This is a genomic window from Pseudomonas sp. KBN10P06128, assembly GCF_037574945.1.
Classification (GTDB): domain Bacteria; phylum Pseudomonadota; class Gammaproteobacteria; order Pseudomonadales; family Pseudomonadaceae; genus Pseudomonas; species Pseudomonas aeruginosa.
This window is the reverse complement of the sequence record NZ_JBBELR010000001.1, coordinates 5,116,227-5,228,250: the sequence shown is the minus strand read 5'-3', so window position 1 is coordinate 5,228,250 and position 112,024 is coordinate 5,116,227. Positions and strand designations below refer to the sequence as shown.

Below are 112,024 nucleotides of genomic sequence, written 5' to 3'. Positions count from 1 at the left end.
CGGTCGGCGTGCTGCTCGGCTGGCTCTGGCGGCGCCGGCGCATGGCCCGGGGAGGGCATTGACGCATGCGGCGCAATACGCTGATCGTCCTGCTGGCGCTGGTGGCGGCGCTGGCCGGAACCTTCGCCTGGCTGCAGCGCGAGCGCGCAGCCGAGGTACCTGCCTTGCCGGCGGCAGAGCGCTGGCTGCCGGAACTGGACAGCGCGACGCTGAGTGGTCTGCACATGCAGTTTGCCGACGGTTCGCCGGATATCCGGGTCGAGCGGCGTGCGGGCGCGTGGGTCCTGCCGGCCAAGGCCGACTATCCGGCCGACCGGCTACGCTTGTCGGCGCTGCTCGAGGCGTTGGCAGAGGCGCGCAAGGTCGAGGCGAAGAGCGCCAACCCGAAGAACCACGCGCTGCTTGGCCTGGCGGAGCGTGGCGAGGGGCAGGCGCTACGCCTGAGCCTGCATTGGCAGTCCGGCGAGCCTCTGGTGCTGCTGGTGGGCAAGGATGCGCAGCATGGCGGTAGCTTCGTACGACGATTGGGCGACCCGCAGGCCTGGCTGATCGACAAGCGGCTGCCGTTGCCGAACAACGAGCTGGAGTGGCTCGACCGGCGGATCGCCACGCTGCCCTTCGCCCGGGTGCGCGAACTGCAACTGCGCTATCCGAAGGGCGAACGCCTGGATCTCTATCGCGACGACGCCGGGCAGCCGAACCTGCAGGTTCGGCAATTGCCCACAGGGCGCAAGCTGGCCTATGAGGCAGCGGCCAACGGCGCGGCGACGCTGTTCGCCGACCTGCGTTTCGCCGATGTAGCGCCGCTGGCGCAGGTGGGATTCAGGCAGGCGCCATTGCTCCTGGCGTTCAGCCTGCGGACGTTTTCCGGCGCGCGCCTGGATGGCGAGATTCGGCGCCAGGGCGAGCAATACTGGTTGTTGCCGAAGAGCGTCGAGGGCTTCGCCGAGGGCGAGGTCGCCGCCCATCCTGACTGGGCCTATCGGATCGAAGAGGACCGCTACCGCGCCCTGGCCCGGCACCTGCCGGAGCTGCTGGCGCGCTGAGCGGGCTCAGCCGGCGGTCTGGCCGGCCAGTTCGCGCATGCGTTGCAGCACGGCGTTCAGGCCGTTGCTGCGCGAGGGCGACAGTTGGCGGGAAAGACCCAGGCAGGTGAACCAGTCGTTGAGGTCCAGGCGCGCCAGTTCGCGGGTCTCGATGCCGTCGACCCGTGCCAGCAGCACCGCCAGCAGGCCGCGGATCAGGCGCGCGTCGCTGTCGGCACGGAAGCGCCAGTGGCCGTCGCGCTGCTCGCCGAGCAGCCAGACCAGGCTTTCGCAACCGTGCACGCGATGCTCTTCCTGGCGTTCGTGTTCCGCGAGCGGCGCCAGGCGCTCGCCCCATTGCAGCAGCAGACGCGCACGCTGTTCCCAACTGGCGGTGTGACCGAAGGCGTCCAGTGCCTCCTGGGCCTGTTCGGGGAGAACCGGGTTCATCGCAGCAACTCCAGTGAGCGGTCGAGAGCCAGGAAGAAGCGCTCCAGGTCGTCGGCATCGTTGTACAAGCCCAGCGAGACACGCAGGGCGCCGGGTACCTCGAGGCGTTGCAGCAGCGGCATCGCGCAATGGTGGCCGGCGCGCACCGCGATGCCCTGTTCGCCGAGCAGGTGGGCGAGATCGGCGACGTGCACGCCGTCGACGCAGAAGCTGGCCAGCGCCGCCTGCGGTTCGCCGAGCAGGCTGACGCCGTCGCGCGCCAGCAGGCCGGCGAGCAGGCGGGCGTGGAGGGCGCCTTCGTGGGCGGCGACTTCGGCTTCGTCCAGGGTGGCCAGCCAGTCGATGGTCGCGCCCAGGCCGATCGCCGCGGAAACCGCCGGGGTGCCCGCCTCGAAGCCGAGCGGAGCGGCATGGAAGCTGGCTTCGTGGAAGCCGGTGTGGCGTACCATCTCGCCGCCGAACTGCCAGTGCGCCAGTTGCTCCAGGGCCTGTGGGCAACCCCAGAGCACGCCGATGCCGTCGGGGCCGTAGAGCTTGTGGCCGGAGAATGCGTAGAAGTCGCAGCCCAGGCCCGGCAGGTCGTGGCGTCCGTGGACGCTGCCCTGGGCGCCGTCCACCAGGGTCCAGGCACCGCGCTCGCGGGCCAGCTGGATCAACTCCACCACTGGTTGCCAGGTGCCGAGAACGTTGGACAACTGGCTGATCGCCAGCAGGCGGGTACGCTCGCCGATGATATGGCGGGCCTGCTCCAGGTCGATCACCCCGCGCTCGTCCAGCGGCAACACGCGCAGGACCAGGCCGCGGCGCAGGGCCAACTGCTGCCAGGGAAGCAGGTTGGCATGGTGTTCCAGGGCGCTGACCAGCAGTTCGTCGCCAGGACGGAAATGCCGCTCCAGGCCATAGGCCACCAGGTTGATCGCCTCTGTGGTGCCGCGGGTGAACAGCACCTCGGCCGGGCTGCCGGCGTGCAGCCAGTGGGCGACGCGGCTGCGCGCGGCTTCGAAGGCCCGGGTGGCGCGCTCGCCGGGGACATGTTGGGCGCGGTGGACGTTGGCGGCGCCGCCAAGGTAGTAGCCGTTCAGGGCGTCGAGTACGGCCTGTGGCTTCTGGGTGGTGGCGGCGCTGTCGAGGTAGGTCAGGCCTTCCGCGGCGAAGGCGGAAAAGGCCGGAAAGTCGGCGCGCCAGGGAGACGGCAGGGACATGGCGGACACTGTGCGAGGACGGTTACAGGGGAAAGGGTAGCGCACCCGGCGGCGCTGGCGAGCGCCGTCGGGCGAGCGGGGAGGCGAGCTGGGCTCAGTTGTGCGCGTGCAGCGCTTCGTTCAGCTCGATGGCGGTCTTGTTGGTCTTGCACTCCACCGCACCGTTCTGCGAGTTGCGGCGGAACAGCAGGTCGGGCTGACCGGCCAGGTCGCGGGCCTTGACCACTTTCACCAGAGCGTTCTGCTCGTCGAGCAGGGCGACCTTGGTGCCGGCGGTGATGTACAGGCCGGCCTCGACGATGTTGCGATCGCCCAGCGGGATGCCGATGCCGGCGTTGGCGCCGATCAGGCAGCCTTCGCCGACGCTGATGACGATGTTGCCGCCACCGGAAAGGGTGCCCATGGTCGAGCAGCCGCCGCCCAGGTCCGACCCCTTGCCGACGAACACGCCGGCGGATACGCGGCCTTCGATCATGCCCGGGCCTTCGGTGCCGGCGTTGAAGTTGACGAAACCTTCGTGCATCACCGTGGTGCCTTCACCGATGTAGGCGCCCAGGCGCACGCGGGCGGTGTCGGCGATGCGTACGCCGGCCGGGACCACGTAGTCGGTCATCTTCGGGAACTTGTCGACGGAGAAGACTTCCAGCAGCTTGCCCTTCAGTCGCGCTTCCAGTTGCAGTTCGGCCAGTTCGGCCAGGTCCACCGCGCCGATGTTGGTCCAGGCCACGTTCGGCAGGAGCGGGAAGATGCCGCTCAGGTTCACAGCGTGCGGTTTGACCAGGCGGTGGGAGAGCAGGTGCAGCTTGAGGTAGGCCTCCGGGGTGGAGGACGGCGCGGCGTCTTCCGCCAACAGGGTGGCGACCAGCGGCTTCTGGCTTTCCGCCAGGCGCGAGAGCAGGGCCGACTGAGCGGCGTCGATACCCTTCAGGGCGTCGGCCAGCTGGTAGGCCTGCTGCGAAGTGAAGGTCAGCGCCTGGTTGCCGGCTGCGTAGCCAAGGATCGGTGCGACGGCGGCGACGATTTCGCTCGAAGGCTTGAGCAGCGGCAGCGCGTAGAACACTTCCAGCCAGGCTTCCTGGCGGTTCTGGGTGCCGACGCCGAAGGCCAGGCTGAACAGGGATTGCGACATGTGGGTTTCCTCGAAACGGAGTGGAACGGTCAGGCCGGACGGCGGCTGAGCAGCAGGCCCAGTCCCGCGCTGCCGAGCAGCGCGGCGCAACCGCGGTTGAACAGACGCCGGGCCCGCTGGCCGGCGAGCAGCCGGCCGAGGTGGAGCCCGGCATAGGAATAAAGGGCGATGGCCAGCCATTCGAGCAGCAGGAATGCCGCGCCGAGCTGGGCGAACTGGGCGCCCAGCGGTTGGCCGGGATCGACGAACTGCGGCAGGAAGGCGGTGAAGATCAGGATCGCTTTCGGGTTGCCCGCCGCCACCAGGAACTCCTGGCGCCCCAGGCGCCAGAGGCTGGGACGCGCCGGGCTGGCTTCGTTCGCCAGTGGCTGCGCATCGGCCCGCCACAATTGCAGCGCAAGCCACAACAGGTAGGCAGCGCCGAGCAGCTTGATCGCCAGGAACAGCCAGGCCGAGGTGTGCAGCACCAGCGCCAGCCCGGAGGCGGCCAGGGCGAGCATGCCGGCGAATGCCAGCAGGCGCCCGCCGCCGGCCAGCGAGGCGGTGGCGAAACCGTGCCGCGCGGCGTTGTTCAGCGACAGCAGGTTGTTCGGCCCCGGCGCCAGGTTGAGGGCGAAGCAGGCGGGTACGAACAGGGCCCAGGCGATGCTCATGCGGCCTCCCGTTCAGGCCAGCGCGGCGGCGTAGGCGTCGGGCTTGAAGCCGACCAGCGTCCTGCTGCCCAGTTCCAGCACCGGGCGCTTGATCATCGACGGCTGGGCCAGCATCAGCTCGATCGCCTTGGCTTCGTCGAGATCGGCCTTCTGCGCTTCGTCGAGCTTGCGGAAGGTAGTGCCGGCGCGGTTGAGGACGGTCTGCCAGCCGTGCTCCGCGCACCAGCGCTGCAGGTGTTCGCGGTCGATGCCGACGGCCTTGTAGTCGTGGAAGTCGTAGGCGACCTTGTGCTCGTCGAGCCAGGTCCGAGCCTTCTTCATGGTGTCGCAGGCTTTGATGCCGTAGAGAACGTAGGTCATTGCTTCTCCCGAGGCCCGGGTCTTCCCGGGCCCTGCCGATAGGTCGCCGAAAGGTGATCGCCGGATTATGCCACGTCGTTCCGCCCCTGTGCGGTCTCGGGGCTACCGCGCTCGGGAGCGGCGTGACGGCAGATAGCCGTGGACGGGCGGGCGGACAGGGAGCCGGGCTGTTTCCCTGGCCGGGAACGGAGAGAGCGCAGGTTGAACAGGTCGATTCGGCTCGCTGGAGAGCATCCTTACCGGTACTTTCGGAATGCTCCGGTCCGCGCTGTACAATCCTTCCCCCGCCGAGGAGATTTCCCATGAGTTGCATCGGTCGCCAGATAGACCAATTACGCCTGCAGATACCGGGCTTCGCCTGCAAGCCCGGCTGCCACGATTGCTGCGGGCCGGTTACCGCCTCGTCGGAAGAGATGGCCCGCCTGCCGCTGAAGAGCGAGGCCGAACACGACGCCGCCCTGGCCGAGTGGAACTGCGTCCATCTCGGACCGAACGGCTGCGAGGCCTATGAGGAACGTCCGCTGATCTGCCGGCTGTTCGGCACCACGCCGAACCTGCCCTGCCCGGAGGGGCGGGGGCCCGAAGTGCCGGTGGCGGAGCAGGTGGAGCGACAGGTCCATGCGCTGATCGCCAGCACTCGCCAGGTGCTGGTGTAGCGGCCTGCCAGCCGCTAGGTTTCCGCGGTCTCGGTGGCGCGGGACTGCAGGGACGGTTCGAAGGCTGGTTCGGGCGGCGTTTCCTCTAGGGGCATCGGCTCGTCCGCAGAGAGTTTCTGGAGAACCGCGGCGATCCGCTCGATGCTCTCTTCGAGCTCGAGCACCCGGTTGACCATGTACAGGATCATCTCCGGCGAACTCAGGTGCGCCAGCCGCATGGTCGCCTGCAAGTCGTCGTGGCGGTTGTCCCGGTCGGCCATCAGTGTTTCCGCCAGGCTCTTCAGCAACAGCATCTCGGCGCGCCTCATGGGCCGCTGCTCCGCGATTCCGCGGTAGGGGAAAAAGCTCGTTCCATCTCGCGACCTACCCGAAACGACTACATCCAAAGGTGTAATTCTACATTGCCATCACTTCGATCGTCGGACAATAGCCGCGTTCCAGACGCCTTGCACAGGTGACGAACGGGACTCGAAGCGGCCTGGTCTGCATGGCCGGGTGATGGGCGAGTTCCTTGATGCGGGGCGGCGGCTGTTTGGCGCAGGACAAAAAAAGCCCCGCCGGGTAGGCGAGGCTCAGGGGGAGAACAGCGTGCGGGGGCTCGCTGTCCGGGATGAATCGTCGTGGTGCGCTTAGCCGCAGGGCTGCTGCGGACCGCCGGTCATGCTCTCGACGCTGTCCAGCACGGCATGGCCCTTGCCGACCTTCTGCACGTCGTCGACGTCGCGCATGATGCTGCCGCCGTCGCTCATCTGGTTGCGGGTCTTGATCAGGTTGGTGGTGATGTCCAGCAGGCTGCGACCGGTAGCGATCAGGTCATTGGTGGCGCTGGGGGTGCAAGGGGTGTTGGCGGAGGCTACCTGGGCCTGGCCGGGTTGCCCGGGCTGGGTGGTGCGGTAGCCCTGGGTCAGTGCGTTCTGCTGGAGGCAGCCGGAGGTGGCGGCGAACATCGAGGCGAGCAGCAGTGCGGAAGTAAGTCCCTTGCTTGTCATGGCGGCATTCCTTTGTCTGAGTGGGCGCTGCACCCCGTACTCCTTCGGGGCGTCGTCCTGGCCGACGCTACGGCGGGCCTGGACTGAAGGGGAGTGTAGGAGCGTCTCGCGCCGCAATGAAATAGCTCGGATGTACTAGTGCGGGAACCTTGGCCGGGCGCCCCGGTCGTCGCCGCGGAGGGGGCGGACGCGCGGGGTAGAGCGGCGGGGCTAGGAAAGACCGTACGGATTGTGCGAATGTCGGATAGCTGCCTACCGATCGCGATGGTGCAATCGACGCAGTCGCATCGTCCAGGGACGAAGCCGGAGATCCCCGCCCTCATGCAAACCGTGTACACCGTTCTGACCCTGCTGCTGGTCGTCGGCGCCACCCGCCTGGCTGCCCAGTTGCTGCCCTTGCCGCTACCACTGATCCAGATCGCCGCCGGGGCCCTGCTGGCCTTGCCCTCCCTCGGGCTGCACATTGCCCTCGACCCGGAGCTGTTCCTCTTCCTGTTCATTCCGCCGCTGCTGTTCGTCGATGGCTGGCGTATTCCCAAGCGGGAAGTCTGGCGGATGCGCTGGCCGATCCTGATGATGGCGTTCGGCCTGGTGTTCTTCACCGTGGTCGGCGCCGGCTATTTCATCCATCTGCTGATCCCGGAAATTCCCCTGGCGGCTTCCTTCGCCCTCGCCGCCGTGCTGTCGCCCACGGACGCCCTGGCGGTCTCGGCGATCACCCAGGGGCGGCTGCCCAAGCGCCTGATGCACCTGCTGGAGGGCGAGGCGCTGATGAACGATGCCTCTGGCCTGGTGGCATTCAAGTTCGCCATCGCCGCGGCGATGACCGGCGTGTTCTCGCTGGTGGACGCCAGCCTCAACTTCCTCCTGGTCGCGGTCGGCGGCCTGGCCATCGGGGTGTTCCTCAGCTGGTCGCTGGGCCGCATCCGCGCCTGGATGATCTCCCGTGGCTGGGACGACCCGGCGACCCACGTGGTACTGATGCTGTTGCTGCCGTTCGCCTCCTACATGGTGGCGGAACACCTGGGCGTCTCCGGGATTCTCTCGGCGGTGGCGGCCGGCATGATGCAGAGCTGGGTCGACCTGCTGCCGCGGCAGACTTCCACGCGCCTGCTCAACCGCAGCGTCTGGTCGATGCTGGAGTTCGCCTTCAACGGCGTGGTGTTCCTGCTGCTCGGCCTGCAGTTGCCGGACATCATGAAGTCGGTGGCCAACCACCACGGCGACCTGCTCTGGCGTTCCTCGCTGCTGCTGGCCTACGTGGCGGCGATCACCGCCGTGCTGATGCTGATCCGCTACGGCTGGGTCTATGGCTACTGGAAGTTGTCGCTGCGCATCGACCGCTGGCGCGGCAAGAGCCCGCCCGGGCTGAGCGGCATCTCCCTGCGCCGTCTCTCCGCCCTCAGTGCATTGAGCGGCGTGCGTGGTGCGGTGACCCTGGCGGCGGTGCTGTCGGTACCGATGAGCCTGATGGATGGCAGCGCCTTCCCGCAGCGCGACCTGATCATCTTCATCGCCACCAGCGTGATCCTGATTTCCCTGATCGGCGCGACCATCGGCCTGCCGCTGCTGCTGCGCGGGCTGCCGGCGAGCAACAATGGCGCCCACGAGCGCGAGCGGCGCGAGGCCTGGCGCAAGACCGCGGAGGCGGCGATCCGGGCCCTGGAGAGCGAGGAACTGCCGCAGGTGGAAGGCAACGATGCGGCGAATACTTCGCGGGTCGCCGAGGCGCGTGCGCAGATCATGGCTGAATACCGCCAGTCGCTGGATACCGCACCGACCACCGATGAGGCCCGCGACCAGGCCCAGGCCCTGGAGATCGCCGACAAGGCCTTGCGCCTGAAGGCGTTGCGCGCGCAGCGCCTGGAACTGTACCGGCAGCGGCGTAACAACGAGATCGACGACGAGACACTGGGCGATATCCTGCGCGAGCTGGACCAGCAGGAAAGCTGGCTGACCAATCGCTTCGCCCGCTGGGTGTGAACGAAAAGGGATCGCCGCGGCGATCCCTTTTCGTTTCTCCGCGCAGGCTTCAGCGCGCCCGCAGGTAGTCGCGGATGCGCTCGGCGGCTTCGACGCACTCGGCCAGTGGTGCCACCAGGGCCATGCGCACGCGGTTGGCGCCGGGGTTCTCGCCGTCCACCTCGCGCGACAGGTAGGAACCCGGCACCACCGTCACGTGCTGCTGCTCGAAAAGTTCGCGGGTGAATACGGTGTCGTCCACCGGGGTGCGTGCCCACAGGTAGAAACTGCCGTCCGGGCGCTGTACGTCGAGCACGCCGTCGAGGATCGCCAGCACGGCGTCGAATTTCTCGCGGTAGAGGCTGCGGTTGGCGCGCACATGGACCTCGTCGTTCCAGGCGGCGATGCTCGCCAACTGGGTCTGCACCGGCATGGCGCAGCCGTGGTAGGTGCGGTAGAGGAGGAATTTCTTCAGGATCTCCGCGTCGCCGGCGACGAAGCCCGAGCGCAGGCCGGGCAGGTTGGAGCGCTTGGACAGGCTGTGGAACACCACGCAGCGGCTGAAGTCCGTGCGGCCCAGCTCGGCGCAAGCGTTGAGCAGGCCGGGCGGCGGGGCGTTTTCGTCGAAGTAGAGTTCGCTGTAGCACTCGTCGGCGGCGATCACGAAGTCGTAGCGGTCGGCCAGGGCGATCAGCTTCTTCAGGGTCTCCAGCGGTACCAGGGCCCCGGTGGGGTTGCCTGGCGAGCAGAGGAAGAGAATCTGGCAGCGCTGCCAGGTCGCCTCGTCGACCGCGTCGAAATCGGGGTTGAAGCCGTTTTCCTCGCGGCAGGGCAGGTAGTGCGGCACGGCTCCGGCGAGCAGCGCCGCGCCTTCGTAGATCTGGTAGAACGGGTTCGGGCTGACCACCAGGCCAGGCGCCTCGCCGGGCTCGCTGCGGCGGACCACGGTCTGGGTGAAGGCGAACAGCGCCTCGCGGGTACCGTTCACCGGCAGTACGTGGCGCGCCGCATCCAGCCAGCCGGCCGGTACCGAGAAGCGCCGCTCGCACCAGCGCGCGATGGCTTCGCGCAGGGCCGGCAGGCCGAGGGTGGTCGGGTAGACCGCGAGCTGGTCCAGGTTCTCCGCCAGGGTTTCGGCGACGAAGCTCGGCGAGCGGTGCTTGGGCTCGCCGATGGACAGTGCGATCGGCTTCAGCGTCGCGGGCGGCCGGGCGCCGCCGAGCAGGGCGCGGAGCTTCTCGAAGGGGTAGGGCTGCAGGTTGTCGAGTGCGGTATTCATGGCGTTGGCAAGGCTTCTCAGAAGTTTATCCGGGTAGGCAGGGTGTCCCGTCCGTTGTCTTGTGACAGCTGCTCGACCAGGGCGGCCTGCAGGCGTTTGCACAGGTCGGGGTCGGCGAGCGGCTGGTTGCGCGCATCGGTGATGTAGAAGACGTCCTCCACGCGCTCGCCGAGGGTGGCGATCTTGGCGTTCTGCACCGACAGGTCGAAATCTAGGAAGATGCCGCCGATCCGCGCCAGCAGGCCGGGGCGGTCGGGGGCGATGACTTCGAGCACCGAGACCTGGCGCAGCGCGTCGGTGGAGATGGTCACCTGCGGGGCGAAGGCGAAGTGCTTGAGCTGGCGCGGCACCCGGCGCTGGATGATGGTTGGGTAGTCGTCGGGGTTCTTCAATGCGTCGATAAGCCCCTCGCGGATCTCGGCGATGCGCTCCGGGTTGTTGCCGATGGAGTCGCCGTCGGCGTCGAGCACGATATAGGTATCGAGGGTGAACTGGCTGGTGGAGGTGATGATCCGCGCGTCCTGGATGCTCAGGTTGAGCTGGTCCATGGCGGCCACGGTGACCGCGAAGAAATCGTGCTGGTCGGCGGCGTAGATGAAGATCTGCGAACCGCTCTCGAACTCGCGCTGGGTGGTTTCCTTTATCAGCACCAGCGGCGTGCCGTCGTCCGGGTGCTGGAGGATCGCCTCGGTGTGCCAGGCCACGTCGCCGGCGGTGTGGCGCAGGAAGTAGTCGTCGCCGAGCTGGCTCCATAACTGCTCGGCATCGTCCTGGTCGATGCCGTTGCGTACCAGTTGGTCGAGGGCCGCGGTCTGCGTCTGGCGGATCTGCTCCTCGCGGTCCACCGGGTTCTCCAGGCCGCGGCGCAGGGCGCGCTTGGTCTCGGTGTAGAGCTGCCGGAGCAGGCTGGCGCGCCAGGAGTTCCAGAGCGTCGGGTTGGTGGCGTTGATGTCGGCCACGGTGAGCACGTACAGGTAGTCGAGGTGGGTCTGGTCGCCGACCAGTTGGGCGAAATCGAAGATCACCTGCGGGTCGGAGAGGTCCTTGCGTTGCGCGGTGGTCGACATCACCAGGTGGTTCTGCACCAGCCAGGACACCAGTTGGGTGTCCCAGGGCGGCAACTGGTGGCTCTGGCAGAAGGCCTCGGCGTCCACCGCGCCGAGTTCCGAGTGGTCGCCGCCACGGCCCTTGGCGATGTCGTGGTAGAGACCGGCGATGTAGATCAGTTCCGGCTTGGGCAGACGATCGATGATCTTGCTCGCCAGCGGATATTTCTCGGCCATCTCCGGCCGATTCAGCTTGCGCAGGTGCTTGATCAGGTTGAGGGTGTGGGCGTCCACCGTATAGATATGGAACAGGTCGTGCTGCATCTGCCCGATGATATGGCCGAACTCCGGCAGGTAGCGACCGAGGATGCCGTAGCGGTTCATCCGCCGCAGGTTGCGGTGGATACCCTGGCTGCTCTTGAACAGCTCGATGAACAGGCTGGTGTTGCGGATGTCGTGGCGGAACTCGTCGTCGATCAGGTGTCGGCTGTCGCGCAGCAGGCGAATGGTGTCGGCGCGCACGCCCTTGATTTCCGGGTGCTGGGCCATCAGCACGAAGATTTCCAGGAGGGCGAACGGGGTGCGCTTGAAGACGTTCGGGTGCGTCACCTCGATGTAGCCGTCGCGCAACTGGAAGCGACTGTTCAGCGGTTGGATCTGCACCGGCTGCTCGCAGGGCAGGATGACTTCCTCGAAGTGCTGGATGATCAGGTCGTTCAGCTCGGAGATCGCCATCACCACCCGGTAGTACTTCTGCATGAAGCGTTCGACCGCCAGCTTGACGTCGTTGTCTTCGTAGCCGAACAGACGGGCGATGCTGCGCTGGTGATCGAACAGCAGGCGATCCTCGGCGCGCCCGGCGAGCATGTGCAGGGCATAGCGGACCCGCCAGAGGAACTCCTGGCTGGAAGCCAGCATGCTGCACTCGCTTTCCACCAGGAAGCCTTCGCGCACCAGGGCGTGCAGGTTGAGGCTGCCGAACTGGCGGCGGGCCATCCAGAGGATGGTCTGGATGTCGCGCAGGCCGCCGGGGGAGCCCTTGACGTTGGGCTCGAGGTTGTACTCGGTGTCGTTGTACTTGGCGTGGCGGCGCTGCTGTTCGTGGCGTTTGGCCAGGAAGAACTCCTTGCTCGGCCACATGTGCGCGCTGCCGGTAACTCGTAGCATGCGCTGGCGCAGGCTGTCAGGGCCGCAGATGGTGCGGCATTCCATGAGGGTGGTGATCACCGTCAGGTCGGCGCGTGCTTCCTCCGCGCACTGCTGCACCGAGCGCACGCTCTGGCCGACTTCCAGGCCGATGTCCCAGAGCAGGGTGAGGAAGCCTTCGATCGGCTCGCGGAAGCTCTCCTGGTCCTCGCTGTCGAGGAGGATCAGCAGGTCGACGTCGGAGTAGGGGTGGAGTTCGCCGCGGCCGTAGCCGCCCACGGCGACCAGGGCGATGTCGGCGTCGTCTCCCCAGTCGAAGCGCTGCCAGGCCTGTTGCAGGATCTGGTCGACGCACCAGGCGCGATCTTCGATCAGGCGGCGGATGTCGCGGCCGCTGTTGAAGCGGTTGTCGAGCACTTCGCGGAATTGCCGGATGGCCTTCTTGAAGGCGGCGATCGGGCTGGACTTCAAGGCCAGTTCCGCCTGGAACTGCCCGCGATCGAACAATTCGGGATCCACCTGCGGCATGCGGCCTTCCTTTATCTGCTAGCGGTTGGGTTCGATACGCGAGCGCCCCGTCCTGGTGCGTTTTTGCGCTGTATTGGTGCGCGCGCTGCGCCGAATCGGGGCGTCGGCCCCGCCGGAATGGGGCGGGGCGTCGAGGCGCACGGCTGGCAGCAAAAGCCGGGCCGGATCAGGCGGCCGAGGTGCGCGGGAAGGTTTCGTCGTTGCGCAGGGTGAGGATCTCGTAGCCATCGGCGGTGACCAGCACGGTGTGCTCCCATTGCGCGGACAGCTTGCGGTCCTTGGTGATCGCGGTCCAGCCGTCGCCGAGCAGGCGGGTCTCCGGGCGGCCCTGGTTGATCATCGGCTCGATGGTGAAGATCATGCCTTCCTTCAGCTCGATGCCGGTACCCGCACGACCGTAGTGGAGGACCTGCGGCTCCTCGTGGAACACCTTGCCGATGCCATGGCCGCAGTATTCGCGGACCACCGAGAAGCCGTTCTTTTCCGCGTGCTTCTGGATGATTTCGCCGATATCGCCCAGGTGCGCGCCCGGACGCACCACGGAAATGCCCTTGTACATGCATTCCTGGGTGATCTGGCAGAGGCGGTCGGCCCATTCCGGGGTCTTGCCGACCAGGAACATCTTGCTGGTGTCGCCGTGGTAGCCGTCCTTGATGACGGTGATGTCGACGTTGAGGATGTCGCCTTCCTTCAGCGGCTTCTCGTTGGGGATGCCATGGCAGACCACATGGTTGATCGAGGTGCAGATCGACTTGGGAAAGCCCTTGTAGTTCAGCGGGGCGGGAATCGCCTTCTGCTCGTTGACGATATAGTCGTGGCAGATGCGATCCAGCTCCTCGGTGGTCACGCCGGGCTTGATGTGTTCGCCGATCATTTCCAGCACTTCGGCGGCCAGGCGGCCGGCGATGCGCATCTTCTCGATATCGTCGGGCGTCTTGATGGTGACGGTCATGCGAATTCTCTTCGGGCGTGCAAGCACGCATGAATAATAAGGAATACGCGATTCTAGCAGACCTGACCGACCGATCTACTCCCGCCCGGCCATCCGCGGCGGGTTTCACTGCGTCCACGGTTATGGTATAAAGCGCCCCGCTCCGAGGCTGCGGCCTTTTCCGGAGCACAAACCCACACATGCATCGACACGATGGCCTGGGTGCCCGCAAGGGTTGGTCATTGGGATGCGTGGAGGCCTAACCCGACTTATCGAGGAACTATCATGTCCCAAGTCAACATGCGCGATATGCTGAAGGCCGGTGTGCACTTCGGCCACCAGACCCGTTACTGGAACCCGAAAATGGGCAAGTTCATTTTCGGCGCGCGCAACAAGATCCATATCATCAACCTCGAAAAGACCCTGCCGATGTTCAACGAGGCCCTGACCTTCGTTGAGCGCCTGGCCGCTGGCAAGAACAAGATCCTGTTCGTCGGCACCAAGCGTTCCGCCGGCAAGATCGTTCGCGAGGAAGCCGCTCGTTGCGGCATGCCGTACGTCGACCATCGCTGGCTGGGCGGCATGCTCACCAACTACAAGACCATCCGTCAGTCGATCAAGCGCCTGCGCGACCTGGAAACCCAGTCCCAGGACGGCACCTTCGACAAGCTGACCAAGAAAGAAGCCCTGATGCGCAGCCGTGACCTCGAGAAGCTCGAGCGCAGCCTGGGCGGCATCAAGGACATGGGCGGCCTGCCGGACGCTCTGTTCGTGATCGACGTCGACCACGAGCGCATCGCCATCACCGAAGCCAACAAGCTGGGCATCCCGGTCATCGGCGTTGTCGATACCAACAGCAGCCCGGAAGGCGTCGACTATGTAATTCCCGGTAACGATGATGCCATCCGCGCCGTGCAACTCTACCTGAACTCGATGGCCGAAGCGGTAATCCGCGGCAAGCAGGGCGCTGCCACCAGCGCCGACGAGTTCGTCGAGGAAGCGCCGGCCGAATCCGCCGAAGGCTGATTCCGGGACGTTCAGACGTCCGACGGTGCGCAGGAAGGGGGCTAGGCCCCCTTTTTGCCACCTTTGAGTTTCTGCCCGGCAGGCCGGGCACAAAGGTTTTTTGAGAGCTACCACTCAAGAGGATTTCGAAATGGCAGAAATTACTGCAGCCATGGTTAAAGAACTGCGCGAGCGTACCGGCTTGGGCATGATGGAGTGCAAGAAGGCGCTGACCGCCGCTGGCGGCGACATCGAGAAGGCCATCGACGACATGCGCGCTGCCGGTGCGATCAAGGCTGCCAAGAAGGCCGGCAACATTGCCGCCGAAGGCTCGATCGCCGTCAAGATCGCTGCCGACAACAAGGCCGCCGTGATCATCGAAGTCAACTCCCAGACCGACTTCCTGGCCCTCCAGGACGACTTCAAGGGCTTCGTCGCCGAGAGTCTGGAAAAGGCCTTCAACGAGAAGCTGACCGACGCCGCTCCGCTGGTCGAAGCACGTGAGGAAGCTCGTCTGGCCCTGGTCGCCAAGACCGGCGAGAACGTCAACATCCGCCGCCTGACCCGCGTCGAGGGCGACGTGGTCGGCGCCTACCTGCACGGCCACCGCATCGGTGTCGTGGTCAACCTGAAAGGCGGCAACCCGGAACTGGCCAAGGACATCGCCATGCATGTCGCCGCCAGCAACCCGCAGTTCCTGAGCGCTTCGGAAGTTTCCGAAGAAGCGATCGCGAAAGAGAAGGAAATCTTCCTGGCGCTGAACGCCGACAAGATCGCCGGCAAGCCGGAGAACATCGTCGAGAACATGGTCAAGGGCCGCATCAGCAAGTTCCTCGCCGAAGCGAGCCTGGTCGAGCAGCCTTTCGTGAAGAACCCGGAAGTGAAGGTCGGCGACCTGGCCAAGCAGGCCGGCGCCGAAATCGTTTCCTTCGTTCGTTACGAAGTGGGCGAAGGCATCGAGAAGGCCGAAGTGGACTTCGCTGCCGAAGTTGCCGCTCAAGTAGCCGCCACCAAGCAGTAACAAAGACGGTTTCGACTGTCGCCCCGGAAGAGGCTGCCCGCTGATGCGTGCGGCCTCTTCGTCAAATGGGGAAGCGTTCGGGGCAGCTTCCGCGTTGCCGGCCCGCTCGGCGGGCTCGCACGCAACGCAGGCGCAAAGTCGTCTCCGCCCACGACGGCCCGGCCGTCACGTATTTTTATCGCCGCAGGAGAAAAGGTCATGGCTCAGCAACTGAGCGCTCGTCAACCTCGCTATAAACGCATTCTTCTAAAGTTGAGCGGCGAAGCCCTGATGGGCTCGGAGGAGTTCGGCATCGATCCCAAGGTGCTGGACCGCATGGCGCTGGAAATCGGCCAGTTGGTCGGGATCGGCGTGCAGGTCGGCCTGGTCATCGGCGGCGGCAACCTGTTCCGCGGCGCGGCCCTGTCCGCGGCCGGCATGGACCGGGTGACCGGCGACCACATGGGGATGCTGGCCACTGTGATGAACGGCCTGGCGATGCGCGATGCGCTGGAGCGCTCGAACATCCCCGCGCTGGTGATGTCGGCGATCTCCATGGTCGGTGTGACCGACCACTACGACCGCCGCAAGGCCATGCGCCACCTCGGCGGTGGCGAGGTGGTGATCTTCTCCGCCGGTACCGGCAACCCGTTCTTCACCACCGACTCGGCGGCTTGCCTGCGCGCCATCGAGATCGACGCCGACGTGGTCCTTAAGGCTACCAAGGTCGATGGCGTGTACACTGCCGACCCGTTCAAGGACCCGAATGCCGAGAAGTTCGAGCGCCTGACCTATGATGAAGTGCTCGACCGCAAGCTCGGCGTGATGGACCTGACCGCCATCTGCCTGTGCCGTGACCAGAACATGCCGCTGCGGGTGTTCAACATGAACAAGCCGGGCGCATTGCTGAATATTGTTGTTGGTGGTGCCGAAGGCACCCTGATCGAGGAGGGTTGAGAATGATCAACGAGATCAAGAAGGAAGCGCAGGAGCGCATGGGCAAGACCCTGGAAGCGCTGGGCCATGCCTTCGCGAAGATTCGTACCGGTCGCGCGCATCCGAGCATCCTGGATAGCGTGATGGTTTCCTATTACGGGGCCGATACGCCGCTGCGCCAGGTCGCCAACGTCACCGTGGAAGACTCCCGCACCCTGGCCCTGGCCGTGTTCGACAAGAGCATGATCCAGGCGGTCGAGAAGGCCATCATGACCTCCGACCTGGGGCTCAACCCGGCCACCGCCGGCACCACCATCCGCGTACCGATGCCGGCCCTGACCGAGGAGACCCGCAAGGGCTACACCAAGCAGGCGCGTGCCGAGGCCGAGCAGGCGCGGGTTTCCGTGCGCAACATCCGTCGCGATGCGCTGGCCCAGCTGAAGGACCTGCAGAAGGAAAAGGAAATCAGCGAGGACGAAGAGCGCCGCGCCGGCGACGACGTGCAGAAGCTGACCGACAAGTTCATCGGTGAGATCGAGAAGGCACTGGAAGCCAAAGAAGCGGACCTCATGGCTGTCTGAGGCCGGGCTGACGTCATGGAAAAGACCCGGAAGGATGTGTGCGTGCCACGCCACGTGGCCATTATCATGGACGGTAACAATCGCTGGGCGAAGAAGCGTCTTCTGCCCGGCGTCGCCGGCCACAAGGCCGGTGTCGATGCCGTCAGGGCGGTGATCGAGGTCTGCGCCGAGGCAGGGGTCGAGGTCCTCACCCTGTTCGCGTTCTCCAGCGAGAACTGGCAGCGTCCGGCGGACGAAGTCAGCGCGCTGATGGAGCTGTTTCTCGTGGCCCTGCGCCGCGAGGTGCGCAAGCTCGACGAGAACGGCATCCGCCTGCGCATCATCGGCGATCGCACGCGTTTCCATCCGGAGTTGCAGGCGGCCATGCGCGAAGCGGAAGCCGCCACTGCCGGCAATACCCGTTTCCTCCTCCAGGTCGCCGCCAACTACGGCGGCCAGTGGGACATCGTCCAGGCCGCACAGCGCCTGGCGCGCGAGGTCCAGGGCGGGCACCTGGCGGCGGACGATATCTCCGCCGAGCTGCTCCAGGGCTGCCTGGTGACCGGCGACCAGCCGCTGCCCGACCTGTGCATCCGCACTGGCGGCGAGCATCGCATCAGCAATTTCCTTCTCTGGCAGCTGGCCTACGCCGAGCTGTATTTCTCCGACCTGTTCTGGCCCGACTTCAAGCACGCGGCGATGCGGGCTGCCCTGGCGGATTTCTCCAAGCGCCAGCGCCGCTTCGGCAAAACCAGCGAGCAAGTCGAGGCCGAGGCCCGTCCGTCATGCTGAAACAACGGATCATCACGGCGCTGGTGCTTTTGCCCATCGCGCTGGGTGGTTTTTTCCTTCTCGAAGGGGCGTTCTTCGCCCTGTTCATCGGCGCGGTGGTGAGCCTGGGGGCCTGGGAATGGGCGCGCCTGGCCGGCTATGAACAACAGTTCGGCCGCGTTGCCTACGCGGCGACGGTCGCCGTGCTGATGGTCGCTCTCTACCATCTGCCGCAGCTTGCCGGAGCCGTGCTGCTGCTGGCGCTGGTCTGGTGGACGCTGGCCACCGTGCTGGTGCTCACCTACCCGGAAAGCGTCGGCTACTGGGGCGGCCGCTGGCGCCGCCTGGGCATGGGCCTGCTGATCCTGTTGCCGGCCTGGCAGGGGCTGGTCCTGCTCAAGCAGTGGCCGCTGGCCAATGGCCTGATCATCGCCGTGATGGTGCTGGTCTGGGGCGCGGATATCGGCGCCTACTTCTCCGGCAAGGCCTTCGGCAAGCGCAAGCTGGCGCCGCGGGTCAGCCCCGGCAAGAGCTGGGAAGGCGTTTACGGCGGCCTGGCGGCCAGCCTGGCGATCACCCTGGCGGTCGGCCTCTACCGCGGCTGGTCCCTCGGCGCGCTGCTCCTGGCCCTGCTCGGCGCGGCGCTGGTGGTGTTCGTCTCGATCGTCGGCGACCTCACCGAAAGCATGTTCAAGCGCCAGTCCGGAATCAAGGACAGCAGCAACCTGCTGCCCGGCCACGGTGGCGTGCTGGATCGCATCGACAGCCTGACGGCAGCCATCCCGGTATTCGCGGCCCTGCTCTGGGCCGCCGGTTGGGGTGCGCCATGAGTCGACCGCAGCGGATCAGCGTGCTCGGCGCGACCGGCTCGATCGGCCTGAGCACCCTGGACGTCGTCCAGCGTCATCCCGATCGTTACGAAGCCTTCGCCCTGACTGGCTTCAGCCGCCTGGCCGAACTCGAGGCGCTGTGCCTCAGGCACCGCCCCGTCTATGCGGTGGTGCCGGAGCAGGCCGCGGCGATCGCCTTGCAGGGCTCGCTCGCCGCGGCGGGTATTCGCACCCGGGTGCTGTTCGGCGAGCAGGCGTTGTGCGAAGTGGCCAGCGCGCCCGAAGTGGACATGGTAATGGCGGCCATCGTCGGCGCCGCCGGGCTGCCGTCGACCCTGGCGGCCGTCGAGGCCGGCAAGCGCGTACTGCTGGCCAACAAGGAAGCGCTGGTGATGTCCGGCGCGCTGTTCATGCAGGCGGTCAAGCGCAGCGGCGCGGTGCTCCTGCCGATCGACAGCGAGCACAACGCGATCTTCCAGTCGCTGCCGCGCAATTATGCCGATGGCCTGGAGCGGGTCGGCGTGCGCCGGATCCTCTTGACCGCCTCCGGCGGCCCGTTCCGTGAGACGCCGCTGGAGCAGCTCGCTTCGGTGACGCCGGAGCAGGCTTGTGCGCACCCGAACTGGTCGATGGGGCGGAAGATTTCCGTCGACTCCGCCAGCATGATGAACAAGGGGCTCGAACTGATCGAGGCGTGCTGGCTGTTCGACGCCCAGCCGAGCCAGGTCGAGGTGGTGATCCACCCGCAGAGCGTGATCCACTCGATGGTGGACTACGTCGACGGTTCGGTGATCGCCCAGCTCGGCAATCCGGACATGCGCACGCCGATTTCCTATGCCATGGCCTGGCCGGAGCGAATCGATTCCGGCGTTTCGCCGCTGGACATGTTCGCCGTCGGTCGCCTGGATTTTCAGCGCCCCGACGAGCAGCGCTTCCCCTGCCTGCGCCTGGCGAGCCAGGCCGCGGAAACCGGCGGCAGCGCCCCGGCCATGTTGAATGCCGCGAACGAGGTGGCCGTGGCCGCATTTCTCGAGCGGCGCATCCGCTTCAGCGACATCGCGGTTATCATCGAGGACGTGCTGAACCGCGAGGCGGTGACCGCAGTCGAATCGCTCGATCAGGTCCTGGCCGCCGATCGCCGCGCGCGTTCGGTCGCCGGGCAATGGTTGACCCGGCACGCCGGCTAGTCTTCGGACGGCCTGGAGGTAGGAGATGAGTGCGCTTTACATGATCGTCGGCACCCTGGTAGCCCTTGGTGTGCTGGTGACGTTCCACGAATTCGGCCACTTCTGGGTCGCGCGACGCTGCGGGGTGAAGGTCCTGCGCTTCTCCGTCGGCTTCGGCACGCCGCTGGTGCGCTGGCACGACCGGCACGGCACCGAGTTCGTGGTGGCGGCCATTCCGCTGGGCGGCTACGTCAAGATGCTCGACGAGCGCGAGGCGGAAGTACCGGCCCATCTGCTCGAACAGTCCTTCAATCGCAAGACGGTCCGTCAGCGGATCGCCATCGTCGCGGCTGGTCCTATCGCCAATTTCCTACTGGCGATTCTGTTCTTCTGGGTCGTCGCCCTGCTCGGTAGCCAGCAGGTGCGCCCGGTCATCGGTTCCGTGGCGCCGGAGAGCCTGGCCGCCCAGGCCGGCCTGGAGGCCGGGCAGGAACTGCTGGCGGTGGACGGCGAGCCCGTCACCGGCTGGAGCGGGGTCAACCTGCAGCTGGTTCGCCGTCTCGGCGAGAGCGGTACGCTGGAAGTGCGGGTGCAGGAAAAGGGCTCGAATGTCGATTCCACCCACCAGGTGCGTCTGGATGGCTGGCTGAAGGGCGAGGACAATCCCGATCCCATCGCCTCGCTGGGCATCCGGCCCTGGCGGCCGGCCTTGCCGCCGGTGCTGGCCGAACTCGACCCCAAGGGGCCGGCGCAGGCCGCCGGGCTGAAGCTCGGCGACCGCTTGCAGAGCATCGATGGCATCGCCGTCGACGACTGGCAGCAGGTGGTGGACAGCGTCCGTGCCCGTCCCGGGCAGCGCGTCCAGCTCAAGGTACTGCGCGACGGCGAAGTGCTGGATGTTGCCCTGGAGCTGGCGGTGCGCGGCGAGGGCAAGGCCCGGAGCGGCTACATGGGGGCGGGGGTCGCCGGTACCGAATGGCCGGCGGAAATGCTCCGCGAAGTGAGCTACGGACCGCTGGAGGCGGTGGGTCAGGCGCTTTCCCGAACCTGGACCATGAGCCTGCTAACGCTCGACTCCATAAAGAAAATGTTGCTCGGCGAGCTCTCGGTAAAAAACTTGAGCGGGCCGATAACCATTGCTAAAGTGGCGGGCGCTTCAGCCCAGTCTGGCGTGGGGGATTTTCTCAATTTCCTGGCCTATCTGAGCATTAGCTTGGGGGTTCTCAACCTGCTGCCGATCCCTGTCCTCGATGGCGGGCATCTGCTGTTCTATCTGGTTGAGTGGGTGCGCGGGCGCCCATTATCCGAACGGGTACAGGCTTGGGGGATGCAGATCGGCATCAGTCTGGTCGTTGGCGTGATGTTGCTCGCTCTGGTCAACGATCTGAGTCGTCTGTAGTCATGTTGAATTCGAATCTGCCGCCCTTTGCGGCAGATTCTCTATTTGTCAGTTGGAAAAAAGGACTCCATGAAACGCTTTCTGCTACCCGCGCTGCTGTCAGCGCTGATGATCGCCGAGGTTCACGCCGAGTCCTTCACTGTTTCCGATATCCGGGTCAATGGCCTGCAGCGCGTGTCCGCCGGTAGCGTGTTCGCCGCCCTGCCGCTGAACGTCGGCGAGACCATCGACGACCAGGCCCTGGTCCAGGCCACCCGCTCCCTGTTCAAGACCGGTTTCTTCCAGGACATCCAGCTCGGCCGCGATGGCAACGTGCTGGTAGTCACTGTAGTCGAGCGCCCGTCGATCTCCAGCATCGAGATCGAGGGCAACAAGGCGATTTCCAAGGAAGACCTGCTCAAGGGCCTGAAACAGTCCGGCCTGGCCGAGGGCGAGATCTTCCAGCGCGCCACCCTCGAAGGCGTGCGCAACGAGCTGCAACGCCAGTACGTGGCCCAGGGCCGCTACTCGGCCGAGATCAACGCGGAAGTGATCCCGCAGCCGCGCAACCGCGTCGCGCTGAAGATCAACATCAACGAAGGCACGGTCGCTGCGATTTCCCACATCAACGTGGTGGGCAACACCGTCTTCTCCGAAGAAGACCTGACCGACCTGTTCGAACTGAAGACCACCAACTGGCTGTCGTTCTTCAAGAACGACGACAAGTACGCCCGCGAAAAGCTCTCCGGCGACCTCGAGCGCCTGCGCTCCTATTACCTGGACCGCGGCTACATCAACATGGATATCGCCTCCACCCAGGTATCCATCACCCCGGACAAGAAGCACGTCTACATCACCGTCAACATCAACGAGGGTGAGAAGTACACCATCCGCGACGTGAAGCTGACCGGCGACCTGAAGGTGCCGGAAGAGGAAGTGAAGCGCCTGCTGCTGGTACAGAAGGGCCAGGTGTTCTCGCGCAAGGTGATGACCACCACCTCCGACCTGATCACCCGTCGCCTGGGCAACGAGGGCTACACCTTCGCCAACGTCAACGGCGTGCCGGAAGCCCATGACGACGACAAGACCGTCTCGGTGACCTTCGTCGTCGACCCGGGCAAGCGCGCCTACGTCAACCGCATCAACTTCCGCGGCAACACCAAGACCGAAGACGAAGTGCTGCGCCGCGAAATGCGCCAGATGGAAGGCGGCTGGGCCTCCACCTACCTGATCGACCAGTCCAAGGCCCGTCTGGAGCGCCTCGGCTACTTCAAGGAAGTCAACGTCGAGACCCCGGCGGTTCCCGGCACCGACGACCAGGTCGACGTCAACTACAGCGTCGAAGAGCAACCCTCCGGCTCGATCACCGCCAGCGTCGGCTTCGCCCAGAGCGCCGGCCTGATCCTCGGTGGCTCGATCAGCCAGAACAACTTCCTGGGTACCGGCAACAAGGTCAGCATCGGCCTGACCCGCAGCGAATACCAGACCCGCTACAACTTCGGCTTCGTCGACCCCTACTGGACCGTCGACGGCGTCAGCCTCGGCTACAACGCCTTCTACCGGAAGACCGACTACGACGAACTCGACGTCGACGTCGCCAGCTACTCGGTGAACAGCCTGGGCGCCGGCATGAGCATCGGCTACCCGATCAGCGAGACCTCGCGCCTGACCTATGGGCTGAGCGTGCAGCGCGACCAGATCGACACCGGCCGCTACACCGTGGACGAGATCTACGACTTCCTCGACAAGGAAGGCGACAACTTCACCAACTTCAAGGCTTCCATCGGCTGGTCCGAATCGACCCTGAACAAGGGCGTGCTGGCCACCCGTGGTCACTCGCAGAGCCTGACCCTGGAAACCACCCTGCCGGGCAGCGACCTGTCGTTCTACAAGATCGACTACCGCGGGCAGGTCTTCGCCCCGCTGACCGACAACTACACCATGCGCTTCCACACCGAGCTGGGCTATGGCGACGGCTACGGATCCACCGAGCGCCTGCCGTTCTACGAGAACTATTACGCCGGCGGCTTCAACTCGGTGCGGGGCTTCAAGGACAGTACGCTGGGCCCGCGCAGTACGCCCTCTGTGGCTCGTAATCCAGACGGTACGCCTATGAAGAACCAAGGGCCTGACAGCAAGGGCCGTTACACCGACCCGGACCAGGATCCCGAAGCCTTCGGTGGTAACATCCTGATCACCGGCGGCGCTGAGCTGCTGTTCCCGCTGCCGTTCGTCAAGGACCAGCGCCAGTTGCGTACCGTGCTGTTCTGGGACGTGGGTAGCACCTTCGATACCGACTGCCCGACCAAGACCACCACCAACTGCGACGGCATCAAGACCGACAACCTCGCCAGTTCCGTGGGCGTCGGCCTGACCTGGATCACCGCGCTGGGCCCGCTGAGCTTCAGCCTGGCGACGCCGATCAAGAAGCCGGACAACGCGGAAACCCAGGTCTTCCAGTTCTCCCTGGGCCAGACCTTCTGATTTGTACGTAGTACCGAGTAACGAAACCATGCTTTGTGCAGGAGTGCATCGTGCGTAAGTTCACCCAGTTCGTCCTGATCACCGCAGCCATCATGGCGGCTCCTTCGGCGTTCGCTGAAATGAAGATCGCGGTGCTCAACTACCAGATGGCGCTGCTCGAGTCCGATGCCGCCAAGCAATACGCCGTGGATGCCGAGAAGAAGTTCGGCCCCCAGCTGAACAAGCTGAAGAACCTCGAACGCGACGCCAAGGCGCTGCAGGACAAGCTGGTTTCCAACGGCAGCAAGATGTCCCAGGGCGACCGCGAGAAGGCCGAGCTGGACTTCAAGCAGAAGGCCCGTGACTTCCAGTTCCAGTCCAAGGAACTGAACGAGTCGAAGGCCGCCGCCGACCGCGACATGTTGAAGAAGCTCAAGCCGAAGCTGGACCAGGCCGTCGAGGAAACCATCAAGAAAGGCGGCTACGACATGGTCATCGAGCGTGGCGCCGTGGTCGACGTCAAGCCGCAATACGACATCACCCGCCAGGTGATCGAGCGGATGAACCAGCTGCGTTGATGATGAGCACTTTGTCCTACACCCTGGGCCAGCTGGCCGCGCATGTCGGCGCGGAACTCCGTGGCGACGCGGACCTGCCGATCCAGGGCCTGGCGACCTTGCAGGAGGCCGGACCGGCTCAGCTGAGCTTCCTGGCCAACCCGCAGTATCGCAAGTACCTGCCCGAAAGCCGTGCCGGCGCCGTCCTGCTGACGGCTGCCGACGCCGACGGGTTCTCCGGTACCGCGCTGGTGGTGGCCAATCCCTACCTGGCCTATGCCAGCCTGTCGCACCTGTTCGATCGCAAACCGAAGGCGGCCGCCGGTATCCATCCCACCGCCATCGTCGCGGCGGACGCCGAGGTCGATCCGAGCGCCAGCGTCGGCGCCTATGCGGTGATCGAGAGTGGCGCCCGCATCGGCGCTGGCGTCAGCATCGGCGCGCACTGCGTGATCGGCGCCCGTAGCGTGATCGGCGAAGGCGGCTGGCTGGCGCCGCGGGTCACGCTCTACCACGACGTCACCATCGGCGCGCGGGTGAGTATCCAGTCGGGCGCGGTGATCGGCGGCGAAGGTTTCGGTTTCGCCAACGAGAAGGGCGTCTGGCAGAAGATCGCCCAGATCGGCGGGGTGACCATCGGTGACGACGTCGAGATCGGCGCGAACACCACCATCGACCGTGGAGCACTGTCCGATACGCTGATCGGCAACGGTGTGAAGCTGGACAACCAGATCATGATCGCGCACAACGTGCAGATCGGCGATCATACCGCCATGGCCGCTTGCGTCGGCATTTCCGGCAGCGCCAAGATCGGCAGGCATTGCATGCTCGCCGGCGGCGTTGGCCTGGTCGGCCATATCGAGATCTGCGACAACGTTTTCGTGACCGGCATGACCATGGTGACCCGCTCGATCACCGAGCCGGGATCGTATTCCTCCGGTACCGCCATGCAACCGGCGGCCGAATGGAAAAAAAGCGCCGCGCGCATTCGTCAACTGGACGACATGGCGCGTCGACTTCAGCAGCTGGAAAAACGCCTGGCTGCCGTGACCTCAAGCGGTGACGCTTCATCTGATGCGTAATTGACGTTTTTTGCGTCACCCTTTTCTGAACAGGCTCCCCCTAACATGATGGACATCAACGAGATTCGCGAATACCTGCCTCATCGCTATCCTTTCCTGCTGGTGGATCGGGTGGTAGAGCTGGACATCGAGGGCAAGCGCATTCGCGCCTACAAGAATGTCAGTATCAATGAGCCGTTCTTCAACGGACATTTCCCCGAGCACCCGATCATGCCGGGCGTGCTGATCATCGAGGCGATGGCCCAGGCGGCCGGTATCCTCGGTTTCAAGATGCTCGACGTGAAGCCCGCCGACGGCACCCTTTACTACTTCGTCGGTTCGGACAAGCTGCGCTTCCGCCAGCCGGTCCTGCCGGGCGACCAACTGCAACTGCACGCCAAGTTCATCAGCGTGAAGCGCAGCATCTGGAAATTCGACTGCCACGCTACCGTCGACGACAAGCCGGTATGCTCGGCTGAAATCATCTGTGCGGAACGCAAACTATGAGTTTGATCGATCCTCGCGCCATCATCGATCCGAGCGCCAGGCTGGCGGCTGACGTCCAGGTGGGCCCGTGGTCCATCGTCGGGGCGGAAGTGGAGATCGGTGAAGGGACGGTGATCGGTCCGCACGTGGTGCTCAAGGGCCCCACGAAGATCGGCAAGCACAACCGCATCTACCAGTTTTCCAGCGTCGGCGAGGATACTCCCGACCTGAAATACAAGGGCGAGCCGACGCGCCTGGTGATCGGTGACCACAACGTGATCCGCGAAGGCGTGACCATCCATCGCGGAACCGTCCAGGATCGCGCGGAAACCACCATTGGCGACCACAATCTGATCATGGCCTATGCGCACATCGGCCATGACAGCGTGATCGGCAACCATTGCATCCTGGTGAACAACACGGCGCTGGCCGGGCATGTCCACGTGGACGACTGGGCGATCCTGTCCGGCTACACCCTGGTGCACCAGTACTGCCGGATCGGCGCGCACAGCTTTTCCGGCATGGGCAGCGCCATCGGCAAGGACGTCCCGGCCTACGTGACGGTCTTCGGCAACCCGGCCGAAGCCCGCAGCATGAACTTCGAAGGCATGCGTCGGCGCGGCTTCAGCAGCGAGGCCATCCATGCCCTGCGGCGTGCCTACAAGGTGGTCTATCGCCAGGGACATACCGTCGAGGAAGCCCTGGCCGAGCTGGCCGAAAGCGCTGCCCAGTTCCCCGAGGTCGCGGTGTTCCGTGATTCCATCCAGAGCGCAACCCGCGGCATCACCCGCTGAGCCATGGCTGACGGATTACGCGTAGCCCTGGTCGCCGGCGAGGCCTCCGGCGACATCCTCGGGTCCGGACTGATGCAGGCGCTGCGGGCGCGGCACCCGGATATCGAGTTCATCGGCGTCGGTGGGCCGCGCATGGAGGCCGAAGGGCTGTCCAGCTATTTCCCCATGGAGCGCCTGTCGGTGATGGGCCTGGTCGAAGTACTGGGCCGGCTGCCGGAGTTGTTGCGACGGCGCAAGCGCCTGATCCGCACGCTCATCGAGGCCCGGCCGGATGTGATGATCGGCATCGACGCTCCCGACTTCACCCTCGGCGTCGAGCACAGGCTGCGCCAGGCTGGCCTGCGCACCGTGCATTACGTCAGCCCTTCGGTGTGGGCCTGGCGGCAGAAGCGGGTGCTGAAGATTCGCGAGGCCTGCGACCTGATGCTGGCATTGTTCCCCTTCGAAGCACGTTTCTACGAAGAGCATGGGGTGCCCGTGCGTTTCGTCGGCCACCCCCTGGCCAACACCATTCCCCTGCAGGCGGATCGCGCTGCGGCCCGCGCGCGGCTCGGATTGCCGGCGGACGGACAGGTGGTGGCGCTGATGCCGGGCAGTCGCGGCGGCGAGGTCGGCAAGCTCGGCGCGTTGTTCCTCGACACCGCCCAGCGCCTGCTCGTCGAACGGCCGGGCCTGCGTTTCGTGCTGCCCTGCGCCAGCGCTGCACGGCGCGAACAGATCGAGCAGATGCTCCAGGGCCGCGAGCCTCTGCCGCTGACGCTGCTCGACGGCGCTTCCCATGAAGCGTTGGCCGCCTGCGATGCGGTGCTGATCGCCTCCGGTACCGCGACCCTCGAGGCGCTGCTCTACAAGCGGCCCATGGTGGTGGCTTATCGGGTCGCCGGGCTGACGTACCGGATTCTCAAGCGCCTGGTGAAAAGCCCTTACATCTCCCTGCCGAACCTGCTGGCCGGGCGCCTGTTGGTGCCGGAACTGATCCAGGACGCCGCCACCCCGCAAGCGCTGGCCGCAACCCTCTCGCCGCTGCTGGACGACGGCTCGCAGCAGGTGGAATTCTTCGATGCCATCCATCGGGCCTTGCGCCAGGATGCTTCGGCACAGGCGGCGGAAGCCGTCCTGCAACTGGTGGAGCGCCGCTGATGCAACTGGGCCTGGATTTCAATCTGGTGGAGGATCTGGTCGCGGGCGTCGACGAGGTTGGTCGCGGTCCGTTGTGCGGTCCGGTGGTCACCGCCGCGGTGATTCTCGACCCGAGCCGCCCGATCCTCGGCCTGAACGACTCGAAGAAGCTCAGCGAAGCTCGTCGCGAGGCGCTGTTCGAAGAGATCCGCGAGAAGGCCCTGGCCTGGTGCATCGCCCGCGCCGAGGTCGAGGAGATCGACCGGCTGAACATTCTGCATGCCACCATGCTCGCCATGCAGCGCGCGGTCGAAGGCCTCAGCGTGACTCCGCGGCTGGCCCTGATCGACGGCAATCGCTGTCCGAAACTGGCGGTGCCCAGCGCGCCGGTGGTCAAGGGCGACAGCCAGGTACCGGCGATCGCCGCGGCGTCGATCCTGGCCAAGGTCAGTCGCGACCGGGAAATGGTCGAGCTGGACCGGGTCTATCCGGGCTATGGCATGGCCGGGCACAAGGGCTATCCGACCGCGGTCCATCTCGAGGCGCTTTCCCGTCTCGGCCCGACGCCGATCCATCGACGCTCGTTTGCTCCGGTTCGCGAATTGCTGGATGTCCCTGTTCAATAATTGAGCGGATGTCGCGTGACTGACCGTATCCGTCGCCTGGTGACAAGCGGTGAGCGGCGTCAATAGCGGAAAGTCCTGCCCCTTCCTGCCAGGTACCATTCACAGCGAAATTTCCTTCGGCTCGCACGTCATTCCGTGTGTGTCCGAAACACGCGGCCTTCTACCCGGGAGGTCGGCTGACAACAATCCGCCATAAGCGGAACAGGGGAGTTATCCATGCAAGAATTCGCCACTCAGGTCGTCGACCTGCTCAACGGCCTTATCTGGGGCAAGATCCTCATCTGGCTGCTGGTCGGTTGCGGCCTGTACTTCACTGTGCGCCTGGGATTGATCCAGTTCCGCCACTTCGGCCATACCTTCAGCGTGCTCAAGGGCAGCCGCCAGTCGGACGACTCGGGAATCTCCTCGTTCCAGGCGCTCTGCACCTCTCTGGCGGCGCGGGTCGGTACCGGCAACGTCGCCGGTGTGGCGGTAGCGATCACGCTCGGCGGTCCCGGCGCAGTGTTCTGGATGTGGGCGATCGCCCTGGTGGGGATGGCGACCGGCTTCGTCGAGGCGACCCTGGCCCAGTTGTTCAAGATTCGCGACGACAAGGGCCAGTTCCGTGGCGGCCCGGCCTACTACATGGAGAAGGGCCTGGGTGCGCGCTGGATGGGCATCCTGTTCTCGATCTTCCTGATCATCGCCTTCGGTTTCGTCTTCAACTCGGTGCAGGCCAATACCATCACCGGTGCCATGCAGGGCGCCTTCGGCGTGCCGACCTGGATCAGCGGCATCGCCGTGGTGATCCTCACCGCGTTGATCATCTTCGGCGGCCTGCGCTCCATCGCGCGCTTCTCCGAACTGGCGGTACCCTTCATGGCGGTGGCCTACCTGCTGCTGGCGGTGGGCATCATCCTGTTCAACCTCAGCGAACTGCCGGGCGTCCTGGCGATGGTGGTGAAGAGTGCCTTCGGCTGGCACGAGGCCGCCGCCGGCGGCATCGGCGCGGCGATCCTCAACGGCTTCAAGCGCGGCCTGTTCTCCAACGAAGCAGGCATGGGCTCGGCGCCCAACGCCGCCGCCTCGGCCACGCCCTATCCGCCGCACCCGGCGTCCCAGGGCTATGTGCAGATGGCCGGCGTGTTCATCGATACCCTGCTGATCTGCACCGCTTCCGCCGCCATCATCCTGCTGGCCGGACCGCAGGAAGGCGAGGGCATCATGCTGGTGCAGAATGCCCTGACCAGCCAGGTCGGCGACTGGGGCCGCTACTTCCTGGCGGTGATCATTTTGTTCTTCGCCTTCACCTCGATCGTCGCCAACTACTTCTATGCCGAGAACTGCCTGGTATTCCTCGAGCACAACCACCTGGCGGGTCTGTTGATCTTCCGCCTGATCGTGCTGGCGATGGTGATGTTCGGCGCGCTGGCTTCGCTGCCGTTCGTCTGGAACCTCGCCGACGTGTCGATGGGCCTGATGGCGATCACCAACCTGATCGCCATCCTGCTGCTGTCCAACCTCGCGATCAAGCTGGCCAAGGACTATAACGCCCAGCGCAAGGCCGGCAAGCTGCCGACCTTCGACGCCAGCCAGTTCCCTGAAGTCCAGCAGAAGCTCGAACCGGGCATCTGGGACGACCGCCGCGCCTGAGCGCGGGGCGGGCGACGTTTCTCGGCGCAGCCGAGGCGCATCGTCCGCTCTTGAACCTGTAGCTTTGCCACCGGGCCCGGTACAATCCGGGCCTTGTCGTTTTTGCGTTATTTCTGCTCCGGGGCCTTCATGACCGTATCCTTCGTTCACCTGCGTCTGCATACCGAATTCTCCCTGGTCGACGGCCTGGTCCGGGTCAAGCCCCTGGCCAAGGCAGTGGCAGGGCTGGGCATGCCGGCGGTGGCGGTCACCGACCAGAGCAACATGTGCTCGCTGGTGAAGTTCTACAAGACCGCCATGGGCGCCGGCATCAAGCCGATCTGCGGGGCCGACATCTGGCTCGCCAGCCGCGAGGAAGATGGCCCGCTCAGCCGCCTGAGCCTGCTGGCGATGAACGCGAAGGGCTATCGCAACCTCACCGAGCTGATTTCCCGCGGCTGGAGCGAAGGCCAGCGCAATGGCGAGATCATCATCGAGCGCGACTGGGTCAAGGAGGCGGCGGAAGGCCTGATCGCGCTGTCCGCGGCCAAGGAAGGCGAGATCGGCCACGCGCTGCTCGACGGCGAGGAGGCCAAGGCCGAGGCGCTGTTGCGCGAGTGGATGGAGGTGTTCCCCGAGCGCTTCTACGTCGAAGTGCAACGTACCAGCCGGGTCAACGACGAGGAGCACCTCCACGCGGCGGTGGCTCTGGCGTCACGCTGCAACGCGCCGCTGGTGGCGACCAACGACGTGCGCTTCATCAAGCAGGAAGACTTCGAGGCCCACGAGACCCGCGTCTGCATCGGCGAGGGGCGGACCCTCGACGATCCGCGGCGGCCGCGTACCTATTCGGACCAGCAATACCTGAAGTCGCCGGCGGAAATGGCCGAGCTGTTCAGCGACCTGCCGGAAGCGTTGGAAAACACCGTCGAGATCGCCAAGCGCTGCAACATCGAGGTGCAGCTGGGCAAGTACTTCCTGCCGGACTTCCCCACGCCCAATGGCATGGGCATCGACGACTACCTGCGGCACGCCTCCTTCGAAGGTCTCGAGGAGCGCCTGGAGGTGCTGTTGCCGAAGGACACCCCGGACTACGAGGCCAAGCGCCAGGTCTATGTCGACCGTCTGAACTTCGAACTCGATATCATCATCCAGATGGGTTTCCCCGGTTACTTCCTCATCGTGATGGACTTCATCAAGTGGGCGAAGAACAACGGCGTGCCGGTAGGCCCCGGGCGGGGCTCGGGCGCCGGCTCGCTGGTGGCCTACGTGCTGAAGATCACCGACCTCGATCCGCTGGCCTACGACCTGCTGTTCGAACGTTTCCTCAACCCGGAACGGATCTCCATGCCCGACTTCGACGTCGACTTCTGCATGGAGGGCCGCGACCGGGTGATCGACTACGTGGCCGACGCCTACGGGCGCAACGCGGTGAGCCAGATCATCACCTTCGGCACCATGGCGGCGAAGGCGGTGGTACGCGACGTGGCGCGGGTCCAGGGCAAGTCCTACGGTCTCGCCGACCGGCTGTCGAAGATGATTCCGTTCGAAGTCGGCATGACCCTGGATAAGGCCTACGAGCAGGAAGAAATGCTCCGCGACTTCCTCAAGAGCGACGAGGAAGCCGCCGAGATCTGGGAGATGGCCCTCAAGCTGGAAGGCATCACTCGCGGTACCGGCAAGCACGCCGGTGGCGTGGTGATCGCGCCGACCAAGCTGACCGACTTCTCGCCGATCGCCTGCGACGAGGAAGGCGGCGGCCTGGTGACCCAGTTCGACAAGGACGACGTGGAGGCGGCCGGCCTGGTGAAGTTCGACTTCCTCGGCCTGCGGACCCTGACCATCATCAAGTGGGCGATGGAGATCATCAACCGCGAGCAGGCCAAGAAGGGCCTGGAGCCGGTGAACATCGACTTCATCCCGCTGGACGACAAGCCGACCTATTCGCTGCTGCAGAAGGCCGAGACCACTGCGGTGTTCCAGCTCGAATCGCGCGGCATGAAGGAGCTGATCAAGAAGCTCAAGCCGGACTGCCTGGAAGACCTCATCGCACTGGTGGCGCTGTTCCGCCCGGGTCCTCTGCAGTCGGGCATGGTGGACGACTTCATCAACCGCAAGCACGGTCGCGCCGAGCTGTCCTATCCGCACCCCGATTACCAGTACGCCGGCCTGGAGCCGGTGCTCAAGCCCACCTACGGCATCATCCTGTACCAGGAACAGGTGATGCAGATCGCCCAGGTCATGGCCGGCTATACCCTCGGTGGCGCGGACATGCTGCGCCGGGCGATGGGCAAGAAGAAGCCCGAGGAAATGGCCAAGCAGCGCGGCGGTTTCATCGAGGGTTGCAAGAACAACGGCATCGATGCCGACCTCGCGGGCAACATCTTCGACCTGGTGGAAAAATTCGCCGGCTACGGCTTCAACAAGTCGCACTCGGCAGCCTACGGCCTGGTCTCCTACCAGACCGCCTGGCTGAAGACCCACTTCCCGGCGCCGTTCATGGCCGCGGTACTCACCGCGGATATGCAGAACACCGACAAGGTGGTGACGCTGATCGAAGAATGCCGGCACATGAAGCTGCGCATCGTGGCGCCGGACGTGAACAACTCCGAGTTCCGCTTCACCGTCGACGACGATGGCCGGATCGTCTATGGCCTGGGCGCGATCAAGGGCGTCGGCGAGGGGCCGGTGGAGGCGATCACCGAATGCCGCGCCGAAGGCGGGCCGTTCAACACCCTGTTCGACTTCTGCGACCGCGTCGACCTGAAACGCATCAACAAGCGCACCCTGGAAGCGCTGATCCGCGCCGGTGCGCTGGATCACCTGGGGCCGCACTACCACGACGAGCTAAAGGCCTACCAGGCTACCGTCGACCTCAACCGCGCCGTGCTGCTGGCGGCGATGGAGGAAGCGATCCAGGCCGCCGAGCAGACCGCGCGCAGCCACGACAGCGGGCACATGGACCTGTTCGGCGGAGTCTTCGCCGAGCCGGAGGCGGATGTCTACGCCAACCACCGCAAGGTCAAGGAGCTGACCCTCAAGGAACGCCTGAAGGGCGAGAAGGACACCCTCGGCCTGTACCTGACCGGCCATCCGATCGACGAGTACGAAGGCGAGGTGCGGCGCTTCGCCCGCCAGCGCATCGTCGAGCTGAAGCCGGCGCGCGATACCCAGACGGTGGCCGGGCTGATCGTCAACCTGCGGGTGATGAAGAACAAGAAGGGCGACAAGATGGGCTTCGTCACCCTTGATGACCGCTCCGGACGGATCGAGGCCTCGCTGTTCTCCGAAGCCTTCGCCGCGGCCCAGTCGCTGCTGCAGACCGATGCGCTGGTGGTGGTCGAGGGTGAGGTCAGCCAGGACGACTTCTCCGGCGGATTGCGCCTGCGCGCCAAGCGCGTGATGAGCCTGGAGGAGGCGCGTACCGGCCTGGCGGAGAGCCTGCGGATGAAGCTGCACGCCGACCTGTTGAAGGGCGACCGCCTGCGCTGGCTGGGCGAGCTGTTCAACCGCCATCGCGGTTCCTGCCCGATCACCCTGGACTACACCAGCGCCGACGCCAAGGCCCTGCTGCAGTTCGGCGAGAGCTGGCGGGTGGATCCGGCGGACGATCTGATCCAGGCATTGCGTGACCAGTTCGGGCGCGACAACGTCTTCCTCAATTATCGTTAATCGCGATGGGCGATAACGCCGTTGTTCCGCGCTCTGCGGCGGGAAAACGCGGATCGCCCTTGCTCCCGGCTCGACCCCTGGCGCCCGATCCCGTAAGGTAGGGCGCCAAACGGAAACGGCCCACTAGAATCTGCGCACGACGGAAGCCTATGAACCCGAACTTTCTTGATTTCGAACAGCCGATCGCCGACCTGCAAGCCAAGATCGAAGAGCTGCGCCTGGTGGGCAACGACAATGCGCTGAACATCAGCGACGAAATCTCGCGTCTGCAGGACAAGAGCAAGGCGCTCACCGAAAATATCTTCGGCAATCTGTCCAGTTGGCAGATCGCCCAGCTCGCGCGCCATCCCAAGCGTCCCTATACCCTCGACTACATCGGTTACCTGTTCAGCGATTTCGAGGAACTGCACGGCGACCGGCATTTCGCCGACGACCCGGCGATCGTCGGCGGCGTTGCCCGCCTCGACGGTTTCCCGGTGATGGTCATCGGCCACCAGAAAGGCCGCGAAGTCCGTGAGAAGGTCCGGCGCAACTTCGGCATGCCGCGTCCGGAAGGCTATCGCAAGGCCTGCCGCCTGATGGAAATGGCCGAACGCTTCAAGATGCCGATCCTCACCTTCATCGACACGCCCGGCGCCTACCCGGGGATCGATGCCGAGGAGCGCGGCCAGAGCGAGGCGATCGCCTGGAACCTGCGGGTGATGGCGCGACTGAAGACGCCGATCATCGCCACCGTGATCGGCGAGGGCGGTTCCGGCGGCGCGCTGGCCATCGGTGTCTGCGACCAGTTGAACATGCTGCAATACTCCACCTATTCGGTGATCTCGCCGGAAGGCTGCGCCTCCATCCTCTGGAAGACCGCCGAGAAGGCGCCGGAAGCCGCAGAGGCCATGGGCATCACCGCCGAGCGCCTGAAAGGCCTGGGCATCGTTGACAAGGTCATCGACGAACCGCTGGGCGGCGCCCATCGCGATCCGGCGAGCATGGCCGAATCGATCCGTGGCGAACTGCTGGCGCAACTGAAGATGCTCCAGGGCCTGGAAATGGGTGAGTTGCTGGAGCGTCGTTACGACCGCCTGATGAGCTACGGCGCGCCGTAAACCATCCGGCGCACTGGTACGATCGACAAGCCCGGCATTCGCCGGGCTTGTCGCATGAGGAGCGCAAGCATGCCGGCGGTGCCGCTCGAATCCCGTCTGTTACAGGCCCTGGCGCCCTGGCGCGAAGCGGGGGGCTGGTGCGTGGCGTTTTCCGGCGGGCTGGATTCCACGGTGTTGCTGTATCTGCTCGCCCAGTTGGCCCGGAGCGAAGCCTTGCCGGCGCTGTCGGCGCTGCATGTCCACCATGGCTTGCAGGCTGCGGCGGACGGTTGGCCGGCGCACTGCCAGGCGGTCTGCCGGTCGCTGGGTATCCCGCTGCGGGTCGAGCGGGTGCAGGTCGCCGTTGGCGGCAGCATCGAGCAGGCGGCGCGCGACGCCCGCTATCGCGCATTCCAGGCGAGCCTGGGCGAGGGACAGGTGCTGCTCACCGCGCAGCACCTCGACGACCAGGCCGAGACCCTGCTGTTCCGCCTGTTGCGTGGAGCGGGCCTGCGCGGCCTGGCGGCGATGCCGGCGAGCCGGCCGCTGGGCGGCGGCCGCCTGTGCCGACCCTTGCTCGGGGTTTCCCGCGCCGAACTGGAAGCCTATGCGCAGGCGCACCGGCTGGACTGGGTGGAGGATCCTTCCAACCAGGATCCGCGCTTCTCGCGCAACTACCTGCGCCGGGAGATCATGCCGCGTCTCGCCTCCCACTGGCCGCAGGCCGTCGCCGGCATGGCGCGCTGCGCGGCGCATCTGCGCGAGGCCGAAGACCTGCTGGCTGAACTGGCCGCCATCGACCTCCGGGCCTGCCGCCAACCCTCGGAACTGGATTGGCCGGACTGGCTGGATCTGCCCCGGATCGCCCTGGAGCCTCTGCGCCGCCTCAGCGCTGCGCGCCAGCGCAACCTGCTGCGGGCCTGGCTGGGACAGCTGACGCGGTTGCCGGACAGCGACCACTGGGCCGGCTGGGAGTCGTTGCGCGATGCCGGCGACGATGCCGACCCGATCTGGCGCCTGGAGAGCGGCGAGTTGCGTCGCGGCGCGGGGCGGATCTGGTGGTTGCCGGCGGACTGGCGTGCAGCGGCGGGACCGTTCGTCTGGGAGCGTCCCGCTCATCCATTGCTTCTTCCCGGCAATGGCCGGCTGGCGTTGCTCGGCGAGGTTCCGGCGGGACCGTTGCGCGTCGACTACCGGCGGGGTGGGGAGGTGCTGGCCCTGGCCGGGCGCGGTCGCCGCGACCTCAAGCGATTGCTCAACGAAGCGGGCGTACCGAGCTTCCTGCGCGGTCGTTTGCCGCTGCTCTTCCGAGCCGACGAACTGCTCGCGGTGGCCAACATTCCTGGCCTGGACAGTCCCCGCGAGGGGGGCTGGCGACTGTCCTGGAGCCCGCCGACGAACGACCCGGGTTTGAGCTAGTAAGCCGTTTCCAGTAGACTACGCTCCCGTCTTGTACTGCTCCCGCCGATTCCCTCCGGAATCAGCAGGAGTTTGCTTTGCCCACGGATTTGTCCGTGGCGGGAGCTGGCCTCCCTTCTCCGAATCCCCGGCGGTTGATCCCGCCTAAACGCTGACTTCTAGGGTTTTTCATGACGCGCTACATCTTCGTCACGGGTGGTGTTGTTTCTTCATTGGGGAAAGGCATCGCTTCGGCTTCTCTGGCTGCGATCTTGGAAGCGCGTGGCCTGAAGATCACGATGCTCAAGCTGGACCCTTACATCAACGTGGACCCGGGCACCATGAGCCCGTTCCAGCACGGTGAGGTCTTCGTGACCCAGGACGGCGCCGAGACCGACCTGGACCTGGGCCATTACGAGCGCTTCGTTCGTACCACCATGACCCAGAACAACAACTTCACCACCGGCCGCGTCTACATGGACGTGTTGCGCAAGGAGCGCCGCGGCGACTACCTGGGCGCCACCGTGCAGGTGATCCCGCACATCACCGACGAGATCAAGCGGCGCATCATCAAGGGCGCCGGCGATGCCGACGTCGCCCTGGTGGAGATCGGTGGCACCGTCGGCGACATCGAGTCGCAGCCGTTCCTCGAGGCGATCCGCCAGCTGCGCGTCGAGATCGGCGCCAAGCGCGCGATGCTGATGCACCTGACCCTGGTCCCGTACATCGCCACCGCCGGCGAGACCAAGACCAAGCCGACCCAGCACTCGGTCAAGGAGCTGCGCTCCATCGGCCTGCAACCGGACGTGCTGGTCTGCCGTTCCGACCACCCGATCGACGTCTCCTCGCGGCGCAAGATCGCGCTCTTCACCAACGTCGAGGAGCGCGCGGTGATCGCCCTGGAAGACGTCGACACCATCTACCGCATCCCGTCGGTGCTGCATGCCCAGGGCCTGGACGACATCGTCGTCGAGCGCTTCGGCCTGGAGTGCGGGCAGGCCGACCTGTCCGAATGGGACCGCGTGGTCGATGCCAAGCTCAACCCCGAGCGTGAAGTCACCATCGCCATGGTCGGCAAGTACATGGAACTGCTGGACGCGTACAAGTCGCTGATCGAGGCGATGACCCACGCCGGCATCCAGAGCCGCACCAAGGTCAACCTGCGCTACATCGACTCCGAAGACATCGAGCAGCAGGGCACCAGCCTGCTGGAAGGCGTCGACGCCATCCTGGTCCCGGGCGGCTTCGGCCTGCGCGGCGTGGAAGGCAAGATCAGCACCGTGCAGTACGCCCGCGAGAACAAGATCCCCTACCTGGGCATCTGCCTGGGCATGCAGGTCGCGGTCATCGAATACGCCCGCAACGTGCTCGGCTGGAGCGACGCCAACTCCACCGAGTTCGACAAGTCCAGCGGCCATCCGGTGGTCGGCCTGATCACCGAATGGCAGGACGCGACCGGCGCCACCGAGATCCGCACCGAAGCTTCCGACCTGGGCGGCACCATGCGCCTGGGCGCCCAGGAGTGCCAGCTGCAGACCGGCACCCTGGTGCACGACTGCTATGCCAAGGACGTGATCGTCGAGCGCCATCGCCATCGCTACGAAGTGAACAACAACCTGCTGCCGCAACTGGAACAGGCCGGCCTGAAGATTTCCGGCCGCTCCGGCGACGGCGCCCTGGTGGAAGTGGTCGAGGCCCCGGAGCATCCGTGGTTCGTTGCCTGCCAGTTCCACCCGGAATTCACCTCCACACCGCGTGATGGCCACCCGCTGTTCAGCGGTTTCGTCAACGCCGCGCTGAAATATTCCGGGAAGGCCTGAGCATGGCACAGAAGATCGTTCGCGTCGGCGATATCCAGATCGGCAACGACCTGCCGTTCGTGCTGTTCGGCGGCATGAACGTGCTGGAGTCGCGCGACCTGGCCATGCAGGTCTGCGAAGAATACGTACGGGTTACCGAGAAACTCGGTATCCCCTATGTGTTCAAGGCCAGCTTCGACAAGGCCAACCGTTCCTCGATCCACTCGTTCCGTGGCCCGGGCCTGGAAGAGGGAATGAAGATCTTCGAAGAGATCAAGAAGACCTTCAAGGTGCCGGTCATCACCGATGTCCACGAGCCGTTCCAGGCCCAGCCGGTGGCCGAGGTCTGCGACATCATCCAGCTGCCGGCCTTCCTCTCGCGGCAGACCGACCTGGTGGTGGCGATGGCCAGGACCAACGCGGTGATCAATATCAAGAAGGCCCAGTTCCTCGCGCCCCAGGAGATGAAGCATATCCTGACCAAGTGCGAGGAAGCCGGTAACGACCGCCTGATCCTCTGCGAGCGCGGCTCCTCCTTCGGTTACAACAACCTGGTGGTCGACATGCTCGGCTTCGGCATCATGAAGCAGTTCGAGTACCCGGTATTCTTCGACGTCACCCACGCCCTGCAGATGCCCGGCGGTCGCGCGGACTCCGCCGGCGGCCGGCGCGCCCAGGTCACCGACCTGGCCAAGGCCGGGCTCAGCCAGAAGCTCGCCGGGCTGTTCCTCGAGGCCCATCCGGACCCCGAGCACGCCAAGTGCGACGGTCCGTGCGCGCTGCGCCTGAACAAACTCGAAGCCTTCCTGTCCCAGCTCAAGCAACTGGACGAGCTGATCAAGAGCTTTCCTGCAATCGAGACTGCCTAGTCTCCTCAGACCGCCCCGTTCATTCACTTCGGAGTGTTAACAAGAATGGCAAAGATCGTCGACATCAAGGGCCGTGAGGTCCTGGACTCCCGCGGCAACCCTACCGTTGAAGCGGACGTGATCCTGGACAACGGCATCGTCGGCAGCGCCTGCGCGCCTTCCGGTGCTTCCACCGGTTCCCGCGAGGCCCTCGAGCTGCGCGATGGCGACAAGAGCCGTTACCTGGGCAAGGGCGTGCTGAAAGCCGTGGCCAACATCAACGGCCCGATCCGCGACCTGCTGCTGGGCAAGGACGCGGCCGACCAGAAAGCCCTCGACCACGCGATGATCGAGCTGGACGGCACCGAGAACAAGGCCAAGCTGGGCGCCAACGCGATCCTCGCGGTGTCCCTGGCTGCCGCCAAGGCCGCCGCACAGGCCAAGGGCGTACCGCTGTACGCGCACATCGCCGACCTCAACGGCACCCCCGGCCAGTACTCCATGCCGGTGCCGATGATGAACATCATCAACGGCGGCGAGCATGCGGACAACAACGTCGATATCCAGGAATTCATGGTCCAGCCGGTCGGTGCGAAGAACTTCGCCGAGGCGCTGCGCATGGGCGCCGAGATCTTCCATCACCTCAAGGCCGTGCTGAAGGCCCGTGGCCTGAACACTGCCGTCGGTGACGAAGGCGGCTTCGCGCCGAACCTGTCGTCCAACGAAGATGCCCTGGCCGCCATCGCCGAGGCCGTCGAGAAGGCCGGCTACAAGCTGGGCGACGACGTGACCCTGGCCCTGGACTGCGCCTCCAGCGAGTTCTTCAAGGACGGCAAGTACGACCTGGAAGGCGAAGGCAAGGTATTCGACGCCGCCGGTTTCGCCGACTACCTGGCCGGCCTGACCCAGCGCTACCCGATCATCTCCATCGAGGACGGCATGGACGAGTCCGACTGGGCCGGCTGGAAAGGCCTGACCGACAAGATCGGCGCCAAGGTCCAACTGGTCGGCGACGACCTGTTCGTGACCAACACCAAGATCCTCAAGGAAGGCATCGAGAAGGGCATCGGCAATTCGATCCTGATCAAGTTCAACCAGATCGGTTCGCTCACCGAGACCCTGGAGGCCATCCAGATGGCCAAGGCCGCCGGCTATACCGCGGTGATCTCGCACCGCTCCGGCGAAACCGAGGACTCGACCATCGCCGACCTGGCCGTGGGTACCGCCGCCGGTCAGATCAAGACCGGTTCGCTTTGCCGCTCCGACCGCGTGTCCAAGTACAACCAGTTGCTGCGCATCGAAGAGCAACTGGGCGCCAAGGCGCCGTACCGTGGTCGCGCGGAATTCCGCGGCTGAGCCTAGTCTGGTACGGTGAAGGGGTGGCAAGAGCCACCCCTTTTCTTCTCAAGGAGTTCGAGGCTTGAGGTTACGTAGCCCCTACTGGCTGTTCGTGGTGCTGACCCTGGCGCTGGCGGGCCTGCAATATCGCCTGTGGGTCGGCGATGGCAGCCTGGCGCAGGTGCGCGACCTGCAGAAGCAGATCGCCGACCAGCATGGCGAGAACGAGCGCCTGCTGGAGCGCAACCGGATTCTCGAAGCCGAAGTCGCCGAGCTGAAGAAAGGCACCGAGACCGTCGAGGAGCGTGCGCGGCACGAGCTCGGCATGGTCAAGGACGGCGAAACCCTCTACCAGCTCGCCAAGTGAGCTGACGACCCTTCTCCCGATGACGACTTCCGACCTTCCCGCCTTCTGGACGGTGATCCCCGCCGCCGGCGTGGGTTCGCGCATGCGCGCCGACCGCCCGAAGCAATATCTCGATCTTGCCGGTCGCACCGTGATCGAGCGCACCCTCGATTGTTTCCTCGAACACCCGATGCTCAGGGGCCTGGTGGTCTGCCTGGCCGAGGACGATCCCTACTGGCCCGGGCTGGACTGCGCCGCCAGCCGGCATGTGCAGCGCGCCGCCGGGGGCGCCGAGCGCGCCGGCTCGGTGTTGAACGGCTTGCTGCGCCTGCTGGAGTTGGGGGCACAGGCCGACGACTGGGTGCTGGTGCATGACGCCGCGCGGCCGAACCTGACCCGCGGCGACCTCGACCGCCTGCTCGAAGAACTCGCCGAAGATCCGGTCGGCGGGCTGCTGGCGGTGCCGGCGAGGGACACCCTCAAGCGCTCCGACCGCGACGGCCGGGTCAGCGAAACCATCGACCGCTCGGTGGTCTGGCTGGCCTATACGCCGCAGATGTTCCGCCTCGGCGCCCTGCACCGGGCGCTGGCCGATGCGTTGGTGGCCGGCGTGGCGATCACCGACGAGGCTTCGGCGATGGAGTGGGCCGGCTATGCGCCGAAGCTGGTGGAAGGGCGCGCCGACAACCTGAAAATCACCACCCCGGAAGACCTGCTGCGCCTGCAGCGCAGTTTTCCGCACTGAACCCTGGCACAAGAAAGCCGACCCGAGGGTCGGCTTTCTTGTCGTTGCAGGCTCGCTCGTTCAGCTTTCCAGCGGCACCTCTATGAGGAAGCGGAACAGCGCGCCATGCTGCTCCACCGCCAGGCATTTGTAGCCCTGGCGCTGGGTATCTTCGGGAATCCCGTGGACCGATTGCGAGCAGTCGGTGACCACTTCCAGGCGTTCGCCCGGCTGCATGGTCGCCAGGGTTTCCAGGGTGGCGATGGCGTTGTACGGGCAATGTTCGCCGCGCAGGTCAAGCGACAGGGTCGGTTTGTCGGTCTGGCTCATGGTTCGGTTTCCGCGGTCGGGTGAATCGGGAGGCGTTCAGTTGCACCAGCAGCAGGCACAGGGCCAGGCCGGCGAAGGTCAATAGCAGGCCGTTGCCGGGCCCGAAGCTTTCCAGCAGGTTGAGCTTGGGATAGGGCAGGGCGAGGCGGGTGCCCAACTGGTCCCAAAAGACCGCCACCAGGGTTCCGCCGATGACGTTGCCGATGCCGACCACCCAGAAGTGCACCTGGCCTTCCATCGAACGGTACATCCAGCCGGTCTCGCAACCGCCGGCGAGGACGATGCCGATGCCGAAGAGAATGCCGCCGATGATCGCATTCGGGCCCATCCAGAAGATCTTCGGCGCGACGCCCAGGCGGATCGCGGCGAAGGTACCGATGCAGGCGGCCGCCATGCCGAGCAGGATGCCGAAGGCGGCGCGGGTCCGGCCGGTGGTCCAGAGGTCCCGTGCGGCGCTGGTGAAGCAGATCTGCGCGCGCTCGATCAGGCCGCCGAACAGCAGGCCAAACAGGCAGGCCATGCCCAGCACCAGCGATACCTCGAAGCGCCAGGCGGCGAACAGCGCGGCGAGCGCCAGCACCGCCAGGCCCAGGCGGGCCTGCAGGCGTGTGCGTCGGGCCAGGCTTTCGGCGTCGGGCAGGGCGCTGGCCGTGGCGCCGACTTTCAGCGGCGTGCGCAGGAACGGCAGCAGGCTGATCTTCACGCCGATCCAGGCGCCGCCGACGGTGGCGAACATGAAGGCCCAGGCGTGCAGGGAAAACATCGGGATACCGGTGAAGAACGCCGCCAGGTTGCAGCCCATCGCCAGGCGCGCGCCGAAGCCGGCGACGATACCGCCGACCAGGCCCTGCAGCAGGCGGCGTTTGCTGGTCGGCCAGCGCAGGCTGACGTTGCCGGCCCAGAGGGCGCAGCACAGGGCGCCGAGGAACATGCCGATGATCATCACTCCGTCGATCCGGTCCAGCGGCGTGCCTTGAAGGCCGATCAGCCTGAAGTAGCTCCAGTCCTGTGGCTGGTAGCCGAACCAGGACAGCACGTGGCCGCCCCAGCGGGTGAATTCGCCGGTCACCGCCCAGAAGGTGCCGGTGAGCGCGAAGTAGTAGGCGGAGGCGACGCCGAGGGCGACCAGCGCCGGCAGCGGCGACCAGAACCTCACCAGGTAGCGTTGGCGAAACGCATTCAGGGCAGACATGCGACTTCCTTGAATCGATAGCGGGTGGAGCGGGAAACCGCCAAGTCTATCGCAGCGGCGAAACGCCTTACTGCTTCAGCGCAGGTTTTTCTCCCCGGCGAGTCCCGGATGGGATTGCGCCAGGCCTTCCTTGAGATAGTCCACCAGTTGCCGGACTTTCGGCGACAGGTGCCGCTGCTGCGGGTACAGCGCCCATACCGCGGTATTCGGCGGCTGGTGGCCTTCCAGCAGGGAGACCAGGCGGCCGCTGCGCAGATGCTCGATCACATAGTAGTCAGGCAACTGGCACAGGCCGAAGCCGCGCAGGGCGGCGTCGAGCACCGCCTGGCCGCTGTTGCAGCGCCAGTTGCCCTGGACCCGGTGCTGGGTTTCCCGGCCGTCCTCGAGGAAGCTCCACAGGTCGCTGCTGCCGATCAGGCAATTGAACTGGCCGAGTTCCGTCGGCGACTGCGGAGTACCGTGGCGGCGCAGGTATTCCGGGGTGGCGCAGAGGTACATGAGGCGTGGCGCCAACCGTGTGGCGACCAATCGCGAATCGCTCAGGCGGCCGAGGCGGATGGCCAGGTCGAAGCCCTCGTGGAGCAGGTCCAGTTGGCGGTTGGACAGCTCGATGTCGACCCGCAGTTGCGGATAGTCGGCCATGAAGGCATTCACCAGCGGCACGATGAAACGTTCGCCGTAGGCCACCGCGCAGGTCATGCGCAGCAGGCCCTTGGGCTCCGCGGAGAGGTCGCTGACCGCGCGCAGGGCTTCGTCGCGGGCGTCCTGCAGGCGCTGGCAATGTTGCAGGAAGGTCTGTCCGGCTTCGCTCAGCGACACTCGCCGGGTGCTGCGGTAGAGCAGGCGGGTCTGCAGGCGCTCCTCCAGGCGGGCGACCTGGCGGCTGATGTGCGACGAGGAAACGCCCATGCGTTCGGCTGCCGCGGTGAACTGCCCGGTTTCGGCGACAGCGACGAATTCGTCGAGTCCTTCCCAGCGATTCATCTGGATTGTCCCTGTATGGCAATAATGTTTTGATTATTGCCTGATTATTCCTTGAAACGCGGTTTTCTACACTTTCCGTTTCAGTGGGTCGCTTAGCGGCCCGCCGGCTTCCATCGTTCAGGAGTTCCCAGATGATCAAGTCCCGTGCCGCCGTCGCCTTCGCCCCCAACAAGCCGTTGGAAATCGTCGAGGTGGATGTGGCGCCGCCGCAGAAGGGCGAGGTACTGGTGCGCATCGTCGCCACCGGCGTCTGCCATACCGACGCGTACACCCTGTCCGGCCAGGATTCCGAGGGGGTGTTCCCGTGCATTCTGGGCCACGAAGGTGGCGGCATCGTCGAAGCGGTGGGCGAGGGCGTGACCTCCCTGCAGGTGGGCGACCATGTCATCCCGCTGTACACCGCCGAGTGCGGCAAGTGCAAATTCTGCCTGTCCGGCAAGACCAACCTCTGCCAGGCCGTGCGCGCCACCCAGGGCAAGGGCCTGATGCCCGACGGCACCAGCCGTTTCTCCTACAAGGGCGAGCCGGTCTTCCACTACATGGGCTGCTCGACCTTCTCCGAATACACCGTGCTGCCGGAAATCTCCCTGGCGAAGATTCCCAAGGACGCGCCGCTGGAGAAGGTCTGCCTGCTTGGTTGCGGCGTCACCACCGGGATCGGCGCCGTGCTGAATACCGCCAAGGTGGAAGAGGGCGCTACCGTTGCCATCTTCGGCCTGGGCGGTATCGGCCTGGCGGCGATCATCGGGGCGAAGATGGCCAAGGCCGCGCGCATCATCGCGGTCGACATCAACCCGGGCAAGTTCGACATCGCCAGGGAGCTGGGCGCCACCGACTTCATCAATCCGAAGGACTACGACAAGCCGATCCAGGACGTCATCGTCGAACTGACCGATGGCGGCGTCGACTACTCCTTCGAGTGCGTCGGCAACGTGCAGTTGATGCGCGCCGCGCTGGAATGCTGCCACAAGGGCTGGGGCGAGTCGGTGATCATCGGTGTCGCCGGCGCCGGCCAGGAAATCAGCACCCGGCCGTTCCAACTGGTCACCGGCCGCGTCTGGCGCGGTTCGGCGTTCGGCGGGGTGCGCGGGCGCAGCGAGTTGCCGAGCTATGTCGAGAAGGCGCAGAAGGGCGAGATCCCGCTGGATACCTTCATCACCCACACCATGGGGCTGGAGGACATCAACGAGGCCTTCGAGCTGATGCACGAAGGCAAGAGCATCCGCACCGTCATTCATTACTGACAAGCCGTCGCGGCGGGCCCTGCGGCTCGCCACGACCGTTTCACGGAGGTCACGTGAAGGATTCCCTCGAACTGATCGGCAGCCAGAAGTCCTTCGGCGGCTGGCACCAGCGTTACCGTCATTTTTCCCGGACCCTGAACTGCGAGATGGTCTTCGCCATCTACCTGCCGCCCCAGGCCGAGCCGGAGGCGGCGCTGCCGGCCCTGTACTGGCTGTCCGGGCTGACCTGTACCGACGAGAACTTCATGCAGAAGGCCGGTGCCCAGCGGGTCGCCGCCGAACTGGGATTGGTACTGGTGGCGCCGGATACCAGCCCGCGCGGCAGCGGTGTCCCCGGCGATCCCGACGGCGCCTGGGACTTCGGCCTGGGCGCAGGCTTCTACCTGAACGCCACGCAGGAGCCCTGGGCCGCGCACTACCGCATGCACGACTACGTGGTGCACGAGTTGCCGGCGCTGATCGAGGCGCATTTCCCGGTGTCCCGGCGGCGCGGCATCAGCGGGCACTCGATGGGTGGGCATGGCGCGCTGGTCTGCGCGCTGCGCAACCCGGGGCGCTACCTGTCGCTGTCGGCCTTCGCGCCGATCTGCCATCCGAGCGATTGCCCCTGGGGCCAGAAGGCATTCTCTCGCTACCTGGGCGAGGACCCGGCGGCCTGGCGCGAGTGGGATGCCTGTGCGTTGCTCGAGGGTGCGTCCGAACGCTTGCCGATCCTGGTCGACCAGGGCGAGCGCGACGACTTCCTCGCCGTCCAGCTCAAGCCGGAAGCGCTGCGCAATGCGGCGGACAAGGCCGGCCACCCGCTGGAGCTGCGTCTGCAACCAGGCTACGACCACAGCTACTACTTCATCGCCAGTTTCATCGAGGATCACCTGCGCCACCATGCCCAGGTTCTCAACGGTTGATCCGCGATACCTGAAGCCTGCCCCGATCCGGGGTAGAATCACGCCCTGATTCCAACCAGGGCGTTTTTTCATGCGAATTGGCCATGGCTACGACGTGCATCGCTTCGGCGAGGGCGACTTCATCACCCTCGGCGGCGTGCGCATTCCCCACAAACATGGGCTGGTCGCCCACTCCGACGGCGACGTGCTGCTGCACGCCTTGTCCGATGCGCTGCTCGGCGCGGCGGCGCTGGGCGACATCGGCAAGCACTTCCCGGACACCGACCCGCGGTTCAAGGGCGCCGACAGTCGCGCGCTGCTGCGACACGTGGTCGCCATCGTCGCCGAGAAGGGCTGGAAGGTCGGCAACGTCGACGCCACCATCGTCGCCCAGGCACCGAAGATGGCGCCGCACATCGAAACCATGCGCGGGTCGATCGCCGAGGACCTCGGCGTCGCGGTCGACCAGGTCAACGTCAAGGCCACCACTACCGAGCGGCTAGGTTTCACCGGACGCGAAGAGGGCATTGCTGTACATGCGGTCGCTTTGCTGATGGCCCGATGAGCGTTCTCGGCGAACTCGACCTGCTCGGGCCGCGCGCCCATGGGGCAGCCTGCGGCGAGGCGGTGCTCAAGGCCGTGGCCGAGGACTTCCAGGTCGACGAGGTGCTGGACATTCCCCTCAGCGGTGAAGGCGAGCACCTCTGGTTGTGGGTGGAAAAGCGCGGATTGAACACCGAGGAGGCGGCCCGTCGCCTCGGCCGCGCCGCCGGCGTGCAGCAGAAGAACGTCAGCTACGCCGGGTTGAAGGACCGCCAGGCCCTGACCCGGCAATGGTTCAGCCTGCACCTGCCGGGCAAGGCCGATCCCGACCTGGGCGCAGCCGAGGGCGCGGACCTGCGGATTCTTCGCCGCACCCGTCATTCGCGCAAGTTGCAGCGAGGCGCGCATGCCGCCAACGGCTTCACCCTGCGTCTGACCGGGCTGCGGGCGGAGCGTGCCCTTCTCGACGCGCGCTTGGAACGTATCGCCGCGGACGGCGTGCCCAACTATTTCGGCCTGCAACGCTTCGGCCACGGCGGCGGCAACCTGGTCGACGCGCGCAGTTGCGCGGAACAGGACCTGCTGCCGGCGAACCGCAACCTGCGTTCGCGCTTCCTTTCCGCCGGGCGCAGCTACCTGTTCAACCGCCTGCTCGCCGAGCGGGTCGCGGAGGGTAGCTGGAACCGGGCAGCGGTTGGCGACCTGCTGGCCTTCACCGACAGCCGCAGCTTTTTCCTCGCTGGCGAGGAAGAATGCCGCGATGCCCGTCTGGCCGCCCTCGACCTGCACCCCACCGGACCGCTCTGGGGCGAGGGCGATCCGCCGAGCGGCGCCGGCGTCCTCGACCGCGAGCTGGCCCTGGCCGGGAGCGAGCCGGCGCTCTGCCGCTGGCTGGCGAAGGCGGGCATGGCGCACGAACGGCGCATCCTGCGGCTCCCCATCCAGGGGCTGGCGTGGCATTATCCCGAACCTGATGTTCTGCAACTGGAATTCGTCCTGCCGGCCGGTTGTTTCGCCACCGTAGTGGTGCGTGAAATCCTCGACCTGGTACCGACAGGGCAGACGGAAAACCCATGCGCATACTGATTGCCAACGACGACGGGGTGACCGCACCCGGTATCGCCGCGCTTTACGACGCGCTGGCGGATCATGCCGATTGCGTAGTGATCGCCCCCGACCAGGACAAGAGCGGCGCCAGCAGTTCCCTGACGCTGGACCGCCCGCTGCACCCGCAGCGCCTGGACAACGGATTCATCAGCCTCAACGGCACGCCGACCGACTGCGTGCACCTGGGCCTGAACGGCTTGCTGGAGGAATTGCCGGACATGGTGGTCTCGGGTATCAACCTGGGCGCCAACCTCGGCGATGACGTCCTCTATTCCGGTACCGTGGCGGCGGCCATCGAAGGGCGCTTCCTGAAGGGGCCGGCCTTCGCCTTCTCGCTGGTCTCGCGGTTGACGGACAACCTGCCCACCGCCATGCACTTCGCCCGCCTGCTGGTCTCCGCCCACGAGCGCCTGGCCGTGCCGCCGCGTACCGTGCTCAACGTCAATATCCCGAACCTGCCGCTGGATCGCGTACGCGGTATCCAACTGACCCGCCTCGGGCACCGCGCCCGTGCCGCCGCACCGGTGAAGGTGGTCAATCCGCGCGGCAAGGAAGGCTACTGGATCGCTGCGGCCGGCGATGCCGAGGATGGCGGGCCGGGGACGGATTTCCACGCGGTCATGCAAGGCTACGTGTCGATCACCCCGTTGCAGCTGGACCGCACCTTCCACGAAGCCTTCGGCGGCCTCGACGAGTGGCTGGGAGGACTGACGTGATGTCCGAAGACCTGCATCGCCGGGGTATCGGCATGACCTCCCAGCGTACCCGAGAGCGCCTGATCCAGCGCCTGTACGAAGAAGGCCTGTCCAACGCCCGCGTGCTCGAGGTGATCCGCCGCACGCCGCGTCATCTGTTCGTCGACGAGGCGCTCTCGCATCGCGCCTACGAAGACACCGCCCTGCCGATCGGCCACAACCAGACCATTTCCCAGCCATTCATGGTGGCGCGGATGACCGAGTTGCTGCTGGCGGCCGGCCCGCTGGACAAAGTCATGGAGATCGGTACCGGGTCCGGCTACCAGACCGCAGTGCTGGCGCAACTGGTCGAGCGGGTCTTCTCCGTCGAGCGGATCCAGGCGTTGCAGGACAAGGCCAAGGAGCGTCTTGCGGAGCTAAACCTGCGTAATGTTGTCTTTCGTTGGGGCGATGGCTGGGAGGGCTGGTCGGCGTTGGCTCCCTACAATGGAATCATCGTCACCGCGGCGGCCACGGAAGTCCCGCAGTCGTTGCTGGACCAGTTGGCCCCGGGGGGCCGTCTGGTGATCCCGGTCGGTGGCGGCGAGGTCCAGCAACTGATGCTGATCGTCCGCACCGAGGACGGGTTCAGCCGCCAGGTACTCGACTCGGTACGTTTCGTCCCGCTGCTCAACGGCCCGATCGCCTGAGCCGGCGGCCGGCGTCGCCGGCCCGATTGAACGAAAGCGAAGAAGATGGATAAGGGGGAAGGATTGAGGCTAGCAGCGACCCTGCGGCAATGGACTCGGCTCTACGGTGGCTGCCACCTGTTGCTCGGGGCCGTCGTCTGTTCCCTTCTCGCCGCCTGTTCGTCGTCGCCTCCCGGCGGGGTCAAGGTCGTCGATCGCAACGGTTCCGCGCCTGCCGCTGCGCGGCGTACGCCGGTCACCAGCGGGCAGTACATCGTGCGCCGCGGCGACACCCTGTATTCCATTGCCTTCCGCTTCGGCTGGGACTGGAAAGCCCTGGCCGCGCGCAATGGCATCGCGCCGCCCTACACCATCCAGGTCGGTCAAGCTATCCAATTTGGTGGGCGGGCACCGGCGCAACCGTCCGTCGCGAAAAACACGCCGGTCGTCGCTCCGCCCGTGGCGACCAAGCCTACCCCGGTTCCACCCGCTGTTAGTACGTCGGTACCTGCCAAGCCCGCACCGGCTCCGGCCTCGACCACGACCCCACCCAGCAGCGGCGCGACTCCCGTCGTCGCGGGGCCTGCGGTGGGCGGTTGGGCATGGCCTGCGAGCGGTAGTCTGATCGGCCGTTTTGCCTCAAACGGAAGTTTGAATAAAGGGATTGATATAGCCGGTCAATTGGGCCAGCCTGTCCTGGCTGCGTCTGGTGGGACCGTTGTATACGCCGGTAGTGGTTTGCGGGGCTACGGCGAGTTGGTCATCATCAAACACAACGAGACCTACGTGAGTGCCTACGGTCACAACCGCAGGCTGCTGGTGCGGGAAGGGCAACAGGTCAAGGTAGGGCAATCGATTGCCGAGATGGGCTCCACAGGAACCGATCGGGTGAAGCTGCACTTCGAGATTCGCCGCCAGGGTAAGCCTGTCGATCCACTGCAATATTTGCCACGTCGCTGACCGGGAGTTCGCCCGCCCACATCATGTAGGTGAGCGGGTCCGGGCGTGTCCAGCGGGAAAGGAATCGCCCGGGCTTGAGTCGAACTCATGCAAGGGATAACGACATGGCACTCAAAAAAGAAGGGCCGGAGTTTGACCACGATGATGAAGTGCTCCTCCTGGAGCCCGGCATCATGCTGGACGAGTCGTCTGCCGACGAGCAGCCTTCTCCCCGGGCAACTCCAAAAGCCACCACTTCCTTCTCTTCCAAACAACACAAGCACATCGACTACACGCGCGCGTTGGACGCAACGCAGCTGTATCTCAACGAAATCGGTTTCTCGCCCCTGTTGACGCCCGAAGAGGAAGTCCACTTCGCTCGTCTGGCGCAGAAGGGCGATCCCGCTGGTCGGAAGCGGATGATCGAGAGCAACCTGCGGTTGGTGGTGAAGATCGCCCGGCGCTATGTCAATCGCGGACTGTCCCTGCTCGACCTGATCGAGGAAGGCAACCTAGGCCTGATCCGCGCCGTGGAGAAGTTCGATCCGGAGCGCGGATTCCGGTTCTCAACCTACGCCACCTGGTGGATCCGCCAGACCATCGAACGGGCCATCATGAACCAGACCCGGACCATTCGCTTGCCGATCCATGTGGTCAAGGAGCTTAACGTCTACCTGCGTGCGGCGCGGGAACTGACCCACAAGCTCGACCACGAACCTTCCCCCGAAGAAATCGCCAACCTGCTGGAGAAGCCGGTCGCCGAGGTCAAGCGCATGCTCGGCCTGAACGAACGGGTGACTTCGGTGGACGTCTCTCTTGGTCCGGACTCGGACAAGACCCTGCTGGATACGCTCACCGACGATCGCCCCACCGATCCGTGCGAGCTGCTGCAGGATGACGATCTCAGCGAAAGCATCGACCAGTGGCTGACGGAACTCACCGACAAGCAGCGTGAGGTGGTGATTCGCCGCTTCGGCTTGCGCGGGCACGAAAGCAGCACGCTGGAAGAGGTCGGCCAGGAAATCGGCCTGACCCGCGAGCGGGTTCGTCAGATCCAGGTCGAGGCGCTGAAGCGCCTGCGGGAGATCCTGGAGAAGAACGGCCTGTCGAGTGACGCGCTGTTCCAGTGACGGAAATCCTCAGGCCCACGGAAGACCCGGCGTTCGCCGGGTTTTTTGTGTCTGCTCTTGTAAGCATTAACTTACACAGTGTGTGAGCCTAAGTAGATAAATGCCCGGGAGGTTTGCCAAAAACACTCGGTGAATTTAAGTAACTTATTGAAAATAAAGGAATATATTTTTCTAAAATGGCTGCCGAAGAAGCTTCGCTGGGTTTTCTGGCAGGTTGCGGGAGCACAGGGAATCGCTAATATCACTCCTGCGTACAGGGAACACGCAACCCCGAAGGATCGGGGAAGGGACGTCGCCAGGGAGGCGATTCATCAGGATGATGACGAGGGACTGAAGAGTGGGCGGGGTAATACCCCGCCCCTTTTTTTTGCCTGCCGTTTTACTCGTCGCCAAAGAAAAGGCCCGCTGTTTGCGGGCCTTGGCGTATCAGCGCTCCAGATGCTGGAGCTTGCCGGCGACGCCGTCCCATTCCTCGGCGTCGGGCAGGGCATCCTTCTTCTCGGTGATGTTCGGCCAGACTTCCGCCAGCTCGCTGTTCAGCTCGATGAATTCCTGCATGTTCTCCGGCACTTCGTCTTCGGAGAAAATCGCCTGGGCCGGACATTCGGGCTCGCACAGGGCGCAGTCGATGCACTCGTCCGGATGGATGACCAGGAAGTTGGGTCCTTCGTAGAAGCAGTCTACCGGGCAGACTTCCACGCAGTCGGTGTATTTGCACTTGATGCAGTTGTCGGTGACGACGAAGGTCATTTTCTAGTTCTCTCCTCAGGCGGGCGGCTAAGCGCGCGCGATTCTAGCAGCTTGTGCGGTAGTCCGTCAGACCCGCATCTTCCATGCATATAACAGATCGAGAGCTTGCCGCGGGCTGATATCGTCGGGATTGATCCTCGACAATTCATCGATCACCGGGTGCGGCAGGCTGGCGAACAGGTCGCTCTGCATCGGCGAGGCGGGCTTGCCGCTCTGCTGGCTCGGCATCTCGTGCGGCAGGCTGGTGGTTTCCAGGCGCTTGAGGTGTTCGCGGGCGCGCTGGATTACCGGAGTCGGCACGCCGGCCAACTGGGCCACCGCGAGGCCGTAGCTCTGGCTCGCCGGTCCCGGCAGTACATGGTGCAGGAACACGATGCGTTCATTGTGCTCGGTCGCGTTCAGGTGCACGTTGGCTACCGCGGGCTGGCTTTCCGGCAGTACGGTCAGCTCGAAGTAGTGGGTGGCGAACAGGGTGAAGGCGCGAGTCCGGGCCAGGTCCTCGGCCGCTGCCCAGGCCAGCGACAGGCCGTCGAAGGTGCTGGTGCCGCGGCCGACCTCATCCATCAGCACCAGGCTCTTGTCGGTGGCGTTGTGCAGGATGTTGGCGGTTTCGCTCATCTCCACCATGAAGGTCGAGCGGCCGCCGGCAAGGTCGTCGGACGAGCCGATGCGGGTGAAGATGCGGTCCACCAGGGACAGCTCGCAGCGTGCAGCCGGAACGAAGCTGCCGATATGCGCAAGCAGCACGATCAGCGCGGTTTGCCGCATGTAGGTGGATTTACCACCCATGTTCGGACCGGTGATCACCAGCATCCGGGTGTCGGCATCCAGCGCCAGGTCGTTGGCCACGAACGGCGTCTCCAGCACCTGCTCGACCACCGGATGGCGGCCCTGCTCGATGTGCAGGCAGGTGTGTTCGACGAACCGCGGGCGATTCAGGTCGAGGTTCAGCGCGCGTTCGGCGAGATTCGCCAGCACGTCCAGTTCCGCCAGCGCCGAGGCGCTGTCCTGGAGCGGAGCGAGGTGGCCGATCAGGCGTTCCAGCAACTCTTCGTAGAGCGCCTTCTCGCGGGCCAGGGCGCGGCTCTGGGCCGATAGCGCCTTGTCCTCGAAGGCCTTCAGTTCCGGCGTGATGAAGCGCTCGGCGCCTTTCAGGGTCTGCCGGCGGATGTAGTCGGCCGGCGCCTGTTCGGCCTGCACCCGTGGCAGCTCGATGAAGTAGCCATGGATGCGGTTGTAGCCGACCTTCAGGTTGGGCAGGCCGGTGCGGGCCTTCTCGCGCGCTTCCAGGTCCATCAGGAATTGCCCGGCGTTTTCGCTCAGCGCCTGCAGCTCGTCCAGCTCGGCGTCATAGCCGGTCTTGATCACGCCACCGTCGCGGATCACCGCCGGCGGGTTGTCGATGATCGCCTTGGCCAGCAGTTCGGCGAGTTCGGGATAGGTGCCGATGGTGGTGGCCAGCGCCTGCAGGTGCGGCGCTTCCAGTTCGGTCATGGCGTTCTGCAGGTCCGGCAACGCCGCCAGCGCGTCGCGCAGGCGCGCCAGGTCGCGAGGGCGGGCGTTGCGCAGGCCGATGCGGGCGAGGATACGTTCGAGGTCGCCGATTTCCTTGAGCTGCGGTTGCAGGTTCTCGAAGCGATAGCGTTCCAGCAGGCAGGCGATGGACTCCTGGCGGGCTTCCAGCACCGCGCGGTCACGCAGCGGACGGTTCAGCCAGCGGCTCATCAGGCGGCTGGCCATGGCGGTCTGGCAGCGGTCGACCACCGATTGCAGGGTGTTCTCGCGGCCACCGCTGAGGTTGATATCCAGCTCCAGGTTGCGGCGGCTGGCGCCGTCGAGGATCACCGTGTCATCGAGGCGGTCGTGGCGCAGGCTGCGCAGGTGCGGCAGGGCGGTACGCTGGGTTTCCTTGGCGTAGGCGAGCAGGCAGCCGGCGGCGCCGATGGCCAGGGTCAGGTTCTGGCAGCCGAAGCCTTTCAGGTCCTGGGTGCCGAATTGCTGGCAGAGGCTCTTGTGCGCCGAGTCGCGATCGAAGTCCCACGGCGCGCGGCGACGTACGCCGCGGCGCTTCTCCGCCGGCAGGCCCTGTGGCCAGTCGTCGGGAATCAGCAGCTCGGCCGGGTTGAGGCGCTCCAGTTCGGCCAGCAGGGTTTCCCAGCCTTTTATCTCCTGGACGCTGAAGCGGCCGCTGGTGATGTCCAGCACGGCGAGGCCGAACAGGCGCTCGTCGCCGAGGATTGCCGCCAGCAGGTTGTCGCGGCGTTCGTCGAGCAGCGCCTCGTCGCTCACCGTGCCGGGGGTGATGATCCGCACCACCTGGCGCTCCACCGGTCCCTTGCTGGTGGCCGGGTCGCCGATCTGCTCGCAGATCGCCACCGACTCGCCGAGCTTGACCAGCTTGGCCAGGTAGCCCTCCGCCGAATGGAAGGGAATGCCTGCCATCGGGATCGCCTTGCCGCCGGACTGGCCGCGTGCGGTCAGGGTGATGTCGAGCAGCTTGGCGGCCTTCTTCGCGTCCTCGTAGAACAGCTCGTAGAAGTCGCCCATGCGATAGAACATCAATTGGTCGGGGTGCTGATGCTTCAGTTTGAAGTACTGCTGCATCATTGGCGTGTGCTGAGAGAGGTCGGTCATACGGGCCTTCGGAAGCGGGCTTTGGACGGTGCAAAAGAGGGCAATGTTAACCCGATTCACCGGCCTGTGTCGGGTCCGTTCGGAACCGGCGCGGACCCTCAGGTCCGCGCCTGTGCGGGCTGCTTTCAGCGTGCCGCGGTATAGCTGGCGCCGAGCTTCTGCCGACCGTCGGGCAGGTTGATCTGCGCCGGGTCGAGACGCCAGACCCGCGCCGCGGCGATGTCGCCGAGGAGCAGGCTGTAGGTCGGGTCGAACGAAGTGCTGGAGAAGATCAGGTAGTCCTCGTTCACCGGCGCAGCATCGGAATTGTCGCCCTGGCAGTGGTTGAGCGGCAGGATCGCCGGGGTGCCGGGCGGGCTGTTGGGTACGACCATGGCCAACTGGTCGTTGCCGGCCGGCTGGGTACGCGAGAGGAAGTAGGCGGTGTAGTCGCGTACCACCGGGTAATAGTCGCGGCCCCCCGCGGCCGGGGTGGCGAGGGGGCTGACCTGGCCGTTCTCCAGGTTCCTGCGCACCACCCGCAGGCTGTCGCCGGCTCCTGTCGCGTAGACCACGTACTTGCCTGAGGGGGTGAGGAACGGCATCGACTCCTCGGTGCTCCAGCCGTCGCTGGTCACGGCTTTCCAGGCGCTCACGCCGACGCTGCCATCGCCATTGAAGACCAGGGTGGCGAGGCGGATGTCGCCCTCGTGCTTGAGCACGACCTGGCGGCCGTCGAAGGAGAACTTCGGGTCCTCGTTGCGACCGCCGATGGCCGCGGTCAGGTTGCTCGGCGCCTGGGTACCGCCGATGGCCCAGGCGAACACGTGCCAGGCGCCATTCTGGCGGCCCATGAAGGTCAGGTAGCGGCCGTCCGGGGAGAAATGCGCATTCATCGGGTCCTCGATGTTCCAGCCGGGTTGGTTGAGCTGGCGGGTGCTCTTGCTCTTGAAATCGTGCAGGTAGAGGTTCGAGGAGCCGTCCCCGTACTCCATATAGCTGTGGTAGACCAGGCGCCCGCCGAGCGCGGGCAGGCTGCTGGCGGGTTGCAGGGCCAGGTTGGCGGTGCAGGCCGCATGGGCGGGGAGGCTGGCAACGGGGGAGAGGAGCAGGGCGAGGGACAGCAGGGAGACCTTGAGTGGCGCTATGTTCATGGGGTGTCTTTCCTTGGACGGTGATGGAGCACGCATGTTCGCGCATTCGCTGCCTTCGCGCGGTTGCGCTTGTCCGAAAGCTGCTTCTGAATGGAAAAGCCGATGGTGTAGGGTAGTCCCTTTCCGTTTCTACCCTGGAGAACAGTGATGACCCTGATGGAGTCCGACCTGACCGCACTGGCCGCCCGCCTCGGCGAAAGCCTTCGTTACCTGGGCGAGCAGGTCAGCACGGCGGAATCCTGCACCGGTGGCGGCATCGCCGAGGCGATCACCCGCATCCCGGGGAGTTCGGGCTGGTTCGAGGCTGGCTACGTGACCTACTCGAACCGCCAGAAGACCCTCCAGCTGGAGGTGCCCGAGTCGCTGTTCCCGGCAGTCGGCGCGGTCAGTCGGGAAGTGGTCGAGGCCATGGTGCGCGGCGCCCAGCGGCACAGCGGAGCGCGTTTCGCGGTGGCGGTGAGCGGTGTCGCCGGGCCCGACGGTGGCTCGCCGGAAAAGCCGGTAGGCACGGTCTGGCTGGCCTGGGCCGACGGCGAGCGGCTGGTCAGCGAGCGCTGCCAGTTCAACGGCGACCGCGACGCCGTGCGCCGGCAGACGGTGGCGACCGCGCTGACCGGCCTGCTGCGCATGAGCAACGGCGAGAACCCGGGCTAGCCGCGCCTGCGGGCAACCGTTCGGAACATTCTTCCCGTCGGGGGTAGGCGAGCGACTTGCCCTGTGGAATAATACTGTCTACTTATACAGTTGTTCGTGGCCGTCCGGCCGCCCTGACTTCGCGAGGACTTCAATGGACGAGAACAAGAAGCGCGCCCTGGCCGCGGCCCTGGGACAGATCGAACGCCAATTCGGCAAGGGCGCGGTCATGCGCATGGGCGACCATGAGCGCCAGGCGATCCCGGCCATCTCCACCGGCTCCCTGGGCCTGGACATCGCCCTCGGCATCGGCGGCCTGCCCAAGGGCCGGATCGTCGAGATCTACGGTCCGGAATCCTCGGGCAAGACCACCCTGACCCTCTCGGTGATCGCCGAGGCCCAGAAACAGGGCGCCACCTGTGCCTTCGTCGACGCCGAGCACGCGCTCGATCCCGACTATGCCGGCAAGCTGGGCGTCAACGTCGACGACCTGCTGGTCTCCCAGCCGGACACCGGCGAGCAGGCCCTGGAAATCACCGACATGCTGGTGCGCTCCAACGCGGTCGACGTGATCATCGTCGACTCCGTGGCCGCGCTGGTGCCCAAGGCCGAGATCGAAGGCGAGATGGGCGACGCCCACGTCGGCCTGCAGGCGCGCCTGATGTCCCAGGCGCTGCGCAAGATCACCGGCAATATCAAGAACGCCAACTGCCTGGTCATCTTCATCAACCAGATCCGCATGAAGATCGGCGTCATGTTCGGCAACCCGGAAACCACCACCGGCGGTAACGCGCTGAAGTTCTACGCCTCGGTCCGCCTGGACATCCGTCGTACCGGCGCGGTGAAGGAAGGCGACGAGGTGGTGGGTAGCGAAACCCGCGTCAAGGTGGTGAAGAACAAGGTTTCCCCGCCGTTCCGCCAGGCCGAGTTCCAGATCCTCTACGGCAAGGGCATCTACCGTACCGGCGAGATCATCGACCTGGGCGTGCAACTGGGCCTGGTCGAGAAGTCCGGCGCCTGGTACAGCTACCAGGGCAGCAAGATCGGCCAGGGCAAGGCGAACGCCGCCAAGTACCTGGAAGACAATCCGGAAATCGGTTCGGTACTGGAGAAGACCATTCGCGACCAGTTGCTGGCCAAGAGCGGCCCGGTGAAGGCCGACGCCGAAGAAGTGGCTGACGCCGAAGCCGATTGAGGCCAATGGCGATCGTGCTCGATACGCCCGTCGCCGTGCGGCGGGCGGCCATGGATCTGCTGGCGCGCCGTGAGCACGGGCGCGCCGAGCTTTCCCGCAAGTTGCGCCAGCGTGGCGCGTCTGCCGAGTTGATCGATCCCACCCTCGACCGCCTGGCCGAGGAAGGTCTGCTCGACGAATCCCGCTATCTCGAAAGCTTCATCGCCAGTCGCGCCCGCGGCGGCCATGGGCCGTTGCGCATTCGTGAAGAACTGGCGCAACGCGGCCTGCCGCGCGCCGATATCGAAAGGGCGCTGGGTGCCTGCGAGGTCGACTGGAGCGCGCAATTGCGTGAGGTCTGGCGACGCAAGTTCGCCCGCCTGCCGCAGGACGCCAGGGAAAAGGCCCAGCAGGGCCGCTTCCTGGCGTACCGGGGCTACTCCATGGAGTCGATCAGCCGCCTGTTGAACGGCCGCAGCGACGATTGAGCGCGTGCCGGACCGGCAGCTTCAGTCCCAGTTTTCCGGCAGGTTGATGTAGTCCAGCAATTCCCGCAGACGCCCCTGGTCGCGCCCGTTGAACACGAAGGCGAGGCGGGTCAGGTTGCGGAACTCCGGTTCGTCCTGTTCCTGCTCGCTGTAGGCCTGCTGCTGGAAGCCGCCGCTCAGGCAGAGGCTGGCGAAGTGTTCGTGCAGGTGCGCCAGCGCGGCTTCGTTCAGGGCGTGGTTCAGGCGAATAACGAACGTGCCTTTCAGCCAGCGGCTGGAGTGGAAGTTGCGGTAGAACTGGGCGATTTCCTTCACCGCGTCTTCGGCCGAATGCACCAGGCGCATCAGGCGCATGTCGGCCGGCAGGATATAGTGATTCTCCAGCAACTGTTCCTGCATGAACTCCAGGGCGTGTTCCCAGTAGCGGCCGCCCGGCTGGTCGAGCAGCACGATCGGCACCAGCGGGCTCTTGCCGGTCTGCACCAGGGTCAGCACTTCCAGCGCCTCGTCGAGGGTGCCGAAGCCGCCGGGGCAGAGCACCAGGGCGTCGGCTTCCTTGACGAAGAACAGCTTGCGCAGGAAGAAGAAGTGGAACGACAGCAGGTTGCCGCTGCCGTCCACCGTATGGTTGGCGTGCTGCTCGAAGGGCAGGGTGATGTTGAAGCCCAGGCTGTTCTCCAGCCCGGCGCCTTCGTGGGCGGCGGCCATGATGCCGCCGCCGGCGCCGGTGATCACCATCAGGTCGTAGCGGGCCAGTTCCTCGCCCAGCTTGCGCGCCAGGGCATAGACCGGATGTTCGACCGGCGTGCGCGCCGAGCCGAACACGGTGACCTTGCGCCGCCGCTTGAACTGCTCGAGGACGCTGAAGGCATGCTCCATCTCGCGCAGGGTCTGCAGCATGATCTTGGCGTCCCAGCGGTTGCGGTCGGCCTGGGCCATGCGCGTCACGGTGAAGAGCATCTCGCGGTAGAGCGCGAGATTGGGGCTGTCGCCGGGAGCCGCAAGGGCCGCCAGTTCGTCGACCTTCCGCGCCAGGTCGGTGCCGCTGGTCTGGAAGTGCCGGGAAAGATAGTCATCGGCTTCGTAGGGCATTCGCATACTCCTTCTACCACCACCCTGGACAGGCGGTCATCCGCATACTGCCACGGACTGCGTGACAGTTGCGGACGGCGGCTCAGATCTCGATGCGTTCGCCGGGCTCGGGTATCTCGGCATCCCAGTCGAGGCGCTCGCGGATCGCGCCCCGCAGCGCTTCCATCTTTTCCCGCTCGCCATGTATCAGGTATAGCGCGGGACGGTGGGCGAAGTGAGCGACCCAGTCGAGCAGCTGCGATTGCCCGGCGTGGGCGGAGAAGCCGCCGAGGGTATGGATCTGCGCCTTGACCGCGATGCGCTGGTGGAACACGCGAACCGCGCTGGCGCCGTCGACGATGTTGCGGCCCAGGGTGCCGCGCGCCTGGAAGCCGGGGAATACCACATGACATTCCGGGCGCCAGAGGTTGTGCTTGAAGTGATGGACGATACGGCCACCGGTGCACATGCCGCTGCCGGCGATGATGACCGCGCCGCTCTTGATCCGGTTGATCGCCATCGACTCGTCGGCGCTGCGGGTGACGCGCAGGACCGGCAGCCATTCCTCCAGGCGGGTGGTGCCGGTGCCGCGAATGTACTCGCGGTCGCGGTCGTCGAACTCGTTGCTGTGGCGCAGGTAGATGCCGTTGGCGCGGGCGGCCATCGGGCTGTCGAGGAACACCGCCTGTTGCGGCAGGCGGCCCTCCTGGTAGAAGCGGCCGAGGTAGTAGAGCAGGTCCTGGGTGCGGCCGACGGCGAACGACGGGATCAGCACGTTGCCGCCGTCGCGATGCGCCTGTTCGAGGATCGCCGCCAGTTCCTCCAGGGTTTCGTTGCTGTCGCGGTGATCGCGATCGCCGTAGGTGGACTCGAGCATCACCACGTCGGCCCGGCTCAGCGGCGAGGGCGCGCGCATCAACGGCGAGCAGGTGTTGCCGAGATCGCCGGAAAACACCAGGCGGCGCGGTTGCACCTGGTCGTGGAATTGCACTTCGACGATCGACGAGCCGAGGATGTGCCCGGCGTTGTGAAAGGTCACCCGCACGCCACGAGCGACCGCCACGGTGCTGCCGAGGCTGATCGGCCGGCGCAGCTTGAGCGCGCGTTCGGTGTCGGCCTGGGTATACAGCGGCTTGATGCTCGGCTTGCCGATCCGGTTGCGCCAGCGGTTCTCCCACTCGGCGTCCTTTTCCTGGATGTGCGCGGAGTCCAGCAGCATGAGTTCGAGCAGTTCACAGGTGGCCTCGGTGGCGAAGATCGGGCCCTTGAAGCCCTCGGCCGCCAGGCGCGGCAGCAGGCCGCTGTGGTCCAGGTGGGCGTGGGAGATGACCACCGCGTCGATGCTCGCGGGATCGAAGGGGAAGGGCGCGCGGTTGCCGTTGTCGGCTTCGCGACGCCCCTGGCGCATGCCGCATTCGAGCAGGACCTTCACGCCATCGAGGGTTTCCAGCAGATAACAGGAGCCAGTGACCTCCTGGGCGGCGCCTAGAAACGTCAGTGATGCCATCGAGCCTCCTCCGTCAGAGCTCTGTCGACCCCCCGATACCTTTCGGGGATCGTGGAATGCCATGGAACCTTCGTACAGGGCCAGGGTGAACGAATCGGGGGCGGGGAGCTTGATGCAGGTCAGCGCCCTTTGCCGTGTGCTGCCTAGACTGCAAGGCACCACTAGGGAGGCTACCCACCATGAGTCAGATTCTGCCCAGTCAGGACGAGTTGCTTGCCCATGCGGCGGCCGAGCCGGCGTTTGCCGCGTGGCTGCAAGGCCATGGTCCGCTCCAGCATAGCGCAGAGACCCGCGCCGCCGTGTTCCGCACCGCTCATCAATTGGTCCAAGCCGGGCTGCAACCGGACCTGGCCAGTGTCTACCAGCTGTTCCGCGCCCTCGACCGGCTGACCGCCAGCGCCCTGCGCATCGTCGTGCACATGACCTACGCCCGGCGCATCCGCCTGGACGGCCAGCCGTTGCAGGCCGAGGATTTCAAGACACAGCCCGAGGGCCACACCGGCGGAGCCCTGAACATGGTCCCGGCCTACGCCGGCTACCTGGCACTCAACGTCCTGACCGGCAAGACTCGCGCCTGGCTGATGGGCCAGGGCCATTGCGTGGCCGCCATCGACGCGCTGAACGTCCTGACCGGCAACCTGCACCCGGAGCAGGAGCGCGCCTATGCTGACGGCGAGGAGGGGCTGAACCGCTTGCTGCAGGACTTCTACGGCTACGCCCAGGCCCCCAACGGCGCACCGGCGGCGCCACTGGGCAGCCACGTGAATCCGCATACCGCCGGCGGTATCGCCGAGGGTGGCTACCTCGGCTTCGCCGAATTGCAGTACGCGCACATGCCGCTGCCCGGCGAGACCCTGGTGGCGTTCCTCTCCGATGGTGCCGCCGAGGAACAGCGCGGCAGCGACTGGATTCCGCGCTGGTGGCGAGCAGAGGATTGCGGGGCGGCGCTGCCGGTGATGATCGCCAATGGCCGGCGCATCGAGCAGCGCACCGAACTGGGCACCCATGAGGGGCTGGAGGGCTTCAAGCTGCATCTGCGCCGCTGCGGCTTCGATCCGATCAGCTTCGATGGGCGCGACCCGGCCGCCTTCGTCTGTACGCTCTGGGAGATGGAACAGCGCCTGGAGCGGCGCGTGCAGGAGAAGAACAGCGGCATCCTCCGCTACCCGCTGCCGATTCCCTACGGCATCGCCGAGACGGTCAAGGGCTTCGGCTTCTATGGCGCCGGCAGCAACGCCGCGCACAACCTGCCGCTGCCGGGCAATCCGCATAACGACGAACAGGCCCGGCAACTGTTCAACCAGCATGCAAACGAACTCTGGGTCGAGCCTGAGGCTCTCGAATTGGCCCGCCGGCTGTTCGCCGAGCAGCGCGGCGAGCGTCCCCTCGAACGGGACAACCCGCTGGCCCTGCGCCATCCCATCGAACCGATCATCCCGCCGCTGCGCTATCGCGACGACCCCTGCTCGCCGATGGCCGCGCTGGACCGCTTCTATACCGAACTGGTGGAGGCCAACCCCGACCTGCGCGCCCGGGTCGGCAATCCCGACGAATTGGCCAGCAACCGCCTCGGCGGCGTGCTCAAGGCGCTCAAGCATCGGGTCAGCGAGCCGGAGAGCGAACTGGAATCGGTGAGCGGTCGGGTCATCACCGCGCTCAACGAGGAGGCGGTGGTGTCCGCCTGCCTGGCCAACCAGGGCGGACTCAACCTGGTTGCCAGCTACGAGGCGTTCTGCGTGAAGATGCTCGGCGCGGTGCGCCAGACCCTGATCTTCGCCCGCCAGCAGAAGGAAGTCGGGCGTCCGGCCGGCTGGCTGGGCTGGCCGCTGGTCGCTACTTCGCATACCTGGGAGAATGGCAAGAACCAGCAGTCGCACCAGGACACCACCTTCTGCGAGGCCCTGCTTGGCGAGATGAGTGACATGGTCCGGGTGCTCTTCCCGGCCGATCACAACAGCGCCCTGGCGCTGCTACCGACGATCTACCGCAGCCGGGGGCAACTGGCCTGCCTGGTGATCCCCAAGCGCGACCGGCCGATGGTGTTCGACGCCGTCCAGGCCGAGCGCCTGGCCCGCGACGGCGCGATCCTGGTCGAGGAGCGCTGCGGCTCCGATCCACTGCTGCTGATCGCCAACGGCAGCTACCAGCTTGAACAGATGCGCCGCGCCGCGCAGCGTCTGGCCGAGGCCGGGCAGGCCTACCGGCTGGTCTACCTGCAGGAGCCGGGACGCTTCCGCGCGCCGCGCGATCGCTGGGAGGTCGAGGCGGTGGCCGACGAGGCGTTGGTGGAACGACTGTTCCCGGATAGCCATGAGCGCCGCGTGCTACTCACCCATATGCGCGCGGAAGTGGCGCGCGGTCATCTTTGGCCAATCCTGCCGGATGCCCGGCGCACCTCGGTACTCGGCTATCGCAACCGCGGCGGCACCCTCGACGAGGCGGGCATGCAGTTCGCCAACCGCGCCTGCTGGGGCAACGTGCTGGCGGCTTGCGCCCGCTTGATGGAGGTGCCGCGCACCGCGCTGCTGACCCCGGAGGAAGCGGCGGCGGTGGCCGGCAAGGGCGATCCGGCGTTGTTGCGCTGAGTTCGGCTGCGTATCGGCGGATAGCGTCTGTGGCGTTATTCGCCCTGCCGAACGGGGGCGGGTGTCTGGCGAAGGCAGGGTGTGGGCGGGGTATCGGCGGATAGCGTCGGCGACGTCATTCGCCTACGGAGCGGGGGGACGAAGCGGCTTGAGCAGCCCGTCCAGCCCGTCGATCTTCAGCTCCAGGGTCAACTGCATCAGCCGCCCGAGTTCACCGGGCGGGAAGCCTTTCTTGTAGAACCACAGCAGGTACTCCTCCGGCAGGTCGACCAGCATCCGTCCCTGGTACTTGCCGAACGGCATCGGCGTCCTGGCGATCTTCAGCAGATGCTGCTTGTCCAGCATGGCGACCGCGCGGCGCGCTTACTTCTTGCCCTGGATGCGGCAGCTGCCGGCATCGAAGCGTTCGGTGGCGACCGGCTGGTTGGTCTTGTACTCGGTGAAGCTGTAGGTGAGGATCGCGCCGCGGGCGAGCAACTGGCGATAGCCGGTGTTGCTGCACACGCTATCGCCGAGCTGGCTGCGCACGCTGTCCGGGTTGGAGCGCATGCGCTCGGCGTGGCTGGCGCGTACGCTGAGGTGATTGATCAACTGGTTGCCTTCGACGGTGTAGCCCTGGTCGAGGATGTCTTCGTTGATGGCGCGGGGAGTGCCTACGCTGCTTTCCTTGGCCACTTTCTCCAGCATCTTGCTCAGTTCGAAATCCTTGAGCGAGGCGGCATGGGCGGCGGTGGGCAGGACGAAACAAAGGGCAAGGGCCATGAAGCGCGACATCGAAGATCTCCTGGGGCAATAAGCGGATTCGACCGATGGAGGGGGCGAATTGTTTCCGTCGGCCCATTCCCGGGACGGACGGTGGCGAATGGGCGCCATGTTACCGCGTTCGGGGCGGGGCACGGAAACGCAAAAGGGCGACCGAGGGTCGCCCTTTCGTCGATAGCGGTGCGGATCAGCGCAGCTTGATCTCTGTCCAGAGCTTGTTCAGGGCGCGTCGCTGGCGCGAGTTCAGGTCCTTCAGCGGCTCCAGCCTGGCCTGGGTGGTGGCGTCCGGGAACAGGGCGGCGAGCGTCTTGATTTCCGGCTTGATGAAGGGCAGGGCGGCGGCGTTGGGCGTGCCAGTACCGATCTGGTTGGTCAGCTCGGAAGCGTTCCGACCGTCGAGCATGAAGTCGATGAAGCGGTAGGCCAGGTCAGGGTTCTTCGAGCCCTTGTGGATCACCATGTTGTCGATGGCCAGCACCGCACCTTGGCGGGGCAGGGCGAAGTCGACCTTGAAGGCGCGGCCGGCAGCCTCCGCGTCGGCCCTGGCCTGGTACATGTCGCTGGAGTAGCCATGGGCGACCCAGATGTTGCCCAGGGTCAGCTCCTTGATATAGCTCGACGAGTTGAACGCGGCCCAGTACGGCTTGGCCGCGAGGATCAGCGCCTGGGCTTCCTTCCAGTGCTGCGGGTCGGTGTCGTTGGCGGAGTGACCGAGGTACTTCAGGGCGGCGCCGAACAGTTCCTGCGGGTCGTCCATCACCGTGACCCTGCCCTTGATCTTCTCCAGGACCGCCGGGTCGAAGATCACCGACCAGTCGGCGGGGTCGATGCCCAGTTTGTCCAGCTCGGTCTTGTTGTAGCCGACCAGGGTGGTGGTGAAGGCGTAGGGCAGGGAATAGCGGTTGCCCTTGTCGAAATCCTTGTCGAGGTAGCCCGCGGCCTCGTTGCTCAGGTTCGCCAGGCGACTCTTGTCCAGCTCCAGCAGGTCGCCCTTGCGGATCAGCGCCTCGACCGCGTTCTGGGTCGGGATGATCACGTCGTAGCCGCTGGCCCCGGCGGCCAGCTTGGCCATCATTTCCTCGGTGCCGGAATAGAACTCCTGCACCAGCTCGCAGCCACATTGCTGTTCGAAGCGTTTCACTGTGTCCTCGGCGATGTAGTCATTCCAGTTGAACAGATACAGCTTCTCGGCGGCGGTGGCCTGGGCGGCTCCTGCCATGAGGGTTGCGACGAGCAACAGCTTTTTCATCATGGTTCCTTGTTACGGGGTGGCAGGGCTCCGGAAACCGGAGCAGGGCAAGGCCGCGGGCCTCTCCGGGAGGCCCGCGGGTTTCGGCGGATCAATGGCCCTTGATGGCGCTGGGGGAGAGTTTCGAGGCGATCACGATCAGCACCAGGGTGAGCAGCATCAGCAGGGTGGAGACGGCGTTCACTTCGGGCGTCACGGCGATCTTGATCATGGTGTAGATCTGCGTCGGCAGGGTGGCGAAGCCGCCGCCGGCGGTGAAGAAGGTGATCACGAAGTCGTCGATGGACAGGGTGAAGGCCATCAGCGCGCCGGCGACGATGCCCGGCATGATCAGCGGCAGGGTCACCAGGCGGAAGCTCTGCCAGGGCGTGGCACCGAGGTCGCGGGCCGCCTCGGTGAGGCTTTCGTCCATGCCCGACATGCGCGCCTGCACCACCAGGGCGACGAAGCCGACCGAGAAGGTGATGTGCGCGAGGGTCACCGAGAGCATGCCCAGGCTCATGTTCAGGCCGATGAAAAAGATCACCAGCGAGACCCCCATCAGGAGTTCCGGAATGGCGATCGGGGTCAGCACCAGCAGGGGCAGCACGCGCAGCTTGAAGCGATGCAGGGCGACCCCGGCGAGGGTGCCGAGCAGGGTCGCCACGCTGGCCGAAACCAGCGCGATGACCAGCGAGTTGGCGGCGGCCTGGAGCATGTCGCGGTTGCCGAACAGCTTGCGGTACCAGTCCAGGGTGAAGCCCACCCACTCGGCGTTCAGCCGCGAGTCGTTGAAGGAGTACAGCACCACGATCACCAGCGGTACGTAGAGGAACAGGTACACCAGCGCGGTGGCGCTCCAGAGCAGGTAGGGCCTACGCATGGGCGCCTCCCTTGCGGGCGCGCGCGGCGCCCATGCCGAGGGCGACCAGCAGCAGGATGCAGCCGGTCAGGGCGATCGACAGCGCGCTGCCGAACGGCCAGTCGCGGGAGTCGAGGAACTGGCTCTTGATCAGGTTGCCGATCATGATGCCGTCGGTACCGCCGACCAGGTCGGGGATGGCGAACATTCCCAGCACCGGGATGAATACCAGTGCCGCGCCGGCGGCCACGCCCGGCAGCGAGAGCGGGAAGGTCACCCGCCAGAAGCGTTGCCAACGACCGGCGCCGAGGTCCTGGGCGGCGTCCAGCAGGGCCGGGTCGTGTTTCTCCAGGTTGGCGTAGAGCGGCAGGATCATGAACGGCAGGTGCACGTAGACCATGCACAGGATCACCGCGAACGGGGTGAACATCAGGCTGATCGGCTGCGCGCCGAACAGGTCCAGCGCGGCGTTGATCCCGCGGGTCAGGGCACCGGACGGCGAGAGGATGATCATCCAGGCGTAGACGCGTACCAGCAGGTTGCTCCAGAACGGCAGGATCACCAGCAGGATCAGCAGGTTGCGCCACTTCGCCGGGGCCCGGGCGAGGGTGGTCGCCACCGGGTAGGCGAGCAGCAGGCAGGCCAGGGTGGTGACCAGGGCGTAGCCGAAGGATTTGACGAACAGTTGCAGGTACACCCAGCTCTCGGTGAGCCGGGTGTAGTTCTCCACGCTGAGGTCGTAGACGGTCTGCCCGTCCTCGCTGTACATCCAGGGCGCCAGGCCGCCGTAGTCGCCGGGAAAGCGGAACGAGGCGAACAGCATGATCAGCGCCGGAACCAGGAAGAAGAACAGCAGATACGCTTGCGGCGGCCAGACCAGCAGCCACTTGCCGAGGTTCTTTCTCATCGTCTCAGGCCCTGACCAGGTGGCCGGCATCGAAGCGCCAGGCGGCTTCCACCGCGTCGCCCACCTCGAAGAACTTGGCCCGGCCGGGCGTGGCGTTGGGCAGCAGGGTTTCCAGGCGCTCGCCGTTCTCCAGCTCGACGATGTACAGGGTCACGTCGCCCAGGTAGAGCAGTTCGGCGACGCGGCCGCGGAAGTGCACCTCGTCGCTGTCGGCGGTGACGCTCTGCGCCAGGCGGATCTTCTCCGGCCGCAGGGTCAGCACGCAGGCCTCGCCGGGCTGGGCGTCGAAGGATTTCAGCGCCTGGACCTCGCCCAGGCCCCGGAGATCGATGCGCACGCGTTCGCCGTCGACCGCCTCGACTGTGGCGTCGAGCAGGTTGCACTGGCCGATGAAGTCGGCGACGAAACGACTGCGCGGGAAGCTGTAGATGGTTTCCGGGGCGTCCAGCTGCTCCACCCGGCCCTGGTTCATCACCGCGATGCGGTGCGACAGCGCCAGGGCTTCGCCCTGATCGTGGGTGACATAGACGAAGGTGATGCCGACGTCCTTCTGCAGGTTGATCAGTTCGATCTGCATTTCTTCGCGCAGCTTGGCGTCCAGCGCCGACAGCGGTTCGTCGAGCAGCAGCAGGCGCGGCCGGTTTACCAGCGCGCGGGCGATCGCCACGCGCTGGCGCTGGCCGCCGGAAAGCTGTGTCGGCATGCGCCCGCCCTTGTCCGCCAGGCGCACGTCCTTCAGGGCTTGTTCGACGCGGGCGTCGATCTCGCTCTTCGCCACTCCGGCCATCTTCAGCGGGAAGGCGATGTTCTGCGCCACGCTCATGTGCGGGAACAGCGCGTAGCTCTGGAACACCGTATGCACCGGGCGCTTCTCCGGCTCGACGCCGGCGAGGTCCTGGCCGTTGAGGCGGATCTCGCCGCTGTCCGGCTGGTCGAAGCCGGCGAGCATGCGCAGGAGGGTGGTCTTGCCGCACCCGGAAGGGCCGAGGAGGGTGAAGAATTCGCCGGTGTTGATCGTCAGGCTGACATTGTCGACGGCGGTGAAGTCGCCGAAGCGGCGGGTCACGTTGCGGATCTCGAGCAAGGGGGGCGTCACTCGTCTGGAGAGGCAGTAAGGTCAGCGGGCGGAGCCGGCTGCCCGGTGTCGAAAAAGGGGGCGGATTATAGGGATCGCGTCCCGCTCTAACTAGACGTCTGAGGCCCCTGTGAAGAATTTTTTTTCGCGGCCTCGGAAGTTGTCCGACAAAGCAGGAGCCACGCGGGCTCTGATAGAATTTCGCGGTCGCTTTCCAGCCCGTTTCCTCGAGTCTTCGATGTTCCTTCGCCCGTCCTTTCCGTATCGGGAGCCTGCCCGATGAGCCATGCCGTTTCCCGCTTGCGCCAGGAGCGCCTGGCGCGCAGCCTGAAACCCTTCGTCGCGCGCGGTTCGCGCATGCTGCGCTGCGAAAGCTGTCGGCTGCTGCCCAGCTATTGCATGTGCGCCTGGCGGCCGCGGGTCGAGGCGCGCGCCGGCATGTGCCTGGTCATGCACGACATCGAGGCGCTGAAACCGACCAACACCGGCTGGCTGATCGCCGATACCGTGGCCGACACCTTCGCCTTCGGCTGGTCGCGCACCGAGGTCGACCCGCGCTTGCTGGAGTTGCTGGCCGACCCGCAGTGGCAGCCATACCTGGTGTTCCCCGGCGAATACGTGGCGGCGGAGCGGGTGGTGAACGAGGTCGCCCCGCTGGCGGAAGGCAAGCGACCGCTGTTCATCCTGCTCGACGCGACCTGGACCGAGGCGCGCAAGATGTTCCGCAAGAGTCCTTACCTGGAGCCGTTCCCGGTGCTCAGCCTGCTGCCCGAGCAGCTCTCGCGCTATCGCCTGCGTCGCTCGACCCGTGGCGAGCACCTGTGCACCGCCGAAGTGGCGGCGCTGTGCCTGGAGCTTGCTGGCGACGAGGCTGCGGGCGAGGCGCTCGGCGCCTACCTGGAGGTGTTCAGCGAGCGCTACCTGGGCGCCAAGCGGCACATTCCGCTGGACGAGGCCAGCCCGGCGCACCGTGCCCTGGCGCCGTTCCGTGGCTGAGCGTCAGGCCGGGCGCGCTTCGGCGGCGAGCTTGCGCGGCCACAACTGCGCCACCAGCATGCCCGCCAGCATCAGCGCGCAACCGAAATAGCCGCGCAGGTGCAGGGTCTCGGCGAGGAACAGGGCGCCGGCGATGGCGGCGAACACCGCTTCCAGGGACAGGATGATCGCCGCATGGGAAGCGATGGCGTGCTTCTGCGCCACCACCTGCAGGGTGAAGCCGGTGCCGACGCCGAGCAGGCCGCCGTATAGCAGGGCGGGACCGGCCTGGACGATGGCGTCCCAGTGGATTTCCTCGAAGACCAGTGCCAGCAGCAGGCTGACCGCCGCGCAGGTGGCGAACTGCAGGAAGGCCAGGCGGATCGGGTCGTAGCGGCTGGCGAACAGGCCTACCAGCAGGACGTGCGCGCCCCAGACCACCGCGCCGGCCAGTTGCAGCCAGTCGCCGGAGGCGACCTGGAAGCCCGGGCCGATGCTCAGCAGGGCCATGCCGAGCACCGCCAGCGACGCCCCCAGCCAGGTGCCCGCGCCGGTGCGCTGGCCGAACAGCAGGCCGAGCAACGGCACGACGATCACGTAGAGCCCGGTGATGAAGCCGGAGTTGGTCACGCTGGTGAACAGCAGGCCGACCTGCTGCAGATTGATCCCGGTGGTCAGGGCGACGCCGAGGATCACACCGGCGAGCAACTGTCCGCGATTGAAGGGTTGCGCGCCGTCGCGTCGCGAGCGCAGCATCAGCAGTGGCACCAGCACCAGGGCACCGAGGACGAAGCGCAGGCCGGTATAGAGGAACGGCCCGATGGCGTCCATCCCCAGGCGCTGGGCGACGAACGACACCCCCCAGATCATGGCGGTGATCAGCATCAGGACATCGGCACGCAGGGCTTGGCTTCGCATGGCTCGCTCGACGGGGCGGGGAGGGTCCGCCACTCTGCCAGCAAGCCGGGGTGTTTGAAAAGACGAACGCGGTGTACGAGGTATCCCTCATTCGGCTTGACCGGTCCGCCCTCGGTCGGCATCCTGAGCGCCGCCTCGGCTGGGCCGAACAAACTAGGACATGTCATGGCTTCTTACGAGATCCTGATCGCCGACGATCACCCCCTGTTTCGCAGCGCTTTGCACCAGGCCCTCACCCTCGGGCTGGGCCCCGACGTGCGCCTGGTGGAAGCCGCCAGCATCGCCGAACTGGAAGCGCGGCTGAACGAGAAGGCCGATTGGGATCTGGTCCTGCTGGACCTCAACATGCCGGGGGCCTATGGCTTCTCCGGCCTGGTGCTGTTGCGCGGGCAATACCCGCAGGTGCCGGTGGTGATGATCTCGGCACAGGAGGAGGCCGCGGTGGTGCAGCGCTCCCGCGAGTTCGGCGCCAGCGGCTTCATTCCCAAGTCCAGTCCGCTGGAAACCCTGCAGCAGGCGGTGCGCGCGGTGCTCGACGGGGACACCTGGTGGCCGCCGCAGGATGCCGCCGCCGAAGCCCTCAGCGAGGAGGCCAAGGCCGCCAGCGCCGGGCTCGCCAGCCTCACCCCGCAACAGTTCAGGGTACTCACCATGGTCTGCGAAGGGTTGCTGAACAAGCAGATCGCCTACGACCTGAACGTTTCCGAGGCGACGGTGAAGGCCCACGTCACGGCGATCTTCCGCAAGCTCAACGTGCGCACCCGGACCCAGGCCGCGCTGCTGCTGCAACAAATGGAGACGGTTCCCGCTTCTCATTGAGAGACGGCTTAACGCTTTTTTGACCAGCCGGCGGCTAGACTGCCGGCCTTCCGAATCGATGAGAACCCGACGTGTCGCCTTCCCCCTTCAAAGGCCAGACCGGCCTCAAGCGTATCCTCAACGCCACCGGCTATTCCCTCGCAGGTTTCCTCGCCGCCTTCCGCGGTGAAGCCGCCTTCCGCCAACTGGTGCTGCTCAACGTGGTGCTGATTCCGGTGGCCTTCCTCCTCGACGTCAGCCGCGGCGAACGCGCGCTGATGATCGCGGTGTGCCTGCTGGCGCTGATCGTCGAGCTGCTCAACTCGGCGATCGAGGCCACCGTCGACCGCGTCTCGCTGGAACGCCACCCTCTGTCGAAGAATGCCAAGGACATGGGCAGCGCCGCGCAGTTCGTGGCCCTCACCGTGATCACCGTGACCTGGGCGACCATCCTGCTGGGCTGATCTACGCGGACATGAAAAAGCCGGAGGCAGCGATGCCTCCGGCTTTTTCTTGCGTGCGAGGGCGGCGGCTCAGGCCGCCGCGTCGAAGCTGTCGGCCCGCGCCATGTTCCACATGCGCTCGTAGAACTCGCCCTCGATCTTGCCGGAAAGCAGTTCGCCCGGCTTGAGGAAGTAGTGCAGCTGCGAGAACAGGCGGATCTCGGTGTCGGTGATGCGTCGCACCAGGTGCTTGGCTTCGAGCTGCGAGGGATGTTCCAGGCCCGCCGCGGCGAGCATCTCGGCCAGGCCCTTGAGGGTGTTGCGATGGAAGTTGCGCACCCGCTCGGCCTTGTCCGGCACCACCAGCGCGCGCTGGCGCAGCGGGTCCTGGGTGGCGACGCCGGTCGGGCACTTGTTGGTATGGCAGCTCTGCGACTGGATGCAGCCGATGGCGAACATGAAGCCGCGCGCCGAGTTGGCCCAATCCGCGCCGGTGGCCAGGACGCTGGCGATATCGAAGGCGCTGACGATCTTGCCGCTGGCGCCGACCTTGATCTTGTCGCGCAGGTTGAGGCCGACCAGGGTGTTGTGGACGAACAGCAGGCCTTCGCGCAGCGGCACGCCGATATGGTCGGTGAACTCCAGCGGCGCCGCGCCGGTGCCGCCTTCCTTGCCGTCGACGACGATGAAGTCGGGGAGGATGCCGGTCTCCAGCATGGCCTTGGCGATGCCCATGAACTCCCATGGATGGCCCAGGCAGAACTTGAAGCCGACCGGCTTGCCGCCGGACAGTTCGCGCAGCTGGGCGATGAACTGCATCAGCTCGATCGGCGTGGAGAAGGCGCTGTGGCGCGACGGCGAAACGCAATCCTCACCCATCGGCACGCCACGGGTGGCGGCGATCTCGGGGGTGACCTTGTGCTTGGGCAGGATACCGCCGTGTCCCGGCTTGGCGCCCTGGCTGAGCTTGATCTCGATCATCTTCACCTGCGGGTCGAGGGCCTGGGCGGCGAAGCGCTCAGGGTCGAACTTGCCATCGCGGGTGCGGCACCCGAAGTAGCCGCTGCCCAGTTCCCAGACCAGGTCGCCGCCGTTCTCGCGGTGATAGGGGCTGATGCTGCCCTCGCCGGTGTCGTGGTAGAAGTTGCCCATCTGCGCGCCACGGTTCAGCGAGCGAATGGCGTTGGCGCTGAGGGCGCCGAAACTCATCGCCGAGACGTTGAACAGCGAAGCGGAGTACGGCTTGCTGCATTGTGGCCCGCCGATGTCGACGCGGAACTCGCAGGGATCGCTGAGCGGCGCCGGACGCATCGAGTGGCTGATGAATTCGTAGCCGGCGGTGTACACGTCGATCAGGGTGCCGAAGGGCTTCTCCGAGCTTTCGTTCTTCGCCCGCGAGTAGACCAGCGAGCGCTGGGCGCGGGAGAAGGGCAGGGCGTCGCCGTCGGCTTCCAGCAGGTACTGGCGGATCTCCGGGCGGATGCCTTCCACCAGATAGCGGATGTTGCCCAGGATCGGATAGTTGCGGCGCACCGCGTGGGGCGTCTGGATCAGGTCGAACAGGCCGAGCAGGCTCAGGGCCACGCCCAGGAGGGTGAACGGCCAGAGCCATTCGGTGCTGCCGAGGAACGGCAGGCTGAGCAAGGTGAACAGGGCGATACAGGCGAAAAACGCATAGCGACTGAGTAGCGACAGATTCATCATGTCTCCAATCTTCAGGCTTCGGTTCAAAATGGTAGTCACCTTCTTCGAGGCGTCTACGACGGGTTCCCCCCGCGCTAACCAAGCGCTGATTATGGGAAACAAACGGGGATAGAAAGCAAGCTAATAATTGTGTCTGGATGGTCGAGCAGCCGAATGGTCGCCGGGAACTCTTTCCGGAGTTGCGAATTATTCTTATCGGAGTAATATGTAACTATATAACATTATGTAGGAGGCATCCCCATGAAACCCGGCATCCATCCCGAATACCGTCCCGTCCTGTTCCATGACACCTCGGCCGACGTGTACTTCCTGATCGGCTCCACCGCGGAGACCGACAAGACCCATACCCATACCGACGGCAAGACCTATCCCTACGTGACGCTGGACGTTTCCAGCGCCTCGCACCCGGTCTACACCGGCGAACAGCGCAAGACCAAGAGCGAAGGCCGCGTGGCCGGGTTCAACAAGCGTTTCGCCGGCTTCGTCGGCGGCAAGGGGGCCTGATGAAAGTCCTCGCCTCGCTGAAACAGGCCAAGCTGCGCCATCGCGATTGCCAGGTGGTGAAGCGCCGTGGCCGGCTCTACGTGATCTGCAAGTCGAATCCGCGCTTCAAGTGCGTGCAGGGCCGGCCGAAGCCGAAGATCAAGCGCCGCTGAGCGGCGACGGGACGGTCGCCCGTCCCGTCAGCCCTGGGCCTGGAGGAACAGGCCGAACAGCTCGGACTGCGACTTGATGCCGAGCTTGCCGTACATGTGCTTGCGGTGGACCTTCACGGTTTCCGCCGAGATCGCCAGCTTGCGGGCGATCTCCTTGCTCGAGCAGCCGCTGAGCATCAGCCTGCCGACCTCCAGTTCGCGCGCCGTCAGCGGCGTGCCCATCTGCTCCGCGACCTTCTCCAGCGAACCCTGCCAGCCCGGCTCCGGCGCCGCAGGGCTGTTCAACACTTCGTCCTCGAAGGCCAGGCGCTGGCGCATCAGCCCGGCCACCCAGGGCCGCACCAGACCGAGCACGGCGAGTTGCTCGGGGGTGAAGCGGCGCCGCGAGCCGAGCGACAGGCAGAGGGTGCGTTCGCCGGAGAGCTGGACGTTGATCTGGATTTCATCGGCCACCACGTTGAGGCGGAAGTAACGCTGGTAGTAATCGGTCTGCTCGAAGCATTCCGGTGCCACGTCGGCCAGACGGAACAGGCCGCTGCACGGGTTCTCGCGGCTGGCGATGTAGAACGGGTCGAGCAGGTAGAGGCCTCGCAGGTAGTCCTGGAACAGCGGATCCGGCCCGCCGTCGGCGCCCGGGCATTCGGCGAACACCTGTGGCCGGCCCTGGCTGAACAGCAGGGCCACCCAGCTGTCGAACGGAACGTACTGTTCGAGCAGGCGTACCAGGCGAATCCAGAAGTCCGGCGCATCCAGCGCCTCGACCAGTTGCCCGACGGAGCGGTGCCAGGCGATGTCCTGCAAGGTGAAACTCATCTTCTACCCCTGTTGGGTTAACCCTCGGACGTAATTATCGGCGCGGGGAACGCCAAGCATACTGTGCCGACCCCTGCATACGAACAGCGCGCGTGCCGAACAGCGCCGAGAACAACAAGGAATTCCGATGAAAGTCGAACTCGTCCAGATCGCCGGTCGCGATGGCGACACCGCGCACAACCTGGAACGCGCCCTGGCGGCCATCGCCGACTGTGCGGCGGACACCGAACTGGTGGTGTTCCCGGAAACCCACCTGACCGGCTTCCCCAGCGAAGACAACATCGCCGCCCTCGCCGAGCCGCTCGACGGCCCGACGGTCAGCGCGGTGCAGCGCGTCGCCCGTGAACGTAACGTTTCGGTGGCGATCGGCATCGCCGAGGCGGACGCCGGCCGCTATTACAACACCACCCTGCTGATCGCTCCCGACGGCATCGCCCTGAAATACCGCAAGACCCACCTGTGGGCCTCCGACCGCGGCATCTTCACGCCTGGCGACCGCTACGCCACCGCCCTGTGGAACGGCATCCGGGTCGGCCTGCTGGTGTGCTTCGACATCGAGTTCCCGGAAAGCGCGCGGGCCCTCGGCCAACTGGGTGCGGAACTGATCATCGTGACCAATGGCAACATGGACCCCTATGGCCCGACCCATCGCACTGCGATCATGGCCCGCGCCATGGAAAACCAGGCCTACGCGGTGATGGTCAACCGCGTCGGGCATGGCGACGGCGGGCTGGTCTTCGCCGGCGGCAGCGCGGTGGTCGATCCCTATGGCCAGTTGCTCTGCGAGGCCGGGCGCGAAGAATGCCGGCAGATCGTCGAACTGGACCTCGGCCGGTTGCAGGATGCGCGTCGGGATTACCGTTACCTCGAAGAGCGTCGCCTGGTCCTGCCCGGCGAGCGCCGCGAGCACCCGGACGGCCTGCGCGAGCTGCTGATTCCCTGATTCACCGCGGCGCGACAGGAGCGTCGCGTCGTCCTCCGCCCGCCAGCGAGCGGGCGAGGATCGGCCCGGAAAGCCGTAGCACAACGATGGGCGCCCGAGCGTCCGCCGGTCTCCCGGGTGAGGGGAGGCCCCTGCGCCCCGCGGCCCGGCCGGCTGCGGGCCACTGCCATAACAAACGATAATTCCGGAGTAAGCAGTAATGGCCAGACTCAAGCGCACCCTGTCGCTGGGTTCCGTGGTGCTGTTCGGCATCGCCTACATGACCCCCATCATCGTCCTCGGGACTTTCGGCATCCTCGCCGAGACCACCCAGGGACACGTTCCCGCCGCCTACATCGCCGCTTCCCTGGCGATGCTCTTCACCGCCCTCAGCTACGGGCGCATGGCCGCGGCCTTCCCGGTGGCCGGCTCGGCCTATACCTACGTGCGCAAGGCCATCGATTCCCGGCTCGGCTTCATCGCCGGCTGGGCGGTGCTGCTCGACTACCTGTTCCTGCCGATGGCGATCTGGCTGATCGGTGCCGCCTACCTGCACTCGGCCTTTCCCGCGGTACCCAACGCGGTCTGGGTGCTGGCGTTCATCTGCGTGACCACGACGATCAACATCGTCGGTCTGCGCCTGGCGAAGAACGTCAATGGCCTGCTGATGCTGGTGCAGTTCCTGGTCCTCGGCGCCTTCGTCGCGCTCTGCGTGCACTACGTGCTGGGCGACCCGGGCAAGCCGCTATGGTCGCTGCAACCGTTGCTCGGTGGCGACCTGCAGGTGCCGCTGGTGATGAGCGGTGCGGCGATCGCCTGCTACTCGTTCCTCGGTTTCGACGCGGTCAGTACCCTGACCGAGGAAACCCGCGACCCGCGGCGCAACATCCCGCGGGCGATCCTGCTGATCACCCTGCTGGGCGGGTTGATCTTCATCGTCACCTCGTACTTCGTGCAACTGGCGCACCCGTCGTTCGCCTTCGACAGCGCGGACTCGGCGGCCTACGAGATCGCCCGCAACATCGGTGGCGACCTGTTCGTGACCTTCTTCCTGGTCGGCCTGATCGTCGGCCAGTTCACCTCCGGCCTCTCGGCCCAGGCCAGCGCCTCGCGCCTGCTCTTCGCCATGGGCCGCGACGGCGTCCTTCCGCGGCCGTTCTTCGGGCGTCTCGGCAAGCGCTTCGAGACGCCGGTGAACAGCATCGTCCTGTGCGGCGTGGTGGCCCTGCTGGCGCTGCAGATGGACGTGACCACCTCCACCTCGTTCATCAACTTCGGCGCCTTCCTCGCCTTCAGCCTGGTCAACCTGTCGGTGGTCTTCCACTACTACCTTGGCGCCGAGCGCCGCGGCCCACGGGAAACCCTGTTGTTCCTGGTATTCCCTGGCATCGGCCTGGTCGCCGACCTGTGGCTGATGGCCAGCCTCGACCATCTGGCGATCATCCTCGGCCTCTGCTGGCTGGCGCTGGGCGCGGTGTACCTGGCGGCGATCACCCACGGTTTCCGCGAGCAGCCGCCGGAGATGCGTTTCGAGGAGGGCTGAGAAAGAATCGACGCCCGTTTCGCGGCGGCAAGGCGCAGGCTCCTGGCCTAGAGTGGCTATCCATCGCCTCCCTGGTTCCGGAGCCGGCCATGTCCGACGCAGCGTTGTTCCTTCCCCTTCCCGATGACGACACCCTGTATGCCGCGCTGTTGGCGCGCGACCCCGCCTACGATGGCTTCGCCTTCGTCGGGGTGAAGAGCACCGGGGTGTTCTGCCGCCTGACCTGCCCGGCGCGCAAGCCGAAGCGCGAGAACACCCTGTTCTTCGATTCGATCAAGGGCTGCGTCGAGGCCGGCTTCCGACCCTGCCTGCGTTGCCGGCCGCTGGAGCGGCTCGGCACGCAGGGGCCGCTGGTCAGCGACCTGCTCCAGCGCCTCGGTCGGCAACCGCAGCGGCGCTGGTTCGAAGACGACCTGGCGGCGCTGGGCTATGACCCGTCCACCGTGCGCCGTGCCTTCAAGCGCGAGTTCGGCGTGACCTTTCTGGAAATGGCTCGCCTGCGCCGTCTTGGCCAGGTCGCCGAGCGGCTGTCCTCGGGCGCGCGGGTGATCGACGCGCAACTGGATGCCAGCTTCGACTCCGACAGCGGCTTCCGTAGCGCCTTCGCGCGGCTGCTGGGCGAGCCGCCGTCGCAGTTGCGCGGGCGCGAGCTGCTCAAGGCGGACTGGCTGCAGACCCCGCTCGGCGCCATGCTCGCGGTGGCCGATGCGCAGGCCCTGCACCTGCTGGAATTCTTCGACCGCCCGGCGTTGAGCGGGGAGCTGAAACGCCTGCAGAAGAGCAGCGGATCGAGCATCGGTTTCGGCCGTTTCGCCCCCATCGACAGGATCGAGGCGGAACTCGCCGGCTACTTCGACGGTACTCCTGTGCGCTTCCGGACCCCGTTGGCGCTGAACGCCTCGGCCTTCACCCGCACGGTCTGGCAGGCGCTGCGCGAGGTACCGTGCGGCAGCACGCAGAGCTACGCCGGGCTGGCCAGGTCCATCGGCTCGCCGTCGTCGGTGCGCGCCGTGGCCCGCGCCAACGGAGCCAACCAGATCGCCATCGTGATTCCCTGCCACCGCGTCATCGGTTCGGACGGTTCCCTGACCGGCTATGGCGGTGGCCTGTGGCGCAAGCGCTGGTTGCTGGAGCACGAGCGGCGCATGGGCGCTGCCGGCTAGCCGGGATCGCCGCCCAGAAGCCGGGCGGGGGCGCGCAACACCGGTTCCCGCTCGACCGCTGCGGGCCGCTGCAAGTCCTCGGCGTCGGCGCGCTCGGCGGTCGACAGGTCGCTGGCGTGGAACCCGGTGATCCGCAACAGGGCCAGGGTACAGGCCAGCGAGACCAGCGCGTAGCAGGCCGAGGCCAGGGCCACGCCGACGATGCTGCCGGTACTGTTGAGAATCCACTGGGCCAGTACCGGCGTACCGCCGCCGACCAGCAGCGAGCAGAGCTGGTAGGCCAGCGACAGGCCGGTGTAGCGCACCCGCGCCGGGAAGGCTCGGGCGAGGATACCGCCCACCGCGCCGTAGAACATCGCGTGCGGCACCGTGGCCAGGCACATGCCGGCCGCGGCGATCCAGTAGACCTTGGTTTCCACGGCGAAGAACATCGCCGGCATCAGGATGAACTCCGGCAGCACCATCAGGCATGCCGCCTTGCGCATGTCGATGCGCGAAGTGAGCAGCGCCCCCAGCGGCTGGCTGAGGAACTGCACCACCAGCGCGACCACGATGATGCTGAGGAAGGTGCCCTGGCTGTAGCCGAGGGTCTTGGTCGCCCAGGAGAGGGCGAAGGTGCTCTTGAAGTAGGTGACGTGGATGATCGGCAGCACGCCGGCGCCGAGCAGGACGATCTTCCAGTGCTTGCCCAGCACCTCGGCGAGCGGCAGCTTCACCGTGCGCTTCTGCGCCAGCACACGCTTCATGTCTTCCGACTCCTCCAGCTTCAGGCGGATCACCATGCCGACGATGACCAGCACCGCAGAGAGCAGGAACGGCGCGCGCCAGCCCCAGAGAATGAAGTCCGAGGCGGGCAGGGCGCTGAGGGCGAAGAACGCCAGGGTCGCCAGCAGGTTGCCGGTGGGCGAGCCCTGCTGGGCGAAGGCGGCGTACAGGATGCCCTTGCCCTTGGGCGCGCTTTCGCTGGCGATCAGGATCGCGCCGCCCCACTCGCCGCCGACCGCGATGCCCTGGACGATACGCAGCGCCACCAGGGAGATCGGCGCCCAGATGCCGATCTGCGTATAGACCGGCAACAGGCCGATGCAGGTCGTGGCGATGCCCATCATGATCAGGGTGATCACCAGGGTGGTCTTGCGGCCGATGCGGTCGCCGAGATGGCCGAAGATGATCCCGCCCAGCGGGCGAGCGATGAAGCCCGACCAGAGGGTGACGAAGGACAGCAGGGTGGCCAGGCCCGGATCCATGTCGGCGGGGAAGAATACCTTGCCGAACACCAGGGCGGCGGCCAGGCCGTAGATGTAGAAGTCGTACCACTCGATGGTGGTGCCGATGAAGGAGGCGATACCGGCCCTGCGGGCCTTCTTGTGCAGGTCGGCGTCTTCGGGAGAGGGCGTGCGCGGCATGGGTCGAGTCCTGTTTATTGTTGTTCTCGCCGACACGCCGCTCCCTACCGCCCTTCGCTGAAAGGCGGGGCGGAAACGCTGGTTTCCGTGGAGGGAGAGCGTGCGTCGGTGTTGACCCGGGTGCCTCGGAGTCTAGGTGGCACCCCCGCAAATCAATAGTCTTTTAATCTTATGGCTCGATAAGGGATTCCATATCGACGTTTTCCGTCAGCCCTCGCTCAGGCGTCGTCCAGGCCGCTCTTCAGCGTCGCCAGGAACGCCTGCGCCGCCCGGGAAGGTTCGCTGGCCGGAAGGATCGCGTGGATCTCCGAACGCGCGCCGGCCGGCTCGATCTCCAGGTAGCGCACCTCGTTCCGCCAGGCCAGGCAGAGGGTCTCCGGGATCAGCGCGACGCCCATGCCGAGACCGACCATGGCGGCGACGGTCTGCCACAGGCGCGCCTCGTGGCGGATGCGCGGGCTGAAGCCGGCGTCCACGCAGCGGGCGATGATCAGGTCGTGGTAGTGCGGGGAGACATGGCGCGGGAAGAGGATGAAGTCTTCGTCGCGCAGTTCGGCGAGGTCCAGACGCGCCTGGCCAGCCAGGCGGTGCCCGGCGGGCAGGCAACAGAGGAACGGGTCGCTGATCAAGGGTTCGGAGACGATTTCCGCCGGCAGCCTGCCCCAGTGCACGAAGCCCAGGTCGATCTGCCCGCGCTGCAACGCCTGGGCCTGCTCCGCGCTGTTCATTTCGCCGAGCACCACCTCCATGTTCGGGTGCTCCCGTTCGAAGCGGGACATGGCCCTGGGCAGGCCGCGGTAGAGCATGGAATTGACGAAGCCGACGCGCAGTTGGCCGACGTCGCCCTCGGCGGATAGCTGGGTCAAGCGTTTCACCTTCTCTGCCTGCAGCAGCAGGTTGCGCGCTTCCACCAGCAGGACCTGGCCGGCGCCGGTGAGCTTCACCGACTTGTTATTGCGTAGCAGCAATTGGGTTCCGAGCTGTTCCTCCAGCTTCTTGATGTCGAAGCTCAGCGCCGGCTGGGAGATGAACAGGCGAGCCGCGGCGCGACCGAAATGCAGTTCCTCGGCGACCGCGATGAAGTAGCGAAGCTGTCTGAGATCCATGGCAGGCACCTGGTTCTACGATCTGTTTTTCTTATCGTCGATGATTTTTTTTGTATTGGATGCTTATCGAACCACTCGCCTAGTCTCGGCGCAAGACAAGCAGGAGCCGCGCCATGACCGCCATGCCCGAAGTACTTCGCGAAGATACGCTGAACATCCCCGACAGCCGTGGGCTGAATCTCTACACCTGCGATCCGGCCCTGGAGCGGCTGCTGGAGGTATACCTGCCGCCGGCGTTGCTCGCCGAATGGCGGCCGCTCCTCGAACGGCTCGGCGCCCGTGCCGGCGGCGAGCTGGACGTGCTGGCGCTGGCGGCGGACAAGAACCCGCCGGTGCTGGTGCCGCGCACCCGCCGCGGCGAGGATTTGCAGAGCATTCGCAAGCATCCGGACTACGTCGCCCTCGAACGGGTGGCCTATGCCGAACTCGGCCTGGCTTCCATGAGCCATCGCCCGGACGGCCCGCCGCCGCTGGTCAAGTATGCGCTCACCCACCTGTTCGTACAGGCCGAGTTCGGCCTTTGCTGCCCGGTCAGCATGACCGACTCGCTGACCCGCACCCTGCGCAGGTTCGGCGCGCCGGAACTGGTTGAGCGCTATCTGCCGTCCCTCGCCTCGCGGGATTTCGACGAGCTGTTCCAGGGCGCCATGTTCATGACCGAGCAGGCCGCCGGCTCCGACGTGGCGCGGACCCGTACCGTGGCGCGGGAGCAGGGCGGCGAGTGGAAGCTCTACGGCGACAAGTGGTTCTGCTCCAACCCGGACGCCGACCTGGCGATGGTCCTGGCCCGGCCCGAAGGCGCGCCGGAAGGAATGAAGGGCGTGACCCTGTTCCTGTTGCCGAAGGTCCGCGAGGACGGCACGCGCAACGCCTATCGCATCGTCCGCCTGAAGGACAAGCTGGGCAGCCGCTCCATGGCCAGCGGCGAAGTCCGCCTGGAAGGCGCCAGCGCCTACCTGATCGGCGAGATCGGCCGCGGCTTCCAGCAGATGGCCGACATGGTCAACATGTCGCGCCTGTCCAACGGCGTGCGCGCCGCCGGGCTGATGCGCCGGGCGCTGAGCGAGGCTCTGTTCGTCGCCCGCCATCGGCGCGCCTTCGGCAAGCACCTGATCGACATGCCGCTGATGCAGAAGCAGTTGCTGAAGATGATGCTGCCCACCGAACAGGCGCGATCGATGTTCATGCAGATCGCCACGCTGCTGCCGCGCGCCGATGGCGGCGAGGTCGAGGCGCAGAAATGCGTGCGGATCCTCACCCCGCTGATCAAGTTCCGCGCCTGCCGCGATGCGCGACGGGTCACCGGCGACGCCATGGAGGTGCGCGGCGGGGTCGGCTACATCGAGGAGTGGAGCGACCCGCGCCTGGTGCGCGACGCCCACCTGGGGTCGATCTGGGAGGGCACCAGCAACATCGTGGCGCTGGACGTCGCCCGTGCGGTGAGCCGCGAACAGGCGCTCGAACCCTTGCGGCGCCACCTGCGCCGGCTGCTGGATGACAGCGATCTGCCAGGGGACGCCCGCGACCTCTTCGACGAACTGCTGGTGCGAGTGGTCGCGACCATGGCCGACGTCGCCGAGCGCCGCCAGGACGAGCAGGTGCGCCAGGCCGGCAGCGCCCTCTACCACCTGTGCACGGCGATCTTCATGGCCTGGGAAGCCAGCCGCCAGGCACCCGACCAGCGCCGCCTGGCCCTGGCCTTCCTGGTCGCCCGGCACAAGCTGCTGCCGCGCGACCCGCTGCACCTGGAGGGCTGGACCGACCAGGCCGAACTGCTGGCCAGGGTGGTCGGCGAGGTGCCGCTGAGCCAGGCCGAAGCCATGCAATTGCTGCCGGCCTGACTGCCCGCATTCCCGCTCACAACAACCAGAGAGTCGCCATGACCAATCAGATGGGCGCCCTGCGTGGCCTGAAAATCATCGATCTCAGCCGGGTCCTCGGCGGACCCTACTGCTCCCAGGCGCTGGCCGACCACGGCGCCGAGGTGATCAAGCTGGAACCCCTCGGCGGCGACGAGACCCGTGGCTGGGGGCCGCCCTTCGAGGGCGACACGGCGTCCTACTTCAAGGGCGTGAACCGCAACAAGAAGGGCATCGCCGTCGACCTGGCGACGGCGGAGGGCATCGAGCTGCTGCTGCGCTTGCTGGAGGACGCCGACGTACTGCTGGAGAACTTCAAGCCCGGCACCCTGGCGCGCTGGGGGATCGGCTACGAGGAGGTGCTTCGCCAGCGCTTCCCGCGGCTGGTCCACTGCGCGGTATCGGGCTTCGGCGCCGACGGCCCGCTCGGCGGCCTGCCCGGCTACGACGCGGCGATCCAGGCGATGGCCGGACTGATGAGCGTGAACGGCGAGGCCGGCGGCGAGGCGTTGCGCATCGGCCTGCCGATCGTCGACATGGTCACCGGGCTGAACGCCATGGCCGGCATCCTCCTCGCCCTCCACGAGCGCCAGGTCAGCGGGCGCGGGCAGTCGGTGGACATCGCCCTGTACGACTGCGGTATCTCCCTGCTGCACCCGCACCTGCCGAACTACTTCGCTTCCGGACGTACGCCCCGGCGTAGCGGCAACGCCCACCCGAACATCGCGCCCTACGACAGCTACCGCACCGGTACCGAGCCGATCTTCCTCGCCGTCGGCAACGACCGCCAGTTCGCCCGCCTGTGCGAGTACCTGGGAGCGGATGAACTGCCGGGGGACCCGCGCTTCGCCGACAACGGCAAGCGCTCGGTCAACCGCGAGGCGCTGAAGCGCGCCCTGGAGGACTACCTGGCGGCCCACGACGGTCGCGAGCTGGCCGAGCGGCTGATCCGTCTCGGCGTGCCCTGCGGAGCCATCGCCACGGTGGATCGGGTGGTGGAGCACCCGCACACCCGCCATCGCGGGATGGTCGTCGAACTCGAGGGCTATTGCGGCATCGCCTCGCCGGTGAAGCTTTCGCGCACCCCGGCCAGCTACCGCGCCGCGCCGCCGGTGCTGGGCGGAGACACCCGGGAAGTCCTGGCGGAACTGGGATTGAGCGCCGAGGCGATCGACGCGCTGGTCCGGCGCGGCATCGTCCGCGCCTGAAACCCCTCACGGCACGGCCTGCGCCGTGCAACTCAATCCCCGGGCAATTGGAGATGGCCATGGATTCCTCCCCTGGGGCGGTGCGCCCCGAACTCGTGCTGCTGGAGCGGCCGGAGCAGGGTGTGGCCCTGTTGCGACTGAACCGCCCGGCAGTGCTCAACGCCCTGAACATGCGCCTGCGCGAGGCTCTGGCGGAGCACGTACGGCGCCTCGACGAGTGCGCCGATACCCGGGTCATCGTCCTCACCGGAAATGGCACGGCGTTCGCCGCCGGCGCCGATCTCAACGAACTGGCGGAGGCGTCCGCGCTGGAGATCCAGCAGCGCGGGGTGGAGCGCCACTGGCAGGCCCTCGCCGCCTGCCGCAAGCCGCTGATCGCCGCCGTGGAGGGCTATGCCCTGGGCGGAGGCTGCGAGTTGGCGATGCACTGCGACCTGATCGTCGCCGGTGCCTCGGCGCGCTTCGCCCAGCCGGAAATCCGTGTCGGCGTGATGCCCGGCGCCGGCGGCACCCAGCGCCTGGTGCGAGCGGTGGGCAAGTTCCAGGCGCTGCGCATGCTGTTTACCGGTTGCACGGTACAGGCGCCGGAGGCCCTGGCCATAGGGTTGGTCAGCGAGGTGGCGGCGGATGGCCAGGCATTGGATCGCGCCCTCGAACTGGCTCGCCAGATCGCCGGCCTGCCACCGCTGGCGCTGGCGCAGATCAAGGAAGTGGTCCTGGCCGGCGCCGATCTGCCGCTGGACCAGGCCCTGGCGCTGGAGCGCAAGGCCTTCCAGTTGCTGTTCGACAGCCACGACCAGAAGGAGGGCATGCGGGCCTTCCTGGAAAAACGCACAGCGGAGTACCTGGGAAAATGAGCGAGCCACCGATCGTTCTCATCGGCATCGTCGGTACCGGCGCCATGGGCCAGGGCATCGCCCGGCTCGCTGCCTGTGCCGGCCTGTCGGTGCTGCTCTACGACAGCCGCCAGGGGGCGGCGCTGCAAGCGCGCGAGCAGATCGCCACGGTCCTTGCCCGGCAGGTGGAGCGGGGCCGGCTGGAGGCGGAGTCTGCCGCGCGCGCGATGGGCAATCTGCGGGTGGTCGAGGACTTGCGGGTCCTACGCGGCTGCCAGTTGGTGATCGAGGCGATCGTCGAGAACCTGGAGGCCAAGCAGGCGTTGTTCCGCCAATTGGAAGAGGTGGTCGGCGACGAAGCGATCCTCGCCAGCAATACCTCCTCGCTGTCGGTTACCGCGATCGCCTCGGCCTGTCGCGATCCCGGCCGGGTCGCCGGTCTGCACTTCTTCAATCCGGTGCCGCTGATGCGTCTGGTGGAGGTGATCGACGGTCTCGCCACCCGCACCGGCATCGCCGAGCGACTGTGCGCCCTGGTGGCGACCTTCGGCCACCAGGCGGTGCGTGCCACGGACAGCCCCGGCTTCATCGTCAACCATGCCGGACGGGCCTTCGGCACCGAGGCGCTGCGTATCCTCGGCGAGGGCGTGGCGCCGGTGGCGGCGATCGACGAAGTCCTGCGCGAGGGCGCCGGCTTCCGCATGGGCCCGTTCGAGCTGTTCGACCTGGTCGGGTTGGACGTCAGCCTGCCGGTGATGGAGTCGATCTACCGGCAGTACTACGAGGAGCCGCGTTATCGTCCGCATCCCTTGCTGCGCCAGATGCTCGCCGCCGGCCGCCTGGGGCGCAAGAGCGGCCAGGGCTTCTACCGCTACGACGGCGCTGGGCAGGTGCCCGCCGCCGCCCCGGCGGTTGCGCCAGGCGCGGCGTTGCCGCCGGTGTGGCTGGGCGTCGACGACGAACATGACCGCGCGCCATTGCTGACGTTGCTACAACGTCTGGGCGCCGAGGTGGAGAGTGGCGAGCGTCCTTCCGGGGCGGCGTTGTGCCTGCTTGCGCCGCTGGGCGCCGACGTCAGCGCCGCAGCGCGGCGGTTCGCCGTCGATCCGACGCGCAGCCTGGCCATCGACGTGCTGTCGGACCTGGAGCGACACCGCTGCCTGATGGCCTGCCCGGCGACCCGAGCGGAGCTGCAGCAGGCCGCTCGCACCCTGTTCGCACGGGACGGCGTGGGCGTCACGCTGATTCGCGACAGCGCCGGGTTCATCGTCCAGCGCACCCTCGCCTCGATCGTCAATCTCGCCTGCGACATCGCCCAGCAGGGTATCGCTTCGGTGGAGCACATCGACCTGGCGGTGCGCCTCGGTCTCGGCTATCCGCTGGGGCCGCTGGAGTGGGGCGACCGACTGGGCGCCGGGCGCGTGCTGCGCATCCTCGAACGCCTGCATGCGCTCAGCGGCGACCCGCGCTATCGCCCCAGTCCCTGGCTGCGCCGGCGCGCCCAACTGGGCCTTTCCCTGCGCCAGCCGGACAGCCCGTTGGCCTCCTGATCCCTTCGCGGAGAAACACACCATGCTCGATGCCTATATCTACGCCGGCCTGCGTACGCCTTTCGGCCGGCATGCCGGTGCACTCTCGACGGTGCGTCCGGACGACCTGGCCGGCCTGCTGCTGGCGCGTCTCGCGGAAACCTCCGGGTTCGCCGTCGACGACCTGGAGGATGTGATCCTCGGTTGCACCAACCAGGCTGGCGAAGACAGCCGCAACCTGGCGCGCAACGCGCTGCTCGCAGCCGGCCTGCCGGCGCGGCTGCCCGGGCAGACGGTCAACCGCTTGTGTGCCAGCGGACTGTCGGCGGTGATCGACGCGGCGCGCGCGATCAGTTGCGGCGAGGGCCGGCTGTACCTGGCCGGCGGCGCCGAAAGCATGTCCCGGGCGCCGTTCGTCATGGCCAAGGCGGAGAGCGCCTTCAGCCGCACGCTGGAGGTCTTCGACAGCACCATCGGCGCGCGCTTCGCCAACCCCAGGCTGGTCGAGCGCTATGGCAACGACAGCATGCCGGAGACCGGCGACAACGTGGCCCGCGCCTTCGGCATCGCCCGCGAGGACGCCGACCGTTTCGCCGCTTCTTCCCAGGCGCGCTACCAGGCTGCGCTGGAGGAGGGCTTTTTCCTCGGCGAGATCCTTCCGGTGGAGGTGCGTGCCGGACGCAAGGGCGAGACGCGGCTGGTGGAGCGCGACGAGCATCCGCGGCCGCAGGCCGACCTGGCGGCCCTGGCGCGCTTGCCGGCGTTGTTCGCCGGCGGGGTAGTGACCGCCGGCAATGCCTCGGGGATCAACGACGGGGCGGCGGTAGTGCTGCTGGGCGACCGCGCGATCGGCGAGCGCGAGGACATCCGGCCGCTGGCGCGGATTCTCGCCAGCGCCAGCGTCGGCGTCGAGCCCCGGCTGATGGGCATCGGCCCGCAGCAGGCGATCCTCCGCGCGCTGCAACGCGCCGGCATCGACCTGGACGAGGTCGGCCTGATCGAGATCAACGAAGCCTTCGCGCCGCAAGTTCTGGCCTGCCTGAAGTTGCTCGGCCTGGACTACGAGGACCCGCGGGTCAATCCCCATGGCGGCGCCATCGCCCTCGGCCATCCGCTCGGCGCCTCCGGTGCGCGCCTGGTGCTCACCGCCGCCCGCGGGCTGCAACGCATCGAGCGGCGCTACGCGGTGGTCAGCCTGTGCGTCGGGCTCGGCCAGGGCGTGGCGATGGTGATCGAGCGCTGCCGATGAGACACCGTTCCCCCTAGAAAAAGAGGCGCCCAGGCGCCCGTTCGGAGTGCGTATGAACAACAACAAGAAATGCGCGTTTTTCCTGCTGCCGATCCTTGCCGGCGATAGCGTTCCCGCCCTGGCCGAGGGCTTCCTCGAAGACTCGCGGGCCAGCCTGGCCTTGCGCAACTTCTACATGAACCGCGACTTCCGCGATGGCGTGGGGCGTGCGAAAAGCGAGGAGTGGGCCCAGGGCTTTCTCTTCGACTACCGCTCGGGCTATACCAAGGGCACCCTCGGCGTGGGTCTCGACCTGCTGGGCAAGCTCGGCGTCCGGCTCGATTCCGGCGCGGGGCGTAGCGGCACCGGCCTGCTTCCTCTTCGCGACGATGGCAGCGCGGCGGGCGACTACGCGCGGCTGGACGCGACCGCCAAGCTGCGCCTGTCGCGCAGCGAGCTGAAGGTCGGCGGCCTGGTGCCGAAGCTACCGACCATCCAGCCCAACTACGGGCGGCTATTCCCCCAGGTGTTCCAGGGCGCGCTGCTGACTTCCGGCGAACTGAGCGGACTGAGCCTGAACCTGGGACGGCTGACCGAGGTCAGCCAGCGCAACGAGGCGGGCACCAGCGACCTGGCGCTGTTCAACCGCAACCGGCGTTTCGCCGGCGCGGCGCAGGCGGACCGTTTCGACCTGGCTGGCCTGGACTACCGTATCGCCCCGGACTGGACCGGCAGCTACCACTATGGCGAACTGGAGCAGGTCTACGCCCAGCATTTCCTCGGTCTCAAGGGGCGCATCGGCGTCGCCGCGGATAGCCTGGAGAGCGACTTGCGCCTGGCGCTCAGCCGGGATACCGGCGGCGCTCGCGGCGGGCGCATCGACAACCGTTCCTTCAGCGGGTCGCTCACCTACCGCCTGCGCAACGGCCAGGCCTTCGGCCTGGGCTACCAGCGGATGAGCGGCGACCACGGCTTCCCCTACCTGGAGGGGACCGATCCGTACCTGGTCAATTTCGGCCAGTACAACGACTTCGCCGAGGCTGGCGAGTCCTCCTGGCAACTGCGCTACGACTGCGACTTCGCGCCGCTCGGGGTGCCCGGCCTGAGTCTGATGACGCGCTATTTCAGCGGCCACGGCGCGAAACCTAAGGGCGTCGACGGCAGTCGCGAGTGGGAACGCGACAGCGACCTGCGCTACGTGTTGCAGGGCGGTCCGCTGAAGGGACTGGGGCTGGTCTGGCGCAACGCTACCTACCGTTCGGCCTTCAGCCGCGACATCGACGAGAACCGCCTGTACCTGACCTATGAGCTGCCGCTGTTCTGAGTCGCTCAGCCCTTGGCGGCGCTGACCCCTTCGAGGGTGGCGAAGGAGGTGTCCTTGGCGGTGAGCAGGAAGTCGCGCATGAATGGCGCATCGAACATGTCCGTGCGGATGGCGGCGAAGAGCGTGCAGTACAGGCCCTTTTCACCGAGGCGCCGGGCCGTCACGTAGCCGCGCGAGCTGTACTCGTGCAGGGCCCAGTTCGGCAGGCAGCAGACGCCGCGACCGGAGGCCACCAGTTGCATCATCATCACGGTCAGCTCGGCTATGCGCACCTGCGCCGGCTCCACGTCGGCGGGGTCGAGGAAGCGGGTGAAGACGTCGAGACGGTCGCGTTCCACCGGATAGGTGATCAGGGTTTCCCGCTCCAGATCCTCCGGGACGACGTACGGCCGGCCAGCCAGGGCATGCTGGTTGGCCACCGCCAGCAGCGCTTCGTAGGTGAACAGTGGCACGTAGGTGATGCCGGGCAACTCGACCGGGTCGGCGGTCACCACCAGGTCGAGGTCACCGCGGGCCAGGGCCGGCAGCGGCGCGAAGGAGAAGCCCGAGGCCAGGTCCAGTTCGACTTCCGGCCAGGCGTCGCGGAACTGGTCGATGGTCGGCATCAGCCACTGGAAGCAACTGTGGCATTCGATGGCCATGTGCAGGCGTCCGGCGGTACCGCCGGCGAGCCGCGCCAGGTCGCGCTCGGCGGTGCGCAGTTGGGGCAGCAGCGAGTCGGCCAGTTGCAGCAGGCGCAGCCCGGCGCTGGTGAAGCGTACCGGCTTGGTCTTGCGCACGAACAACTGCATGCCCAGGCGCTCTTCCAGTTCCTTGAACTGGTGCGACAGCGCCGACTGGGTAAGGTGCAGGCGCTCGGCGGCTTCCACCAGGCTGTCGGCTTCGCGCAGCGCGTGCAGGGTCTTGAGGTGGCGAAGTTCGAGCATGGCGGCCTCTGTATGAGCAAAACTTGATAGCGGTGCGGATTCGTTGAGTTTGTCTCATACGCCAGGGGCTGTCGACAAGCGATGGCCTCGATCCCGCAGAGCGCGCGATCGTGGAGCGACGGGGAGAATAGCCCGGCACACGGGACGGCGGCCCGGAGCAGCGGCGCAACGCCGCAGAGCCACAGCGCCACGACCGCCTGGCGGCATTCATCAAACTGTCACGCTACTGTGGCAGCGCGCTGGACGAAATTTAATCAGAATCGCGCTCCACTGGGGTTTTGCGTTCTGGGTTTTCTTCATGCGTGCTTTCATCTTCCTGGCCGCCTTGTTGTGCAGCCTCTCCTCCTTTGCGGCGGCGCGTTGCGACGCACGCGTACCTACCGAGACGGTCGAACTGGGCGACGTGCGCCTGGCCTACCAGAGCATCGGCCGCGACAGCGATCCGGCCCTGCTGCTGGTGATGGGCCTGGGCGGGCAACTGATCCACTGGCCGGACGAGGTGGTCAGCGCCCTGTGCGAGCAAGGCTTCCGGGTGATCCGCTACGACAACCGCGACGTCGGCCTGTCGGCCTGGAACGTGCCGGTGCCCAGCTCGCGGCTGACCTACGAAGTGGTGCGTTATCGCCTCGGCCTGCCGGTCAGCGCGCCCTATACCCTCACCGACATGGCCGGCGATGCCCTGCATCTGCTCGATGCGCTGGATATCCCCCAGGCCCATGTGCTCGGCGCCAGCATGGGCGGGATGATCGCCCAGCACATCGCCGACATGGCGCCGCAGCGCCTGCTCAGCCTGACCCTGGTGATGACCAGCTCCGGCGCCGAAGGCCTGCCGGCGCCCAGCGAGTCGCTGCTGCGCCTGCTGGCGCGGCGCGAGGCGGCCAGCCGCAAGCAGGCGGTCGAGCAGCAGGCCGACCTGCTGGCGGCGCTGGGCAGCCCGGAAGTGCGCGACGATCGCCAGCAACTTCTGTTGCAGGCCGCACGTTCCTACGACCGCGCGTTCAACCCGGAAGGCGTGCAGCGGCAATTGCTGGCGATCCTCGCCGAACCCAGCCGGGTGCCGCTGCTGAACCGTCTGCAGGTGCCGACCCTGGTGATCCATGGCACCGCCGATCCGCTGCTGCCGGTGATGCACGGCGTGCACGTGGCGGCGCATATCCGTGGCTCGGAGCTGAAGCTGATCCCCGGTCTCGCCCATCGCTTCCAGGAAGCCTTCAAGGAGCCGTTGCTGGCGGCGGTGGTGCCTTACCTGAAGGCCCATCGGCAGGCCAGCGTCGTCCAGCTCTGAAGCCGCGCTCGCGGTCTCAGGCGTGCAGGCGTACCCAGAGGCCCACCAGCACGCTTGCCGCCACCAGCCAGGCCAGCGCCGCCAGGGCCAGCGAGGTCTCCAGGCGGAAGCGCTCGACCAGCAGGTAGAGCGCGGCGAGATAGACGAAGTAGGGGATGATCGACCACATGCCGAAGACGATGGTGGTCTTCAGGTCGTCCAGCGAACGGCCCTTGCCGACGATGTAGTGGGCAATCAGGGCGAAGGTGGGAAACAGCGGCACCAGGCCGGCGATGTAGTAGTTGCGGGTCTTCGACAGGACGGCGAGGAGCACGACCACGGCGGCGCCGATCAGCGCCTTGAACATCAGGTCCACGGGATTCTCGACTGCGGCGGCGCCACCGGCTTGGTGGCGTCGCGCATTATGCCCGGATCGTCCCGTACCCTTCCATAACGAACGAGGCCCGCAAAAGCGGGCCTCGACGTTTCTGGCTGGCGATCAGGCCGCATGCACCCGCGGGCGATGCGGATGCTCGCTCTGCAGGTACTGGCCGAGGCGCACCTGCTGGCTCGGCGAGAGGAACAGGCCGAGCTTGCTGCGGCGCCAGAGGATGTCCTCGGCGTCCTGGGCCCACTCGTGCTTGCACAGGTAGTCCACTTCGCGGGCATACAGGCCGCCGCCCAGGTGCTCGCCGAGATCGGCTTCGCCATTGACCCCGTCCAGCAGGCGCCATACCCGGGTGCCGTAGGTGCGCGCCCAGCGCAGCGCCAGTTCGCGGTCGAGCCAGGCGTAGCGGTTGGCCAGTTGCTCGGTGAGCGCCTCGACGCTCTGCATCTGCTCGCCGCCCGGCAGCGGTGCCTTGGCGGTCCAGGCCGGGCCGAGATTGGCGAAGAACGGCTGGAGCTGCGTCAGCGCCGATTCGGCCAGCTTGCGGTAGGTGGTCAGCTTGCCGCCGAACACCGAGAGCAGCGGCGGCTCGCCGTTGCCGGCGGAGAGCGACAGGGTGTAATCGCGGGTGATCGCCGAAGGCTCGTCGGACTCGTCGTCGCACAGCGGACGCACGCCGGCGAAGCTGTGCAGGATGTCGGCGGCCGCGAGTTGCTGCTTGAAATGGGCGTTCACCACTTGCAGCAGGTAGGCGGTTTCCTCTTCGCTGATCGCCACCTTGGCCGGGTCGCCCTGGTACTCGCGATCGGTGGTGCCGATCATGGTGAAGCGGTCCAGATAGGGGATGGCGAAGACGATGCGGCGGTCTTCGTTCTGCAGGATGTAGGCGTGCTCGCCTTCGTACAGCTTCGGCACGATGATGTGGCTGCCCTGGATCAGGCGGATACCGTAGGGCGACTTCTGTTTCAGGTCGTCCTGGATGAAGCGCGCTACCCAGGGGCCGGCTGCGTTCACCAGGGCGCGGGCGCGGATCGAATACAGGCTGCCGTCGCTGCGCTCCAGGTGCAGGTGCCAGAGTCCCTTGCTGCGACGGGCGCTGACGCAGCGGGTGCGGGTATGGACGTGGGCGCCGTGCTCGCGGGCGGAGATCGCGTTGAGCACCACCAGGCGCGCATCGTCCACCGCGCAGTCGGAGTACTCGAAGCCACGGCGGATCTCGGCCTTCAGCGGGCTGCTGCCGGTGAAGCGCAGGCCGCGCGAGGCGGGCAGCTTCTCGCGCTTGCCGAGGTGATCGTAGAGGAACAGGCCGGCACGGATCATCCAGGCCGGGCGCAGGTGCGGACGGTGCGGCAGGACGAAGCGCAGCGGCTTGACGATGTGCGGCGCCTTGGCCAGCAGGACCTCGCGCTCGGCCAGGGCTTCGCGGACCAGGCGGAATTCGTAGTGTTCGAGGTAGCGCAGGCCGCCGTGGATCAGCTTGCTGCTGGCCGAGGAGGTGTGCTGGGCCAGGTCGTGCTGTTCGCAAAGGAACACGGACAGGCCGCGCCCGGCTGCGTCGGCGGCGATCCCTACACCGTTGATGCCACCGCCGACCACGGCGACATCGTAGACTTCGGCGAGTGGAGCGGAGGGGGTGTGCGCTTGACTCATGTGAAAGGCCCTGAAGTCGAAAGTGAACGTAGTTTTGTTCGAATTCGAAAATAGCTTAGTCGATTGCGCAGTTATTGACCAGCCCGATTCACCAGGCTTTTTCAATTTCGAAGGGTTGCCCGGGCGCTACCGGTTCGCCCGTCCGCGCGGGAACCGCCCCTCTTCCGCATGCGGGAAAGCGGCCGCCGAGGGTCGTGGCGCATGGAGAGGGGGCGGCAGGTGGTTTTTCTGAAACGAACATTCACGGCGCCGAACGGCGCCGTGGCAGGGGAAATGCCTCAGACCAGGTCCAGGTGAACCTTGTGCTGTGCCATCAGGCGGGCGATGGCGGCGGGCGGCGGGCTGTCGCTGATGACCCGGTTGACCAGCGAGATCGGGCCCAGGCGGACCACCGCGTTGCGCCCGAACTTGCTCGAGTCGGCGGCCAGGAACACTTGCCGCGCGTTGTCGATGATCGCCTGGGATACGCGCACCTCCTGGTAGTCGAAGTCGAGCAGGCTGCCATCCTCGTCGATGCCGCTGATGCCGACCAGGGCGAAGTCGACGCGGAACTGCTGGATGAAGTCCACCGCGGCCTGGCCGACGATGCCGCCGTCGCTGCGTACGGTGCCGCCGGCGACCAGCACTTCGAAGTCTTCCTTGGCGCTGAGGGTGGCGGCCACGTGCAGGTTGTTGGTGATGATCTTCAGGTTACGGTGGTTGAGCAGGGCGCGGGCGATGGCCTCGGTGGTGGTGCCGATGTTGATGAACAGCGAGGCGTTGTCCGGCACCAGGCTGGCCACGGCTTCGGCGATGCGCTGCTTCTCGTCGCGCATCTGGTCGGCGCGCATGGTGTAGGCGGTGTTCTCGATGCTCGAATCGTAGGCCGCACCGCCGTGGTAGCGGCGCAGCAGTCCCTGTTCGGCGAGCTGGTTGATGTCGCGGCGGATGGTCTGCGGGGTGACCGCGAACATCTGCGCCATCTCCTCGATGCTCAGGTAACCGCGCTCGCGGACCTCCTCGATGATGCTTTGCTGTCGGGGGGGCAGGTTCATGGGTTGTTCTCGTGCTGCCGGGCCGGGACCCTGGAAAGTCGCCAAGAATGCCGCACGCGGGGGGCCGTTGTCAGCCGTGCATGAGTCGTAGAGGGCGCCGCGGCGGCACCCGGCCGCCGCGCGCAAACGTTACCCAGGGCATGCCAGAGCGGCGCCGGGGAACACGCCATTCGCCGCATCGCGGCGGACGAATGGCGCCAGTTCGTCACAGTTCGCCGTCGTCCCAGCCGCGAGTGCGCTCCACTGCTTTCTTCCAGCCGGCATAGAGCTTTTCGCGCCGGGGCTCGTCGCACTCCGGCTCGAACACCCGCTCGATCACCGCCTTGCTCTTCAGCTCGTCGAGGCTGCTCCAGAAGCCGCAGGCCAGGCCGGCCAGGTAGGCGGCGCCGAGGGCGGTGGTCTCGCGCATCACCGGACGTTCCACGCGGGTGCCGAGGATGTCGGCCTGGAACTGCATGAGGAAGTTGTTGGCCACCGCCCCGCCGTCGACGCGCAGAGCGCGCAGGCGTTCGCCGGCATCGCGCTGCATGGCGTCGAGCACGTCGCGGGTCTGGTAGGCGATGGACTCCAGGGTGGCGCGGATCAGGTGGTCGGCCTTGACTCCACGGGTCAGGCCGAACACTGCGCCGCGCGCATAGGGGTCCCAATAGGGCGCGCCGAGTCCGGTGAAGGCCGGTACCAGGTAGACGCCGTTGCTGTCCTTGACCTTGGTGGCGAAGTATTCGGAATCGAAGGAGTCGTTGATCACCTTCAGTTCGTCGCGCAACCACTGCACCGTGGAGCCGCCGTTGAACACCGCGCCCTCCAGGGCGTAGCCGACCTCGCCGCGCGGGCCGCAGGCGATGGTGGTGAGCAGGCCATGGGTGGACTTCACCGCCTTGTCGCCGGTGTGCATCAGCAGGAAGCAGCCGGTGCCGTAGGTGTTCTTCGCCTGGCCCGGTTCCACGCACATCTGGCCGAACAGGGCGGCCTGCTGGTCGCCGGCGATCCCGGCGATCGGCAGCTCGCCGCCGCCGACCCCGCCGATCCGGGCGTTGCCGTAGACCTCCGAAGAGTTGCGCACCTCGGGCAGCATCGAGCGGGGAATGTCGAGCACCTCGAGCATCCGTGCGTCCCAGTCGAGGCTGTGGATGTTGAACAGCATGGTCCGCGAGGCATTGGTGTAGTCGGTGACGTGGACCTTGCCTTCGGTGAGCTTCCAGATCAGCCAGGTGTCGATGGTGCCGAACAACAGGTCGCCGTTGCGCGCGCGTTCGCGGGCGCCTTCGACGTTGTCGAGGATCCACTTCAGCTTGGTCCCGGAGAAGTACGGGTCGGTGACCAGCCCGGTGGTTTCGCGGATGTAGTCTTCCAGCCCGTCGCGCTTGAGCTGCGCGCAGATCGCTGCGCTGCGCCGGCACTGCCAGACGATGGCGTTGTGGATCGGCCGACCGCTGTGACGGTCCCAGACCACCGTGGTCTCGCGCTGGTTAGTGATGCCGATGGCGGCCACCTGGTCGTGCTCGATGCTGGCCTGGGCGAGGGCCTCGACCAGGGTCGAACTCTGCGTGGCCCAGATTTCCATCGGATCGTGTTCGACCCAGCCGGCCTGCGGATAGAACTGGGCGAACTCGCGCTGGGCCTGGCTGACCACGTTGGCATCGCGGTCGAAGACGATGGCGCGGGAGCTGGTGGTGCCCTGGTCCAGGGCGACGACGTATTTCTTGTTGTGCTTGTCGGTCATGGCTGTGGCCTTGTGGCTATGGCAGGAAAGAGCGGGCGGTCAGGAAGCGCGAACCTTCTCCGGCTCGGCTTCGGCGGGCGCCGCGGCGCTCGGCAGATGGCGCGCGATCAGTACACGATAGCCGCCGGCGCCGAGGCAGGCACCGAGGATCGGGGCGAAGATCGGCACCAGGAAGTAGGGAATCTCGCGGCCGCCGGTGAAGGCGATGGGCCCCCAGCCGGCCAGGTAGGTCATCAGCTTGGGGCCGAAGTCGCGCGCCGGGTTCATCGCGAAACCGGTCAGCGGGCCCATGGCGCTGCCGATCACGGCGATCAGCAGGCCGATCAGCAGCGGCGCCAACGGACCGCGCGGCAGGCCGTTGCCGTCGTCGGTAAGGGCCATGATCACCGCCATGAGGATGGCGGTGATCACCACTTCGACGAGGAACGCCTGGCCGACCGACAGCGCCGGGTGCGGATAGGTGGAGAACACCGAGGCCAGGGCCAGGCTGTCCTGGCTGCCGCGGACGATGTTCTGCGCCTGTTCGAACTCGATGAACAGGCTGCTGTAGAGGGTGTAGACCAGCGCTGCGGCGCAGAACGCACCGGCCACCTGGGCGGTGATGTAGAACGGCAGCTTGCGCCCCTCGAAGCCGGCGAACAGCCATAGCGCGATGCTCACCGCCGGGTTCAGGTGGGCGCCGGAGACGCCGGCGCTGAGGTAGATCGCCATGCTCACGCCGACCCCCCAGATGATGCTGATTTCCCACAGGCCGAAGCTGGCGCCGGCGACCTTCAGGGCCGCGACGCAACCGGTGCCGAAGAAGATGAGGAGGGCGGTGCCGAGGAACTCGGCCAGGCATTGGCCGAACAGGGACGGGGTCGGGGCGGCGGTGGTCATGGGGCCTCTCTTGTCTGTTCTTGTAATTATGGCGGGCAGCCGTGAAAATTGTTCAGTTTCGAAAAAATATATTCACAAAGGAATGCTGTCAAAGCGCGAAGATGAACGTTTGTCCGAAAAACGACCCTCCGGTTTCGTTTTCGCGGCCAATCGAATATCGCTACCGAGGCACGCGGGCCGCGGCATCGGCGCCCGTGCAGCAGGGGCGGCGATGGCTTAAGGTAGGCGCCGGTTTTCAGCCAACGTTCTTCTCCGGGAGTGACCATGACCCCTGCCATCGACCTGCTGAAAAAGGCCCGCGCCGAGCACAAGGTGCTCAGCTACAGCCACGACCCCAAGGCACCTTCCTATGGCCTGGAGGCCGCGGAAAAGCTCGGTCTGGACCCGCAGCGGGTGTTCAAGACGCTGCTCGCCGCCACGGAGAAGGGCGAGCTGCTGGTGGCGGTGGTACCGGTGATCGGCAGTCTCGACCTGAAGGCCCTGGCCCATGCGGCGGGGGCGAAGAAGGCCGACATGGCCGATCCGCAGGCGGCGCAGCGGGCCACCGGCTACCTGGTGGGCGGGATCAGCCCGCTGGGGCAGAAGAAGCGCCTGCGTACCTTCATCGATGAAAGCGCGCGGCAGTACCCGAGCATCCATGTCAGCGCAGGACGGCGCGGGCTGGAAGTGGAGCTGGCGGCCGAGGTGCTGGCCCAGCTGACCCAGGGTTCGTTCGCCGCCATCGGCCGCGAATGAGCCGCTAATCCCGCCGGCCTAGCGGTCGGCATTCGTCTTACTTTTCAATCTGTCAGGTTTTCCATGTCCCACTATCTCCTCGCCATCGACCAGGGCACCACCAGCTCCCGCGCCATCGTGTTCAGTGCCCAGGGCTTGCCGGTGGCGAGCTGCCAGCAGGAATTCAAGCAGTACTTCCCGAAGGACGGCTGGGTGGAACACGACGGCGAGGAAATCTGGCTGACCACCCTCCAGGTCTGTCGCGACGCGCTCGCCCGCAAGGGCTTGCGCGCGGCCGACATCGCCGCCATCGGCATCACCAACCAGCGCGAGACCACGCTGGTCTGGGACGCCGCCAGCGGCGACCTGATCCACCCGGCCATCGTCTGGCAGGATCGTCGTACCGCCGACTACTGTGCCGAACTCAAGGCCGCCGGCCACGAAGCGAACGTCAGCGCGCGTACCGGGCTGCTGATCGATCCGTATTTCTCCGCCACCAAGCTGCGCTGGATCCTCGACAACGTGCCCGGCGCCCGCCAGCGCGCCGAACGCGGCGAGCTGCGCTTCGGCACCGTCGACTGCTTCCTGCTCTGGCGCCTGACCGGCGGCCGCTCCCATCGCACCGACGCGACCAACGCTTCGCGCACCCTGCTGTTCAACATCCACAGCCAGGACTGGGACGAGGAATTGCTGGCGCTGTTCGAGATCCCGCGCAGCCTGCTGCCGGAGGTACTCGACTGCGCGGCGGAGTTCGGCGTCAGCGAGCCGTCGCTGCTTGGCGCGGCGATCCCGGTGCTGGGCATGGCCGGCGACCAGCAGGCCGCGCTGATCGGCCAGGCCTGCTTCCAGCCGGGCATGGTGAAGAGCACCTACGGCACCGGCTGCTTCATGATCCAGAACACCGGCGAGCAGCCGGTGACCTCGAAGAACCGCCTGCTCACCACGGTCGGCTACCGTCTGGACGGCAAGGTCAGCTACGCGGTGGAGGGCAGCATCTTCGTCGCCGGCGCCGCGGTGCAATGGCTGCGCGACGGCATCAAGCTGATCGACCACGCCCACGAAAGCGAAGCCCTGGCGATCCAGGCCGGCGACTCCAACGGCGTCTACCTGGTGCCGGCCTTCACCGGCCTCGGCGCGCCCTACTGGGACCCGAAGGCGCGCGGCGCGATCTTCGGCCTGACCCGCGACACCGGAATCAAGGAGATCGTCACCGCCGGTCTGCAATCGGTCTGCTACCAGACCCGCGACCTGCTCGAAGCGATGCGCCAGGACGGCACGCCGCCCAGCGCGCTGCGGGTGGACGGCGGGATGGTGGTGAACAACTGGGTGATGCAATTCCTCACCGACATCCTTGGTGTCACCGTGGAGCGCCCGGAAGTCACCGAGACCACCGCCCTCGGCGTGGCCTACATGGCCGGGCTGAAGGCCGGCTTCTATCGCGACCTGGACGACATCGCCAGCCACTGGCACCTGCAGCGCCGCTTCGCCGCACACATGGCCGAGGAGCGCCGCGGCGAACTCTACGCCGGCTGGCAGAACGCGGTGCGACGGGTGCGCAGCGAGGCCTGAGCGGCGTTTCGCGGAAAAAGGCGGCGTTTTTGCCGGCGGCTTCACAACGCCGGCAGGTCGCCGCAAACGCCCGCTCGGGCAATGGGTCGAAGGCAGGGCGAAGTCCCACTGTTACGATCGGAAAAGATCGCACTGTATCGCCCATCCCGGAGCCTGCGGCGGCATGCTGTGGCGATCGTTCCCAGGAGGTCTGCCATGCAGCTCGAGTTCCACCAGGTCGACGCGTTTTCTTCCCGCCCGTTCAGCGGCAATCCCGCCGTGGTCTATCGTCTCGACGCCTGGCTGGCGGACGAGCTGATGCAGATGATCGCGACCGAGCACAACCTCTCCGAGACCGCCTTCGTCGTTCGCGAAGGAGAGGCCTGGCGGATCCGCTGGTTCACCCCGAGCGTCGAGGTGGCGCTCTGCGGCCACGCCACACTGGCTGCGGCCCACGTACTGTTCGAGGTCTACGACGAGCCGGGCGAGCGCCTGGAATTCATCTCGCGCTCCGGTGCGCTGCGGGTCAACCGCGAGGACGAGCGGCTGGTCCTGGATTTCCCCGCGCAGTATCCGAGCGAGGTCGGTAGCACCGTCGAGCTGGAGCAGGCCTTGGGCCTGCCGCCGGTGGACGTGCTGGGCTCCACCGACAAGCTGCTGGTGCTGCTCGAGTCCGAAGAGGCGGTGCGCGCCTGTCGCCCCGACTTCGCGGCCCTGGCGCGGCTGCCCTGGCGTGGAGTGATCGTCACCGCGCGGGGCCTGCAGAAGGATTTCGTCTCGCGCTTCTTCGCCCCGGCGATGGGCGTCGACGAAGACCCGGTCACCGGCTCCGCGCATTGCAGCCTGATTCCCTACTGGGCCCAGCGCTTGAACAAACTGTCGCTGACCGCCCAGCAGTGCTCGGCGCGCGGCGGCGAGCTGTGGTGCCGGTTGGAGGGCGAGCGGGTGAGTATCGCCGGGCATGCAGTGCTGGTGGCGAGCGGAAGGATTCGATTGAGCTGAGGGGCGCTTCAGGAGGGGGGATGACCTCGTGCATGCCAGACTTCCACATACCGAAGCCCTGATCCGTAGAGTGAATAACCGCTTGCGGTTATCCGCCCTACGGATCGGGTTCCTGGCATGCACGAAGTGAGGCTTGCCCTCCAAGTGGTGGGGCGGCAAACCCGCCCCGTCAGGAGGCCGAGCGGAATCGTTGCGGAGGGGGACGAGTGGCAGGATGCCGCGAGAGCCGCCTCGGTCCATGAAGGACCGTGGCGGCGTGCCGCCGGGAGCAACGATGCAGCGAGGGCACCCCAGCCGAGAAGCGGCTGGGGCCGGATGCCGGGGCGAGTCTTTTGGTTCCTTTTGGACGCTTGCAAAAGGCACTCGCCTGGGAAGGCGAAACAAGAGGTCAAGGCAGGCACAGAAAACAGCTTGACCACCAAACATGACGCCCGCTCAAGCGCTAAGCAACGGCGTCCCCCATCACTGTCGTGTAGCTAAGAAGTCGCGAGCGATATAGTCCCGTAGGGCGAATACCGCCACAGGCGGTATCCGCCGATGCCCCGGACAGCCGGCGGATAACCGCAAGCGGTTATTCGCCCTACGGATCGGGCTCCTGGCATGCCCTCCGAGTGGCAGGGCGAGTCTTTTGGACGCTTGCAGAAGGAGCTCGCCTGGAAAGGCGAAACAAGAGGCCAAGGCAAGCACGACAAGCAGCTTGAGCAGCAAACATGAAGCCCGCTCGAACGTCCCGTAGGGCGAATACCGCCACAGGCGGTATCCGCCGATGCCCCGGAGAGCCGGCGGATAACCGCAAGCGGTTATTCGCCCTACGGATCGGGCTCCTGGCATGCCCTCCGAGTGGCAGGGCGAGTCTTTTGGACGCTTGCAGAAGGAACTCGCCTGGAAAGGCGAAACAAGAGGCCAAGGCAGGCACGACAAGCAGCTTGAGCAGCAAACATGAAGCCCGCTCGAACGTCCCGTAGGGCGAATACCGCCATAGGCGGTATCCGCCGATGCCCCGGACAGCCGGCGGATAACCGCAAGCGGTTATTCGCCCTACGGATTGGGCTCCTGGCATGCCCTCCGAGTGGCAGGGCGAGTCTTTTGGGCGCTTGCAAAAGGAACTCGCCTGGAAAGGCGAAACAAGAGGCCAAGGCAAGCACGACAAGCAGATTGACCGGCAACCACGACGCCCGCTCAAGCGCTAAGCAGCAGCTTGCCCCTTACTGCCGTGCAGGCAGCGACGGGAGCTGGGGGCCAGTGCACGCATTCACGGCCCGCCAGGCAGTCCCCGTGCACCCGGTGCCGAAACGCCACCTTCGTGCCCTGAGTCATGGCGAATGCCCCACGGCAAGTCGCTACCCCTCAGTACCCATCCGCCACCGGCGCCAGGTAGAGCCCGCCCGCACCAAGGGCAATGCGCAGGTTGCGGATCTCCCCGGCGCGCAGGGTCAGGGTCTGTCCGGCGAGGATGGTCATGCCGTTCCGGCAGGCGTCGCCAGGACCGTTCGGCGCAAGACGCACGTCCACCGCGCCGGGTTGCAGGTTCAGGGCCAGGCTGGCGCCCGGTTGCAGGTTGCCGACCAGTTCGTCGTGGACGTACAGGCCGACATCGCAGGCAGTGCCGGACTCGACCCGCTCGCGGGAAACGTTCAGCACCGCATAGCCGATCGGCGCCGGGTCGGGTTGCGCCCAGCCGCCGCTGGCCGGTTGCGGGTCCGCGGCGAGCGCCGGGAGGGCGCAGGCCAGGGCAGCGGTATGGAGCAGCGGGCGAAGGATGGGGAACATGGCGGGCCTCGGCGGCGGGGGGCGTAGGGAAAAGCTTGGCCGAAGCCGGGGTCCGGGACAAGTCGGGACGGGCATCCGCGTGCCCGTCCGTCGCTGGGGTCAGGCGCCGCGTTGCGGCAGCATGGCGCGCAGTACGTCGTCCTTCTGCACGCGGTGGTGCCAGATGGCCGCGGCGGCGTGGCCGAGGATCAGCGCGAAAAGCAGGTACTGGACGGTGACGTGGGTGCCGCCGGCGAACGCCTTGAAGGCTTCCGGCAGGTCGAACGGGCCGATCTGCACCAGCCAGAACAGGTCCAGCGGACGCTTGCCGGCGAGCATGCCGGAGAGCGGCATGACGATCAGCACCGCGTACAGCAGGAAATGCCCGGCCTTGGCGGCCGCGCGCTGCCAGTCCGGGTTCCCCTCCAGGGTATCCGGGACACCCTGGACGCGGCGCAGCGCCAGGCGTGTCAGGGTCAGCAGGAGTACCGCCACGCCCAGCGACTTGTGCAGGGTGAAGACGTTGCCCTTGCCGCCGAGCAGGCCGGCGAAGAAGTCGGCGCCGTAGGGCAGGGCGATGATCAGCAGGACCGCGACGGCGCTGAGCCAGTGCAGGGCGATCTGTGACGGGGAATAGCGGCGGATGGACATGGTTCTACCTCGTGAAGAACAAGGTGAACATGTTAACCATGTGCTTTGTAGGGTTTAAGCCTCTTTACTCCGCCTTTACCCGTTCTTGACGCTTTGTCGGTTACCGGATATTTCGAGGATTGACCTTGACACCATGTCAAGGTCGAAAATCGCCCCATCGATGACCAACAGGAGGCAATACCATGCAAGTCTTCAAGGTTCAGGGCATGACCTGCGGCCACTGCGTACGGGCGATCACCCATGCGGTGCAGGCGAAGGATTCGGCGGCGGACGTCCAGGTGGATCTTGGCGCCGGCGAAGTCCGGGTCGCCAGCCGGCTCGACAGCACCCAGGTACTCGAGGCGATTCGCGAGGAGGGCTACGGCGCCGAGCTGGCCTGACCCCAGTCGCGCACCAGGCCACGGAACATCGGCTCCAGCAGGTGTTCCGCGTCCGTATCCGGATCGAACAGGCGCGGATCGCGCAACCAGTCGTTGAACAGGCCCAGGATCAGCGCGTGCAAGGCGCGCGAGGCGATCCTCGGGGTCATGCCCGGATGCAGCCGCACACGGCATTCGTCGCGGGCGAACAACTGCTCGCAGAGTTCGATGAACATCTGCACGAAGGCGTTGTTGCGTTCCTGCGCCTCGCGCAGTTCCTCGGTGAATTCGCAACGTTGCATCAGAATGGTCAGGATGCGGCGCTTCTTCTCCTGCGTCAGCAGCGATTGCACGGCCTCCAGACAGAGGTCGTAGAGCGAGCGCAGCGGGTCGCTGCCATCGCAGCCGGACAGGCGCTCGGTGAGTTGCTCCGGCGGCAGGCGTACCTGGTTGAGCATCTCGTTGAACAGGTGGGCCTTGTTCTGGAAGTGCCAGTAGACGGCGCCACGGGTCACCCCGGCGGCCCTGGCGATCTGTTCCAGGCTGGTATGGGACACGCCCTTTTCCAGGAACAGTTCCTCGGCGGCCAGGAGGATGGCCGTACGGGTTTTTTCAGAATCTTCCTTTGTGCGTCGCATGCTGTGCTGGGTAGTCGAATCGGTCTCGGCAACGGGGCGGGGAGTGTACCGATTTTAGCCGCGCTCGGGCGGACTCGAAGTATTTCGACACCACCTTTGTCTAATGCTGCTCATTCATGAGTCATGGATTCCGCGGATCCATGGTCTCCGGCCACGATCGGCGGGCGTCTTCGGTGTTATGCTGCGCGCTGCTTTTTCGGCGACTCCCCGGCTGTCCGTAGCATCGTCCCGCCAGTACCGGCCTTCAGGCCTGGAGCCGCCCGCCCTCACAGACGATTCAATGATAGGCGTCGTCGTCCCGCTTGCCGGGAGCCGCGCAGGGAAGTGCCTTGCCTGCCGCCGACGCGCCCCGTGCCGAGCGATCCATGAACCTGCGCATCCTGCTGATACTGGGAGCCCTGAGCGCCTTCGGGCCACTGGCCATCGACTTCTACCTGCCGAGCTTCCCGACCCTGGCCAAGGCCTTCGCCACCGACGTCGAGCACGTCCAGCTGAGCCTGGCCGCCTACTTCGCCGGCCTGTCCATCGGCCAGTTGCTCTACGGCCCGGTGGCCGACCGCTATGGCCGGCGCCTGCCGCTGCTGGTGGGGGTGAGTATCTTCACCCTCGCCTCGGCCGCCTGCGCCCTGGCGCCGAGCCTGGAGTGGCTGATCGCCGCGCGCTTCGTCCAGGCTCTTGGCGGCTGCGCCGGGATGGTCATCTCGCGGGCAGTGGTGCGCGACCTGTGCGATCCGATCGGCGCCGCCAAGGCGTTTTCCCAGTTGATGCTGGTGATGGGCCTGGCGCCGATCCTCGCCCCCGTGGCCGGCGGCCTGCTGCTGGACTGGCAGGGCTGGCAGTCGATCTTCGTCTGCCTGACCCTGTTCGCCGCCCTGGCCGGCCTCGGCGTGGCGTTGTGGCTGCCGGAAACCATCCCGGCCGACGGCGAGCGACCGCCGCTGTCCGGCGCGCTGGGGCAGTACCGGCGGCTGTTCGCCGACCGCCTGTTCCTCGCCTATGGCCTTTCCGGCGGGGTGGCGATGGCCGGGATGTTCGCCTACATCGCCGGTTCGCCCTACGTGTTCATCCAGCTCTACGGGATTCCCGCCGAGCACTATGGCTGGCTGTTCGGCAGCAATGCCGCGGGCTTCATCGTCATGGCACAGGTCAACGCGCGGCTGCTGCGCTATCGCGGGCCGGCGTTCTGGCTGCGGCGGATCATCTGGGGCTACCTGGCGTGCGGCCTGGCCCTGCTGGGCATCGCTTCGCTGCAACCGGCCACGCTGTGGCCGCTGCTGGTTCCGCTGTTCGGATGCGTGGCCAGCCTCGGCTGCATCATTCCCAACGCTTCCGCCTGCGCCATGGCCGGACAGGGACAGCACGCCGGCAGCGCCTCGGCGCTGATGGGCAGCCTGCAGTTCAGCGTGGCGGCGGGCGCTTCGGCGCTGGTCGGCGTGCTCCACGACGGCACGGCGATCCCCATGACCCTGGTGATCGCCGTCTGCGGTGCGGTCGCGACCCTGCTCGCCTGGCAGACCGGGCGCCTGGAGCGCCAGGCCGCCTGAGCGCGGATCAGGCCGTTCGCTGCTTCAGTTCGGGCAGCATATGGGGCGCGCGCAGGCGCGCCTCGAGGCGGTCGACGAAACGCCGGGCCTCGCTTTCGCTACGGAAGTTGACGGCCTGCTGGTCGAGGCAGACTTGCCAGCATTGGCCTTTCGGGGTTTGCGACGGGCGGACGAGGATGTTCATGGCGATTCATCCATCGGGGCTGGAAAGGGAGCTTCAGTCTAGTCCTGTCGGCCCGGAAAACACTGACCGGGATCAGTTTGCCGACAACTGGTCGCCGCTTCGTTTACAGCCCCGCCGCAGAGCGCTTCAGGCTCCTCCCTCGCCCTGCCTTACCCGCTGCCGGTAGGCGCTCGGCGACAAACCCATGACCTTGCTGAACAGGCGCGAGAAGTAGTAGCTGTCGTCGTAGCCGACCGCCTGGCCGACCCGGGCCACGCTCTGGTCGCTGCTGTCCAGCAACTGGCAGGCGTACTCGATCTTCAGGTGCAGGAAGTGCTGGATAGGCGTACGGCCGGTGATCGCCTTGTAGCGACTGACGAAATGGAACTTCGACAGGTTGCAGAAGGCCGCCAGGCGTTCCAGTTCGAGGCGCGCATGCAGGTGTTCGCGCATGTAGGCGTGCAGCCCGTCGAGGTCCAGGCTGCCCTCGCGCAGCGGGCGCAGCAGCGGTAGCTGGCAGAGCAGGCTGCGCAGGCGGCTGGCGGCGAGCAGGAAGTGCTGGAAGCGGTAGCCGCTGTGGCGCACCTCCAGCAGTTGCTCGAAGCCGCCGAGCAGGGCGTGTTGCAGGCCCCAATGGCGCAGCGGGGTGTCGCGGTAGCCGGCGCTGTGTTGCAGCCAGGTGGCGCTGTCGCCGCGCAGGTGGGTCCAAAAGATGGTCCAGGGTTGACGGTCGTCGGCGGCGTAGTCGTGGGCCATGCCCGGCGGCAGCCAGAGCAGGTCGCCGCTGCCGACCCGGTATTCGCGCCAGGCCTCGCCCTCGCGCACGCGCAACAGGCCCTGGCCTTCGCTGCAATAGATCAGCAGGTGCTCGTCATGGCGCTCGCGGCTCATGCGGTGGTCGCGGGCGCGCCGGTAGTGGCCCAGGGAGGTGGGGTAGAGGTCGCGGCTGAGCGGGTGGACCGCCAGTTTCTCCAGCAGCGCCGCCGGGATCGGCAAGCGCAGGCTGTCGGCCGGCAGGGGCCAGTCGGAGGTGTGCGACATGTCGGTAGCCGGCTCCGCAATATAGTCCATGAACAACACAATTTAGTCGATCTCGCGACCTTCCGCCCAGTGATAGCTTCTTGGCCAAAGCGAGGTCCGAATCGACCTCGTACCAGTCCGCCACAACAATAAAAGCCGGCCTGGCCGGTGCAGGAGGGTTCATGTCAGTCCCAGTCCGCCACCTCATCGCGGGAGCCTTCGTCGAAGGTCTCGGCGCCCAGCGCATCCCGGTCAGCAATCCCCTCGACAACAGCACCCTGGCGGAGATCGCCTGCGCCAGCGCGGAGCAGATCGAGCAGGCGGTGGCCAGTGCCCGCGAAACCTTCGCCAGCTGGAAGGAAACCCCGGTTTCCGAGCGCGCGCGGGTGATGCTGCGTTACCAGGCGTTGCTCAAGGAACACCACGACGAACTGGCGAAGATCGTCTCCAGCGAGCTGGGCAAGACTTTCGAGGACGCCAAGGGCGACGTCTGGCGCGGTATCGAGGTGGTCGAGCACGCCTGCAACGTGCCCTCGCTGCTGATGGGCGAGACGGTGGAGAACGTCGCCCGCAACATCGACACCTACAGCATCACCCAGCCGCTGGGCGTGTGCGTTGGCATCACCCCGTTCAACTTCCCAGCGATGATCCCGCTGTGGATGTTCCCGCTGGCCATCGCCTGCGGCAACGCCTTCATCCTCAAGCCTTCCGAGCAGGTGCCGCTGACCAGCGTGCGGCTCGCCGAGCTGTTCCTCGAGGCCGGTGCGCCGAAGGGCGTGCTGCAGGTGGTGCATGGCGGCAAGGAACAGGTCGACCAGTTGCTCAAGCACCCGCAGGTGAAGGCGGTGTCCTTCGTCGGCTCGGTCGCCGTCGGCCAGTACGTCTACCACACCGGCACCGCGCACAATAAGCGCGTGCAGAGCTTCGCCGGGGCGAAGAACCACATGGTGATCATGCCCGACGCGGACAAGGCACAGGTCATCAGCAACCTGGTCGGTGCCTCGGTGGGCGCGGCCGGGCAGCGCTGCATGGCGATCTCGGTGGCGGTGCTGGTGGGGGCCGCCCGCGAGTGGATTCCGGAAATCCGCGACGCGCTGGCCAAGGTCCGCCCCGGCCCATGGGACGACAGCGGCGCCAGCTACGGCCCGGTGATCAACCCGCAGGCCAAGGCGCGCATCGAGCGCCTGATCGGCCAGGGCGTGGAGGAGGGCGCGCAACTGCTGCTGGATGGCCGCGGCTACAAGGTCGAGGGATACCCGGACGGCAACTGGGTCGGCCCGACGCTGTTCGCCGGGGTGCGCCCGGACATGGCGATCTACCGCGAAGAGGTGTTCGGCCCGGTGCTCTGCCTGGCCGAGGTCGACAGCCTGGAGCAGGCGATCCGCCTGATCAACGAAAGCCCCTACGGCAACGGCACCTCGATCTTCACCAGCTCCGGCGCCGCGGCGCGGACCTTCCAGCACCACATCGAGGTCGGCCAGGTGGGCATCAACATCCCGATTCCGGTACCGCTGCCGTTCTTCTCCTTCACCGGTTGGAAGGGCTCGTTCTACGGCGACCTGCACGCCTACGGCAAGCAGGGCGTGCGCTTCTACACCGAGACCAAGACCGTGACCGCGCGCTGGTTCGACAGCGATAGCGTGGCCGGGACCAACTTCTCGATCCAGATGCGCTGAAAGGGAGACGGACCGATGACCGACATCGCATTCCTCGGCCTGGGCAACATGGGTGGGCCGATGGCCGCCAACCTGCTCAAGGCCGGCCACCGGGTGAATGTCTTCGACTTGCAGCCCAAGGCCGTGCTGAGCCTGGTCGAGCAGGGCGCGCAGGGCGCCGATAGCGCCTTGCAGTGCTGCGAAGGCGCCGAAGTGGTGATCAGCATGCTGCCGGCCGGGCAGCACGTGGAAAGCCTGTATCTCGGCGACGACGGCCTGCTCGCGCGGGTCGCCGGCAAGCCCCTGCTGATCGACTGCTCGACCATCGCCCCGGAGACCGCGCGCAAGGTCGCCGAGGCCGCCGCGGCGAAGGGCCTGACCCTGCTCGACGCGCCGGTTTCCGGCGGCGTCGGCGGCGCCCGCGCCGGCACCCTGAGCTTCATCGTCGGCGGCCCCGCCGAAGGCTTCGCGCGGGCCCGGCCGATCCTCGAGAACATGGGCCGGAACATCTTCCACGCCGGCGATCACGGCGCCGGTCAGGTGGCGAAGATCTGCAACAACATGCTCCTCGGCATCCTCATGGCCGGCACCGCCGAGGCCCTGGCGCTGGGGGTGAAGAACGGCCTCGATCCGGCGGTGCTGTCCGAGGTGATGAAGCAGAGTTCCGGCGGCAACTGGGCGCTGAACCTCTACAACCCCTGGCCCGGGGTGATGCCGCAGGCGCCGGCGAGCAACGGCTATGCCGGCGGTTTCCAGGTGCGCCTGATGAACAAGGACCTCGGCCTGGCGCTGGCCAACGCCCAGGCGGTGCAGGCCTCGACGCCACTCGGCGCGCTGGCGCGCAACCTGTTCAGCCTGCACGCCCAGGCCGATGCCGAGCACGACGGGCTGGACTTCTCCAGCATCCAGAAGCTCTACCGCGGCAAGGACTGACCCCTACGACCAAAGGTTGATGGCGGGTGCCCGGCGCCCGCCCATACTCCAAGGCTCACTCACTGCTTCATCCCTAATAAGAACAATCAGAGGGCTGGAACATGACGTACCTGCAGCAGCACGCCCGCTCGATCGCCGAGCCGGCCGCGTTCTGGGCCGAACAGGCCCGTTCCCTGGCCTGGTACCAGGCGCCCGCGAATATCCTCGAAAGCCTGCCCGACGGCACCCATCGCTGGTTCGCCGATGGCCGCCTGAACAGCGCCTACCTGGCCCTCGACCGGCAGATCGAGGAGGGGCGCGGCGAACAGACCGCGCTGATCTACGACTCGCCGGTGACCGGCACCCAGGACCGCTACAGCTACCTGCGGCTGCGCGACGAAGTGGCGCGCCTGGCCGGCGCCCTGCGGGCCCTCGGGGTCGGCAAGGGCGACCGGGTGATCATCTACATGCCGATGGTGCCGCAGGCGGCCATGGCGATGCTCGCCTGCGCGCGCCTGGGCGCGGTGCATTCGGTGGTGTTCGGTGGCTTCGCTCCCTACGAACTGGCCCTGCGCATCGACGACGCCACGCCGAAGCTGGTGCTCACCGCTTCCTGCGGGCTGGAGTTCGACCGGGTGATCGAATACAAGCCGCTGGTGGACAAGGCCCTCGAACTGGCGATCCACCAGCCTGCCCACGTCATGGTCTGGCAACGCCCGCAGGCGCTCGCGCGCCTCCACCCGGGCCGCGACCTGGACTGGCAGGACTGCCTCGCCGCCGCCGAGCCGGCCGATCCGCTGCCGGTGGCCAGCGGCGATCCGCTGTACATCATGTACACCTCGGGCACCACCGGTAAGCCCAAGGGCATCGTCCGCGACAACGGTGGCCACGCGGTGGCGGTGCGCTACGCGGTCCGCACTATCTACGGCATGCAGGCCGGCGACGTCTGGTGGGGGATCTCCGACGTCGGCTGGGTGGTCGGCCACTCGCTGATCGTCTACGGCCCGCTGATGTGCGGCTGTACCACGGTGTTCTACGAAGGCAAGCCGGTGCGTACGCCGGACGCCGGCGCCTACTGGCGGGTGATCGAAGAGCACAGGGTGAACAGCCTGTTCTGCGCGCCGACGGCGATCCGCGCGATCCGCAAGGAAGACCCGCATGGCGAACGGGTGAAGCGCTACGACCTAAGTTCGCTGCGCCACCTGTTCCTGGCCGGCGAGAAGCTCGACAGCAGCACCCAGCACTGGCTGGAGGAGCACACCGGGCGGCCGGTCCACGACCACTGGTGGCAGACCGAGACCGGCTGGCCGGTGACCGCGCCCTGCATCGGGATCGCCGGCCACGACCTGCGGGCCGGTTCGACCAACCGCGCGGTGCCCGGCTACCACGTGCAGGTGCTGGACGACGAAGGCCGGCCGCTGGGAGCGAACCGCCAGGGCGCGATCGTCATCGCCCTGCCGTTGCCGCCGGGCTGCGCGCAGACCCTCTGGGGCGACCACCCGCGCTACCTGCAGGCCTACCTGGGCAACTATCCCGGCTACTACCACACCGGCGACGGCGGTTATCTCGACGAGGACGGCTTCGTCTACATAATGGGGCGCACCGACGACGTGATAAACGTTTCCGGGCATCGCCTCTCCACCGGCGAGATGGAGGAACGCGTGGCGCAGCACCAGGCGGTTGCCGAGTGCGCGGTGATCGGCGTGCGGGACGAACTCAAGGGCCACGTGCCGCTGGGCCTGGTGGTGCTCAAGGACGATGCCGGGATCGCCGCCGAGCAACTGCAGCGCGAGCTGGTGGCGCTGGTCCGCGAACAGATCGGCGCGCTGGCCTGCTTCCAGCGGGTGGTGGTGGTCAAGCGGCTGCCGAAGACCCGCTCCGGGAAGATCCTCCGCGCGGTGCTGCGCAAGATCGCCGATGGCGAGGATTACGCGGCGCCATCGACCATCGACGACCCGACGATCCTTGGCGAGATCGAGGCTGCGCTGAGGGTGCGCAAGGCGGGATAGCAAAGGCCAGGGGCACGGCGGTAGGGTGGAAAACGCCGCGCCCCGTGGTCCTGCCGTTCAGAACCCTTCGAGAACGATCTTGCCCTTGGCCCGGCCGCTCTCCAGCAGCGCGTGGGCGCGGCGCAGGTTGGCCGCGTCGATGCGGCCGAAATGCTCGCCGACGGTGGTCTTCAACACGCCTTCGTCGATCAGCCCGGCGACCCGCTCCAGCAGCCGGTGCTGCTCGATCATGTCGTCGGTCTGGAACATCGAGCGGGTGTACATGAACTCCCAGTGCAGCGACAGGCTCTTCTGCTTCAGCTTGCCGATGTCCAGCGACGCCGGGTCGTCGATCAGCGCCAGGCGGCCTTGCGGGCGCAGCGCGGCGACGATCTGTTCGAGGTGCTGGTCGGTGTGGGTCAGGCTGGCGACGTGGCTGACCTCGGCGATGCCGATCCGCTTCAGCTCTTCGGCCAGCGGCTTGCCGTGGTCGATCACATGGTGCGCGCCGAGGTCGCGGACCCAGGCCTGGGTCTCTGCGCGCGAAGCGGTGCCGATCACGTTCAGGCCGGTCAGTTGCCGGGCCAGTTGGACCAGGATCGAACCGACCCCGCCGGCGGCACCGACCACCAGCAGGCTCTGGCCCTGGTCGGCCTTGCCTTCGGCGATCTGCAAGCGCTCGAAGAGCAGTTCCCAGGCAGTGATGGTGGTCAGCGGCAGGGCCGCGGCCTGGGCGAAGTCGAGGCTTTTCGGCAGGTGCCCGGCAATGCGCTCGTCGACCCGATGCAGCTCGCTGTTGCTACCGGGGCGGGTGATGTCCCCGGCGTACCAGACCCGATCGCCAGGACGGAACAGGCTGACCTCGCTGCCGACCGCGCGCACCACGCCCGCCGCGTCCCAGCCCAGCACCTTGGCCTGGCCGGCTTCCGGCTGGGCGCGCTGGCGGACCTTGGTATCCACCGGGTTGACCGAGATGGCGCGGACCTCCACCAGCAGGTCGCGCGGGCCCGGCGTGGGCTCGGGCAGTTCGAGGTCGAGCAGGGCGTCGGGATGGTCGATGGGCAGGGATTGGTAGTAACCGACAGCTTTCATGGGAACTCCGGGAAACGGGCCTCAGGCGAGGCGATAGAGTTGGTCGATCTTCACGTTCTGCAGCAGGGCTTCGTTGCCGCGGCTGAAGCGCAGGAAGTGTTCGGTGTTCTGGTGCCGCTCCAGGGCGGCGTCGTCGCGCCACTGCTCGATCATGTAGAACAGGTGGGAGTCGTGGCGGTCCTGATGCAGGTCGTACTGCAGGCAACCAGCCTCGGCGCGCGACGGGGCGACCAGGGCGCGCAATTCGCGTTCCAGGGCCTCGGCGTAGCCGGGGGCGGCGGTGATGGTGGCGATCAGGGTGAGGGGTGTGCTCATGGTGGGTTCCTTCGATGGGGCGGAGTCAGGATGGGCTATTTCAAATCGCTGAAAAACAGGCTATCAGGGAAGACTCTTTCAAAGGAATCTTGAAAATGCTGCGTTACGACGACCTCCAGGTGTTCGTCCACACCAGCGACAGCGGCTCGTTGTCCGCCGCCGCGCGCCAGTTGGAGATTTCCCCGGCGGTGGCCAGCGCGGCGCTGAAGCGCCTGGAAAGCGAGCTGGAGGTACGCCTGTTCGCCCGCTCCACCCGCAGCCTGCGCCTGACTCCCGAGGGCGACGCGTTCCTCCTGCATGCCCGCGCCTCGTTGCGCAGCCTGGAGGAGGGGCGCCGGTTGCTGCAGGGCGGCAAGGACCAGATCGCCGGGGTACTGCAGCTTTCCGCGCCCTCCGACTTCGGCCGCAACCTGCTGCTGCCCTGGCTCGACGAGTTCCAGGCGCGCTATCCGCAACTGAGCCTGCGCCTGCTGCTCGGCGACCGGGTGACCGATCTCTACCGGCAACCGGTGGACGTGGCGATCCGCTACGGCGCACCGGCCGATTCCAGCCTGGTCGCCCTGCCGCTGGCGCCGGACAACCGGCGAGTGCTCTGCGCCGCGCCGGGCTACCTGGCGGAGCGCGGCGAGCCGCGCCAGCCGGACGACCTGCGCGAGCACAATTGCCTGCTCTACCAACTCGGCGGCCGGGTACACGACCGCTGGGCGTTCCAGCGGGGCCGCCGCAGCCTGACCCTGACGGTCGCCGGCGACCGGGTCTGCGACGACGCCGACGTGGTGCGGCGCTGGGCCCTGGCCGGCAAGGGGCTGGTCTACAAGTCCTGGCTGGACGTGGCCGAGGACGTGCGCGCCGGGCGCCTGCGCCTGCTGCTGCCGGAGTGGCAGGGCGAGGCGACGCCGATGAACCTCTTGTGTACCCACCGCGCCCAGTT

General features: G+C 66.5%; 106 protein-coding genes (2 of these 106 only partly in view). 64 read left to right on the top strand and 42 right to left on the bottom strand.

Features of this window, described 5'->3' with window-relative positions:
- Positions 1–62, top strand: partial view of a GldG family protein gene (locus tag VQ065_RS24425; protein ID WP_003092447.1) — the final stretch only. 1,786 nt of this gene lie to the left of the window's left edge; 62 of the gene's 1,848 nt are visible here — the last part of the coding sequence; its start codon lies beyond the left edge, outside the window; it ends in the stop codon at positions 60–62.
- Between the two features lie 3 nt (positions 63–65).
- Entirely contained in the window at positions 66–1,046 is a 981-nt protein-coding gene (locus tag VQ065_RS24420; protein ID WP_003092443.1) for a DUF4340 domain-containing protein, read from the top strand.
- Positions 1,047–1,052: 6 nt separating this feature from the next.
- Here VQ065_RS24420 and VQ065_RS24415 read toward each other — a convergent pair whose 3' ends face one another.
- From VQ065_RS24415 to VQ065_RS24395, 5 genes are all read right to left on the bottom strand, one after another.
- Complete coding sequence (locus VQ065_RS24415) at positions 1,053–1,475, bottom strand: SufE family protein (protein ID WP_003092439.1); 423 nt, start codon at positions 1,473–1,475, stop codon at positions 1,053–1,055.
- Positions 1,472–2,677 carry a cysteine desulfurase gene (locus VQ065_RS24410; protein ID WP_003092435.1) on the bottom strand — a complete coding sequence of 402 codons (1,206 nt, stop codon included), beginning with the start codon at positions 2,675–2,677 and terminating at the stop codon, positions 1,472–1,474. Before VQ065_RS24410 ends, VQ065_RS24415 begins: the two co-directional genes overlap by 4 nt.
- Before the next feature lie 94 nt (positions 2,678–2,771).
- A complete protein-coding gene (dapD, locus tag VQ065_RS24405; protein WP_003092431.1) occupies positions 2,772–3,806 on the bottom strand; it encodes a 2,3,4,5-tetrahydropyridine-2,6-dicarboxylate N-succinyltransferase in 1,035 nt (344 codons plus the stop codon).
- Between the two features lie 29 nt (positions 3,807–3,835).
- Positions 3,836–4,459, bottom strand: coding sequence for a LysE family translocator (locus VQ065_RS24400; RefSeq protein ID WP_003092427.1), 624 nt, complete (start codon positions 4,457–4,459; stop codon positions 3,836–3,838).
- 12 nt (positions 4,460–4,471) lie between these two features.
- Positions 4,472–4,819 carry an ArsC family reductase gene (locus VQ065_RS24395; protein WP_003092424.1) on the bottom strand — a complete coding sequence of 116 codons (348 nt, stop codon included), beginning with the start codon at positions 4,817–4,819 and terminating at the stop codon, positions 4,472–4,474.
- A gap of 302 nt (positions 4,820–5,121) precedes the next feature.
- On the opposite strand from VQ065_RS24395, the gene VQ065_RS24390 reads away from it, so the two are divergent.
- Positions 5,122–5,475: a YkgJ family cysteine cluster protein gene (locus VQ065_RS24390; protein ID WP_003092421.1), complete on the top strand. Its 354-nt coding sequence runs from the start codon at positions 5,122–5,124 to the stop codon at positions 5,473–5,475.
- A gap of 14 nt (positions 5,476–5,489) precedes the next feature.
- On the opposite strand, the gene VQ065_RS24385 is transcribed toward VQ065_RS24390, so the two are convergent.
- Complete coding sequence (locus tag VQ065_RS24385; RefSeq protein ID WP_003138008.1) at positions 5,490–5,783, bottom strand: hypothetical protein; 294 nt, start codon at positions 5,781–5,783, stop codon at positions 5,490–5,492.
- A gap of 321 nt (positions 5,784–6,104) precedes the next feature.
- On the bottom strand, positions 6,105–6,464 hold the full coding sequence (locus VQ065_RS24380) for a hypothetical protein (protein ID WP_003092416.1): 360 nt from the start codon (positions 6,462–6,464) through the stop codon (positions 6,105–6,107).
- Positions 6,465–6,701: 237 nt separating this feature from the next.
- Here VQ065_RS24380 and VQ065_RS24375 point away from each other — a divergent pair, with 237 nt between their 5' ends.
- The gene (locus tag VQ065_RS24375; protein ID WP_003119343.1) at positions 6,702–8,447 is read left to right on the top strand and encodes a Na+/H+ antiporter; all 1,746 of its coding nucleotides are present in this window, start codon (positions 6,702–6,704) and stop codon (positions 8,445–8,447) included.
- 49 nt (positions 8,448–8,496) lie between these two features.
- Here the strand turns inward: VQ065_RS24375 and dapC are convergent, their stop codons facing one another.
- The 3 genes from dapC to map form a co-directional block, all read right to left on the bottom strand.
- The gene (dapC, locus tag VQ065_RS24370; protein WP_003092403.1) at positions 8,497–9,705 is read right to left on the bottom strand and encodes a succinyldiaminopimelate transaminase; all 1,209 of its coding nucleotides are present in this window, start codon (positions 9,703–9,705) and stop codon (positions 8,497–8,499) included.
- A gap of 17 nt (positions 9,706–9,722) precedes the next feature.
- Positions 9,723–12,425, bottom strand: coding sequence for a [protein-PII] uridylyltransferase (locus tag VQ065_RS24365; protein WP_003092400.1), 2,703 nt, complete (start codon positions 12,423–12,425; stop codon positions 9,723–9,725).
- Positions 12,426–12,591: 166 nt separating this feature from the next.
- Entirely contained in the window at positions 12,592–13,377 is a 786-nt protein-coding gene (map, locus tag VQ065_RS24360) for a type I methionyl aminopeptidase (protein ID WP_003092395.1), read from the bottom strand.
- Between the two features lie 264 nt (positions 13,378–13,641).
- Between map and rpsB the strand changes: the two genes are divergently transcribed.
- The 24 genes from rpsB (at position 13,642) to ispD (ending at position 40,944) form a co-directional block, all read left to right on the top strand.
- Positions 13,642–14,382 (top strand): 30S ribosomal protein S2, encoded by a 741-nt coding sequence (rpsB, locus tag VQ065_RS24355; RefSeq protein WP_003092394.1) that lies wholly within the window; start codon positions 13,642–13,644, stop codon positions 14,380–14,382.
- Positions 14,383–14,512: 130 nt separating this feature from the next.
- On the top strand, positions 14,513–15,382 hold the full coding sequence (gene tsf, locus VQ065_RS24350) for a translation elongation factor Ts (RefSeq protein ID WP_003092393.1): 870 nt from the start codon (positions 14,513–14,515) through the stop codon (positions 15,380–15,382).
- Positions 15,383–15,580: 198 nt separating this feature from the next.
- Complete coding sequence (gene pyrH, locus VQ065_RS24345; protein WP_003092391.1) at positions 15,581–16,318, top strand: UMP kinase; 738 nt, start codon at positions 15,581–15,583, stop codon at positions 16,316–16,318.
- 2 nt (positions 16,319–16,320) lie between these two features.
- Entirely contained in the window at positions 16,321–16,878 is a 558-nt protein-coding gene (gene frr / locus VQ065_RS24340) for a ribosome recycling factor (RefSeq protein ID WP_003092390.1), read from the top strand.
- A 15-nt stretch (positions 16,879–16,893) separates the two neighbouring features.
- On the top strand, positions 16,894–17,649 hold the full coding sequence (gene uppS / locus VQ065_RS24335; protein WP_003113863.1) for a polyprenyl diphosphate synthase: 756 nt from the start codon (positions 16,894–16,896) through the stop codon (positions 17,647–17,649).
- Complete coding sequence (gene cdsA, locus VQ065_RS24330) at positions 17,643–18,458, top strand: phosphatidate cytidylyltransferase (RefSeq protein ID WP_003092388.1); 816 nt, start codon at positions 17,643–17,645, stop codon at positions 18,456–18,458. The genes uppS and cdsA overlap by 7 nt, the downstream gene beginning before the upstream one ends.
- Positions 18,455–19,645 (top strand): 1-deoxy-D-xylulose-5-phosphate reductoisomerase, encoded by a 1,191-nt coding sequence (gene ispC / locus VQ065_RS24325; protein ID WP_003109337.1) that lies wholly within the window; start codon positions 18,455–18,457, stop codon positions 19,643–19,645. The genes cdsA and ispC overlap by 4 nt, the downstream gene beginning before the upstream one ends.
- 25 nt (positions 19,646–19,670) lie before the next feature.
- The gene (rseP, locus tag VQ065_RS24320; RefSeq protein ID WP_009313536.1) at positions 19,671–21,023 is read left to right on the top strand and encodes a sigma E protease regulator RseP; all 1,353 of its coding nucleotides are present in this window, start codon (positions 19,671–19,673) and stop codon (positions 21,021–21,023) included.
- A gap of 69 nt (positions 21,024–21,092) precedes the next feature.
- Positions 21,093–23,486 (top strand): outer membrane protein assembly factor BamA, encoded by a 2,394-nt coding sequence (gene bamA, locus VQ065_RS24315; protein ID WP_003092382.1) that lies wholly within the window; start codon positions 21,093–21,095, stop codon positions 23,484–23,486.
- A 50-nt stretch (positions 23,487–23,536) separates the two neighbouring features.
- The gene (locus VQ065_RS24310) at positions 23,537–24,043 is read left to right on the top strand and encodes an OmpH family outer membrane protein (RefSeq protein ID WP_003098586.1); all 507 of its coding nucleotides are present in this window, start codon (positions 23,537–23,539) and stop codon (positions 24,041–24,043) included.
- Complete coding sequence (lpxD, locus tag VQ065_RS24305) at positions 24,043–25,104, top strand: UDP-3-O-(3-hydroxymyristoyl)glucosamine N-acyltransferase (protein ID WP_003092378.1); 1,062 nt, start codon at positions 24,043–24,045, stop codon at positions 25,102–25,104. Before VQ065_RS24310 ends, lpxD begins: the two co-directional genes overlap by 1 nt.
- A gap of 45 nt (positions 25,105–25,149) precedes the next feature.
- On the top strand, positions 25,150–25,590 hold the full coding sequence (gene fabZ / locus VQ065_RS24300) for a 3-hydroxyacyl-ACP dehydratase FabZ (protein WP_003092375.1): 441 nt from the start codon (positions 25,150–25,152) through the stop codon (positions 25,588–25,590).
- Entirely contained in the window at positions 25,587–26,363 is a 777-nt protein-coding gene (gene lpxA, locus VQ065_RS24295) for an acyl-ACP--UDP-N-acetylglucosamine O-acyltransferase (protein ID WP_003092373.1), read from the top strand. The genes fabZ and lpxA overlap by 4 nt, the downstream gene beginning before the upstream one ends.
- A 3-nt stretch (positions 26,364–26,366) precedes the next feature.
- Positions 26,367–27,503, top strand: a complete 1,137-nt coding sequence (gene lpxB / locus VQ065_RS24290; RefSeq protein ID WP_003092372.1) for a lipid-A-disaccharide synthase — start codon at positions 26,367–26,369, stop codon at positions 27,501–27,503.
- Entirely contained in the window at positions 27,503–28,108 is a 606-nt protein-coding gene (rnhB, locus tag VQ065_RS24285) for a ribonuclease HII (protein ID WP_003092371.1), read from the top strand. Before lpxB ends, rnhB begins: the two co-directional genes overlap by 1 nt.
- 216 nt (positions 28,109–28,324) lie before the next feature.
- Positions 28,325–29,740 carry an alanine/glycine:cation symporter family protein gene (locus VQ065_RS24280; RefSeq protein WP_003092370.1) on the top strand — a complete coding sequence of 472 codons (1,416 nt, stop codon included), beginning with the start codon at positions 28,325–28,327 and terminating at the stop codon, positions 29,738–29,740.
- A gap of 129 nt (positions 29,741–29,869) precedes the next feature.
- Positions 29,870–33,391: a DNA polymerase III subunit alpha gene (gene dnaE / locus VQ065_RS24275; protein WP_340080476.1), complete on the top strand. Its 3,522-nt coding sequence runs from the start codon at positions 29,870–29,872 to the stop codon at positions 33,389–33,391.
- A gap of 149 nt (positions 33,392–33,540) precedes the next feature.
- A complete protein-coding gene (gene accA, locus VQ065_RS24270; protein WP_003092368.1) occupies positions 33,541–34,491 on the top strand; it encodes an acetyl-CoA carboxylase carboxyl transferase subunit alpha in 951 nt (316 codons plus the stop codon).
- Positions 34,492–34,560: 69 nt separating this feature from the next.
- Positions 34,561–35,889 carry a tRNA lysidine(34) synthetase TilS gene (tilS, locus tag VQ065_RS24265; RefSeq protein WP_014603976.1) on the top strand — a complete coding sequence of 443 codons (1,329 nt, stop codon included), beginning with the start codon at positions 34,561–34,563 and terminating at the stop codon, positions 35,887–35,889.
- 170 nt (positions 35,890–36,059) lie between these two features.
- Complete coding sequence (locus VQ065_RS24260) at positions 36,060–37,688, top strand: CTP synthase (RefSeq protein ID WP_003092366.1); 1,629 nt, start codon at positions 36,060–36,062, stop codon at positions 37,686–37,688.
- A 2-nt stretch (positions 37,689–37,690) separates the two neighbouring features.
- Entirely contained in the window at positions 37,691–38,536 is an 846-nt protein-coding gene (kdsA, locus tag VQ065_RS24255) for a 3-deoxy-8-phosphooctulonate synthase (RefSeq protein ID WP_003092365.1), read from the top strand.
- 45 nt (positions 38,537–38,581) lie between these two features.
- A complete protein-coding gene (gene eno, locus VQ065_RS24250) occupies positions 38,582–39,871 on the top strand; it encodes a phosphopyruvate hydratase (protein ID WP_003092364.1) in 1,290 nt (429 codons plus the stop codon).
- A 64-nt stretch (positions 39,872–39,935) separates the two neighbouring features.
- A complete protein-coding gene (gene ftsB / locus VQ065_RS24245) occupies positions 39,936–40,220 on the top strand; it encodes a cell division protein FtsB (RefSeq protein ID WP_003092362.1) in 285 nt (94 codons plus the stop codon).
- A gap of 19 nt (positions 40,221–40,239) precedes the next feature.
- Positions 40,240–40,944 carry a 2-C-methyl-D-erythritol 4-phosphate cytidylyltransferase gene (ispD, locus tag VQ065_RS24240; RefSeq protein ID WP_003092359.1) on the top strand — a complete coding sequence of 235 codons (705 nt, stop codon included), beginning with the start codon at positions 40,240–40,242 and terminating at the stop codon, positions 40,942–40,944.
- A gap of 60 nt (positions 40,945–41,004) precedes the next feature.
- Here ispD and yedF read toward each other — a convergent pair whose 3' ends face one another.
- The 3 genes from yedF to gfnR form a co-directional block, all read right to left on the bottom strand.
- Positions 41,005–41,253 carry a sulfurtransferase-like selenium metabolism protein YedF gene (yedF, locus tag VQ065_RS24235; RefSeq protein ID WP_003092358.1) on the bottom strand — a complete coding sequence of 83 codons (249 nt, stop codon included), beginning with the start codon at positions 41,251–41,253 and terminating at the stop codon, positions 41,005–41,007.
- Positions 41,219–42,445 (bottom strand): selenium metabolism membrane protein YedE/FdhT, encoded by a 1,227-nt coding sequence (gene yedE / locus VQ065_RS24230; protein ID WP_003092355.1) that lies wholly within the window; start codon positions 42,443–42,445, stop codon positions 41,219–41,221. Before yedE ends, yedF begins: the two co-directional genes overlap by 35 nt.
- A gap of 75 nt (positions 42,446–42,520) precedes the next feature.
- Positions 42,521–43,429, bottom strand: a complete 909-nt coding sequence (gfnR, locus tag VQ065_RS24225) for a glutathione-dependent formaldehyde neutralization regulator (protein ID WP_003092354.1) — start codon at positions 43,427–43,429, stop codon at positions 42,521–42,523.
- A 131-nt stretch (positions 43,430–43,560) separates the two neighbouring features.
- On the opposite strand from gfnR, the gene VQ065_RS24220 reads away from it, so the two are divergent.
- The 8 genes from VQ065_RS24220 to rpoS all read left to right on the top strand — a co-directional run bounded on the left by VQ065_RS24220 (position 43,561) and on the right by rpoS (position 50,639).
- Positions 43,561–44,673, top strand: coding sequence for an S-(hydroxymethyl)glutathione dehydrogenase/class III alcohol dehydrogenase (locus VQ065_RS24220; RefSeq protein WP_003092351.1), 1,113 nt, complete (start codon positions 43,561–43,563; stop codon positions 44,671–44,673).
- Between the two features lie 53 nt (positions 44,674–44,726).
- Positions 44,727–45,578 (top strand): S-formylglutathione hydrolase, encoded by an 852-nt coding sequence (gene fghA / locus VQ065_RS24215; RefSeq protein ID WP_003092349.1) that lies wholly within the window; start codon positions 44,727–44,729, stop codon positions 45,576–45,578.
- A 70-nt stretch (positions 45,579–45,648) separates the two neighbouring features.
- Positions 45,649–46,122 (top strand): 2-C-methyl-D-erythritol 2,4-cyclodiphosphate synthase, encoded by a 474-nt coding sequence (gene ispF / locus VQ065_RS24210; RefSeq protein ID WP_003092346.1) that lies wholly within the window; start codon positions 45,649–45,651, stop codon positions 46,120–46,122.
- The gene (gene truD / locus VQ065_RS24205; RefSeq protein ID WP_003092343.1) at positions 46,119–47,186 is read left to right on the top strand and encodes a tRNA pseudouridine(13) synthase TruD; all 1,068 of its coding nucleotides are present in this window, start codon (positions 46,119–46,121) and stop codon (positions 47,184–47,186) included. Before ispF ends, truD begins: the two co-directional genes overlap by 4 nt.
- Positions 47,174–47,923, top strand: a complete 750-nt coding sequence (gene surE, locus VQ065_RS24200) for a 5'/3'-nucleotidase SurE (protein WP_003092341.1) — start codon at positions 47,174–47,176, stop codon at positions 47,921–47,923. Before truD ends, surE begins: the two co-directional genes overlap by 13 nt.
- A gap of 32 nt (positions 47,924–47,955) precedes the next feature.
- A complete protein-coding gene (locus VQ065_RS24195) occupies positions 47,956–48,591 on the top strand; it encodes a protein-L-isoaspartate(D-aspartate) O-methyltransferase (protein WP_073660134.1) in 636 nt (211 codons plus the stop codon).
- A 45-nt stretch (positions 48,592–48,636) separates the two neighbouring features.
- On the top strand, positions 48,637–49,530 hold the full coding sequence (locus VQ065_RS24190; RefSeq protein ID WP_003092335.1) for a peptidoglycan DD-metalloendopeptidase family protein: 894 nt from the start codon (positions 48,637–48,639) through the stop codon (positions 49,528–49,530).
- A 104-nt stretch (positions 49,531–49,634) separates the two neighbouring features.
- Positions 49,635–50,639: an RNA polymerase sigma factor RpoS gene (gene rpoS / locus VQ065_RS24185; RefSeq protein WP_003113871.1), complete on the top strand. Its 1,005-nt coding sequence runs from the start codon at positions 49,635–49,637 to the stop codon at positions 50,637–50,639.
- Positions 50,640–51,065: 426 nt separating this feature from the next.
- Here the strand turns inward: rpoS and fdxA are convergent, their stop codons facing one another.
- From fdxA to VQ065_RS24170, 3 genes are all read right to left on the bottom strand, one after another.
- Positions 51,066–51,389, bottom strand: a complete 324-nt coding sequence (gene fdxA / locus VQ065_RS24180; protein WP_003092272.1) for a ferredoxin FdxA — start codon at positions 51,387–51,389, stop codon at positions 51,066–51,068.
- Positions 51,390–51,455: 66 nt separating this feature from the next.
- Entirely contained in the window at positions 51,456–54,023 is a 2,568-nt protein-coding gene (gene mutS / locus VQ065_RS24175; protein ID WP_003122151.1) for a DNA mismatch repair protein MutS, read from the bottom strand.
- 125 nt (positions 54,024–54,148) lie between these two features.
- A complete protein-coding gene (locus VQ065_RS24170) occupies positions 54,149–55,156 on the bottom strand; it encodes a TolB family protein (protein WP_003092265.1) in 1,008 nt (335 codons plus the stop codon).
- A gap of 147 nt (positions 55,157–55,303) precedes the next feature.
- Between VQ065_RS24170 and VQ065_RS24165 the strand changes: the two genes are divergently transcribed.
- The 3 genes from VQ065_RS24165 to recX all read left to right on the top strand — a co-directional run bounded on the left by VQ065_RS24165 (position 55,304) and on the right by recX (position 57,451).
- Positions 55,304–55,810 (top strand): CinA family protein, encoded by a 507-nt coding sequence (locus VQ065_RS24165; protein WP_003092262.1) that lies wholly within the window; start codon positions 55,304–55,306, stop codon positions 55,808–55,810.
- A gap of 133 nt (positions 55,811–55,943) precedes the next feature.
- Positions 55,944–56,984, top strand: coding sequence for a recombinase RecA (recA, locus tag VQ065_RS24160; RefSeq protein WP_003092260.1), 1,041 nt, complete (start codon positions 55,944–55,946; stop codon positions 56,982–56,984).
- A 5-nt stretch (positions 56,985–56,989) separates the two neighbouring features.
- Complete coding sequence (gene recX / locus VQ065_RS24155) at positions 56,990–57,451, top strand: recombination regulator RecX (RefSeq protein ID WP_003092258.1); 462 nt, start codon at positions 56,990–56,992, stop codon at positions 57,449–57,451.
- A 21-nt stretch (positions 57,452–57,472) separates the two neighbouring features.
- Here recX and VQ065_RS24150 read toward each other — a convergent pair whose 3' ends face one another.
- Both VQ065_RS24150 and VQ065_RS24145 read right to left on the bottom strand, forming a co-directional pair.
- Positions 57,473–58,543 (bottom strand): LOG family protein, encoded by a 1,071-nt coding sequence (locus tag VQ065_RS24150; RefSeq protein ID WP_003092255.1) that lies wholly within the window; start codon positions 58,541–58,543, stop codon positions 57,473–57,475.
- An 82-nt stretch (positions 58,544–58,625) separates the two neighbouring features.
- Positions 58,626–60,029 (bottom strand): MBL fold metallo-hydrolase RNA specificity domain-containing protein, encoded by a 1,404-nt coding sequence (locus VQ065_RS24145; protein WP_003092253.1) that lies wholly within the window; start codon positions 60,027–60,029, stop codon positions 58,626–58,628.
- 179 nt (positions 60,030–60,208) lie between these two features.
- Between VQ065_RS24145 and VQ065_RS24140 the strand changes: the two genes are divergently transcribed.
- Positions 60,209–62,614 (top strand): D-xylulose 5-phosphate/D-fructose 6-phosphate phosphoketolase, encoded by a 2,406-nt coding sequence (locus VQ065_RS24140; protein WP_003092251.1) that lies wholly within the window; start codon positions 60,209–60,211, stop codon positions 62,612–62,614.
- Between the two features lie 123 nt (positions 62,615–62,737).
- Here VQ065_RS24140 and VQ065_RS24135 read toward each other — a convergent pair whose 3' ends face one another.
- The 6 genes from VQ065_RS24135 to VQ065_RS24110 all read right to left on the bottom strand — a co-directional run bounded on the left by VQ065_RS24135 (position 62,738) and on the right by VQ065_RS24110 (position 67,469).
- Entirely contained in the window at positions 62,738–62,959 is a 222-nt protein-coding gene (locus VQ065_RS24135; RefSeq protein ID WP_003092249.1) for a DUF3820 family protein, read from the bottom strand.
- 18 nt (positions 62,960–62,977) lie between these two features.
- Positions 62,978–63,388, bottom strand: coding sequence for a quorum-sensing-regulated virulence factor family protein (locus VQ065_RS24130; protein WP_003092248.1), 411 nt, complete (start codon positions 63,386–63,388; stop codon positions 62,978–62,980).
- A 175-nt stretch (positions 63,389–63,563) separates the two neighbouring features.
- Entirely contained in the window at positions 63,564–64,628 is a 1,065-nt protein-coding gene (locus VQ065_RS24125; RefSeq protein ID WP_017002184.1) for a polyamine ABC transporter substrate-binding protein, read from the bottom strand.
- Positions 64,629–64,716: 88 nt separating this feature from the next.
- The gene (locus VQ065_RS24120) at positions 64,717–65,487 is read right to left on the bottom strand and encodes an ABC transporter permease (protein WP_003092244.1); all 771 of its coding nucleotides are present in this window, start codon (positions 65,485–65,487) and stop codon (positions 64,717–64,719) included.
- The gene (locus VQ065_RS24115) at positions 65,480–66,373 is read right to left on the bottom strand and encodes an ABC transporter permease (protein WP_003092241.1); all 894 of its coding nucleotides are present in this window, start codon (positions 66,371–66,373) and stop codon (positions 65,480–65,482) included. Before VQ065_RS24115 ends, VQ065_RS24120 begins: the two co-directional genes overlap by 8 nt.
- 4 nt (positions 66,374–66,377) lie before the next feature.
- Entirely contained in the window at positions 66,378–67,469 is a 1,092-nt protein-coding gene (locus tag VQ065_RS24110) for an ABC transporter ATP-binding protein (protein WP_003119359.1), read from the bottom strand.
- Between the two features lie 258 nt (positions 67,470–67,727).
- Here VQ065_RS24110 and VQ065_RS24105 point away from each other — a divergent pair, with 258 nt between their 5' ends.
- Positions 67,728–68,444, top strand: coding sequence for a tRNA-uridine aminocarboxypropyltransferase (locus VQ065_RS24105; RefSeq protein WP_003092235.1), 717 nt, complete (start codon positions 67,728–67,730; stop codon positions 68,442–68,444).
- A gap of 3 nt (positions 68,445–68,447) precedes the next feature.
- Here the strand turns inward: VQ065_RS24105 and VQ065_RS24100 are convergent, their stop codons facing one another.
- Positions 68,448–69,374, bottom strand: coding sequence for a DMT family transporter (locus tag VQ065_RS24100; RefSeq protein WP_003119360.1), 927 nt, complete (start codon positions 69,372–69,374; stop codon positions 68,448–68,450).
- Positions 69,375–69,506: 132 nt separating this feature from the next.
- Between VQ065_RS24100 and erdR the strand changes: the two genes are divergently transcribed.
- Both erdR and VQ065_RS24090 read left to right on the top strand, forming a co-directional pair.
- On the top strand, positions 69,507–70,160 hold the full coding sequence (erdR, locus tag VQ065_RS24095; RefSeq protein WP_003092229.1) for a response regulator transcription factor ErdR: 654 nt from the start codon (positions 69,507–69,509) through the stop codon (positions 70,158–70,160).
- A 71-nt stretch (positions 70,161–70,231) separates the two neighbouring features.
- The gene (locus VQ065_RS24090; protein ID WP_003092226.1) at positions 70,232–70,603 is read left to right on the top strand and encodes a diacylglycerol kinase; all 372 of its coding nucleotides are present in this window, start codon (positions 70,232–70,234) and stop codon (positions 70,601–70,603) included.
- A 69-nt stretch (positions 70,604–70,672) separates the two neighbouring features.
- Here VQ065_RS24090 and VQ065_RS24085 read toward each other — a convergent pair whose 3' ends face one another.
- On the bottom strand, positions 70,673–72,283 hold the full coding sequence (locus VQ065_RS24085) for an FMN-binding glutamate synthase family protein (RefSeq protein ID WP_003092223.1): 1,611 nt from the start codon (positions 72,281–72,283) through the stop codon (positions 70,673–70,675).
- 243 nt (positions 72,284–72,526) lie between these two features.
- Between VQ065_RS24085 and VQ065_RS24080 the strand changes: the two genes are divergently transcribed.
- Positions 72,527–72,790: a type B 50S ribosomal protein L31 gene (locus tag VQ065_RS24080; RefSeq protein ID WP_003092213.1), complete on the top strand. Its 264-nt coding sequence runs from the start codon at positions 72,527–72,529 to the stop codon at positions 72,788–72,790.
- A complete protein-coding gene (ykgO, locus tag VQ065_RS24075; RefSeq protein ID WP_003092209.1) occupies positions 72,790–72,942 on the top strand; it encodes a type B 50S ribosomal protein L36 in 153 nt (50 codons plus the stop codon). Before VQ065_RS24080 ends, ykgO begins: the two co-directional genes overlap by 1 nt.
- 27 nt (positions 72,943–72,969) lie before the next feature.
- Here the strand turns inward: ykgO and VQ065_RS24070 are convergent, their stop codons facing one another.
- Entirely contained in the window at positions 72,970–73,755 is a 786-nt protein-coding gene (locus VQ065_RS24070; protein WP_003092207.1) for a helix-turn-helix transcriptional regulator, read from the bottom strand.
- Between the two features lie 127 nt (positions 73,756–73,882).
- On the opposite strand from VQ065_RS24070, the gene VQ065_RS24065 reads away from it, so the two are divergent.
- The 3 genes from VQ065_RS24065 (at position 73,883) to VQ065_RS24055 (ending at position 77,383) form a co-directional block, all read left to right on the top strand.
- Positions 73,883–74,698, top strand: a complete 816-nt coding sequence (locus VQ065_RS24065) for a carbon-nitrogen hydrolase family protein (RefSeq protein WP_003092205.1) — start codon at positions 73,883–73,885, stop codon at positions 74,696–74,698.
- A 199-nt stretch (positions 74,699–74,897) separates the two neighbouring features.
- Positions 74,898–76,220: an APC family permease gene (locus tag VQ065_RS24060; protein ID WP_003092203.1), complete on the top strand. Its 1,323-nt coding sequence runs from the start codon at positions 74,898–74,900 to the stop codon at positions 76,218–76,220.
- Between the two features lie 89 nt (positions 76,221–76,309).
- Complete coding sequence (locus VQ065_RS24055) at positions 76,310–77,383, top strand: bifunctional transcriptional activator/DNA repair enzyme AdaA (RefSeq protein ID WP_014603974.1); 1,074 nt, start codon at positions 76,310–76,312, stop codon at positions 77,381–77,383.
- On the opposite strand, the gene VQ065_RS24050 is transcribed toward VQ065_RS24055, so the two are convergent.
- Complete coding sequence (locus VQ065_RS24050) at positions 77,380–78,789, bottom strand: MFS transporter (RefSeq protein WP_003109708.1); 1,410 nt, start codon at positions 78,787–78,789, stop codon at positions 77,380–77,382. The genes VQ065_RS24055 and VQ065_RS24050 overlap by 4 nt on opposite strands.
- Before the next feature lie 218 nt (positions 78,790–79,007).
- Positions 79,008–79,895 (bottom strand): LysR substrate-binding domain-containing protein, encoded by an 888-nt coding sequence (locus tag VQ065_RS24045; RefSeq protein WP_003092195.1) that lies wholly within the window; start codon positions 79,893–79,895, stop codon positions 79,008–79,010.
- A gap of 113 nt (positions 79,896–80,008) precedes the next feature.
- Here VQ065_RS24045 and VQ065_RS24040 point away from each other — a divergent pair, with 113 nt between their 5' ends.
- Genes VQ065_RS24040 through VQ065_RS24015 form a run of 6 tightly spaced genes read left to right on the top strand, consistent with a single transcriptional unit; the run spans position 80,009 to position 87,879 of the window.
- Positions 80,009–81,736 carry an acyl-CoA dehydrogenase family protein gene (locus tag VQ065_RS24040; RefSeq protein ID WP_003092194.1) on the top strand — a complete coding sequence of 576 codons (1,728 nt, stop codon included), beginning with the start codon at positions 80,009–80,011 and terminating at the stop codon, positions 81,734–81,736.
- Positions 81,737–81,774: 38 nt separating this feature from the next.
- Positions 81,775–82,962: a CaiB/BaiF CoA transferase family protein gene (locus VQ065_RS24035; RefSeq protein ID WP_014603973.1), complete on the top strand. Its 1,188-nt coding sequence runs from the start codon at positions 81,775–81,777 to the stop codon at positions 82,960–82,962.
- 59 nt (positions 82,963–83,021) lie between these two features.
- Positions 83,022–83,819 (top strand): enoyl-CoA hydratase, encoded by a 798-nt coding sequence (locus VQ065_RS24030; RefSeq protein ID WP_023098464.1) that lies wholly within the window; start codon positions 83,022–83,024, stop codon positions 83,817–83,819.
- Positions 83,816–85,348: a 3-hydroxyacyl-CoA dehydrogenase gene (locus VQ065_RS24025; RefSeq protein WP_003092188.1), complete on the top strand. Its 1,533-nt coding sequence runs from the start codon at positions 83,816–83,818 to the stop codon at positions 85,346–85,348. Before VQ065_RS24030 ends, VQ065_RS24025 begins: the two co-directional genes overlap by 4 nt.
- Positions 85,349–85,370: 22 nt before the next feature.
- Entirely contained in the window at positions 85,371–86,576 is a 1,206-nt protein-coding gene (locus VQ065_RS24020) for a 3-oxoadipyl-CoA thiolase (RefSeq protein WP_003092185.1), read from the top strand.
- Positions 86,577–86,628: 52 nt separating this feature from the next.
- Entirely contained in the window at positions 86,629–87,879 is a 1,251-nt protein-coding gene (locus VQ065_RS24015) for an OprD family porin (protein ID WP_003092183.1), read from the top strand.
- Positions 87,880–87,884: 5 nt separating this feature from the next.
- On the opposite strand, the gene metR is transcribed toward VQ065_RS24015, so the two are convergent.
- A complete protein-coding gene (gene metR, locus VQ065_RS24010; RefSeq protein WP_003092181.1) occupies positions 87,885–88,805 on the bottom strand; it encodes a transcriptional regulator MetR in 921 nt (306 codons plus the stop codon).
- Positions 88,806–89,103: 298 nt separating this feature from the next.
- On the opposite strand from metR, the gene VQ065_RS24005 reads away from it, so the two are divergent.
- Positions 89,104–90,090 carry an alpha/beta fold hydrolase gene (locus VQ065_RS24005; protein WP_003092179.1) on the top strand — a complete coding sequence of 329 codons (987 nt, stop codon included), beginning with the start codon at positions 89,104–89,106 and terminating at the stop codon, positions 90,088–90,090.
- 16 nt (positions 90,091–90,106) lie between these two features.
- Here VQ065_RS24005 and VQ065_RS24000 read toward each other — a convergent pair whose 3' ends face one another.
- From VQ065_RS24000 to glpF, 5 genes are all read right to left on the bottom strand, one after another.
- Positions 90,107–90,436 (bottom strand): GlpM family protein, encoded by a 330-nt coding sequence (locus tag VQ065_RS24000; protein ID WP_003119370.1) that lies wholly within the window; start codon positions 90,434–90,436, stop codon positions 90,107–90,109.
- Positions 90,437–90,568: 132 nt separating this feature from the next.
- Positions 90,569–92,107 (bottom strand): glycerol-3-phosphate dehydrogenase, encoded by a 1,539-nt coding sequence (gene glpD / locus VQ065_RS23995; RefSeq protein WP_003098460.1) that lies wholly within the window; start codon positions 92,105–92,107, stop codon positions 90,569–90,571.
- Between the two features lie 278 nt (positions 92,108–92,385).
- Positions 92,386–93,141: a DeoR/GlpR family transcriptional regulator gene (locus VQ065_RS23990; RefSeq protein ID WP_003092173.1), complete on the bottom strand. Its 756-nt coding sequence runs from the start codon at positions 93,139–93,141 to the stop codon at positions 92,386–92,388.
- 205 nt (positions 93,142–93,346) lie between these two features.
- The gene (gene glpK, locus VQ065_RS23985) at positions 93,347–94,864 is read right to left on the bottom strand and encodes a glycerol kinase GlpK (RefSeq protein ID WP_003092168.1); all 1,518 of its coding nucleotides are present in this window, start codon (positions 94,862–94,864) and stop codon (positions 93,347–93,349) included.
- A 39-nt stretch (positions 94,865–94,903) separates the two neighbouring features.
- Entirely contained in the window at positions 94,904–95,743 is an 840-nt protein-coding gene (glpF, locus tag VQ065_RS23980; protein WP_003092166.1) for a glycerol uptake facilitator protein GlpF, read from the bottom strand.
- 264 nt (positions 95,744–96,007) lie between these two features.
- Between glpF and ybaK the strand changes: the two genes are divergently transcribed.
- The 3 genes from ybaK (at position 96,008) to VQ065_RS23965 (ending at position 99,007) form a co-directional block, all read left to right on the top strand.
- Entirely contained in the window at positions 96,008–96,478 is a 471-nt protein-coding gene (gene ybaK / locus VQ065_RS23975; RefSeq protein WP_003092163.1) for a Cys-tRNA(Pro) deacylase, read from the top strand.
- A 63-nt stretch (positions 96,479–96,541) separates the two neighbouring features.
- On the top strand, positions 96,542–98,026 hold the full coding sequence (glpK, locus tag VQ065_RS23970; protein ID WP_003092161.1) for a glycerol kinase GlpK: 1,485 nt from the start codon (positions 96,542–96,544) through the stop codon (positions 98,024–98,026).
- Between the two features lie 195 nt (positions 98,027–98,221).
- The gene (locus tag VQ065_RS23965) at positions 98,222–99,007 is read left to right on the top strand and encodes a PhzF family phenazine biosynthesis protein (RefSeq protein ID WP_003092159.1); all 786 of its coding nucleotides are present in this window, start codon (positions 98,222–98,224) and stop codon (positions 99,005–99,007) included.
- A 1,347-nt stretch (positions 99,008–100,354) separates the two neighbouring features.
- Here the strand turns inward: VQ065_RS23965 and VQ065_RS23960 are convergent.
- The gene (locus tag VQ065_RS23960) at positions 100,355–100,777 is read right to left on the bottom strand and encodes a hypothetical protein (protein WP_003092157.1); all 423 of its coding nucleotides are present in this window, start codon (positions 100,775–100,777) and stop codon (positions 100,355–100,357) included.
- A 99-nt stretch (positions 100,778–100,876) separates the two neighbouring features.
- Positions 100,877–101,407 carry a cytochrome b gene (locus VQ065_RS23955; protein ID WP_003092155.1) on the bottom strand — a complete coding sequence of 177 codons (531 nt, stop codon included), beginning with the start codon at positions 101,405–101,407 and terminating at the stop codon, positions 100,877–100,879.
- Between the two features lie 182 nt (positions 101,408–101,589).
- Here VQ065_RS23955 and VQ065_RS23950 point away from each other — a divergent pair, with 182 nt between their 5' ends.
- Entirely contained in the window at positions 101,590–101,787 is a 198-nt protein-coding gene (locus tag VQ065_RS23950; RefSeq protein ID WP_003092153.1) for a heavy-metal-associated domain-containing protein, read from the top strand.
- Here the strand turns inward: VQ065_RS23950 and nalD are convergent.
- On the bottom strand, positions 101,766–102,404 hold the full coding sequence (gene nalD, locus VQ065_RS23945; protein ID WP_003092152.1) for an efflux system transcriptional repressor NalD: 639 nt from the start codon (positions 102,402–102,404) through the stop codon (positions 101,766–101,768). The genes VQ065_RS23950 and nalD overlap by 22 nt on opposite strands.
- A 365-nt stretch (positions 102,405–102,769) precedes the next feature.
- On the opposite strand from nalD, the gene VQ065_RS23940 reads away from it, so the two are divergent.
- On the top strand, positions 102,770–103,948 hold the full coding sequence (locus tag VQ065_RS23940) for a multidrug effflux MFS transporter (RefSeq protein ID WP_003092150.1): 1,179 nt from the start codon (positions 102,770–102,772) through the stop codon (positions 103,946–103,948).
- Between the two features lie 7 nt (positions 103,949–103,955).
- Here the strand turns inward: VQ065_RS23940 and VQ065_RS23935 are convergent, their stop codons facing one another.
- A complete protein-coding gene (locus tag VQ065_RS23935) occupies positions 103,956–104,132 on the bottom strand; it encodes a hypothetical protein (protein WP_003092147.1) in 177 nt (58 codons plus the stop codon).
- Positions 104,133–104,258: 126 nt separating this feature from the next.
- Positions 104,259–105,182, bottom strand: a complete 924-nt coding sequence (mmsR, locus tag VQ065_RS23930; RefSeq protein WP_003122160.1) for an MmsAB operon transcriptional regulator MmsR — start codon at positions 105,180–105,182, stop codon at positions 104,259–104,261.
- A gap of 131 nt (positions 105,183–105,313) precedes the next feature.
- On the opposite strand from mmsR, the gene mmsA reads away from it, so the two are divergent.
- From mmsA to VQ065_RS23915, 3 genes are all read left to right on the top strand, one after another.
- Complete coding sequence (mmsA, locus tag VQ065_RS23925) at positions 105,314–106,807, top strand: CoA-acylating methylmalonate-semialdehyde dehydrogenase (RefSeq protein WP_003092142.1); 1,494 nt, start codon at positions 105,314–105,316, stop codon at positions 106,805–106,807.
- Positions 106,808–106,822: 15 nt separating this feature from the next.
- On the top strand, positions 106,823–107,719 hold the full coding sequence (mmsB, locus tag VQ065_RS23920; protein ID WP_009877528.1) for a 3-hydroxyisobutyrate dehydrogenase: 897 nt from the start codon (positions 106,823–106,825) through the stop codon (positions 107,717–107,719).
- A gap of 101 nt (positions 107,720–107,820) precedes the next feature.
- On the top strand, positions 107,821–109,707 hold the full coding sequence (locus VQ065_RS23915; protein ID WP_003092138.1) for a propionyl-CoA synthetase: 1,887 nt from the start codon (positions 107,821–107,823) through the stop codon (positions 109,705–109,707).
- Positions 109,708–109,764: 57 nt separating this feature from the next.
- Here VQ065_RS23915 and VQ065_RS23910 read toward each other — a convergent pair whose 3' ends face one another.
- Both VQ065_RS23910 and VQ065_RS23905 read right to left on the bottom strand, forming a co-directional pair.
- Positions 109,765–110,778: a zinc-binding alcohol dehydrogenase family protein gene (locus VQ065_RS23910; protein WP_003092136.1), complete on the bottom strand. Its 1,014-nt coding sequence runs from the start codon at positions 110,776–110,778 to the stop codon at positions 109,765–109,767.
- A 21-nt stretch (positions 110,779–110,799) separates the two neighbouring features.
- Positions 110,800–111,093 (bottom strand): putative quinol monooxygenase, encoded by a 294-nt coding sequence (locus VQ065_RS23905; RefSeq protein ID WP_003092135.1) that lies wholly within the window; start codon positions 111,091–111,093, stop codon positions 110,800–110,802.
- 95 nt (positions 111,094–111,188) lie between these two features.
- On the opposite strand from VQ065_RS23905, the gene VQ065_RS23900 reads away from it, so the two are divergent.
- A protein-coding gene (locus VQ065_RS23900) for a LysR family transcriptional regulator (protein WP_003092132.1) crosses the window boundary here: on the top strand, positions 111,189–112,024 show its 5' portion. 85 nt of this gene lie beyond the right edge of the window; only the first 836 of its 921 coding nucleotides appear in the window; it begins with the start codon at positions 111,189–111,191; the stop codon falls past the right edge of the window.

Coding starts and splice junctions, on each gene's coding strand:
- VQ065_RS24070 (WP_003092207.1), bottom strand. CDS start 73,755: ATGAGTTTCACCTTGCAGGACATCGCCTGGCACCGCTCCGTCGGGCAA.
- fabZ (WP_003092375.1), top strand. CDS start 25,150: ATGATGGACATCAACGAGATTCGCGAATACCTGCCTCATCGCTATCCT.
- VQ065_RS24140 (WP_003092251.1), top strand. CDS start 60,209: ATGAGTCAGATTCTGCCCAGTCAGGACGAGTTGCTTGCCCATGCGGCG.
- VQ065_RS23940 (WP_003092150.1), top strand. CDS start 102,770: ATGAACCTGCGCATCCTGCTGATACTGGGAGCCCTGAGCGCCTTCGGG.
- VQ065_RS24050 (WP_003109708.1), bottom strand. CDS start 78,789: ATGCCGCGCACGCCCTCTCCCGAAGACGCCGACCTGCACAAGAAGGCC.
- VQ065_RS24390 (WP_003092421.1), top strand. CDS start 5,122: ATGAGTTGCATCGGTCGCCAGATAGACCAATTACGCCTGCAGATACCG.
- VQ065_RS23955 (WP_003092155.1), bottom strand. CDS start 101,407: ATGTCCATCCGCCGCTATTCCCCGTCACAGATCGCCCTGCACTGGCTC.
- glpD (WP_003098460.1), bottom strand. CDS start 92,107: ATGAGTCAAGCGCACACCCCCTCCGCTCCACTCGCCGAAGTCTACGAT.
- VQ065_RS24195 (WP_073660134.1), top strand. CDS start 47,956: ATGACCTCCCAGCGTACCCGAGAGCGCCTGATCCAGCGCCTGTACGAA.
- VQ065_RS24415 (WP_003092439.1), bottom strand. CDS start 1,475: ATGAACCCGGTTCTCCCCGAACAGGCCCAGGAGGCACTGGACGCCTTC.
- uppS (WP_003113863.1), top strand. CDS start 16,894: ATGGAAAAGACCCGGAAGGATGTGTGCGTGCCACGCCACGTGGCCATT.
- gfnR (WP_003092354.1), bottom strand. CDS start 43,429: ATGAATCGCTGGGAAGGACTCGACGAATTCGTCGCTGTCGCCGAAACC.
- lpxA (WP_003092373.1), top strand. CDS start 25,587: ATGAGTTTGATCGATCCTCGCGCCATCATCGATCCGAGCGCCAGGCTG.
- kdsA (WP_003092365.1), top strand. CDS start 37,691: ATGGCACAGAAGATCGTTCGCGTCGGCGATATCCAGATCGGCAACGAC.
- cdsA (WP_003092388.1), top strand. CDS start 17,643: ATGCTGAAACAACGGATCATCACGGCGCTGGTGCTTTTGCCCATCGCG.
- VQ065_RS24365 (WP_003092400.1), bottom strand. CDS start 12,425: ATGCCGCAGGTGGATCCCGAATTGTTCGATCGCGGGCAGTTCCAGGCG.
- fdxA (WP_003092272.1), bottom strand. CDS start 51,389: ATGACCTTCGTCGTCACCGACAACTGCATCAAGTGCAAATACACCGAC.
- ispD (WP_003092359.1), top strand. CDS start 40,240: ATGACGACTTCCGACCTTCCCGCCTTCTGGACGGTGATCCCCGCCGCC.
- tsf (WP_003092393.1), top strand. CDS start 14,513: ATGGCAGAAATTACTGCAGCCATGGTTAAAGAACTGCGCGAGCGTACC.
- recA (WP_003092260.1), top strand. CDS start 55,944: ATGGACGAGAACAAGAAGCGCGCCCTGGCCGCGGCCCTGGGACAGATC.
- ybaK (WP_003092163.1), top strand. CDS start 96,008: ATGACCCCTGCCATCGACCTGCTGAAAAAGGCCCGCGCCGAGCACAAG.
- bamA (WP_003092382.1), top strand. CDS start 21,093: ATGAAACGCTTTCTGCTACCCGCGCTGCTGTCAGCGCTGATGATCGCC.
- dnaE (WP_340080476.1), top strand. CDS start 29,870: ATGACCGTATCCTTCGTTCACCTGCGTCTGCATACCGAATTCTCCCTG.
- VQ065_RS24280 (WP_003092370.1), top strand. CDS start 28,325: ATGCAAGAATTCGCCACTCAGGTCGTCGACCTGCTCAACGGCCTTATC.
- dapC (WP_003092403.1), bottom strand. CDS start 9,705: ATGAATACCGCACTCGACAACCTGCAGCCCTACCCCTTCGAGAAGCTC.
- recX (WP_003092258.1), top strand. CDS start 56,990: ATGGCGATCGTGCTCGATACGCCCGTCGCCGTGCGGCGGGCGGCCATG.
- VQ065_RS24005 (WP_003092179.1), top strand. CDS start 89,104: ATGCGTGCTTTCATCTTCCTGGCCGCCTTGTTGTGCAGCCTCTCCTCC.
- VQ065_RS23905 (WP_003092135.1), bottom strand. CDS start 111,093: ATGAGCACACCCCTCACCCTGATCGCCACCATCACCGCCGCCCCCGGC.
- VQ065_RS24400 (WP_003092427.1), bottom strand. CDS start 4,459: ATGAGCATCGCCTGGGCCCTGTTCGTACCCGCCTGCTTCGCCCTCAAC.
- mmsR (WP_003122160.1), bottom strand. CDS start 105,182: ATGGACTATATTGCGGAGCCGGCTACCGACATGTCGCACACCTCCGAC.
- rpoS (WP_003113871.1), top strand. CDS start 49,635: ATGGCACTCAAAAAAGAAGGGCCGGAGTTTGACCACGATGATGAAGTG.
- glpF (WP_003092166.1), bottom strand. CDS start 95,743: ATGACCACCGCCGCCCCGACCCCGTCCCTGTTCGGCCAATGCCTGGCC.
- VQ065_RS24025 (WP_003092188.1), top strand. CDS start 83,816: ATGAGCGAGCCACCGATCGTTCTCATCGGCATCGTCGGTACCGGCGCC.
- VQ065_RS23990 (WP_003092173.1), bottom strand. CDS start 93,141: ATGAACCTGCCCCCCCGACAGCAAAGCATCATCGAGGAGGTCCGCGAG.
- VQ065_RS24145 (WP_003092253.1), bottom strand. CDS start 60,029: ATGGCATCACTGACGTTTCTAGGCGCCGCCCAGGAGGTCACTGGCTCC.
- surE (WP_003092341.1), top strand. CDS start 47,174: ATGCGCATACTGATTGCCAACGACGACGGGGTGACCGCACCCGGTATC.
- VQ065_RS24035 (WP_014603973.1), top strand. CDS start 81,775: ATGACCAATCAGATGGGCGCCCTGCGTGGCCTGAAAATCATCGATCTC.
- VQ065_RS24085 (WP_003092223.1), bottom strand. CDS start 72,283: ATGAATCTGTCGCTACTCAGTCGCTATGCGTTTTTCGCCTGTATCGCC.
- lpxD (WP_003092378.1), top strand. CDS start 24,043: ATGATGAGCACTTTGTCCTACACCCTGGGCCAGCTGGCCGCGCATGTC.
- dapD (WP_003092431.1), bottom strand. CDS start 3,806: ATGTCGCAATCCCTGTTCAGCCTGGCCTTCGGCGTCGGCACCCAGAAC.
- eno (WP_003092364.1), top strand. CDS start 38,582: ATGGCAAAGATCGTCGACATCAAGGGCCGTGAGGTCCTGGACTCCCGC.
- VQ065_RS24170 (WP_003092265.1), bottom strand. CDS start 55,156: ATGAACATAGCGCCACTCAAGGTCTCCCTGCTGTCCCTCGCCCTGCTC.
- VQ065_RS24420 (WP_003092443.1), top strand. CDS start 66: ATGCGGCGCAATACGCTGATCGTCCTGCTGGCGCTGGTGGCGGCGCTG.
- VQ065_RS24130 (WP_003092248.1), bottom strand. CDS start 63,388: ATGTCGCGCTTCATGGCCCTTGCCCTTTGTTTCGTCCTGCCCACCGCC.
- VQ065_RS24190 (WP_003092335.1), top strand. CDS start 48,637: ATGGATAAGGGGGAAGGATTGAGGCTAGCAGCGACCCTGCGGCAATGG.
- VQ065_RS24120 (WP_003092244.1), bottom strand. CDS start 65,487: ATGCGTAGGCCCTACCTGCTCTGGAGCGCCACCGCGCTGGTGTACCTG.
- glpK (WP_003092168.1), bottom strand. CDS start 94,864: ATGACCGACAAGCACAACAAGAAATACGTCGTCGCCCTGGACCAGGGC.
- ispF (WP_003092346.1), top strand. CDS start 45,649: ATGCGAATTGGCCATGGCTACGACGTGCATCGCTTCGGCGAGGGCGAC.
- accA (WP_003092368.1), top strand. CDS start 33,541: ATGAACCCGAACTTTCTTGATTTCGAACAGCCGATCGCCGACCTGCAA.
- rseP (WP_009313536.1), top strand. CDS start 19,671: ATGAGTGCGCTTTACATGATCGTCGGCACCCTGGTAGCCCTTGGTGTG.
- map (WP_003092395.1), bottom strand. CDS start 13,377: ATGACCGTCACCATCAAGACGCCCGACGATATCGAGAAGATGCGCATC.
- lpxB (WP_003092372.1), top strand. CDS start 26,367: ATGGCTGACGGATTACGCGTAGCCCTGGTCGCCGGCGAGGCCTCCGGC.
- VQ065_RS24030 (WP_023098464.1), top strand. CDS start 83,022: ATGGATTCCTCCCCTGGGGCGGTGCGCCCCGAACTCGTGCTGCTGGAG.
- VQ065_RS23915 (WP_003092138.1), top strand. CDS start 107,821: ATGACGTACCTGCAGCAGCACGCCCGCTCGATCGCCGAGCCGGCCGCG.
- VQ065_RS24135 (WP_003092249.1), bottom strand. CDS start 62,959: ATGCTGGACAAGCAGCATCTGCTGAAGATCGCCAGGACGCCGATGCCG.
- VQ065_RS24260 (WP_003092366.1), top strand. CDS start 36,060: ATGACGCGCTACATCTTCGTCACGGGTGGTGTTGTTTCTTCATTGGGG.
- VQ065_RS24380 (WP_003092416.1), bottom strand. CDS start 6,464: ATGACAAGCAAGGGACTTACTTCCGCACTGCTGCTCGCCTCGATGTTC.
- VQ065_RS24375 (WP_003119343.1), top strand. CDS start 6,702: ATGTCGGATAGCTGCCTACCGATCGCGATGGTGCAATCGACGCAGTCG.
- VQ065_RS24055 (WP_014603974.1), top strand. CDS start 76,310: ATGTCCGACGCAGCGTTGTTCCTTCCCCTTCCCGATGACGACACCCTG.
- VQ065_RS24385 (WP_003138008.1), bottom strand. CDS start 5,783: ATGAGGCGCGCCGAGATGCTGTTGCTGAAGAGCCTGGCGGAAACACTG.
- frr (WP_003092390.1), top strand. CDS start 16,321: ATGATCAACGAGATCAAGAAGGAAGCGCAGGAGCGCATGGGCAAGACC.
- VQ065_RS23935 (WP_003092147.1), bottom strand. CDS start 104,132: ATGAACATCCTCGTCCGCCCGTCGCAAACCCCGAAAGGCCAATGCTGG.
- VQ065_RS24015 (WP_003092183.1), top strand. CDS start 86,629: ATGAACAACAACAAGAAATGCGCGTTTTTCCTGCTGCCGATCCTTGCC.
- rpsB (WP_003092394.1), top strand. CDS start 13,642: ATGTCCCAAGTCAACATGCGCGATATGCTGAAGGCCGGTGTGCACTTC.
- VQ065_RS24115 (WP_003092241.1), bottom strand. CDS start 66,373: ATGAGAAAGAACCTCGGCAAGTGGCTGCTGGTCTGGCCGCCGCAAGCG.
- truD (WP_003092343.1), top strand. CDS start 46,119: ATGAGCGTTCTCGGCGAACTCGACCTGCTCGGGCCGCGCGCCCATGGG.
- VQ065_RS24410 (WP_003092435.1), bottom strand. CDS start 2,677: ATGTCCCTGCCGTCTCCCTGGCGCGCCGACTTTCCGGCCTTTTCCGCC.
- ispC (WP_003109337.1), top strand. CDS start 18,455: ATGAGTCGACCGCAGCGGATCAGCGTGCTCGGCGCGACCGGCTCGATC.
- VQ065_RS24220 (WP_003092351.1), top strand. CDS start 43,561: ATGATCAAGTCCCGTGCCGCCGTCGCCTTCGCCCCCAACAAGCCGTTG.
- VQ065_RS24150 (WP_003092255.1), bottom strand. CDS start 58,543: ATGCCCTACGAAGCCGATGACTATCTTTCCCGGCACTTCCAGACCAGC.
- nalD (WP_003092152.1), bottom strand. CDS start 102,404: ATGCGACGCACAAAGGAAGATTCTGAAAAAACCCGTACGGCCATCCTC.
- VQ065_RS24045 (WP_003092195.1), bottom strand. CDS start 79,895: ATGGATCTCAGACAGCTTCGCTACTTCATCGCGGTCGCCGAGGAACTG.
- mmsB (WP_009877528.1), top strand. CDS start 106,823: ATGACCGACATCGCATTCCTCGGCCTGGGCAACATGGGTGGGCCGATG.
- mmsA (WP_003092142.1), top strand. CDS start 105,314: ATGTCAGTCCCAGTCCGCCACCTCATCGCGGGAGCCTTCGTCGAAGGT.
- VQ065_RS24065 (WP_003092205.1), top strand. CDS start 73,883: ATGAAAGTCGAACTCGTCCAGATCGCCGGTCGCGATGGCGACACCGCG.
- VQ065_RS24080 (WP_003092213.1), top strand. CDS start 72,527: ATGAAACCCGGCATCCATCCCGAATACCGTCCCGTCCTGTTCCATGAC.
- tilS (WP_014603976.1), top strand. CDS start 34,561: ATGCCGGCGGTGCCGCTCGAATCCCGTCTGTTACAGGCCCTGGCGCCC.
- ykgO (WP_003092209.1), top strand. CDS start 72,790: ATGAAAGTCCTCGCCTCGCTGAAACAGGCCAAGCTGCGCCATCGCGAT.
- VQ065_RS24000 (WP_003119370.1), bottom strand. CDS start 90,436: ATGTTCAAGGCGCTGATCGGCGCCGCCGTGGTCGTGCTCCTCGCCGTC.
- VQ065_RS24165 (WP_003092262.1), top strand. CDS start 55,304: ATGACCCTGATGGAGTCCGACCTGACCGCACTGGCCGCCCGCCTCGGC.
- VQ065_RS23960 (WP_003092157.1), bottom strand. CDS start 100,777: ATGTTCCCCATCCTTCGCCCGCTGCTCCATACCGCTGCCCTGGCCTGC.
- VQ065_RS24395 (WP_003092424.1), bottom strand. CDS start 4,819: ATGACCTACGTTCTCTACGGCATCAAAGCCTGCGACACCATGAAGAAG.
- VQ065_RS24040 (WP_003092194.1), top strand. CDS start 80,009: ATGACCGCCATGCCCGAAGTACTTCGCGAAGATACGCTGAACATCCCC.
- VQ065_RS24020 (WP_003092185.1), top strand. CDS start 85,371: ATGCTCGATGCCTATATCTACGCCGGCCTGCGTACGCCTTTCGGCCGG.
- erdR (WP_003092229.1), top strand. CDS start 69,507: ATGGCTTCTTACGAGATCCTGATCGCCGACGATCACCCCCTGTTTCGC.
- pyrH (WP_003092391.1), top strand. CDS start 15,581: ATGGCTCAGCAACTGAGCGCTCGTCAACCTCGCTATAAACGCATTCTT.
- yedE (WP_003092355.1), bottom strand. CDS start 42,445: ATGTCTGCCCTGAATGCGTTTCGCCAACGCTACCTGGTGAGGTTCTGG.
- mutS (WP_003122151.1), bottom strand. CDS start 54,023: ATGACCGACCTCTCTCAGCACACGCCAATGATGCAGCAGTACTTCAAA.
- VQ065_RS24060 (WP_003092203.1), top strand. CDS start 74,898: ATGGCCAGACTCAAGCGCACCCTGTCGCTGGGTTCCGTGGTGCTGTTC.
- rnhB (WP_003092371.1), top strand. CDS start 27,503: ATGCAACTGGGCCTGGATTTCAATCTGGTGGAGGATCTGGTCGCGGGC.
- VQ065_RS23950 (WP_003092153.1), top strand. CDS start 101,590: ATGCAAGTCTTCAAGGTTCAGGGCATGACCTGCGGCCACTGCGTACGG.
- metR (WP_003092181.1), bottom strand. CDS start 88,805: ATGCTCGAACTTCGCCACCTCAAGACCCTGCACGCGCTGCGCGAAGCC.
- VQ065_RS23965 (WP_003092159.1), top strand. CDS start 98,222: ATGCAGCTCGAGTTCCACCAGGTCGACGCGTTTTCTTCCCGCCCGTTC.
- VQ065_RS24125 (WP_017002184.1), bottom strand. CDS start 64,628: ATGATGAAAAAGCTGTTGCTCGTCGCAACCCTCATGGCAGGAGCCGCC.
- yedF (WP_003092358.1), bottom strand. CDS start 41,253: ATGAGCCAGACCGACAAACCGACCCTGTCGCTTGACCTGCGCGGCGAA.
- glpK (WP_003092161.1), top strand. CDS start 96,542: ATGTCCCACTATCTCCTCGCCATCGACCAGGGCACCACCAGCTCCCGC.
- VQ065_RS23910 (WP_003092136.1), bottom strand. CDS start 110,778: ATGAAAGCTGTCGGTTACTACCAATCCCTGCCCATCGACCATCCCGAC.
- VQ065_RS24105 (WP_003092235.1), top strand. CDS start 67,728: ATGAGCCATGCCGTTTCCCGCTTGCGCCAGGAGCGCCTGGCGCGCAGC.